Origin of the sequence: Caballeronia sp. AZ7_KS35 (assembly GCF_023631045.1) — a bacterium.
Taxonomy (GTDB): domain Bacteria; phylum Pseudomonadota; class Gammaproteobacteria; order Burkholderiales; family Burkholderiaceae; genus Caballeronia; species Caballeronia zhejiangensis.
Genome location: NZ_JALQDV010000001.1, coordinates 1,076,805 through 1,177,577, shown reverse-complemented (window position 1 = coordinate 1,177,577; position 100,773 = coordinate 1,076,805). Strand labels below are relative to the sequence as shown.

Sequence of the window (100,773 nt, the reverse complement as noted above, 5' to 3'; positions counted from 1 at the left end):
GCTACCGCTTCGAGCGAACGGGAGAGATCAGCTTCCGGACGCCAGATTCAATATACAAGTAACCAAAGAAAGCAGCTCGACACGCCCGCGGTCACACGCAATTTGGGTAGTCCTCTCGTCCACGGCGGCACTCGCCTAAAGAGTGCCCTCAAAGGACTAACCGGGCTTGGATCGCGCACGGTCTGACAAGCTAGTTTTCCTAGGACACTGGTTCAGCACGAAAGAGGTTCGGCACAGCGCTACGCGCTGCCGTTGGGTATGCAAGGGAAACCAAAGGGCGGCGATTGCAGTGAGATGGAGACGTTAGTAGAGAAGCACGCGCGGACCCGATTGACCCATCGGCCGCGAAGCGGGCCGGAGCTATTTGGTGCTGAACCAGTTTGGTGTGTGGCGAGTGAAGGCAGACCGTGCGCGAGCCAAGCCCGGTGATTGTGATGAGGGCACTCTTTAGGCGAGTGCCATCGAGAACGAGAGAACTACCCAAATTGCGTGTGACCGCGGGCCTGAAAAGCTGCTTTCTTTGCTTACTTTCTTTGCAGCAGCAAAGAAAGTGAGTGCCGCCCCGCACAGGGGCAACGTTAATAGACCGACACGAAAACGGGATCCGGCGAAAGCCGAAGCCACCGACCAAAAAAAGGAACCGCAAGCAAAGGAGACTTCCGCACATGAACTCGCTGAAGGTTCTGCTGATCGGCGCCCACGGCCGCACGGGCCGCCTCATCGCCGAGCGATTGCATCGGCAAGCCATGCCATTCCGCGCAATGCTGCGCAAATCCGCGCACAAGAGCGAGTTCGCGGCGATGGGCGCCGAAATCCTGCTAGGCGATCTCACCAACGACTTTTCTCACGCCTTCGATGACATCACGCATGTGATCTACGCAGCCGGATCGGCGGACAACGAAGGCGTCAACGAGGAACGCGCGATCGATCGCGATGCCGTCATGCGCACCGCCGATTACGCCAGGCGCCGCCGCGTGCAGCAGCTCGTCGTCGTGAGCGCGCTATCCGCACTTCATCCGGCGCGAAGCAGTTTTGCATTGCGCCATTACTCGCGGATGAAGCGCGAAGCCGACGAATACGTCGCGCATCGCGGTGTGCCGTTCGCGGTTCTTCGGCCAGGGCCTTTATCGGACGCGCCGCCGCGCGGGACCATCGCGCTCGCCGACGAACTCACTGAACACACGCCCGAAGTCGCACGCGCCGACGTCGCGCGCATCGCCGTGCGATGTGTGACGCTCGGCATCCGCGACCGATTGATCGCGTTCGTCGGCGGCGACGTGCCGATCGATACCGCGCTCGCTTCGCTCAGCGCGGTCCGTCACGCCACGCCGACGAGCCTGTAACCCACGCCCGTCTCGGTCACGATATGTTCCGGCTGCGCGGGATCGCGCTCCAGCTTCTGCCGCAGATGCGCCATGTAAATGCGCAGATAATGCGGGCTTTCGACATGCGACGGCCCCCACACTTCCACCAGCAATTGCCGATGCGTCAGCACTCGCCCCGCGTGACGCACGAGCGTCGATAGCAGCCGGTATTCGATCGGCGTCAGATGCACGTTTTCGGCGTGCTTCGTGACGCGGCGCAGCGCGAGATCGACGGTCACATCGCCGAAAGTCACGACCGGCGTCTCGCTCGCGGACGCCTGATTGCGCCGCCGCAAATGCGCGCGAATCCGCGCCATCAGCTCGGAAACGCCGAAGGGCTTCGTGAGGTAATCGTCGGCGCCGGCATCGAGCGCGGCGACTTTCTCCTCCTCCTGCGTGCGCGCCGACAGCACGATGATCGGCAGCGCGGTCCAGCCGCGCAGTTCGCGGATCACGTCGATGCCGTCGGTGTCCGGCAGGCCGAGATCGACGATCACGAGATCGGGCTTGCGCGTCGCGGCTTCGACGAGACCTTTCTGACCGGTGTCCGCTTCGTGGACCGTCATGCCCTGCGCTTCGAGCGACACGCGCACGAAGCGCCGAATCTGCTTCTCATCCTCGATCAGGACGACGGTAAAGGACGGCTCGCTCATCGGATAGCCGTCCGCGCGGTTTCGCGTCGCTTCACGGCAGAAGAATCGTCGAGCCGGTCGTCCTGCGCGCTTCGAGGTCTTCGTGCGCGCGCGCCGCTTCCGACAGCGGATAACGCTGGCGCACGTTCGTCTTCACTTTCCCCGACGACACGACATCGAACAGTTCCGCCGCCATCGTGTCGAGATCGCTGCGTTTGGCGATGTAGCTGAAAAGCGTCGGCCGCGTGAAATACAGCGAGCCGCGACCGGCCAGCTCCGACGAATCGAGCGGCGGCAACGGGCCCGACGAATTGCCGAAGCTCACGAAAAGCCCGAGCGGCGACAGGCAATCTAGCGACGCGATATACGTGTCCTTGCCGATCGAATCGTAGACGACAGGCACGCCCGCGCCGTTCGTGATCTCGCGCACGCGCTGCGTGAAATTCTCGCGCGTGTAGACGATCGGATGATCGCAGCCGTGCGCCTTCGCGAGCTCGGCTTTCTCGTCGGAGCCGACCGTGCCGATCACCGTCGCGCCGAGCGCCTTCGCCCACTGACACGCGAGCATGCCGACGCCGCCCGCCGCCGCGTGGATCAGCACCGTGTCGCCCGCCTTCACGCGATACGTCCGGCGCAGCAGATATTGCGCGGTCAAACCCTGCAGCATGATCGACGCGGCATCTTCGTAGCCGATCGAATCGGGCAGCTTGACGACGTAATCCGCCGACATCACGCGCTCTTCCGCATAGGCGCCCGGCGGGCGCGACGCATAGGCGACGCGATCGCCCGGCTTGAACTGCGTGATGCCCTCGCCCACCGCCGTCACCTCGCCGGCCGCTTCCATGCCGAGGCCGCCCGGCAGCGGCATCGGATACAGGCCGGTGCGAAAGTACACGTCGATGAAATTGAGGCCCACCGCATGATGCTTCACGCGGATTTCGCCCTTGCCCGGCGCGCCCACGTCCACGTCGACCCACTTCATGACTTCGGGGCCGCCTGCCTTGTCGAATCGGATTGCCTTGGTCATCGCTCGTTCGTCTCCTTTGATCTTCAGGACGCCCGCGCGAAGCGCAGACGCAAGTCGTCGAGAATCATGCGCGCCGTCGCGATGTTGGTCGCGCACGGCACGTTGTGCACGTCGCAGGCGCGCACGAGCGCGTTGATGTCGGGCTCGTGCGGCTGCGGCGTCATCGGGTCGCGTAGGAAGATCACGATGTTCACGCGCCCTTCCGCCAGTTCCGCGCCGATCTGCAGGTCGCCGCCGTGCGGGCCGGACAGCTTGCGCTCGATCTCCAGCCCGTGCGCCGCCGCGATGCGTCCGCCGGTCGTGCCGGTCGCGACGAGATTGCATTGCGCGAGCGTGTCGACGAACTCGCCCGCCAGCGTGACGATGTCGTCCTTCTTCATGTCGTGCGCGATGAGCGCGACGCGTGTGGTCATCAGAGGCTCCGTCTCAGTAGGTGCCGGGATAAGCGCCGCCGTCGATCAGCAGATTCTGACCGGTGATGTAGCCCGCATGCACGCTGCAGAGGAACGCGCATGCCTTGCCGAATTCCTCCGATGTGCCGAAGCGGCCCGCGGGCAGGCTTTGCGCACGGCGCGCCCGCATTTCGTCGATCGAAATGTTCTGCGCCTTCGCCTGCGCTTCCATCGTCACGGCGATACGGTCGGTGTCGAACGTGCCCGGCAGGAGATTGTTGATCGTGACGCCCGTCGATGCGACCTTGCGCGCGACGCCGGCGACGAAACCGGTCAGGCCCGAGCGCGCGCCGTTCGAGAGACCCAACACGTCGATCGGCGCCTTCACCGACGAACTCGTGATGTTCACGACGCGCCCGAAGCCGCGCTCGATCATCCCGTCGATGGTCGCCTTGATGAGCTCGATCGGCGTCAGCATGTTGCCTTCGAGCGCCTTGATCCACATCTCGTGCGTGAAAGTGCGGAAGTCGCCCGGCGGCGGCCCGCCCGCGTTGTTGACGAGAATGTCCGGCGCGGGACAGGCGGCGAGCGCGGCGGCGTGGCCTTCGGGCGTCGTGATGTCGCCCGCGACGGTCGTCACGGTGACGCCGTAAGTCGAGCGGATGTGCGCTGCCGTCGCTTCGAGCGTTTCCGCCGTGCGCGCGGTGATGACGAGATTCACGCCTTCGGCGGCGAGCGCTTCGGCGCAGCCGCGTCCCAGGCCCTTGCTCGCCGCGCATACCAACGCGGTGCGGCCCGCGATTCCCATATCCATCGTCTTTCCTCCAGTTGTCTTTCGTCACAGGTCGTGACGTCTTCGCGCAATTCTAGAAGAATCGGGGCAGCAACGTCGGCGGCGGAAACGCCAAGGCCCGCGCGAATCTTCTTAGGCGTGCGCGGGCTTTTGGGTAAACTGTCGCCACTGTCCGCTCCCCGAGCGTCAGAGGCAGAACATCACACGAGCAGGACGCGCCGCGCGCGAGACCCATGAAACAAGACAGCCGCTTTCCCAATCTCTTCATCACCGATCATCCGCTGATCCAGCACAAGCTCACTCACATGCGCGACAAGGACACGTCGACGCGCACGTTCCGCGAGCTGCTGCGCGAAATCACGCTGCTGATGGGCTACGAAATCACGCGCAATCTGCCGCTTACGACCAAGCGCGTGGAAACGCCGCTCGTCGGGATCGACGCGCCGGTGATCGCCGGCAAGAAGCTCGCGATCGTGCCGGTGCTGCGCGCGGGCATCGGCATGTCGGACGGCCTGCTGGATCTCGTGCCCTCGGCGCGTGTCGGGCATATCGGCGTGTATCGCGCGGACGATCATCGTCCGGTCGAGTATCTCGTGCGTCTGCCGCCCGATCTCGAAGAGCGCGTCTTCATTCTGTGCGATCCGATGGTCGCGACGGGCTACTCGGCGGTGCACGCCGTCGACGTGATGAAGCGCCGCAACGTGCAAGCCGAAAACATCATTTTCGTCGCACTGGTCGCCGCGCCCGAGGGCGTGAAGGTGTTCCAGGACGCGCATCCGGATGTGAAGCTGTATGTCGCGTCGCTCGATTCGCATCTGAACGAGCATGCGTATATCGTTCCGGGTCTCGGCGACGCGGGCGACCGTCTCTTCGGCACGAAGAATTAAGCGTTCGCCGGAACCATTCCAGCCGCCGCGCGATTCTGCGCGGCGGTTTGCGTTTACCGCTTCGTTCGCGCGAATTCCACGCGATTCGACGGAATTTCGCACGGTTTGCGCCGATTTTAGCGTTCCGGCCCGTGCCACGCGGCATTGAGAGCGCACGACGCCATGCTAAAATTTCGGTCTGTTCCTATTCGGGTCAGGCCGGATCGAAACGATCCCCGAGCGAACCCGACCGCGGCCGAGCAACGCGCGGCAGACAGACACATTCAGCACGACAGCACACTAGGCGCCCGGCAGGTCCGCGCGCGATGGAGAAAGGTAATGGCGGGTCATTCGAAATGGGCCAACATCAAGCATAAGAAAGCCGCGGCCGACGCGAAGAAAGGCAAGGTCTGGACGCGCCTCATCAAGGAAATTCAGGTCGCGGCGCGCATGGGCGGCGGCGAGATCGATTCGAACCCGCGCCTGCGCCTCGCCGTCGACAAGGCCTACGACGCCAACATGCCGAAGGACAACATCAACCGCGCGATCCAGCGCGGCACCGGCGGCGTCGATGGCGCGAACTACGAGGAAATCCGCTACGAAGGCTACGGTATCGGCGGCGCGGCGATCATCGTCGACACGATGACGGACAACCGCACCCGCACCGTCGCGGAAGTGCGCCACGCGTTCTCGAAGTTCGGCGGCAACATGGGCACGGACGGGTCGGTGTCGTTCATGTTCGATCACGTCGGCCAGTTCCTGTTCGCGCCCGGCACGCCGGAAGACAAGCTGATGGACGCCGCGCTCGAAGCCGGCGCGGACGACGTCGTGACGAACGAGGACGGCAGCATCGAAGTGGTCTGCCCGCCGAACGATTTCCAGAAGGTGAAGGACGCGCTCGAAGCCGCGGGCTTCAAGGCGGAACTCGCCGAAGTGACGATGAAACCGCAGACGGAAGTCGAATTCAGCGGCGACGACGCAGTGAAAATGCAAAAACTGCTCGACGCGCTCGAAAATCTCGACGACGTGCAGGAAGTCTATACAAACGCCGCGATCAACGAAGACTGAGCTTTCCGAGCTTCGTAGCGCAGGGGCGCGGCGGCATCGAAGTCCGCCGCGGCCTCGCATGGAACATCTTTCGCTTCGGCTGCCATGCCGGAGCAGCGCCGCACGGCCTTCGCGGCGCGGCATCGCCCGAGGAAGGCGCGTGACGCAGCCGATGTCAGCGCGAGCCGCCTTCGCGACGCCATGACGAGTGTCATACGCGCGCTTTACGGTCGATGCGCCCGCCGCTTTTTCTCAAGCCGCTTTTTGTCAGGATTTCGGGGATTCACATGAAGTTACTCGTCGTCGGTTCCGGCGGCCGCGAACATGCGCTGGCCTGGAAGCTCGCGCAATCGCCGCGCGTGCAGATCGTCTATGTCGCGCCGGGCAACGGCGGCACCGCGCAGGACGAGCGCCTGCGCAACGTCGACATCACGGATCCGGCGGAACTCGCCGATTTCGTCGAGAAGGAACATGTCGCGTTCACGCTCGTAGGGCCGGAACAGCCGCTCGCCGCGGGCATCGTCAATCTGTTCCGCTCGCGCGGGCTGAAAATCTTCGGCCCGAGCAAGGAAGCCGCGCAGCTCGAAAGCTCGAAGGACTTCGCGAAGGCGTTCATGAAGCGCCACAACATTCCGACCGCCGAATACGAGACGTTTTCCGAGCTCGCCGCCGCGCACGCCTACATCGACGCCAAAGGCGCGCCGATCGTCATCAAGGCGGACGGCCTCGCCGCCGGCAAGGGCGTCGTCGTCGCGATGACGCTGGAAGAAGCGCACGCCGCCGTCGATTCGATGCTCGCCGACAACAAGCTCGGCGACGCCGGCGCGCGCGTGGTGATCGAGGAGTTTCTGGCGGGCGAGGAAGCGAGCTTCATCGTGATGGTCGACGGCAAGCACGTCCTGCCGCTCGCGTCGAGCCAGGACCACAAGCGCCTGCTCGACGGCGACAAGGGCCCGAACACCGGCGGCATGGGCGCGTACTCGCCCGCGCCGATCGTCACGCCGCAACTGCACGCGCGCGTGATGCGCGAAATCATCCAGCCGACGGTGCGCGGCATGGAAAGCGAAGGCATCCGCTTTACCGGTTTCCTGTACGCCGGCCTGATGATCGACGCGAACGGCAATCCGAAAACGCTGGAATTCAACTGCCGCATGGGCGACCCCGAGACGCAGCCGATCATGGCGCGCCTGAAGGGCGATTTCTCGAAGGTCGTGGAAATGGCGATCGACGGCAAGCTCGACACCGTCGATCTGGACTGGGACCGCCGCACCGCGCTCGGCGTGGTGCTCGCGGCCCATAACTATCCGGATACGCCGCGCAAGGACGACCGCATCAGCGGCATTCCCGCGGAAACCGAGAATTCGGTCACTTTCCATGCCGGCACGACGCTCACCGACGGCAAGCTCACGACCTCGGGCGGGCGCGTGCTGTGCGTCGTCGGCCTGGCGGATTCCGTGCGCGGCGCGCAATCCGTGGTCTACGATACAGTCAACCAGATCTCGTTCGACGGCATGCAGTATCGGCGCGACATCGGCTATCGCGCGCTGAATCGCAAGCAGACGGCGGAAAAACCCGGCGACAAGCACTGACACGGCGCGGCGCACGCCGCCCAAGCACCCGCGCTGCCGGACCTCGTGTCCGGCAGCGTGCTTTTGAGAGTTTCGATACGAAGGGTTAACCCCTGCCATTCAAGGCCGCCCACAGGGGCGCACGCAGCAATCGATGAGTGAACCGAACCGCAGCGCGGAACAACGCACACAATCCGACGCAGCCCACGATATCGCCGCCGTTCGCGATTATCTGAGGGGCCTGCAGACGCGCATCGCCGATGCGCTCGGCGCCTTCGACGGCACCGCCTTCGCTACCGACGCCTGGACCCGCGAGCCCGGCGCGCATCTGCGCGGCGGCGGCGTGACGCGCATCCTCGAAGGCGGCGCGTTTTTCGAGCGCGGCGGCATCGGCTTTTCGGATGTGCAAGGCGACGCGCTGCCGCCCTCGGCGAGCGCGGCGCGTCCGCAACTCGCCGGACGCGGTTTCGAGGCGCTCGGCGTCTCGCTCGTCATGCATCCGCGCAATCCGCACTGCCCGACCGTGCACATGAACGTGCGTATGCTCACGGCGACCAAAGACGGCGAAGCGCCGATCTTCTGGTTCGGCGGCGGCATGGATCTCACGCCGATCTACGGCTACGAGGAAGACGCGCGGCATTTCCATCAGGTTTGCCGCGATTCGCTCGATCCGTTCGGCGCGGAGTTGTATCCGCGTTTCAAGACCTGGTGCGACGAGTACTTCTATTTGAAGCATCGCAACGAGCAGCGCGGCATCGGCGGAATTTTCTTCGACGATTTCTCGGAGCCGGGCTTCGAGCGCTCGTTCGCGATGATGCGAAGCGTCGGCGATGCGTTCCTGAAGGCGTATCTGCCGGTCATCGAACGACGCCGCGACACGCCCTACACGGAGCGCGAGCGCGAGTTTCAGGCGTATCGGCGCGGGCGTTATGTCGAGTTCAATCTCGTGTTCGACCGCGGCACGCACTTCGGCCTGCAAAGCGGCGGACGCACCGAATCGATTCTGATGTCGATGCCGCCCGTCGCGAACTGGCGCTATGACTGGAAGCCCGCGCCCGGCACGCCGGAAGCGCGGCTGTACGAAGACTTTCTGGTGCGCCGGGAATGGCTGTGACGCCCTGCGCCAAGCGCGTCGGCCTGCTCGGCGGCACATTCGATCCGATCCACAACGGGCATCTCGCGCTCGCGCGGCGCTTCGTCGAGTTGCTGCAACTGACCGAGCTCGTACTGCTGCCCGCCGGACAGCCGTGGCAGAAGGCGGGCGTATCGGCGCCGGAGCATCGGCTGGCGATGACGCGTGCGGCGGCGGCATCGCTTTCGCTCGATGGCGTGCAGATCGTCGTCGCCACCGATGAGATCGACCGCCACGGCGACACGTACACCGTCGACACGCTCGCGCACTGGCGCGAGCGCGAAGGCGCGGACGCGTCGATCACGCTCTTGATGGGCGCGGACCAGTTGGTCAAGCTCGATTCGTGGCATCAGTGGAAGCGGCTCTTCGACTACGCGCACATTTGCGTGGAAACACGCGCCGGCTTCGACGTCGCGACGCTGCCCGCCCCGGTCGCGGCCGAATTCGAAGCGCGCCGCGCATCGCCCGACGTTTTGCGCGGGAGTCCGCACGGTCACATGCACATCGACGAAATGCTGCTACTCGACGTATCCGCCACGGCGATCCGCGAAGAAGCGCGTTCGATGAACGGTGCGACCGACGCCCGCGCGCAGGTCCCATCCGCCGTATGGGACTATATTGTTCAACATCACCTGTACCAGACATCGTAACTATGGAACTTCAGAAGCTGCAACGCGCGATCATCGACGGTCTCGAAGACGTCAAGGCGCAAGACATCAAAGTGTTCAACACGACCCATCTGACGTCGCTTTTCGACCGCGTGGTCGTGGCGAGCGGCACGTCCAACCGCCAGACCAAGGCGCTCGCCAACAGCGTGCGCGAGAAGGTCAAGGAAGCGGGCGGCGACATCGTCAGCACGGAAGGCGAAGAGATCGGCGAATGGGTGCTGGTCGACTGCGGCGACGCGGTCGTGCACATCCTGCAACCCGCTCTGCGTCAGTACTACAACCTCGAGGAAGTCTGGGGCGACAAGCCCGTGCGCGTGAAGCTCCAAAGGCCGAACATGTTCGGCGGCGCGAGCGTCACCGCCGATGAAGACGAGGACGACGAAGACGACGCGCCCGCCGTCAAACGTCCCGCGCGGAAGACCGTGCGCAAGCACTGACACCGCTTCGTTTCATGAAGCTGGTCATCCTCGCCGTCGGACACAAGATGCCCGACTGGATCACGAATGGCTTCGACGAATACGCGAAGCGCATGCCGCCCGAACTGCGCATCGAGCTCAAAGAGATCAAGCCGGAACAGCGCTCGTCGGGACGCAATGCCGAGAGCGTGATGGCGGCCGAAAAGCAGCGCATCGAAGCCGCCTTGCCGAAGAACGCGCGCGTGGTCGCACTCGACGAACGCGGCCGCGACTGGACCACGATGCAACTCGCGAACGCCCTGCCCGGCTGGCAGCAGGACGGGCGCGACGTCGCGTTCGTGATCGGCGGCGCGGACGGGCTGCATCCGGAGGTGAAATCGCGCGCGGAACTGATGCTGCGCATGTCGAGCCTGACGTTGCCGCATGGCATGGTGCGCGTGCTGCTCGCCGAACAGCTTTACCGCGCGTGGAGCATCACGCAGAATCATCCCTATCATCGCGCTTGAGGGTGCTTCGACGCTGGATCGAATGCCCCGCGCGTCATTCGAATCCACATCACGATGCCGACTCATCCCTACGTTTATCTCGCCTCGCAAAGCCCGCGCCGTCAGGAGTTGCTTCTTCAACTGGGCGTGCAGTTCGAACTCCTTCTTCCCCGTGCCGATGAAAACGCCGAAGCGCTCGAAGCCGAGTTGCCCGGCGAAGCCGCCGATGCGTACGTCGTGCGCGTGTGCGCGTTAAAGGCAAAGGCCGCGCGCGCGCGATTGCTCGCCGGCGGCTTCGCGTCCGCGCCGATTCTCGTCGCCGATACGACCGTCACCATCGACGGGCTGATTCTCGGCAAGCCGCTTCACGAAGAAGACGCCGTCGCGATGCTCGAACGCCTCGCAGGCCGCGAGCATGAAGTGCTGACGGCGCTCGCCGTCGTCGATGCCGATGGCGCGTTGCTGGAACCCGCGCTCTCGCGCTCGCAAGTGCGTTTTTCGAACGTCGACCGTGCTGCGCTGCAACGCTACGCGGCATCGGGCGAGCCGCTCGGCAAGGCGGGCGCGTACGGCATTCAGGGCCGCGCGGCCGAGTTCATCGAGCGAATCGACGGGTCCTATTCGGGTATCATGGGTCTGCCCCTTTTCGAAACCGCTGCTCTCTTGCGCCTGGCGCGCGTCGCATTCTAAACAGGCCATGAACGAAGAAATCCTGATCAACGTCACACCCCAGGAAAGCCGCGTCGCACTGGTTCAGCAAGGCGCCGTTCAGGAGCTTCACGTCGAGCGCACGCTTTCGCGCGGGCGCGTCGGCAACGTCTATCTCGGCAAGGTCGTGCGCGTGCTGCCGGGCATGCAGTCCGCGTTCATCGACATCGGTCTCGAGCGCGCCGCGTTTCTTCATGTGGCGGATATCTGGCATCCGCGCATCGCGGGCGAGCCGCATAACTCACAGCCGCATACGCCGATCGAAAAGATCGTCTTCGAAGGTCAGTCGCTGATGGTGCAGGTCGTGAAAGACCCGATCGGCACCAAGGGCGCGCGCCTGTCGACGCAGGTGAGCATCGCGGGACGCACGCTCGTGTATCTGCCGCAGGAGCCGCATATCGGCATCTCCCAGAAGATCGAGAGCGAAGCGGAGCGCGAGGCCGTGCGCGCGCGACTGACCGCCGTCCTGCCCGCCGACGAGAAAGGCGGCTACATCGTGCGGACCATCGCCGAAGACGCGACGAGCGAAGAACTCGCGGCCGACGTGGCGTACTTGCGCAAGACCTGGGCGACGATCGTCGCGCAAGCGCAGCGCGTGCCGCCCACCACGCTGCTCTATCAGGATCTGAACCTCGCGCAACGCGTGCTGCGCGATTTCGTCAACGACGAAACCACGCGTATTCAGGTCGATTCGCGCGAGACGTTTCAAATGCTCGCGGATTTCGCCGCGGAGTTCACGCCGGCGGTGGCGTCGCGTCTGCATCATTACACCGGCGAGCGGCCGCTCTTCGATCTGTACAACATCGAGGCGGAGATTCAGCGGGCGCTGTCGCGGCGCGTCGATCTGAAGTCGGGCGGCTATCTGATGATCGACCAGACCGAAGCGATGACGACCATCGACGTGAATACGGGCGGGTATGTCGGCGCGCGCAACTTCGACGACACGATCTTCAAGACCAATCTCGAAGCCGCGCATACGATCGCGCGGCAACTTCGTTTGAGGAATCTCGGCGGGATCATCATCATCGATTTCATCGACATGGAGAATGTCGAGCATCGCGATCAGGTGCTGGGCGAGCTGAAGAAGGCGCTCTCGCGCGACAGAACGCGCGTGACCGTGAACGGCTTTTCGCAGCTCGGGCTCGTCGAGATGACGCGAAAGCGCACGCGCGAGTCACTGGCTCACGTGCTGTGCGAGCCGTGTCCGGTGTGTCAGGGCAAAGGTCAGGTGAAGACGCCGCGCACCGTCTGCTACGACGTGCTGCGCGAAATCATGCGCGAGTCGCGGCAATTCAATCCGCGCGAGTTTCGCGTGGTGGCTTCGCAGCAGGTGATCGATCTGTTTCTCGAAGAGGAATCGCAGCATCTGGCGATGCTGATGGACTTCATCGGGAAGCCGGTTTCGCTGCAGGTGGAGAGTAATTTGTCGCAAGAGCAATACGACATCGTGTTGATGTAGCCTCGCCCAGAGTCATTCGAGCGAGGCCGACTGCCTCACGCCGCCTGCTGCTGATACTGAATCCGATGCAGATGCGCGTACAAGCCGTCCTTGCGCAGCAACTCCGCATGACTGCCCTGCTCCGCGATCTTCCCCGCTTCCATCACGAGGATGCGGTCGGCGCGCTCGATCGTCGAGAGCCGGTGCGCGATGACGAGCGTCGTGCGTCCTTTCATCAGCGTCTCGAGCGCCGACTGCACGTGCCGCTCCGATTCCGAGTCCAGCGCCGAGGTCGCCTCGTCGAGAATCAGGATCGGCGCGTCCTTGTAGATCGCGCGCGCGATCGCGAGACGCTGGCGCTGCCCGCCCGACAGACGCATGCCGTTGCCGCCGACGAGCGTGTTGATTCCGTCCGGCAAGGACGCGACGACATCCGCGAGATTCGCCGCCGTCAGCGCCGACATCACGCGTTCGGAGTCCGGCGTCTGCCCGTACGCGACATTCGCGGCGATCGTATCGTTGAAGAGCACGACGTCCTGGCTGACCATCGCGAGCTGGCCGCGCAGGTCGTGCAGGTTGTACTCGCTGATCGGCACGCCATCGACGAGCAACTGGCCGGCGCGCGGATCGAAGAAGCGCGGCAGTAGATTCACGAGCGTCGTCTTGCCGCTACCAGAGGGGCCCGCGAGCGCGACCATCTCGCCCGGCGCGACCTTGAACGACACGCGATCGAGCGTCGGCCGGTCGACCGAGCCATAGCTGAACGACACGTCGCGGAATTCGACTTCGCCGCGCGCGCGTTCGAGACGCCGGCCGCCGCCAGCGGGCTCGGCCGGCTCGTCGATCAGGCCGAAGATCAGCTCGGCCGCCGTCATGCCGCGCTGCAAGGGCTGATTGATGTCGATCAGATGCTTGAGCGGCGAGATCACGAGCAGCATCGACGTGACGAACGCGACGAAGCCGCCGACCGTCGTCTGATCGTTGGCCGATTGTACGACCGCGATCGTGATGACGATGGCGAGCGCGATCGATGCGAGAAACTGCGTAAGCGGCTGCGCGAGACCACCCGAGACTTGCATGCGCATCGAGTAGCCGCGCAACCGCTGGCTCATCTCCGTGAAGCGGTCGATTTCGTACGGCTCGCCGTTGTGCACCTTGACGACTTTGTAGCCGCCGACCGTCTCCTCGACGATATACGACAGATCGTTCGTCAACGACTGATGCTCGCGATTCAGGCGCCGCAGCCGGCGGTTGATCTTGCTGACGAGCCAGCCGATCGCCGGCAGGATCACCGCGACGATCAGCGTGAGCCGCCAGTTGAGGATGAACAGATAGCCGAGCAGGAACACGACCGTGAGCGAATCGCGCACGAGCGTCACGACCACGCTCTGCAGTACGCTCAGGATCTGATTGACCTCGAAGACGATCGCGTTGATGACCGTGCTCGCGGTTTCGCGCTGAAAGAAGCCCGCGCTCGTATGGATCATGCGCTGGAACATTTCGAGCCGCAGTTGCAGCAGGATCTTGTTCGTCACGTAGGAGAGAAAATAGCCCGATGCGTATTGTGCCCCGCCGCGCACCAGCGCAAGGCCGATGACCGCTGCGGGCACGAGCCATTTCGCATGATCGCTGCTCTTCGAGCCGAAACCATGGTCGAGCAGCGGCTTGAGCAACATCGGAATGCCGGCCTCGGTCGCGGCGACGATGCCCATCGTCAGCAGGCCTAGCATCACCATGCCGAGCAGCGGACGGATATACGGCCATAGCCGTTTCATGACGGCCATGGGCGAGCTGCTTTCCTCGCCGCCGATCGGTTTGCGCAAACTTGCCTGGTTGTTCAAGAGCGTATCTCCACTTCGCACGGCGCCGGAATCGCCTGTCGCGCAAGGTTTGTTGGTTTCGTCATCAGCCAGGACGGCTCGCCGATCAGCCGATCGGACCGCGGCCCGGGTTGCCTTGCGGCTGGCGCGTGTCGTGTGTGATGACCGCGAGCAGCACGGCCCAGAAAAGCGCGATGAGCGCCGTGCTCATCACCACCGTGAACACGTCGATGCTCAAACCGAAGATGATAACCGACCCCGACACCGCGATCCCGCAATAGGCGGCCGTCGAAACGTCCCGTTGCGGCGATTTCCGATAGCGCACGAAATACAGAAGCGGCCCGAAGTAGAGCAAGGTCAGACAGACGACGCCCACCGCGCCGAGTTCGGATATCGTCGAAAAGAACTCGCTATGCGCGCGCTGATTGACGATGAAGCCCGGAACTTCGCCCTTGTTCGCCATCTCTTTCAGCGACGCCTCCAGATGCCCCTTACCGACGCCCAGCAGCGGATGCGCCTCGAACAGATGGATCGACGCGCGCCAGAGCTGCAAACGTGCACCGATGGAACTGTAGGCGCCCGAGCCTTCCGAAAGCATCACGAGATCCGAGCGCGTCGCCATCACGCGTTCGCGGCCGAGCGGCGACGCGAGCAAGGCGGACATCGCCACGATCGCGACCAGCAACGCGGCGAGCCAATGTCGTCGCCGCCTGATCCAGCCGAAATTGAGCGAGCACAGCACGAGGAACAGCGGGATCGCGAGCCATCCGCCGCGCGTGCCGGACAAGTAGGATGCATACACGCCGCCCGCGAGCCCCAAAAGCTTGATCGCAATACCGACGCGTTTTACGAGCACGTTGGGGTAGTCGTCCCAGCGCATCGTCATCACTGAGAGAAAGCCGAGCAGGAGCGCCGTATTGCCGTAGGGAATCGGATTCGTATAGTCGTTGCCGAGACGATTGAGATCGTTGATCGTCATGTGCAGGTTGCTGTCGACGGCCCAGAGGCCCGCGCCGATCGCGCCCAGCGCGCAACCCCAGCCGAGCGCCTTCAGGTAGCGGACCGGGAGATTCACGAGCAGCAGAAAAATAGGCAGGCTCAGCGCCAGACGCGAAAGGCCGTCGAATTCACGCGGCAGATAGTAGCCTTCGATCGCCTGTTGCAGCGGCAGATAAACCATGAAGCACAGCATGGCTGCGGTGTACCACGGATAAGCGGTGACGAGCAGACCGCCCTTCAGCCGAAACGGCTTGCTGAATCCGGCAAAGAGCGCAATAGCGAGCAACAGGAAAAAGCAGTAACCGGTTCCACCGCGCACGATCAGTGTGGTCGCGGGCGCCAGCAAAACCATGCCGGCGATGACATAACGCAGAATTTTTTCCAAATCGATGAACCTGACATGGGTTCGACCGGCCGTTCCGGTCGCGCGCCCCGAAAACCCGCGATATTATAGCCGTTGCCGCCTGGCACGCTCTTCGCTCACGGAACGCCTGACTCGCGCCGGGAAGGCATGCCGGTCATTCCATGCGTTGTGAATCCGAAATGCCAGCGACACCTAAAACAGAGCCGGACGCACCGCTCGCCAGCCTCCTGCTCATCACGTTCAATCAGGAAGAAACCGTCGCCGACGCCATCCGCGGCGCGCTGGCCCAAACCTGGACGCCGCTCGAAATCCTCATTTCCGACGACGCCTCCGCCGACGGCACCTTCTCTGTCGCCGAACGCTGCGTGCGCGATTATCGCGGCCCGCACACCGTGCGCCTCTATCGCAACGAGAAGAATCTCGGCATCAGCGCGCATCTGAGCGCGCTCGCGGCACGCGCATCGGGGGAAATGCTCTTCATCGCGGCGGGAGACGATATCTCCCGCCCCGAGCGCGTCGAGCGCGTGATGCGCGACTGGCTCGCGAGCGACAGGCGCTACGACCTCGTCGCGACGGACCTGCAGGATATCGACGCCGACGGCAATGCGCACGGCGTGCTGCGCGTGACCGACCTCGACGGCTACCGCAGCTTCGAAGACTGGTCGCGGAACCGGCCGCACGTCGTCGGCGCGGCGCATGCCTGGGCGCGGCGTCTCTTCAACGAATTCGGGCCGATCGCGCCCGGCATCTACGGTGAGGACCAGATCATGACGTTTCGCGCGATCATGAGTCACGGCGCTCATACGCTGCATGAACCGCTCGTGCAGTACCGGCGCGGCGGACTGTCGAGAAAGCGCAAATGGCGCACGCCCGCGGATTTCGTCGCGCGCATCAAGCTGGCGAACGTCAACGGTACGGGCGAAACGAGCCAGCTCGTGAGCGATGCCGAGAAAGTGGGCGTCGGCGGCCCGATGCGCGCGCTGCTCGCGAAGAAGTCCGCGCGCGAAAGCTATGTCAGCGCGATGTTCGGCGAGCGCTCGCTCGCGCGCAAGCTCGCGCTCGTCATGGCGTCGAAAGACGTGGACTTCGGCTTTCGCGTCAAAATGTTCGTCTATGCGACGTGTCCGTGGCTGCTTTCCCCGTTCTTCTTCGTGAAGTGGCATGTGCGCGGATGAGCGCGCGAGCGTCGCGCCCGGCAGAACAACAAGGCGCTAGCGCCACTCGAAAGGCACCATGACATTTCCAACCCTCGGCATCGCCATCATCACCCACAACGCGGCCGCGCGGCTCGCGCAATGCCTGCAGGCCGTTTCCTTCGCCGATGAAATCGTCGTCGTCGACGGCGGCAGCAGCGATGCGACCGTGGGCATCGCCGAGGCGCATCGCGCGCGCGTGATCGTGGCGCGCGACTGGCCAGGCTTCGGCCCGCAGAAGAACCGCGCGCTCGACGCGCTCTCGACCGACTGGGTGCTGTCCATCGACGCCGACGAGATCGTGTCGCCCGAACTGGCCGCTTCGATCCGCGCCGCGATCACCGATCCGCAAGCCGACGTCTACGCGGTCGACCGCCTGTCGAGCTTCTGCGGCACATGGGTGAAGCACAGCGGCTGGTATCCCGACTGGATTCCGCGCCTGTTCCGGCGCGGCACGGCGCGCTTCTCGCCCGATCTCGTGCACGAGCGGCTCGTGCTGTCGACCGGCAAGCCCGTCGTGCGCCTTTCCGGCAAGCTGATGCACTACTCCTACGAGGATTTCGAAGCGGTATTGCGCAAGCTCGACGCCTACTCGACGGCGGGTGCGCAACAACGCCACGCGGCCGGAAAGCGCGGCAGCTTCGGCATCGCGGTGTCGCGCGGCGCGTGGGCGTTCGTGCGGACTTACGTGCTGCGCCGCGGCTTTCTGGACGGCAAAACCGGCTTCATGATCGCGCTATTCAACGCGCAGACGGTCTACTACCGGTTCCTGAAGCTGGCGCATCTCAACGAAGCGCGCTGATTGGCTCAGCGCTTCGCATCGATGTCACGCGCGAGATCGAGCAAAGCGCGCACATGCGACTCGACGCTCGCGTCATAGCGCACCGCGCCGGCTAGCGCGCGCGGGGCGTCGCGCCGCGCTTCGATCGCCTCCTGCACCGTGCGGCGCAGATCGTCGGCGTCGCCAGGTTTGAAGACGTGCTTCGCGTGATCTGCAATGGCGTCGCAACAGCCGATGCACGCCGGGAAGATCACCGGCGTCCCGGACATCACCGATTCGATGCCGACGAGTCCGAATGGCTCGTAGCTCGACGCAAGAATGGTGAAATCCGCCGCGCGATACGCATCTTCGATGTTCTTCGCGTAGCCGACATAGCGCACGTTCGCTGCCGGCTTCTCGGGCGCGCGGCCCGCGACGGCGATCACGACGTTCATCCCGGCGAGCGCCTTCTCGATCAGCGGCAAGCCCTTGCGCTCGTGGCTGCTCGACGGAAACAGCAGCACGGTTTCATCCGGTTTGAAGCCGAACTGTTCGCGCAGACGCGCACGCGCAGCGGCACCGACGGGCGAGAATCGCGCGCCGTCGACGGGCGGATAAAGCACGCGAATCTTGCGGATATCCACGCCATACAACGCGCGCAACTCGTCGCTCATCATGTCCGAATGCGCGACGACCACGTTCGCGTGCGCGTATTGACGCCGCTCCAGTGCGATCTGCCGCGTGTCCGAGGGTTTCTCGCGCCGCCCGGTCGCGCGCAGGAAGCCGATATGGGTGCCGCCGCAAATGGCGATCTCGGAACCTTCCACGCGATTGCAGCCGATGAGCACGTCGACCTTCGCCTTCTTGCGCGCACGCTTGAGCGCCCACGAGAAATACGCGTCGCGCAGCTTGCCCGGCAGAAACGACACCTTGATGCGATGCGGCTCGATCAATCGGCTTTCGGGCAGCGACGTGTCGATCTTGCGGGCGAAAAACGCGGGCTTGCGCTTGCCTTCGAAGCCCGCGGCGGCGAGGCCGCGCACGAGATCCATCGCGTAGCGTTCGAGTCCGCCGGAATGCTTGAGCGCATTCGCCGAAATGCCGATCCGCATCAGTAGACGATTTCGATCGCGCTGCCCGCGAATTCGCCGCGCAGCGCCGTGATGAGATCGTCGGTCGGCTTCACGCGCCACGCGTCGCCGAGGCGCACTTCGCCTTCGGCATGCTCGCTGCGATAGACGATGCTCACGTTCAGGCCGTTCGGAATCGGCGCGCTTTGACGCTGGCGGCCGTTCTCCTTCACGGGCATGGGCGGCGGCGCTTCCTGCGCGCCCGCCGCATGCGCTTCGAGCACGCGGCGCAGGCGCAAGGCATCGGCGTTGCCGTTCATCTCGACCTTGACCGACTGCGCGTAGCGGCTGCGCGCGCGTTCGAGGTCCATCGCCGTATCGACGGTGAAACGGATGCCGCCCGTGAACGCGTCGTTGCGCGCCATGCCCTGCACGACGAGCAGCTCGTCTTCCTTGAAGAGCGCCTTGTTCGCTTCGAACTGCTCGTTGAAGACGGTGACTTCGCATTGGCCGCTGCCATCGTCGAGATTCACGATCAGCATCTTGCCGCGCTGGGTCATCTGCGTGCGCATGGCGGAGATCACGCCCGCGATGAGCTTGTCGCGCCCTTCCTTTAGCTCGCCGATCTTCTGGCGCACGAAGCGGCGCACTTCACCCTTGTAGGCATCGAACAGATGGCCCGACAGATAGAAGCCGAGCGCGGTCTTTTCTTCCTGCAGACGCTTCTTGTCGGACCACTCGGCTTCGTCGACGTACTCGTGCTTCGCGAGCGGCGCGTCGCCCATGTCGAAGAGGCCGGCTTGCATTGCGTTGGCGGCGGCCTGATCGGCGGCTTCCATCGCCATCGGGACGGAGGCGAGCAACTGCGCGCGATTCGCGTGAATCGAATCGAACGCGCCCGCGCGGATCAGCGCTTCCACCGTGCGCCGATTCACGACACGACGGTCGATGCGCTCGCAGAAGTCGAACAGATCGACGAACGGGCCGTCTTCGCGCGCACGCAGAATCTCTTCGATTGCGTTCTGGCCGCTGCCTTTCACCGCACCCAGTCCGTAGCGAATGGTTTTCGAGCGCTCGCCATCGGCTTCCGCGACCGGTTCGAAGCGATACGCCGACTGGTTGATATCGGGCGGCAAAACCGCCATGCCGTTCGCCAGGCAGTCTTCGAACAGGATCTTGACCTTGTCCGTGTCGTCCATGGCGAGCGACATGTTGGCGGCCATGAATTCCGCCGGATGATGCGCCTTCAGCCACGCCGTGTGATACGCGAGCAACGCATACGCCGCCGCGTGCGACTTGTTGAAGCCGTAGCCGGCGAACTTCTCCATCAGGTCGAAGGTCTCGTCCGCCTTCTCGCGCGTGAGGCCGTTCTTCGCCGCGCCTTCCGCGAAAATCTCGCGATGCTTGGCCATTTCCTCGGGCTTTTTCTTGCCCATCGCGCGACGCAGCAAGTCCGCGCCGCCGAGCGAGTAGCCGCCGATGATCTGCGCCATCTGCATCACCTGCTCCTGATAGACCATGATGCCGTAGGTCTCTTTCAGAACAGGTTCGACGCGCGGATCCGGATATTCGACGATCTCGCGCCCGTGCTTGCGCGCGCAGAAGCTCGGGATCAGGTCCATCGGGCCCGGCCGATACAACGCCACCAGCGCGATGATGTCCTCGAAGCGGTCCGGCTGCGCGTCCTTCAGCATGCCCTGCATGCCGCGGCTTTCCAGCTGGAACACGGCGACGGTGTTCGCTTTCTTCAATATCTGGAACGAGGCCGGATCGTCGAGCGGAACCTGCGCGAGGCTCCAGTCCTTCTTCGACGGATCGAGGCGGCGAATATAGCGCTCCGCCCAGTCCAGAATCGTCAGCGTGGTGAGGCCCAAAAAGTCGAACTTCACGAGGCCGACGGCTTCGACGTCGTCCTTGTCGTACTGACTGACGACGCCGCCGTCTTCGCCTTGCGTGTAGAGCGGGCAGAAGTCCGTGAGCTTGCCCGGCGCGATCAGCACGCCGCCCGCGTGCATGCCGACGTTACGCGTCAACCCTTCAACGCGCTGCGCGAGTTCGAGCAGTTGATGCACTTCGTCTTCGGAATCGAAGCGTTCCTGAAGCGTGGGCTCTTCCTTCATCGCGTCCGCGATGGTCACGTGCTTGCCCGGCTTGAACGGAATCAGCTTCGCGACGCCGTCGGTGAACATGTAGCCGAGATCGAGCACGCGGCCGATGTCGCGCACCGCCGCCTTCGCCGCCATCGTGCCGAAGGTCGCGATCTGCGACACGGCATCCGCGCCGTACTTGCCCTTCACGTACTGAATGACGCGGTCGCGCCCTTCCTGACAGAAGTCGATGTCGAAGTCGGGCATCGACACGCGTTCCGGGTTCAGGAAGCGCTCGAACAGCAGGTTGTAGCGCAGCGGATCGAGATCGGTGATGCCGAGCGCGTACGCGACGAGCGAACCCGCGCCCGAGCCCCGCCCCGGACCGACCGGCACGCCATTGTTCTTCGCCCACATGATGAAGTCGGCGACGATCAGGAAGTAGCCCGGAAAGCCCATCTTGATGATCGTGCCGCATTCGAAATCGAGGCGCGCGTAGTACGTTTCGCGCTGCGCGCTGCGTTCGGCTTCATCGGGATAAAGCTGTTGCAGACGGACTTCGAGGCCTTCCTTCGACAACTGCACGAGGTAGTCGTCGAGCGACATGCCGTCGGGCGTCGGGAACAGCGGCAGCTTCGGCTTGCCGAGTTCGAGCGTCAGATTGCAGCGCTTCGCGATCTCGACAGTGTTCGCGAGCGCCGACGGAATGTCCGCGAAGAGCGCGCACATCTCGTCCTGCGTGCGGAAATACTGGTCCTGCGTGAAGCGCTTCTGCCGACGCGGATTCGCGAGGATATCGCCTTCGGAGATGCACACGCGCGCTTCGTGCGCGGTGAAGTCGTCGGGCGTCATGAACTGCATCGGATGCGTCGCGACGACCGGCAACTTCAGCTTAGCCGCGAGCTTGACCGCTTCCTGCACGTAAGCCTGCTCGCCCGGCTGCCCGGCGCGCTGCAGTTCGATGTAGAACGCGTTCGGAAAGAGCTTCGTCCAGCGCTCGGCGTTGCGTTGCGCGGATTGCACGTTGCCCGCTGCGAGCGCCATGCCGATATCTCCGCCCTGCGCGCCCGAAAGCGCGAGCAGTCCCGTTGCTAGCCCTTCTTCGAGCCATTCGACCATCACCTCGGCGCGGCCGCGATACTGGTTCGTGAGCCACGCGCGGCTCAACAGCTCGCACAGGTTGAGGTAGCCCTGTTTGTCGCGAACGAGTAACAGGAGGCGCGAAGGCTTGTCGCGATCGGCGGGATTGGTAATCCAGACGTCGCAACCGGCGATGGGCTTCACGCCCATGCCGCGCGCTTCCTTATAGAAGCGCACGAGACCGAATGCGTTGCCGAGATCGGTCAGCGCGAGCGCGCCTTGCCCGTCTTTTGCGGCAGCCTTGACGACGTCGTCCAGCCGCACGATGCCGTCGGCGATCGAGAATTCGGAGTGGACGCGGAGATGAACGAAGCGGGGATCTGACATGGCGGTATTGTACATGCGGGCCATCGGCTGAACCGGCGCCGAAGGGCGCGTTAGCCGAACGGATAAGGCCCGCGCCGCGCCCGGAATTGCGCGTGCGCAAGGCTTCGCGACGCGACAGCGGGAATCCGGCGAAGATGCGGGCCGTTTGCGGGATAATACGTGTTTTGCGCGCGATTTTCGCCCGCACTTTTTACCCGTCACAGCCGTTTTGCGCGTCATCCGATCATGAGCATCCTGAATCTCTCCGCCTATAAATTCGTCACCATCGAAGACGGCCCCGCGTGGCGGCCGCTCGTCACCGAACGCTGCAACGCGCTCGGTCTGAAGGGCACGATTCTGCTGGCGCCGGAGGGCATCAATCTGTTCATCGCTGGGCCGGTCGCCGAGGTCCGCGAGTTCATCGACTACATCCGCACGGACGCGCTCTTCGGCGGCCGCTTCGCCGATCTGCAATTCAAGGAAAGCCTTTCCGCGAAGCAGCCGTTTCGCCGCATGCTGGTGAAGCTCAAGCGCGAAATCATCACGATGAAGAAGCCCGCGATCAAGCCGGAACTCGGCCGCGCGCCGTCCGTCGACGCGCCCACGCTCAAAGCCTGGCTCGACCGCGGCCACGACGACGAAGGACGTCCTGTCGTGATGCTCGACACGCGCAACGCATTCGAGGTCGATGTCGGCACGTTCGACAACGCGCTCGACTACCGCATCACGAAGTTCAGCGAGTTTCCTGAAGTGATCGAGCAGAATCGGGCGGATCTGGACGGCAAGACGGTCGTGTCGTTCTGCACCGGCGGGATTCGCTGCGAGAAAGCCGCGATTCACATGAAGGAAGTGGGCATCGAGCATGTTTATCAGCTTGAAGGCGGCATTCTGAAGTATTTCGAGGAAGTCGGCGGCGCGCACTACAACGGCGAGTGCTTCGTGTTCGATTACCGCACGGCGCTCGATCCGAACCTGCAGCCGACCGCAACCGCACAATGTTTCGGCTGCCGCGCGGTGGTGTCGGTCGAAGATCAGCAGTCGCCGTTCTACAAGCCGGGCGAGGCGTGCCCGGCGTGCCATCCCGACGCGAAGGTCGGCGCCGCCGCGTAATGATTTATCGGGGACGATTTGCGCCCTCACCCACCGGCCCGCTGCATGCGGGCTCGCTCGTCAGCGCGCTCGCGAGTTTTCTCGATGCGCGCGCGCACGGCGGACGCTGGATCGTGCGCGTCGAAGATGTCGACGCACCGCGCACGGTTCCCGGCGCCGCCGATGAAATCCTCGCGACGCTCGAACACTTCGGCATGCACTCGGACGAGCCGCCCGTCTGGCAGAGCGCGCGCGGCGACGCGTATCGCGCCGCGTTCGAGCGTCTTCAGGCGACGGGTCTCATCTATCCGTGTGGTTGCACGCGCCGCGAAATCGCCGACTCGCTGGTGAACGCCCACGCGCGCCATGCGACGCTCGCCTATCCGGGAACGTGCCGCACCGGCCTGCACGGCAAACCCGCGCGCGCGTGGCGGCTGCGCGTGCCGGACGGCGACGCGGCAGTCGTCAGGTTCGTCGATCGCTGGCAAGGCGCGCAGACGCAGGATCTCGCCACCGAAGTCGGCGATTTCGCGCTGAAACGCGCCGATGGACTGTGGGCCTATCAGCTCGCGGTCGTCGTCGACGATGCCGATGCCGGCATCACCCACGTCGTGCGCGGCGCCGACCTGCTCGATTCGACCGCGCGGCAAATCTACTTGCAGCAGTGCCTTGGCGTGCCGACGCCGGAATACCTGCATGTGCCTGTGGTCAACAACGGCATCGGCGAAAAGCTGAGCAAGCAGACGGGCGCGGCGCCGCTCGATCGCAACGCGCCGCTCGATGCGCTCGTCGAAGCGGCGCGGCATCTGGGCATCGAAGCGCCGGCCGCATCGCTGGAAACGTTCTACAGCGCCGCAACGGCGGAATGGGCGAAGCGTTTCGCGCGCTAGACGCAAAAAAGGCAGCCGCGCGGGCTGCCTCTTTCGATTCGAAGCGCAACGGAAATCACGACTTGCGCGGCATGCCCAGACCGCCGAGCAACGCCGCGAGCGGCTGCTTCGGCGCGCTCTTGCGCTCGGGCTCGACCGTTTCTTCCTGACGCTTCATCGCCGAGGGCGACGGCTCGTACGGCTTTAGGAAAAATTCGTCGATGGGCTGCTGACGGCCGCGCGGGCGATCGTGCGTGCCCGTCGTGCGGCGGCGCGGACCCGACTCGTCGCGCGGCGAATGCCGATGCTCCGTGCGCTCCGGTCGACCGAATCGCTCGTCACGACGCGGCGCCGATGCGTCGCGGCGCGCGCGAATCGTCACTTCGAGCGGCTCGACCTGGAGCGGACGCTTGATCAGCTTCTCGATGTCGGCGAGCTGCTTGCGCTCGTTCGCGCTGCACAGCGACAGCGCATCGCCCGATGCGCCCGCGCGCCCGGTCCGGCCGATGCGGTGCACGTAATCTTCCGCGTTGAACGGCAGATCGAAGTTGATGACCGCCGGCAATTCGGCGATATCGAGACCGCGCGCGGCGACGTCGGTGGCGACGAGCGCCTCGATCTCGCCGCGCTTGAACGCGTCGAGCGCCTGCATGCGTTCGCTCTGCGAGCGGTCGCCGTGAATCGCCGTCGCGACGATGCCGTCCTTCTCCAGCACGCGCGCGAGGCGGCTCGCGCCGATCTTGCTATTGCAGAAAACGATCACCTGCTTCAGTTCGCGCTCGCGGATGAGCTGCGCGACCGCGCCGGATTTGTCGCTCTCGTGCACTTCGTAGACGATCTGGCGCACGTTCGCATTCGTCGAATTGCTGCGCGCGACTTCGATCGTCTGCGGATTGCGCAGATACGTGGACGCGAGCTTCTTGATTTCCGGCGAGAACGTCGCCGAGAACAGCAGCGTCTGACGTTCCTTCGGCAGCAGATTCAGGATGCGCTGGAGATCGGGCAGAAAGCCCATGTCCAGCATGCGATCGGCTTCGTCGAGCACGAGCATCTGAACCTGACCGAGATTCACCGTCTTCTGCTGAACGTGATCGAGCAGACGGCCCGGCGTCGCGATCAGGATCTCGACGCCACGGCGCAACGCGTCGGACTGCGGATTCATGTCGACGCCGCCGAACACGACCGTGCTGCGCAGCGGCGTGTGCTTCGAGTACGTCTGCACGTTGGCGGCGACCTGGTCAGCGAGCTCGCGCGTCGGCGTGAGCATCAGCGCGCGCACCGGATGACGCGCGGGCGAGGCACTCGTGTTCGCGCTCGGCAAGAGCCGCTGGATGATCGGCAGCGAGAAACTCGCGGTCTTGCCGGTGCCGGTCTGCGCGGCGCCCATGACGTCGCGGCCCGCGAGGACGACGGGAATGGCCTGCGCCTGAATCGGCGTGGGCGTCGTGTAGCCGGACTCGCGCACCGCTTTCAGGATGTCGGCGGACAAACCGAACTGGTCGAACGTCGGCGCTGCGGCCGGTGCGGTGGACGTGTTCGTGGCGACGGAATCGGACATGGTGACTATATTGGCTTTCGCTAAAATGCCGCACGATGCGGCGCGCGTAAAAAACTCGGTCGGTTGTTTCGGTCGATCGTCGCGATCGGTTGCTTACGCGGATGGTTTCGTTGGTGCACGCGGCGCGTCGGTCAAGCGCAAGGTGCGCGCGCTGGACGGGGCGGCCGGTCAATCGAGCATCACGCCCCGCTCATTGCTCCGTTTCGATCCGCGCGCCGGCGTTCCGATGGAACACGGCTTCGATGACGCCTTCAAGGCACGCGGCATCGCGCGATCTGTCTTCCAAAGCGGCCGGGCGCTCGACGCCCATGTGCCCGCTCAATCGGCATCGAACGGCGATGCCGGAAATTCTGGACTCGATCCGGCCGCGATTTTTACAGCCGGAAAGCCGCACATTGTAGCACCGCGCGCCGAGGCGCTCCGGCGGCGCGAGAGCGCACCCGGAGCGTACAGCAAGCGGCGCGCCTATTTCTTGCGCGCCTCGCAATCGGCGAGCAGCGTCGGCGAATCTTTCGCGGCCATCTCATCGTAGAGATTCGCCTGCGGGCCCTTGGTCCACCACGTATATTGATCGGCGACGTATTTCGCGCCCGATCCCGCGATCACGTTGACGAACAGGAGCTTACGTCCGTCGACGGTCAACGCCGCGAAGCTCTGATGGTTGCGCGTGTTCGTGTATTGAACGGACACGCTTTTGCCGTCCTTGCAGTCGTAGCGCGTGGTCTGCGTCGACGCGGTCTGGATCTGCGGCACGGTGAGCGGCATGGCGAGCGCCGCCTGGGCGCCGAGCAACGCGAGCATGATCGCAATCGGTTTTTTCATCGTTCGATTCACTTGTGTTTGGTGCGCGAGGCAGCGCTCAAGGGTCGATGACTTCCGCGCATGCGTCGGTCGGCGCGGCAGCGACATGCCCGACCACCGGCACGATTTTCAGTCCCGCCGACGCGATCCGGCACGGCGCCGCCGCAAGTCCGCAGCCCGAAAGCGCCACGCAGACCACGACGAGCGCGGACATCGGTTTCCATTTCACTTGCTCGCTCCCGCCGGCGCGCGCGCCGGTCATCTGGCCGAAACCGGCCTCACCTTCGACGCTGCGAGTTTCGCGCGTTCGCGCGCTTCGCCGGTGTCGGCGCCCGTTGCAAGCGCGACGCCCATGCGGCGCTTCACGAAACTTTCCGGCTTGCCGAAAAGCCGCAGATCCGCGCCCGGCACGGCGAGCGCTTCGGCGACGCCCTCGAACGCGATGCCCGCTTCATCCAGCCCGCCGTAGATCACGGCCGACGCGCCGGGCGCGCGCAAAGCGGTATCGACGGGCAAGCCGAGGATCGCGCGCGCGTGCAGTTCGAACTCGGAGAAACGTTGCGTCGCGAGCGTGACGAGACCGGTGTCGTGCGGACGCGGGCTCACTTCGGAGAACCAGACGTCGTCGCCGCGCACGAAGAGTTCGACGCCGAAGAGTCCGCGCCCGCCGAGCGCGGTCACGACCTTCGCGGCGACATCGCGCGATTTGGCGAGCGCGGCCGGACTCATCGCCTGCGGCTGCCACGACTCGACGTAATCGCCCGCGACCTGAACGTGACCGATCGGATCGCAGAAGTAAGTTTGCGTCTCGCCGCTCGCGGGGTCCGCCGCGCGCACGGTGAGCTGCGTGATCTCGTATTCGAAGTCGATGAAGCCCTCGACGATCACGCGCCCGTGATTCACGCGCCCGCCCGCCATCGCGTAGTTCCACGCGGGTTCGACGTCGGCGTCGCTTTTGAGCACCGACTGGCCTTTCCCCGACGACGACATCACCGGCTTCACGACGCACGGAAAGCCGATCTTCGCGATCGCCGCCTTCATCTCGTCGAGCGATTGCGCGAACGCGTACGGCGAAGTCGGCAAGCCCAGTTCTTCGGCCGCGAGCCGCCGGATGCCTTCGCGATTCATCGTGAGCTGCGTGGCGCGCGCCGTCGGGATGACGGTTGCGAGCCCGGCCGATTCGATATCGGCGAGCGCTTCGGTCGCGATCGCCTCGATCTCCGGCACGATCAGATGCGGCTGCTCCTTCTCGACGAGCGCGCGCAGCGCGGCGGCGTCGGTCATGTCGATCACGTGCGCGCGATGCGCGACCTGATGCCCCGGCGCGTTCGCGTACCGGTCCACCGCGATCACTTCGACGCCCAGCCGCTGCAATGCGATGATCACTTCCTTGCCGAGTTCGCCCGCGCCGAGCAGCATCACGCGCGTGGCATTGGGAGAAAGCGGCGTGCCGAGGCGCGTGGCGCCGGTGCGGCGTGGATCGGTCTGCATGAGTGCTCCAGAATCGGGTGGTGAGGTCAGCGAGGCGCAAAGCGGCTGAATTGGGCGCGATGTTAACACGCAGCACCAGCGGCGACACTTTGCCGTTCGGCCTATTGACAGGCGAATGCGCGTCGGAATTCCCGGCGCGTTTCCGATCGATGGCAAGCTCCCGAAAGCGCAGCCAGTCATTTTGTTGCATCGCGGCGCTGGACAAATCACAGGACGCGTGCGATACCCTTACGCTTTCGCCAGCTTCAGGATCATCGATGCCCACGCACTTCCCTCGCGCGTCCGCGCTTACCTCGCCGCGCTCATCGTCAAATCCGCTGTGGCGCCGCAAGAAGGCGCTCGCGCTGGTCTCCCGCACGTGCGCGCTCGTGGTCGCGGCGAGCGTCGTCGCCGGCTGCGCGATGCCGAAGCACACCGATGCAAGCGCCCCGCCCACCGATCCCTATAATCCTGCCGCCACGCAACTGCTCGACGACACGCAATGGGCGCTCACGAGCTGGACCGATGCGAGCGGCCAGTCGCGCGCCGTCCCGCACGCGGGCGAGAACAACGCACAGCCGCTCACGCTCGATTTCTCTACCGCGAACGGACGCCGTCAGGCGAGCGGCTTCTCGGGCTGCAACCGCTTTGCGGGCGCCTACGAGCTGAAGAACGGCAAGCTCACGTTCGGTCCGCTCGCCGGCACGCGGATGGCGTGCGTGTCCGGCGCGGGCGCGGCGCTCGAGCGGCCGTATCTCGACGCGCTCGCACACGTCGCGAAGAGCGGCGTGCAGATGAATCCGCCGCAAGCGCTGCAACTGACGCTCGACGACGGTCAGGTGCTCACCTTCGCGCCACGTGGGAAATGATGTGTTGCGTACTCGCGGCAGGAACGTCGTGCGCGTGCGCCAGCCGTTAAACTGCTCGATCGAACAGCCCGGCCGACCGGCGATATCGCTGCGGCCGGGCAGCAGTCTCATTTGTTTCACCCAACATTGATTCAATCTCAAGCATGCACATGGTAGTTCTCGGCTGGTTCGGTGCATCGGTCGTCTGGTTCCTTCCGCTCTTCTGGCGCATCGTCAAACAGGCGCTGCCCGGCGGCGCAGGCGTGCGCGGCCCCGGAACGATCCGCCTCTGGATCGGGTTTGTCGCCGTGCTGATCGCGAGCAGCACGCTCGAAGGCGCGCTCGCAAACTCGCTCGAAACGCAGGCGAACATCAATCGCATCGGACTCGCGCTCGCCGCGGCGCTGAGCGGCCCGGCGCATCTGGCCGGCGCGGGCGCGATCGCGGCGCTCGTGCTCGCCATCTTTCTGCCCTGGCTGATCGAATTCAGCTGGCGCTCGGTGCTCGCATGGGCCGACGAAGCGTTCGGCTTCGGCCTGCCGCAAAGCTGGCTCACGCCCCGCGAACGCGAAAGCGAGTCGCGGCAACAGTCGACGACCCGTGACAAGGCGCGCGACAAAACGCGTGACAAGACGGCGAACTGGTTCGAACGGCGCGCCCGCGCGAAGACCGCACGCGATTCGCAGGAACGCGCCCATCGCGCCGAGCGTTTCGATTCGCCGACGCCGCGCACCTTGCCCGACGAGCCGACGCTCGGTCTGCCGACCGGTCATCGCAGCACACGTTATCAGCGGCCGACGGCGTGGCGCCCGCCCGCGACCGGCAAGAGCGGCGCGAGCCGCACGGTGGCGGCCGCCGCGAGCGCCGTCGCCACGGCCGAGGCGTACGCGAAACGCCCCGCCTTCGAGGCCGCAGGCGTCGCTCCTCCCGTGACGCAGACCGAGCCGATGGCGCCTTCGGGCTGGTTGAATTCGTCGCCATCGGCGGCGAATCGCGAGGCCCGCGCGCCGTTTGCGCCGCGTCAGGCGTCGGCGTTCGAGCCTTCCGGATCGGGCTTGCGCGCATCCGTCGCCGTCGACAAGCCGCGCGTCCAGACGCCGCCTCTAGCGCCGCGCGTGGATCGCCCGCGCAGTCCGGCGACATCGATGCCCGCGCAGCGATCGACGGGCGTGGCGAGCATGTCGACATCCGTCGCCACGAATCCCGGCGCGTCACGCCGGTCGCCTGTGACGCAAGCCCCGCAGGGCTTCAGGCGTCCCCCGGCGCGTCCGGCCGCAGCCGCCGCAGCCGTTTCGACGCGCGAGTTCGCGCCCTCGCCGCTCGCCGCGCCCGCGTTCTCGCGTCCTGCCGCGCCGCTCGGACCGCCGACGCCGCCGCCCGCGCCCGAAGCCATCCAGGCGGCGCTGCGCTCGATCGAAGAGAAGACCGCGATGTGGACGTCACTCGCGGGCGCGAGTCTCGCGCGCGGGCATGTGGCGATGGCGCGCGCCGCGCAGCCCGAAGTCCAGCCGGCCGCCGACGTACCGGAGCTGGCGGCGCCCGTGAAAAGCATCGTCGAAACGGCGCCGGAAGTGACGCCGCTCGTGGACGTGCAGGAAATCGATGAGCGCATCGATCCGCCGTCGATCGACGCGCACGTCATCGCGCCCGCGCTCGTCGAACCGCCGCCGCTTTTCGACATGCGTCTGCCCGAGCCGTCGATTCCCGAATTCGCGGCCTCCGAGCCCGACACGCCGCCCGCGATCGAGGCCGTCGAAGAGGAAGCGGAAGAAACTGCGATGCCGGAGCCGGCGCGCATCGATTTGCCGTCCGAACCGCCGCTGCCTCGCCCGGACGCAACGACGGCAGAACCCGCGCCTGTGGTCCGGGAGCGAGAACCCGAGCCCGAGCCGGACCTGCGCGATCTTGCGCAAACGCCGCCTTGGCTGGACGCGCCCGAGCCCGCCGACGAGCAAGGCGAGCCCCCTCCCCCATCGCTGCTTCGAGTGGTCGATGAGCCGGACGAAATGCCCGCCGAAGATGAACAACCGGTCGCCGAACAGCAGGCATCGGGCGACGAGTTCGCGACGCCGTCGAACATCGTGCGCTTTCCGGTAATCGCCGCCGCGCCGGTCGCGCCGCTGCCAGCGGTCGCCGCGCCCGCCGCTGCGCCCGTGGTGAATCAGCCGAGCCCGGCGCCCGAACCGCGCCCGCCGGTACGCGGTTCCGCGCCGACGGAATTCGAATTCCACGCGCCGCACGCATCGGCGGTGGAATTGCCGACGCTCGATCTGCTCGAACCCGCATCCGATGAAGTCGAGCCAGTCTCCGAGGAGCGTCTGAACGAAACCGGCCTGCTCATCGAGCAGCGCCTTCAGGAATTCAAGGTGCCGGTCACGGTCGTCGGCGCGTCGGCGGGTCCGGTCATCACGCGCTTCGAGGTCGAACCCGCGCTCGGCGTGCGCGGCAGCCAGATCGTCGGCTTGATGAAGGATTTGTCGCGCGGCCTCGGCCTTACGTCGATTCGCGTCGTCGAGACGATTCCCGGCAAGACCTGCATGGGCCTCGAACTGCCTAATCCGAAACGCCAGATGATCCGCCTTTCGGAGATCCTCGAAGACGACGTGTACCGCAACTCGAAGTCGAATCTGACGATCGCGATGGGCAAGGACATCATCGGCAATCCGGTCGTGACGGATCTCGCGAAGGCGCCGCACATGCTGGTCGCGGGCACGACGGGCTCGGGCAAGTCGGTCGCGATCAACGCGATGATCCTCTCGCTGCTCTACAAGGCGAAGCCCGAGGACGTGCGCCTCATCATGATCGACCCGAAGATGCTGGAGCTTTCCGTCTACGAAGGCATTCCGCATCTGCTCGCGCCCGTCGTCACCGACATGAAGCTCGCGTCGAACGCGCTCAACTGGTGCGTCGGCGAAATGGAAAAGCGTTACCGGCTGATGTCGGCGGTCGGCGTGCGCAATTTGCAGGGCTTCAACCAGAAAATCCGCAACACCGAAGCCGCCGGCAAGAAGCTCACGAACCCGTTCTCGCTCACGCCCGATGCGCCCGAGCCGCTCTCGACGCTGCCGCTCATCGTCGTGGTCATCGACGAACTCGCCGATCTGATGATGGTCGCGGGCAAGCAGATCGAGCAACTGATCGCGCGTCTCGCGCAAAAGGCGCGCGCGGCCGGCATCCATCTGATTCTCGCGACGCAGCGGCCATCGGTGGACGTCATCACTGGCCTCATCAAGGCGAATATTCCGACGCGCGTGGCGTTTCAGGTGTCATCCAAGATCGATTCGCGCACGATTCTCGACCAGATGGGCGCGGAATCGCTGCTCGGCGCGGGCGACATGCTGTTCCTGCCGCCCGGCACCGGCTACCCGCAGCGCGTGCACGGCGCGTTCGTCGCGGACGAGGAAGTGCATCGCGTGGTCGAACATCTGAAGCAGTTCGGCGAACCGGAGTACGAGGAAGGCATTCTGTCCGGACCGACGCCCGAAGGCGGCGGCACGCAGGATCTTTTCGGCGATTCGTCCGATGCCGAAGCCGATCCGCTCTACGACGAAGCTGTCGCATTCGTCGTGCGTACGCGGCGCGCGTCGATTTCGTCGGTGCAGCGGCAATTGCGCATCGGCTATAACCGCGCGGCGCGGCTCGTCGAGCAGATGGAAGCAGCAGGCCTCGTCTCGCCGATGGGCAGCAACGGCAACCGCGAAGTGCTCGCGCCGCCCGGCCCCGCCGAATAAGCGGCGCGCCTGAAGCGTTACCAGAGCCGCAAGCGGCGCAACAGAAAGATCGTGATGGCGGCGCAGCACGCCATCACGCCCACCACGATCCAGAACGACGCCGGATCTTTCGTGCCGGGCAAACCGGCCACGTTCATGCCGAAAATGCCGGTCACGAGCGTCGCGGGCAAGAGCAAGGCGGACATGATCGCGAGCCACAGCAGCTTGCGGTTGATGTCCTCCGAAAGCGCCGCGGCGATCTCGTCCTGCAACAGCTTCGCGCGTTCGTACAGCCCTTCCAGACCGCCGCCCAGGCCGTTCAGCACCTGGATCGCCTGCACGAGCGCTTCCATCGAACGCGGCTCGGCCCATTCGAGCTTGCGCAAGACGAGCTGCGTGAGCGCATTGCGCTCGGGATCGATGAAGCGCCGCACTTCCACGAGCCGCCGACGCACGTCGCCGAGCACGGAGCGGCACCTGGCGTGGCCGCCTTCGAGCACGCTTTCCTCGACATCGTCGAGACAGTCGCCGATTTCGTCGATGCGATCCGCGAAAGTGTCGTTCAGCGCGCGGATCAGGCCCGCGAAAAGATCGACGGTATCGCGGAACATCGCGCCTTCGAGCACGGCGTGACGCAGCCGGTCGGTCGATTGCAGCGGCCGCGCGCGCACCGTGATCATGCGATGCCGGTCGACGTAAAAGCGCAGCGCGCCGGTCGCGCGGTTCGCCTCGCGGGCATCGGGCGCGGTGGCGTCCGGCGTCTTCGCGACGAGCTCCAGGTCCGCGACGACGCCATACATGAAGTTCGATCCGATATGCACGCGCGGACGCTTGTCCTCGCCGTTCAGGAATTCGCGCGCGACGTCCGGCATCGACGTGACGCCTTCGAGCCAGCCTTCGACGGCGTCGTCGTTCGCGGACAGATGCAGCCACGTCGGGCCATCTCCGGCGACGGCTGCGCGCGCTTCGTCCCACGTCAGCCGCAACGCCTCGCCGCCCGCGAAGCTGAATGCGCTGATGAATCCCGGCGGCGCCGGTTCGTTGCGCTTCGCCGGGCGCTCGCGGGCGTCGAATGTATGAGTCGTGTTCAAGTTGCGTTCCCTGCTATTGCCTTTCGATTTCCTCAGTACACCTTTCAGTCGATGCGAAAGACAGGCGTATCAAAAAGGCATCGTACTAGAACTCGTAGCGGCCCCAGAAGAAGGCGACGTTCCCGTCGTTGAGACCGGGAATGTGCGGGATGATCGTCGCCATCACCGACGTGCTCCGGTAGCGGATCGAGCCGATCGGCAGCGCGAGCGGCAACGGCAGGTAATGCGCGATGTCGCTGCGCGCCGTGAAGCCGACGACGAATCCGCCGCCCGCCTGCAATCCGCCGAGCACCGGCTTCGTGTACCACTGGCGCGCGTAGCCGCCGATCGGCTCGAAATTGTGATGCGAATCGGAAAAGGCGAATGCGAACAGGATGTCTTCGTTACCGTTCGCGTCGGTCCAGTGCTTGCCCGCGCCGCCGCCCCACGACCACGGATTCAGTTCGCTGCGATTGTCGAAGCCGTTGATGTGCCAGCCGTAGCCCGTCACGTAAAGATCCCAGGTGCCTTCATGCGCGACGCGCATCACGCGCTGGCACGCCGACGACATCCAGTCGCGCTTGTAATCGCATTCCTTGTCGTCCGCGTGGGCCGCGCACGACACGCACAGCATCGAAATCGTGACTGCCTTGACCAGTGTTGTTTTCATCGTCCGCGCCCGGTCGTTTCAATCGCCGCGATCGACGCGTCACGAAGGCGATACGAACTTGAAATCGACCGGCGAGCCGATCGACAGCCGCTTCGGGTCCGACGCAAGCTCGCCCGTCTGCGGATCGCGGCGAAAGAAATACGCGCTGTCGCTCTCCTGATTGCCGACGATGAGCCAGCGCCCGGTCGGATCGATTGCGAATTCGCGCGGCGTCTTGCCGAGCGTCGGATAGCGCTTGACGAGCTTCAGATGGCCGTTCGCCGGATCGATCGAGAACTGCACGAGTTCGTTGGCGTCGCCGCGATTGGTCGCGTACAGGAAGCGCCCGTCAGGCGACAGATGAATCGCGCCGCCGCCGATCTTCCCTCTGAAACCCGGCGCGATCAGCGAGGCAGTCTGGATTTGCGTGAGCTTGCCGTCGCGGTAATCGAACGCTAGCACCGATGCGTTCAGCTCGGTCGTCAGATAAGCGTGCTTGCCGCTTGCGTCGAAGACCAGATGGCGCGGCCCCGAGCCCGCCTTGATCGGTGTGTAGCGCGATTCGGTCGGACCCAGCAGACCGCGGCTCGATGCGGACGGATCGGCCGTGTACCGATAGGCGAACACCTTGTCGACGCCGAGATCCTGCGCGAAGAGATACTTGCCGTCGGGCGAGAACACGGTCGAGTGGACATGCGAATTGTCCTGCCGTCCTTTCACCGGGCCGGCGCCTTCGTGATGCACCGTCAGCACCGAATTGCCGACGTGGCCATCGGAAGCCAGCGGAAACACCGCGAAGCTGCCGCCCGGATTGGACGCGACCGAATAGTTGGCTGTCAGCAGATATTTGCCGTCGGGCGATATCGCGAGATAGCACGGATCGTTGCCGTCGGATGACACGCGATTGAGAAAGCTCAACTGGCCGCTCGCGCGATCGAAGCGAAAGGCGCTGACGCCGCCGCGTTGCGTTGCCGGGCCGTTGTCGCCGGGCAATTCGTTCACTGCGTACACGTAATGGCGGTCGCGGCTCACGACGAGATACGACGGATTCACCGTCTGCGCCGACGCGATGCGGGACAGCTCGCCGCTGCCCGTGTCGAAACGATAGACATAGATGCCTTCGCTCTTGCCACCGCCCGTATAGGTGCCGATGAGCAGATCGTAGACGTCGCCGCTGGCCGGTTTCGACGCGGCGACGTCGCTCGCGGTGCCCGGCGCGGCGGGCGTCGCGCCCGTTTGCGCGAAGGCCTGCGCCGCTGCAAACGAGAGCATCAGCGCGACGCCTTTCGCCCACGCGACGCGCTCGGCGCGCTTCGGGCGCGCGTCTTGCAAGACGTGCATCAGCGGATTCGCGCCGCAAGGTTGGCTCGGGTGCATGAAACCTCCTCTTCGTCTCTTTGATGCTTGTTATCGGGAGCGGCGCGCGAAACCGCCGACATCGCAAGGCCCAAGGACGTGCGGGAGCAAGTTCCGCTCCAAACGATGAAAACGACGATACACCTTTGCACGACCAGCCAACCGACACGATTCGAACCAACAACAGGAGTTGCCGCGATGACCATCCACCTAAGCCTCGCCCCGCTCGTCTCGCTGATCGCAGGGATCCTCATTCTCATCATGCCGCGGCTGCTGAACTTCATCGTCGCGATCTATCTGATCGTGATCGGGCTGATCGGCCTGTTCGGCATGGGATCGGCTCATTTCTGACGGGCGCGCGACTGTCGTTGTGACGCCGATTCCCGTCGGCGGTTCCGCGGACGCGCACGAACGCGCGAACGCACGCGTACGGAATGTCCGTGCGCGTGCGCAAAGTGTCACGAAAGAAGGACGCGCGGATCGGCCGTGTCAGCCGTTGGCGAGCTGATCGAGACGCAGGCGTCCCTGCAGCGACAGCGCACCGACCGACACGCCGGTCACGCCGAACGTATAGCGGTTGAAACAGCCGCGCTCCGTAAGGAACGCGGCGGCGGCGTCCATCGCGTTGCGCGACAGTCCGAGGTTCTTGTGATCGAGCGCGAGGAGCATGTCGGCGTCCGATACGCGGCTCGCGGCGGAAAGAATGGCGATGCAGTCAGCTTTCGACGGATAGAGCATGGGATTCTGTTCCTCGAAAACGCTACGTTGAAAACCGGAAGAGACGTTGCGCGAAGCGACTGCATGACCCGCGCGCGAGACGACCGGGAACATGCTGAAAGACAAATGAAAGGCACAGAAAGTTTCCGCGCCCTGCTTGAAAAGGCCGCGGCGCGGATGCCTTTCACGAAGCTTCATTCTAAACATCAGTCGAATGCAGAAGCAACGGTGCGTTCGGCGCTTCGCTAGTCATTTTCCGCCAACCGTGCGACACGTCCCGATGACGCCCGGCCCGGTTTCCTGCTCGCCGTGAACGATTGCGGCAGAATGCGGCCAGAAAGCATGCATGACGTCCGTCGCCCCGACCGCCGACGACGCCGCGTTTCGCTCGGGCGCTCGTGTCCCGGATCGTTTGCTCAACCCGCGGCGCGTTTCGATTCGGCCCGCGCCGCCTGCAGGAAGATGTTCGCTTATGCCCGCACTGATCGAAGACTATGCAATGGTCGGCGACGGCCACACCGCCGCCCTCATTTCCCGCGACGGCTCCGTCGACTGGCTCTGTTGGCCGCGCTTCGATTCGGGCGCGTGCTTCGCCGCGCTGCTCGGCACGCCCGAGCACGGCCGATGGCTCCTCGCGCCCGACATGCCCGACGGCGAGTCGCCTGTCGTCAGCCGCCGCTATCGAGATGACACGCTGGTCCTCGAAACCGATTTCGAGACACCGCAAGGCGCGGTGACGATCGTCGATTTCATGCCGCTTCGCAACGGCCATTCGGAGCTGGTGCGTATCGTGATCGGACGCCGCGGCACGGTACGGATGAAGATGGAACTCGTGCTGCGCTTCGATTACGGCTCCGCGGTGCCGTGGGTCAGCCGCCTGCCCGACGACAGTGGCATCCGCGCGATCGCCGGGCCGGATCTCGCGGTGCTGCGCACGCCCGTCGATCTCGTCGGCGAGAACATGCACACGACCGCCTGCTTCGATGTGAGCGAGGGCGAGCGCGTGCCGTTCTCGCTGTGCTATTCGCAGTCGCATCTGCGCTTGCCGCACGCATCCGATCCGAATACGCAACTCGCGCGCACCGAAAATCACTGGCGCGAGTGGTCCGGGCAAAGCGAGCTCAACGGCCGCTGGGCGAGCGCGATCCGCCGCTCGCTCATCACGCTGAAGGCGCTCGCGTACGAGCCGACGGGCGGCATCGTCGCCGCGCCGACGACATCGCTGCCGGAACAGCTCGGCGGCACGCGCAACTGGGACTACCGATACTGCTGGCTGCGCGATGCGACCATCACCCTCCTCGCGATGATGCGCGGCGGCTACTACGACGAAGCCCGCGCATGGCGCGCGTGGCTGGGCCGCGTGATGGCGGGCTCGCCCGCGCAGATTCAGATCATGTACGGCATCGCGGGCGAGCGCCGCCTGCCCGAATGGGAGATCCCGTGGCTGCCGGGATACGAAGGCGCGGCGCCGGTGCGGATCGGCAACGGCGCGGTCGACCAGTTGCAGCTCGACGTCTACGGGGAAGTGATGAACGCGCTCCATCTCGCGCGCGTCGGCGGGCTGCAGAGCGATGAAACCGCGTGGTCGATCCAGTGCGCCATGCTGCAACACCTCGACACGATCTGGGAAGAACCCGACGAAGGCATCTGGGAAGTGCGTGGCGGCAAGCAACACTTCACGTTCTCGAAGGTGATGGCGTGGGTCGCGTACGACCGGGCGATCAAGTCGGCGGAAAGCTTCGACCTGCCCGGCCCGATCGATCACTGGCGGGAGATGCGTGCGCGCATCCGCGCCGAGGTGCTGAAGAAGAGCTGGAATCCGAAGCTCAACTCCTTTACGCAGGCTTATGGCAGCGACGCGCTCGATGCCAGCCTGCTGCTCATTCCGTTGCTCGGATTTTTGCCGCCAAAAGATCCGCGAGTGACCGGAACCGTACATGCGATCGAGACCGATTTGACGCACGATGGGCTCGTCAAGCGCTACCACACCGCGGAAGTCGCGGACGGGCTGCCGCCCGGGGAAGGCACGTTTCTGGCTTGTAGCTTCTGGCTGGTCGACAATCTGGCGCTGCAGGGCCGGATCGACGAAGCGCATCAAATGTTCGAGCGCCTCGTCGGTCTCGCGAACGATGTCGGGTTGTTGGCCGAGGAGTACGACACGGTGGCGAAGCGCATGGTCGGGAATTTCCCGCAAGCCTTTACCCACGTGGCTCTCGTGCACACCGGGATGAACCTGATGCGTCACGAGGAAGAAATGGCGAAGGCGACCGGTCAGCCGTCCGGCTCGGAACATCACGCCGAATCGGAAGCGCAGGCCGAAATCGACGCTGCGGCGGGAAAGTCATAAATCTCTGTTTTATTGGCGAAATCAGTGTTTTGACGGTAATATTTGTGCAATGCACAAAAAGTATGATTGCAGGATGTGTTGTTTCCAGGCGAGCAATTTCAACCGATCGGTTGAATTGAACGTTTAATGCGCGGAAAATATTGCCTCGACTCAAGTTGCATTCTTCCCGCGTCGATAACGCGCAGGTGGCAACGCGAAAAGGCACGCGAAGCATCGCAGGAAGTCAGTGCCCCGGCAGCAAGGCGACAGCCCGCCGCGCCGCCGGGGATCTTCGAAAGCCGTTGAAGTTCGTCGCCGGAAGCATTGCCGGGATCAACGGGCGTACCGGTTTCCACCGGAGTTACTGGGGCAACCATGCTCTATCAAATTCACGAATTCCAACGCGCCATGCTGTCTCCCCTCACAGCATGGGCCCAGGCAGCATCGAAATCCTTCGTCAACCCGGCCAGTCCGCTCGCTTATGTGCCGGGTTCGAGCCGTCTCGCCGCAGGCTACGAACTGCTCTACCGGCTGGGCAAGGACTATGAGAAGCCGGAGTTCAATCTTCATCAGATCGTCAAGGACGGTCACAACATTCCGATCGTCGAGCAGACGGTGATCGAGAAGCCGTTCTGCCGCCTCCTGCGCTTCAAGCGCTTCGCGGACGACAGCGCAACCGTCACCAAGCTGAAGAACGAGCCGATCGTGCTCGTGTGCGCGCCGCTCTCGGGCCACCATTCGACGCTTTTGCGCGATACGGTCAAAACGCTCTTGCAGGACCACAAGGTGTACATCACCGACTGGATCGACGCGCGCATGGTCCCGACCGAGAACGGCCCGTTCCATCTGGACGATTATGTCGAGTACATCCAGGAGTTCATCCGTCATATCGGCGCGAAGGACCTGCACGTCATTTCGGTGTGCCAGCCGACCGTGCCGGTGCTCGCCGCCATTTCGCTGATGGCGAGCCGCGGCGAAGACACGCCGCGCACGATGACGATGATGGGCGGCCCGATCGACGCGCGCCGCAGCCCGACCTCCGTCAATTCGCTCGCGAACGAGCACTCGTATGAGTGGTTCGAGAACAACGTCATCTACACGGTGCCGGCGAACTATCCCGGCGTCGGGCGCAAGGTCTATCCGGGCTTCCTGCAGCACGCGGGCTTCGTCGCGATGAATCCCGAGCGCCATCTCACGGCCCATTGGGACTTCTATCAAAATCTGCTGCGCGGCGACGATGAGGACGCCGAGCAACATCGCCGTTTCTACGACGAATACAACGCCGTGCTCGACATGGCCGCCGAGTACTACCTCGAAACGATCCGCATCGTGTTCCAGGAATTCCGGCTCGCCGAAGGCACATGGGAAGTCAACGACGAGCTCGTGCGTCCGCAGGACATCAAGCACACGGCGCTCTTCACGATCGAAGGCGAACTCGACGACATCTCCGGCAGCGGCCAGACGCGCGCCGCCCACGATCTGTGCACCGGCATTCCGGAGAAGCACAAGCGCCATTTCACGGCGGAAAAGGCCGGCCACTACGGCATTTTTTCGGGCCGCCGCTGGCGCACGATGGTGTATCCGCAATTGCGCGAGTTCATTCTCGAGCACGACAAGACGCCGAAGACCGAAGCCGTGCCGGCCTAAGGTACGAGCGGTACGAACGCACGAACGCGCCGGTACCGATTCCATCGCGGCAAACAAAAACGTCGCGCCTTGCAAAAGGCGCGACGTTTTTTCTTCCGACCGCGTCGATTCAGCGGCGCGTCAAAAAGGCCAGCAGCAACTCGGTATTCATCCGCACGATCTGCTCGCGCTGCGCCTGCTCGCTGAAATCGAGCCCGAAAGTCGCTTCCAGCGTGAAGCGATTCGAAACGATGTAATAACCGAGTCCCGACAGGATGATGTAGAACTTGAGCGGATCGACGTCGGTGCGAAACAGTCCGGCTTTCTGACCGCGATCGAGAATGGCCGTGAGCGTCGCGACGATCGGCGAAATGAGCTCGCGTATTCGATTCGATCCTTTGATATATCTCGCCTCGTGCAAATTCTCGTTGTTGATGAGGCGCAGCAACTCCGGATGATCCCGGTAGTAATCCCAGACGAAATGCGCGAGACGCGTCATCGCTTCGATGGGCGCAATGCCGTCGAGTTCGAGCGTGCGTTCCGCTTCGACGAGCGCCGATAGCGCATGTTCGAGCACGGCGGTGAATAACTGCTCTTTGCTACCGAAGTAGTAATAGAGCATGCGCTCATTGGTCTCCGCCCGACGCGCAATCTGATCGACACGGGCGCCGAACAAGCCACCGGCCGCGAACTCTTCTGCGGCGGCAAGCAAAATACGGCGCCGGGTGCCTTCAGGATCTCTTTTGATTTTCGGCTGATTCATGGTGGCATGACTCGGGAGCCGCGTTGCCGGATTAGCGTCACGCGGCCCGCATTGGGTACATGACGTGAACGGGCGCTGCCCAGGGTTATTGGGAAACACCGTCCTGCGGTCAAACGGAAAAGCGCTTCGATTATGCGCACATCGAAAGGACGTTGGCAATTGGGAGTAGAAGCCATTCGGCACGACTGTTGACGACTTCGGCGATAATGTCGATCAAAGCCGAGCGTGCGCCCGCGAAACGGGACGCGCGCCGAACAGGCAGCGTGCCCGTCGTCGTGGACGCCGAAGCGTTCTCTTCGCATCCGAAGCGCACCGCGCGATTCCCAACGCGATCTTCGCCCACGCTGCGCCAGTCCCCAAGGCATCATCGCAATTCCTCGTGACCGCAACCTTTTCCAAGACGCTCGCCGAGCGCATCGAAGACCTGCTGCCGCAGACGCAATGCACCAAGTGCGGCTACCCGGCCTGCCGGCCCTACGCCGACGCCATCGCCGCGGGCGAGGCGAGCTATAACCGGTGCCCGCCGGGTGGCGCCGAAGGTGTCGCGCGTCTCGCCGCGCTGCTGGGCGCGCCCGATATACCGCTCGATACGACGCATGGCGTCGAGCGCGCACGGCCCGTCGCGGTGATCGACGAGAACGTGTGCATCGGCTGCACGCTGTGCATGCAGGCGTGTCCGGTCGATGCGATCGTCGGCGCCGCGAAGCAGATGCACACGGTCATCGCCGAACTGTGCACGGGTTGCGATTTGTGCGTGCCGCCCTGCCCCGTCGATTGCATCGCGATGGTGCCCGTGACCGGCGATCGCACCGGCTGGGACGCGTGGAGTCAGGAACAAGCCGATGCTGCGCGCGCCCGGCACGACCGCCGCGTGGCACGTCTGGAGCGCGAGCGCGCCGAGGCGCAGGCACGCGCGAGCGCGCGTCAGGCCGCGCGGGCGGCGCAAACAGCGCAAGCGACGCAGGCCACGCACGAAGCGCAGCCCGCGAGCGACGATCCGGAAGCGAAGAAACGCGCGATCATCCAGGCCGCGCTGGAGCGCGCGCGCAAGAAGAAAGAAGAGATGGCGAAGCTCGGCGCCGGTCCCAAGAACACGGCTCACGTGAGCGCGGCCGTGCAGGCGCAGATCGACGAAGCGGAAGCGCGCCGCCGCCGTCTTGGCATTACGGACGACGCAAACGCGTCCCATCCCGATAAAGGCGATAAACCCGCGTAAGAACGGACATCGAATCATGAACGCCACGAAGCGCCGCGCGATCTACGAGACCTTGCAGAGCCTGAATCCGCACCCGGTGACCGAGCTCGAATACACGACGCCGTTCGAACTGCTGATCGCCGTGATGCTCTCCGCGCAGGCCACCGACGTCTCCGTGAACAAGGCGATGCGCAAGATGTTTCCCGTCGCCAACACGCCGGCAACGGTGCTCGCGCTCGGCGAGGAAGGCGTAGCGGAATACATCCGCACGATCGGGCTGTATCGGACGAAGGCGAAGAACGTGATCGCGACGTGCCGCATGCTCGTCGAGCAGCACGGCGGCGAGGTGCCGGACAATCGCGAGGCGCTGGAAGCGCTGCCGGGCGTCGGCCGCAAGACCGCGAACGTCGTGCTGAACATCGCGTTCGGGCAGCCGTCTATCGCCGTCGATACGCACATCTTTCGCGTCGCGAATCGCACCGGGCTCGCGCCGGGCAAGGACGTGCGCGCCGTCGAAACCGCGCTCGAGAAATTCACGCCGAAGGAATTTCTGCACGACGCGCATCACTGGCTGATCCTGCATGGACGCTATGTCTGCAAGGCGCGCGTGCCGGAATGCTGGCATTGCGCGATCGAGCCGCTCTGCGAGTATCGGCCGAAGACGCCCGCGCCCGTCGAATGAAGAGGGCTTGGGCAGAACCTGCGCATCGCGGTCTACAATAGCGGATTCAGAAACCCGCAATCGAATCAATACGTTATGTTCAACCCCAGCCGCGACGAAGTTCGCCAGTTCTTCACCGAAACGTGGCGCAAGGAGCGCGCCGGCGAGATTCTGACGCCGCTCGAAAGCATGGCCGCCGACTGGATCGGCGAGCATCCGGAATATCACGACGCGCTCGTGAACCCCGAATCGCGCGAAGCCGATTACTCGCCCGATCGCGGTCAGACGAACCCGTTTCTGCATCTGTCGATGCATCTCGCGATCAGCGAGCAGCTTTCGATCGATCAGCCGCCGGGCATCCGCCGCGCGCACGACAGGCTCGTCGCACGCCTCGGCTCGCCGCACGACGCGCAGCACGCGATCATGGATTGCCTCGGCCAGATCATCTGGGAAGCGCAGCGCTCCGGCACCCCGCCCGACACCGACGCCTATCTCGCGCTGATCGAGCGCCGTGCTTCGCGCGACTAAGCATCGAAACCGGACGCATCAAGCAAAACACCCCGCTTCGAGCGGGGTGTTTCGTTGTGCGGATTGCGTGAGAAATCGCGCTTACTTCTTCAGCACGAGACTGCCATCGAGCGATTCGATGTATGCCGCGAGATCCTTCAGATCGCTCTGCGACAGGTTCTGCACCTGCGCCGCCATGATGGCGTTGTTGCGTCCGAAGTTCGGGTTGTTGCCGCCGATCTGATACTGCCGCAGCGCCCAGTAGATGTACGTCGCGTGCTGACCCGCGAGACGCGGATACTCGCCGCTCACCGGCTTGTTCAGACCGGGACCGTGACAGGCCGCGCAGTTGTGGCTGTCGGAAAGCGCCTTGCCGTTTGCGACATCGGCTGCGTGCGCGCTGCCGAACGCCGTCATGCCGATGAGCGCCGCTGCGGCGCTCGCTGCCTTGAAGCTTGAGTGAAGTGCCTTGGACGGCTTCATGAATTCTCCTTCCCGTTGTCGCTTTGCGTTCACGCGCGGATCACTTGTCGGGATTGTTCTTCGATTGGGGAGTCTGCGCAGCGTAGTACGCGGCGATATCGGCGATATCCTGATCCGACAGCGTCGTCGCGATGGCGCGCATCGTGTCGAAATGACGGTCGCCCTTCTTGTAGGCATGCAGCGCATTGGCGATGTACTGCGCGTTCTGGCCGCCCAGCATCGGCACTTCGTACACCTCGGGGTACGCGGTGCGATAGCCGGGGATGCCGTGGCAGCCGATGCACATCGCAACCTTGCCCTCTGCGGCCTTCGCGTTGCCGACGACGTCGGCCGACGCCTCACTCGCGAAGCCGGCGAGACCGGACAGCGCTGCAATCACGGCACATTTGCCGACGAAATTGTTCATAGCTCTTCTAACCTGGCTTGAGGGGAAATCCGGCGCTCACAAGGCCGCGGCCCGCGCCGAGCGCAATACAACCTTCTCGGGACTGTTTGCTGTTGCAGGGTCTGTCGCCACGCAGGCCAAAAAAATCGCGCTAATTGTACCGCGCGACCTACCCTCCGTCCACACGCGAACCGCGCCGAAGCCCTGCTGACAAGGGGAATCGGCTGAAAAGCAGCCGTTTGCCCTGCGACAATTCGTCCCTGTACACGCGATGAACCCGCTTGCGCGCACGCTTCACCCGCGCTCGGGCATGCAGCGTCGACCTGCCGATAAAGCGGCTCAAACGATACCGGGCGCGCCTCAATGCGGAAAGGTCTTCTGACTTATACTGGGATTTTTTTGCCAACCGGATCTTCGTCATGCGTTTCGAAGGCTCATCGCAATACGTCGCAACCGACGATCTCAAGCTCGCGGTGAACGCCGCGATGACGCTGCAACGGCCGCTGCTCATCAAGGGCGAACCGGGAACCGGCAAGACCATGCTCGCCGAGGAAGTTGCGGGAGCACTCGGCATGCCGCTTCTGCAGTGGCACATCAAATCGACGACGAAAGCCCAGCAAGGCCTGTACGAATACGACGCCGTCTCGCGCCTGCGCGATTCGCAGCTCGGCGACGAGCGCGTGAAGGACATCCGCAATTACATCGTCAAGGGCGTGCTGTGGCAGGCGTTCGAGTCGGACCAGCAGAGCGTGCTGCTCATCGACGAGATCGACAAGGCGGACATCGAATTTCCGAACGACTTGCTGCGCGAACTCGACCGCATGGAGTTCTACGTCTACGAGACGCGCGAGCTCGTGAAAGCGAAGCACAGGCCGCTCGTCATCATCACGTCGAATAACGAGAAGGAGTTGCCTGACGCGTTCCTGCGCCGCTGCTTCTTCCACTACATCAAGTTCCCGGACGCGGAGACGATGAAGGCCATCGTCGAGGTGCATTTTCCGAACATCAAGCAGGATCTGCTCGCCGCGGCGATGCAGAGCTTCTTCGAGCTGCGCCAGGTCTCGGGCCTGAAGAAGAAGCCGTCGACGTCCGAACTGCTCGACTGGCTCAAGCTGCTCCTGGCCGAAGACATTCCGCCCGAGGCGCTGCGCTCGTCGGATCAGAAACAGATCGTGCCGCCGCTGCACGGCGCGTTGCTCAAGAACGAACAGGACGTCGCGCTCTTCGAGCGGCTGCTGTTCATGAACCGCAACCATCGCTGATAACGACATGAGCCGCTGGATCGAACCCGTCACGCTGCAAGGCGAACACGTCAGGCTCGTGCCGCTCACGCCCGAGCACGAGCAGGCCCTCACGGCCGCTGCGAGCGATGGCCAATTGTGGAAACTCTGGTACACCTTCGTGCCGCCGCCCGACAAAACGCGCGCCTATATCGACACCGCGCTCGACATGCGCGACCGCTCGGGCGCGCATCCGTTCGCGGTGATCGATGCGAAGAGCGGCGACATCGTCGGATCGACGCGTTACTTCAACGTCGACGAAGCGAATCGTCGGCTGGAGATCGGGCATACGTGGTATGCGAAGCGCGTGCAGAAGACCGCGCTCAACACCGAAGCCAAACTGCTGCTGCTCACGCACGCCTTCGACAGGCTCGATGCCATCGCCGTCGAATTCCGGACGCATTTCATGAACCACGCGTCGCGCACGGCGATCGCGCGGCTCGGCGCGAAGCAGGACGGCATTCTGCGCAATCATCAGGTCGGCAAGGACGGCGTGTTGCGCGACACCGTCGTGTTTTCGATCATCCGCTCGGAATGGCCGGCGGTGCGCGCCAATCTGAATTTCCGGCTCGAACGTTAAGCACGATGGAGAGCGCGCCATGCTGATCGACTTCTTCTACTCGCTGCGCGACGCGAAGCTGCCCGTTTCGGTGAAGGAATATCTGACCTTGCTCGAAGGGCTGAAGGCGCAGGTCATTTCGCCGTCGCTCGACGAGTTCTACTTCCTCGCCCGCATGACGCTCGTGAAGGACGAGAAGTACTTCGACAAGTTCGATCGCGCGTTCGGCGCGTATTTCCACGGCCTGACGCAGCTTCCCGACGAAGTCTTCGACATTCCGCTCGACTGGCTCAGGAAACGGCTCGAACGCGAATTCACGGCGGAAGAAAAGAAGCGCATCGAGGCGCTCGGCGGCCTCGACAAGCTCATGGAACGCCTGAAGGAACTGATGGACGAGCAGAAGGAGCGTCACGAAGGCGGCAACAAATGGATCGGCACGGGCGGCACGTCGCCCTTCGGGCATGGCGGCTACAACCCGGAAGGCATTCGCATCGGCGGGGAATCGGCGGGGAACCGCACCGCCGTGAAAGTGTGGGACGAGCGCGCGTACAAGGATTACGACGATCAGGTCGAAATCGGCACGCGCAACATCAAGGTCGCGCTGCGGCGCTTGCGGCGCTTCGCGCGCGAAGGCGCGAACGAAGAGCTCGATCTGCCCGGCACGATCCGCAGCACCGCCGCCAACGCCGGCTGGCTCGATCTCAAGATGGTGCCCGAGCGCCACAACAACGTGAAAGTGCTGATGCTGCTCGACGTCGGCGGCTCGATGGACGATCACATCAAGCGCGTCGAAGAGTTGTTCTCGGCGGCGAAGGCCGAGTTCAAGCATCTCGAGTTCTACTACTTCCACAACTGCGTGTACGACTATTTGTGGAAGAACAACCGCCGCCGTCACACCGAGCGCACGCCGACCTTCGACGTGCTGCACAGGTTCACGCCGGACTACAAGCTGATCTTCGTCGGCGACGCCACCATGAGTCCCTACGAAGTGCTGCAGCCGGGCGGCTCCGTCGAATACAACAATGCCGAGGCCGGCGCGGTGTGGTTGCGCCGTCTCGCGGATCAATTCCCGCATCACGCATGGCTCAATCCCGAGCCCGAGCGGCTATGGGAATATCGCCAGTCGATCTCCGCGATCCGCAACGTGCTCGGCAATCGCATGTATCCGCTGACGATGGCCGGCCTCGAAACCGCCATGCGCGCCCTGTCGAAGTAATCGAGACACCCGAATGAAAGCTTCCGCTCCGGCGCCCGCCGCGCCGCGTTTCCTCTTTGATACGTCGCTCTCCACGATCGTCGCCGGTTTCGTCGCGATGATGACCGGCTACACCAGTTCGCTCGTCCTGATGTTCCAGGCGGGCCAGGCCGCGCATTTGTCCGATGCGCAGATTTCCTCGTGGATCTGGGCGCTCTCGATGGGCATGGCGGTCTGCACGATCGGCCTGTCGCTGCGCTATCGCGCGCCGATCGTCGTCGCGTGGTCGACGCCGGGCGCGGCGCTGCTCGTCTCGTCGCTGCCGAACGTCGCCTACGCCGATGCGATCGGCGCGTTCATCGTCTGCGCGGTGCTCTTGACCGCCGTCGGCCTGACCGGCTGGTTCGACACGCTGATGAAGCGCATTCCGTCGGGCACCGCCGCCGCGCTGCTCGCGGGCATCCTGTTCGAGATCGGCATCGAGATTTTTCGCGCCGCCGAGCATCGCACCTCGCTCGTCATCGTGATGTTTTTCACGTATCTCGCCGGCAAGCGCTTCCTGCCGCGCTACGCGATCCCGGCGACGCTCGTCGTCGGCATCGCGGTCGCGGGCGCGCTCGGGCTGCTCGACTTTTCGCGCTTTCATGTGGCGCTCGCGCATCCCGTCTTCACGATGCCCGCGTTCTCGATCGCCTCGGCGATCAGCATCGGCATTCCGCTTTTCGTCGTCGCGATGGCCTCGCAAAACGTGCCAGGCATCGCCGTGTTGCGCGCCGATGGCTACACGACGCCTTCCGCCCCGCTCATCTCGACGACCGGCCTCGCGTCGCTCGTGCTCGCGCCGTTCGGCTCGCACGGCGTGAATCTCGCCGCCATCACCGCCGCGATCTGCACCGGCCGCGAGGCGCACGAGAATCGCGACAAGCGCTACACGGCGGCCGTCTGGTGCGGCGTGTTCTATCTGCTCGCGGGCACGTTCGGCGCGACCATCGCGGCGCTGTTCGCGGCGTTTCCGAAGGAGCTCGTCGTGTCGGTGGCGGCGCTCGCCCTCTTCGGCTCGATCATGAGCGGCCTCGCCAACGCGATGCAGGACGCGCGTCAACGCGAGCCCGCGCTCGTCACGTTCATGGTGACGGCGTCGGGCCTCACGCTGCTGTCGATCGGCTCCGCGTTCTGGGGCTTGATCGCGGGCGTTGTGACGCATGTCGTGCTCAATGCCAGACGCGCCTGACGCAGCCTACAATGGCGGAATCGGCCCCGATTTCCGGCAGATGCTTCCGCAATCGTTTTTGGCATTTCCGTCATGGCTTTGATCGACAGACTGTTGGCGCGCTCCACGCCGCCTGGCACCGCACGGAAGCGCAAGACGATCGTGCGCGTGCTGCTCGACGACCCCGGGCACGTCCAGGACGTCGTCCTGAAGATGAACTGCGGCGATCCGGCGAAAGACGCGCACGCGCTCGACGAAGTCCGCAAGATGCGCTTCGCGCGCGGCCAGTTGGACTCGGGCACGGTGCGGCGCTGGCACGAGCTCGCTTACGCGGCCGATTGAACGCGACTGAACGCGCTTGAACGCGATTGAACGCGCGAGGCGGCGCGCCGGTCGAATTCCGGCACGCCGCGTGCGTGCGCGCACGGTATCAGCGCGTTCGCCGCGCTCGGGACTAGAATGGGAAAATGAATTCAGGGGCGCGCCGCGCGAACGAAGTCGCCGCGCGGCGTCGCAATCATGGGCAATCCGCGGGTTGTTTACCGCAATTTGACAAGACGCCACGCGTCTGAGACTCGACATGACATCCGCTCTCGACCAGCTCAAGCAATACACGACCGTCGTCGCCGACACGGGCGACTTCCAGCAATTCATCGCATTCAAGCCGCAGGACGCGACGACCAATCCGTCGCTGATCCTGAAGGCCGTCCAGAAGGACGACTACAAGCCGCTGCTCGAAAAGACCGTCAAGGAGCACGCGAAGAAGCCGATGCCGCAGATCATCGACAATCTGCTCGTCGCGTTCGGCACCGAGATTCTCAAGATCATTCCGGGCCGCGTGTCCACCGAAGTCGACGCGCGCTTGTCGTTCGACACGAAAGCGTCCATCGACAAGGCGCACGACATCATCAAGCTGTACGAGAACGCGGGCATCAGTCGCGATCGCGTGCTGATCAAGCTGGCGTCGACGTGGGAAGGCATCCGCGCGGCCGAAGTGCTGCAGAAGGAAGGCATTCACTGCAACATGACGCTGCTCTTCTCGCTCGCGCAAGCGGTCGCGTGCGCCGAAGCGGGCGCGCAGCTTATTTCGCCGTTCGTCGGCCGCATCTACGACTGGTACAAGAAGTCGGCCGGCGCGGAATGGGACGAAGTGAAAAACGGCGGCGCGAACGATCCGGGCGTGCAGTCGGTGCGCCGCATCTACTCGTACTACAAGAAGTTCGGCTACAAGACGGAAGTCATGGGCGCGAGCTTCCGCACGGTGAGTCAGATCACCGAACTGGCGGGCTGCGACCTGCTCACGATCAGCCCCGATCTGCTGAAGAAACTCGCCGACAGCAACGAAAAGGTCGAGCGCAAGCTCTCGCCGGAGAGCGTGAAGAACGAGAACGTGGAGAAGATCGCCGTCGACGAGCCGACGTTCCGCTTCCTCGTCAACGACGACGCCATGGCGACCGAAAAGCTCGCGGAAGGCATCCGCGCTTTCGCCGCCGATGCGATCAAGCTCGAAAAGCTGATCACCGCGCTGCAATAAGCGCGCTGAAAACAGAACCGCGAATCGCGCCGGATCACTGGTGCGATTTGCGGTTTTTTCCATTTCGCTGCTTCTTGACGTAATTTGACCGTTTCCGAGTCGACGTAGGACGCCGTTGCAATAGACTTTCGGGCTCTGGCGGCATGTCCGCTTTATATGCACGGAGTCATTCGGTCATGCAACTGGATACCTATATCTTCTACAACGGCGACTGCGCCGAGGCGCTCGAACTCTATCAGGCCGCGTTCGGGGCGCAGATCGCCGCGCTGGTGCGCTTCCGCGATGCGCCGGACGGCGGCAACGCCCCGCCCGACTGGGCAGACAAGATCATGCATGCGGTATTCTGCGTCGGCCCGAACGCGATTCTGGTGTCCGACGGCCGCTATGGTCAGCCGCGCAAGGACTATTCGGGCTTCACGCTGTCGATCGCCGCGGACGACGCGCAATCCGGCGAGCGCATCTTCAACATGCTTGCCGAAGGCGGCAACGTGCTCACGCCGTGGCAATCCACGTTCTGGACACAAGGCTTCGGCATGCTGACGGATCGTTTCGGCGTGCCCTGGCTCATCAACGTGGTGCACGAAGCCGAAGTGCAGGCAGCCTGAGCATTCACTGCTTCATGGATTGAGCGGCCGCGCCCCTTCGATATTCCACTGCCGCTCGATTTCCGACAGCCGCATCCGCAAGCGATCCACCTGCTCGACGAAACGCATCGCGAGCCAGTGCATGCCCTGCGTCGTCGCGTTCTCGTCGTCGGCGGCGTTCGATTGCGGCGCGCCCGACGCATCCATCGCGCGATACAGCAAACCGACGCGCCCGAAGCGCAGCGCGCGCGCCATCTGCAGGAGCTGTCCGCGCACCGCGTGTTCGCCCGGCGAGCACGCAATCGCAAAACGGCTGGGCGTTGCGCCCGAGACTTCCGGCATCGACGTCACGAGCATTTCCAGCGCCGCGAGAATCGAGCGATGCAGGCGCTGGATCTCTTCCAGCCGCGCCATCGGCACATCGGTTTCCTTCGCGACCGACTCCATCAGCGCGCGCGCCTGCACGAGCCGCTGGCTCATCGCATACATGCGGCGCGCCGTGTCCTCGGCGACGAGCGGCGTGCCATCCAGTAAAGCGCCGTAGATCCTCGCGCATTCGCGCAGATTGTCCGCGAGACGGTAGCGCCACGAATACGTCGCGTATTGCGGCAGCACGAACGAGAACGCGAGCGCGATCACGACGCCGATCATCACATTGGCCGTGCGCCACAAACCCGTGGAAAGCGGCAAGTCGCCGTGCCCGGAAACGATGACCATCGTGATCGCCGTGAGCAGCGCGACATAGCCCGGCTTGCCGATGGCGTAATACGCGCAGCCGCCCGCGACCAGGCACATCAGCACGAAGAACACCATCTGCGAGCCGGTCAGCGTCTCCGCGAGAATCAGCACGAGGCCGAAGCCCGCGCCGAGCGTCGTGCCGATGGCGCGTTCGGCGGCCTTCTTGCGGATGTTGCCGTAGTGCTGCAGCCCGCCGATCACGACGAGCACCGACACCGTCGCCCAGATGCCGTGCGGCATGTCGACGCCCGTCGTGACGGCGATCGACATCGCCACGGCAAGGCCGACGCGCAGCCCGTGGATCAGGTTCGCGTGCCGGTATCGGAAGTACGGCGACGTGACCCAGTGAACGAGGCGTGAGAGACGGCCGCGCCTGATTGACGTCGATGTCGGAGAAAGCATGGTTCGCTCACACGAAGGCTGTCCAAAAAAACGCCCGCAAAGGCGAGAAGCCTGTTACGGGCGTTTTACCAGCTTTTCGCGCGCCGCGCCGGGCAGGTGCGCGACGGCCGGAATCAGCCTTCCACGATGTCCAGATAATCTTCCGGACGCGTGCGGTCGTCGGAGCGCTTGAGGCCGAGAACGCGCACGAGCACGCTCACGACGATCGAAACGATGAGGTTCGCGATCAGCGCCCACACCGCCGCGTAGCCCGGCACGACGTAGCCGAACAGATGCAGCGGATAGATCGAGCCCTTCAGTTGCAGCGACACGGCCATCCACGTACCGACGCCGATGCCCGTCGCCCAGCCGATCAGCAAGCCGCGATGATCGAGCACGCGCGTATAGAGGCCGAGCACGAGCGCGGGCAGCGTCTGGATGATCCAGATGCCGCCGAGCAGTTGCAGCTGGATCGCGTACGTGAGCGGCAGCGCGAGAATGAACACCACCGCGCCGACCTTCACGATCAGCGACACGAGCTTGGCGACGTTGGTCTCCTGCTCCGGCGTCATGTTCGTGTTGACGAACTCGCGATGCACGTTGCGTGTGTACAGGTTCGCCGCCGCGATCGACATGATCGCCGCCGGCACCAGCGCGCCGATGCCGATCGCCGCGAACGCCACGCCCACGAACCACGACGGGAAGTAGTGCAGGAACAGCGCCGGCACGGCGAAGTTCGCGCCGTAGGCCTTGAAGTACTGCGCGTATTCCGGCATGTCCTTCACGCCCGAGGCGAGCGCCATGTAGCCGAGCAGCGCGAGCAGGCCGAGCACGAGCGAGTACGCCGGCAGCAGCGACATGTTGCGGCGGATCGTGTTGCCCGAATTCGACGACAGAATCGCCGTCACCGAGTGCGGGTACAGGAAGAGCGCGAGCGCCGAGCCGACCGCGAGCGTCGCGTACGCGCTGTAGCCGTTCAGGCTCGCGGCATCGGGCGCTTTCAGCAGCAGCTTTTCAGGCGGCACGGTGCTGAAAATATGGCCGAAGCCGCCGAGCTGCGCCGGAATCACGATCATCGCGGCGATGATGGTGACGTAGATCAGCACGTCCTTCACCACGGCGATCATCGCGGGTGCGCGCAGGCCCGACGTGTACGTGTACGCGGCGAGAATCGCGAACGCGATGATGAGCGGCAGATCGCCGACGAAGCCCTGCGTCGAGAAGCCGAGCGCGCCGATCACCACTTCGATGCCGACGAGTTGCAGCGCGATGTACGGCATGGTCGCGACGATGCCCGTCAGCGCGACGGCGAGCGCGAGCATGCGGCTGTTGTAGCGCGCGTGCACGAAGTCGGCGGCGGTCACATAGCCGTGACGCTTCGCGATGCTCCAGAGCTTCGGAAACACGACGAACGCGAATGGATAAATGAGGATCGTGTACGGCAGCGCGAAGAAGCCCGTCGCGCCCGCGCCGAACACGAGCGCCGGCACCGCGACGAACGTGTAGGCGGTATAGAGATCGCCGCCGAGCAGGAACCACGTGACAATGGTCCCGAAGCGGCGTCCGCCGAGGCCCCATTCGTCGAGCTGGGCGAGATCGCCCTTGCGCCAGTGCGCGGCGATGAAGCCGAGAATCGTGACGCCGACGAAGAAGAGGACGAAGACGAAGGTTGCGGTGGTGTTCATCATCGCGCGCCTCCGTTCTTTCGTCCCGAGGGCAGCGCCTTCGTCTTCCTATAGACGACGGCGGTGATGACGGCGCTGATCAGCACCCACAGCAGCTGATACCAGTAGAAGTACGGAAAGCCCCACAGAACGGGCTCGATCTTGTTGTAGAAAGGCACCCAGACCACACCGATCCACGGAAGGATCAGAAGCCACAGCCAATGCTTGTTGCGCGGTTGTCCGGTGCCGGTCGTAGCTTCGTGAGCCATGAACGGTCTCCTCTTGTTTTGTCGTTATTGCGAGCCCGGCGGGATGCCGGTCGTCGGGTAGACATGCCGCTTGAAGCGCCCCGAAATAACAGAGGGAGTATATGGACCGATAAATAGCGCTCAAATCAGGGAGAATCCCGACTATTCAGATTCCGCTGATTTCTCTGCTTGCTTCTGTGATAGCCGCGAAAGGGCCAGAACGCACGTTCCGGCCCGATGCATGTTCGGTCAGATGGAGAACGAACCCGTCGTCGGGATGCCCGCGCTTTCGGCGAGACCCTTCACCCACTTGCGCGCGGGCAGGCCGAGTTGGGCTTCGATGAGCTTCGCGCGCGTTTCGAGCGCGGCGAATGGCACGTCGAGCGCGGGACCGGCGAAGGCGAGCGCGACGCGATTGCCGTCGTGCACTTCGGGCAGCGCGATCACGCGATGATCGAACGCTTCGTTCAGATGCCGCATGTTGCGCACGAAGCTCGGATGATCGCCGAACAGATTGATCGTGACGACGCCCGCCTCGGGCGTGAGACACGCGCGGCACGCACGATAGAACGACACGCTGTCGAGGACGGGGCCGCGCGCGGTGGCGTCGTAGAGATCGATCTGCAATGCGCCGATCGTGCCGTGGTTCGCGCGATCGTTGACGAACTCCCACGCGTCGCGCTCGGTGACGGTGAGGCGCGCGTCGTCATAGGGCAGTTCGAACATCGCGCGCGCGGCGATCACGACCGCGGGGTTCAGTTCGACCGCTTCGACCTTCGCGCGCTTGAGAAAGCGGTAACAGAACTTCGTGAGCGCGGCCGCGCCGAGCCCGAGCTGCACAATGCGCTCGGGCGTTTCGATGAAGAGCAGCCACGCCATCATCTGCTGCGCGTATTCGAGCTCGATGTGATCGGGCTTCTTCAAACGCATCGCGCCTTGCACCCATTCGGTGCCGAAATGCAGATAGCGCACGCCGCCCTCTTCCGAGAACGTCACGGGCGCGAAGCGCGGCTTGCGCGGCGCCTCGATGCGCGGGGCGTTCGCGAGCTCGTCATCGTCGCGATTGCGCTTCGATTTGGCGTTGTCTTTCTTGCGGCCGAACGCGCGGGCTTCGGCCGACGCGCGCTTGATGAGATTCGTCATTGTGTGGTGAGGATGTCGCGCCAGATGCGCAATTTTTGATCGAACGAGAGGATAGCATTGGCCGCGCTCGACGACGGCAGCACGAGCGTCGCGTAGCCTGCCGCTGCAAGGACGGGCGCGAACTTGCCCGAGGTCTTGCCGTTGAAGCAGACCTTGCGCAAGTTCGGGAAGCGCGTGCGGAACACGGCGAAGTCGTTGGGCGATGCGTTGCGGATCGCGGCATCGAGACTGCCTTCGCGTTCGCACGCGGCGAGTACGTCCCATAAGCCGATGCCGTGCTGCTTCAGGCGCGCCAGACGTTCGTCGTAGCTCAGTTCGTGGAGCGGTTCCCCGATCGCCGCGCCGACGAGCCGCCAGAACTGATTGCGCGGATGCGCGTAATACTGCGTCGCCGCCAGCGATGCGACGCCCGGAAAGCTGCCGAGGATGAGGGTGTGCGTGACGTCATCGCCGACCGGTTCGAATCCCGCGAGCTTCATTTCGCCTCGCCGTGCGCGACGCGCTTCGCATGCGAGCTCAGATGTTCGAGCGAACGCGCGTGTTCCCAATGGTGCTTTTTCGCGGCTGATACGTCGAGGCGCGTCCAGAGCGCATCGAGCATGCATTCGGTGACCATCAGCGGCGCGCCGTGACGCTTGAACACGGATCGCCTCGCGACGAGCGCATGCGCGCTTTCCCTATGCGCCGATGCCAGGCGATGCAGCGGATGCCGCGCGGTGATCCTTCTGCTGACGAGCGCCGAGCGCGACACGCTGCCATCGCTATAAAGCAGTTCGGCAAGCGGACGCGTGCGCAGACGGCGCATCGATTGCCAGATGCCCGTGCTGTGCGAAAGCGGCACGACGCTATGCGCGACGACAAACGGCGCGCCATCGACCTTGAGCGTGACTTCGCGCGTCCAGACGGGCGTGCGCGGCGTGACATCGAGCGCGCGCCATTCGTCGCGCCACGGCATAGCGACGGCTTCGCGCGTCACTTCGACCGTCACCGCGCCGAGCGTGCGCAGATGCGCGGTCAGCGAGCCGCCGCGCGTGAGCCAGTCCTTTTGAGCGTCGGTGAGCGAGGCAAGCGGGACGACGCGCCAGTGTGCGTCGATGGGATCGTTGGGCGTGAGCATGCGGCGGATTATAGAGGCACCCGCTATTCGGACGTTTCGGCTGGAATTGCTCGCCATCCACGGATATAAGGGGATTGGCCGCGAACACTGCATCACCGAGGCGCGGCGTCCAGACGAAGAATCAATGAAATAAGACTATGACAATCAACAAGAAACAGTCGTCGAAAGCAGTCACCGAGATCGCCGAAAAGACATTGCATGATCCGCACGCATCGAAGATTGCGAAGAGCTTCGCGGGATCGGTTCTCGCGCAGCGGCACACGAACAAACAGACCGGCGCGGCAATGGAACACAAGGCATCGGAAGCATTGAGAAGCCCGAAGTATTCGGAAGAGACCCGAAGGATGGCGGCATCGCTCATCGCTCAGTCGAACAAGGAACGCAAGAGCAAGTAAAAAACGCGCCGCCGGTTCCCCGGCGGCGCGTTCATTCAAATCACCTGCAAAGACTTACCGCGCAAGCAACAACGCGTTCGTGCGCTTCACGAAGCTCGCCGGGTCCTCCAGCGCGCCGCCTTCGGCCAGCAACGCCTGATCGAACAGCAGATGACACCAGTCGACGAAATTGGCGTTATCCGCATTCAACGACTTCACCAGCGGATGCTCAGGATTCACTTCGAGAATCGGTTCCGCTTGCGGCGCGTTCTGCCCCGCTGCCTTCAGCATGCGTTGCAGATAACCGCTCATGTCGCCTTCATCCGCGACGAGACAGCTCGGCGAATCGGTGAGACGGAACGTGAGGCGCACGTCCTTCGCCTTGCCTTCGAGCGCTTCCTTCATCTTCTCGACGAGCGGCTTCATTTCCTCGCCGACCTTCTCTTGCTGCTGCTTTTCCTCGTCGTCGAGCGCGCCGAGATCGAGGTCGCCGCGCGCGACGCTCTGCAGCGGCTTGCCATCGAACTCATTGAGGAACGACAGCATCCACTCGTCGACGCGGTCCGTCAGCAGCAGCACTTCGACGCCCTTCTTGCGGAACACTTCGAGATGCGGGCTGTTCTTCGCGGCCTGCCAGCTATCGGCGGTGACGTAATAGATCTTCGTCTGCTCGGGCTTCATGCGCGCAACGTAGTCCGCGAGCGACACGTTCTGCTCGTTGCTGTCGTTGTGCGTCGATGCGAAACGCACCAGCTTCGCGATGCGCTCGCGATTGCTGAAGTCCTCGCCGATGCCTTCCTTCAGCACTTGCCCGAACTCGTTCCAGAACGTGGCGTACTTCTGCTTGTCGGCGTCTTCGGTGGCTTCGGCCGAAGACGTCGCGAGCTCTTCGAGCATCGACAGCACGCGCTTGGTCACGCCTTCGCGAATCGCCCTCACGTCGCGGCTTTCCTGCAGGATTTCGCGCGATACGTTGAGCGGCAGATCGGCGGAATCGACGACGCCCTTCACGAAACGCAGATACGCGGGCAGCAGTTGCTCGGCGTCATCCATGATGAACACGCGCTTCACGTAGAGCTTCAGTCCGCCGCGATGCTCGCGGTTCCACAGATCGAACGGCGCGTACTTCGGTACGTACAGCAGTTGCGTGTACTCGCTGCGGCCTTCGACGCGGTTATGCGTCCACGCGAGCGGCTCGTCGTGATCGTGCGAAACGTGCTGATAAAACTGCTTGTACTGCTCGTCCGTGATGTCGTTCTTCGGACGCGTCCAGAGCGCGCTCGCCTGGTTGACGGTCTCGTCCTCGTCCTTCGAGACCATCTCGCTCTTTTCGGCGTCCCACTCTTCCTTCTTCATCAGGATGGGCAGCGCGACGTGATCCGAATACTTCTGGATGATCGACTTCAGACGATGCGTCGACAGGAACTCGTCCTCGTCCGCGCGCAGATGCAGCGTGATGGTCGTGCCGCGTTGCGCGCGCTCGATGTCCTCGACTTCGAAATCGCCCTCGCCCGCGCTCGTCCAGCGCACGCCCTCGTTCGCCGCGAGACCGGCGCGGCGCGTCTCGACCGTGATCTTGTCCGCGACGATGAAACCCGAATAGAAGCCGACGCCGAACTGCCCGATGAGCGCCGCGTCCTTCTGCTGGTCGCCGGAGAGCTTCGAGAAGAATTCCTTGGTGCCCGAACGTGCGATCGTGCCGAGATGCGAAATCGCTTCGTCGCGGCTCATGCCGATGCCGTTGTCGTCGATGGTGACCGTGCGCGCGGCTTTATCGAACGACACGCGGATGCGCAGATCCGGATCGTTCTCGTAGAGCGCGCTGTTCTCGATGGCTTCGAAGCGCAGCTTGTCCGCGGCATCGGATGCGTTGGAAATCAGCTCGCGCAGGAAAATTTCCTTGTTGCTGTAGAGCGAATGGATCATCAGATGCAGAAGCTGCTTCACTTCTGCCTGAAAGCTCATGGTTTCTTGCGCCATGTCGGTTCCTCTTTGATTTCGTTGATGCGGATGCGTTGGCCGTGTTGGCCGAATTCGTCCGATATAAGGGCGCGCCGCTCGATTTCAAGAGCGACGTGCACGCCGTTATGATGCCTGCATGCACCGCACCGCCCGCGCACTCACACCCGGCGAGATCGACATCGCCCGTTCGATCTTCCGCGACGCCATCGACTATTCGCGGGCGCGCGTGCACGCGCGCGCCTATCTGCCGTTCGGCCTGCAGCCGCGCCGCACGGCGATGGCGCCGAACGGCAACCTCTATTTTCCGCGCGGATGTTTTCAGGACGACTTCTCCGCCTGCGACATCGCCGACCGCATGTGGTTCATCCACGAGATGACGCATGTCTGGCAATTCCAGCTCGGCTATCCGGTGCGGCTGCGCGGCGCGATTCGCATCGGCCTGCGGTATGCGTACACGCTCGCCGATGACAAGCGCCTCTGCGATTACAACATGGAAGCGCAAGGCAACCTGCTCGCGGATTATTTCGCGCTCAAGTTCTGCGACGGGCAAAACCGCCTTTACGAGCATCGCTACCGGCATACGCCCGGCGCGCTCGCGCTCTATGAGACCGTGCTCGCGGAGTTCATCCGCGCGCCCGCCGCGCGCCGCAATCTGCCAAGGCTTGCCGGACGGCGCCGCTAGGCGCTGCGCCGCGCGGCCTTTTCCAGATAGTTCGACAGCAAGGCGGGCAAGGCCGGATCGCCGCAATTGGCGATGTTGAAGCGCATCCACGTCGTCGGAGACTGATGCGGCGAAAACAGGCTGCCGGGCGTCAGCAGAAAGCCGGCTTCGTGTCCGGCTGCCGCGAGTCCATCGGAATCGATGCCCGCGTCCGCCCACAGGAACATGCCCGCCGCAGCCGGCGGCGCGAAAAGTCTGAGGCCGGTTTTTTCCAGCATGCGCGCGGTCTTGTCGCGCACGCCGTCGAGCCGGGCCCGCAGCCGCTCGACGTGACGCCGGTAATGCCCTTCCGTCAACACCTTGTAGACGACGCGCTCGTTGAGCTCGGGACTCGTCATGCCGACGAGCATCTTCTGATCCGCGAGCGCTTTCGCGACTTCCGGCGCCGCCGCGATATACCCGACGCGCAGATTCGCCGCGAGCGTCTTCGAAAAGCTGCCGAGGAAGATCACGCGCTTCAACTGATCGAGCGATGCGAGGCGCGTCGCGGGAAAGCCAGCGGGACACAGATCGCCGTAGACATCGTCCTCGACGACGATGAAGTCGTATTCCTGCGCGAGTTGCAGGATGCGGTACGCCTGCGCCGCCGTCAGCGACGTGCCGGTCGGATTCTGCAGCACCGAATTGATGATGAGCATCTTCGGCCGCCAGGTCGCGACGAGCGTCTCCAGCGCATCGAGATCGGGGCCGTCAGGCGTGTACGGCATGCCGACGAGCCGCGCGCCCTGCGAAGCGAAGCGGCCGAACATCTGAAACCACGCCGGATCGCCGACGATCACGGCATCGCCCGGCTTCACATAAAGGCGAGAAATGAGATCGATCGCCTGCGTGATGCCCGACACGAGCACGATCTGCCGCGCCGCCGACGCGCCGATCTCCAGTTCCTCGAGCCGCGTCTGCAACTGCTGGCGCAGCGGCAAAAAGCCTTGCGGCGTGCCGAAGCCCAGCATCTGCGCCCCGCTCTGGCGCGACAGCGAGCGCAGCGCGTTGGTGATCAATTCGCCGTCGAGCCAGCGGCCCGGCAAATAGCCGAGCCCCGGCCCTTTTTCAGGACTGGACGTATGCAGCATGTTGCGCAGCAGCCAGACCACGTCGATGGTGTTCTGCACCGGCTCGCGATCCGCCGCGACGGCGGGCGTCTCGCCCTTCGCGACGAGCGTCGGCGCGATGCGCTCGCGCACGTAAAAACCGGAGCCGCGCCGCGAATCGAGATAGCCGTGCGCGACGAGCCGCTCGTACGCCTCGACCACGGTAAAGCGCGACACGCCTTTATCCAGCGCGAGTTTGCGGATCGACGGCATCCGCATGCCCGGACGAAATACGCGCTCGTCGATGCGCCTGCGCCCCCATTGCACCAGTTGATCGACGAGCGTGAGCTGCGCGGCGTCGTGCGGGGCGGGAATCTGATCGAGCGGAACGGACATGCGGGCCTCCGGTCTGCGGCGCGCAGCGTGACTGGGCCGTCAAAAAGTGTACCGAATAGTATGGGGCCGATTGTACCGTTACTGTTCCGGTGCAAGCGGCTACATTTTGCTTTCGGGCTGCGCGTCGCGTGCGAACGAAGCGCTATGCTATCGGCCCTTTTTATCGCTTTGCCCGTCATGACCGACCATCGACTGAAACTCGATCACCTCGTAATCGCCGCACGCACGCTGGAAGAAGGCGCGCAGTTCGTCGCCGCGAAATTCGGCGTGGAAACCGCGCCCGGCGGCGCGCATCCGCTGATGGGCACGCATAACCGGTTGCTGAATCTGTGGGGCGGCGCGTATCTCGAAGTGATCGCGATCGATCCGGCGGCGAATGCGGAAGCAGCGCGGCCACGCCTTTTCGCACTCGACGATCCGTCGATGCAGCGCCGCCTCGACGAGCACGGACCGCAGCTCGTGCACTGGGTCGCGCGCGTGGACCGGCCGAAGTCGCTCGCGCGCTGGCGCGAGCAGTATCCGGAGCGCATCGCGCCCGTCGCGGCGATGTCGCGCGCAGGCAATACCTGGGGCCTGACCGTTCCCGACGACGGCGCGTTCCCCGCCTGGCAGGGCGCCGGCGATGGCGTGCTGCCGTCGCTGATTCAGTGGGACACGCCGCGTCATCCGAGCGGCGCGCTGCCGGAAACCGGCATCGCGCTGCGTTCGCTGACGGGGTTTCATCCGCGCGCGCGGGCCGTGGCGGAGCAGCTCGCGTGGCTCGGCGCGGCGCATCTGATGCGCGTCGAGGAGACGGCGGGCGCGCCGGTGCTCGTCGCGCAGTTCGATCTGCCCGATGGCACGACGCTCACGCTCGGCGAATCGGCGGAACAGGCCGAGGCGCGGGCGGCATCGAAGCCACGTCGCCCGAAGAAAACGGAATCACCCGACATGACCGACCACGGAGACACCGCACAATGAAGACCCGCGAAACCGAAGGCATGCTGCTCGGCCTGATCGGCGTCGTCATTTTCAGCCTGACGCTGCCGATGACGCGCATCGTCGTCGCGGAAGTCAATCCGATCCTGAACGGCCTCGGACGCGCGCTCGTCGCGGCCATTCCCGCCGCCGCGCTGCTTTTGTGGCGTCGCGAAAAGCTGCCGACGTGGCCGCAGGTCAAGAGCCTCGCGGTGGTCGCGCTGGGCGTCATCATCGCGTTTCCGGTGTTTTCCGCGTGGGCGATGAAAACCGTTCCCGCGTCGCACGGCGCGGTCGTGAACGGCCTGCAGCCGCTGTGCGTCGCCATCTATGCCGCGTGGCTCTCGCACGAGCGGCCGTCGAAGGCGTTCTGGGCGAGCGCGATCGCGGGCAGCGGGATCGTCGTCGCGTTCGCGTTGCAGGCGGGCGGCGGCGGGCTGCAGGCCGGCGACCTGCTGATGCTCGTCGCGGTCGGCATCGGCGCGCTCGGTTATGCGGAAGGCGCGCGGCTCGCGCGTCAGATGGGCGGCTGGCAGGTCATCTGCTGGGCGCTCGTGCTCTCGGCGCCGTTCCTGCTGCTGCCGGTCGGCTGGCTCGCGTGGGCGCAACTGTTCGGCAGCCACGCGACGCATCCCGAACCGCTCGCTCTCAAGACCTGGCTCGCGTTCGGCTACGTGACGCTGTTCTCGCAGTTCATCGGCTTCTTCGCGTGGTACGCCGGACTCGCGATGGGCGGCATCGCGCGCGTCGGGCAAGTGCAACTGCTGCAGATCTTCTTCACGATGGCGTTTTCCGCGCTCTTCTTCGGCGAGCACGTAAGCGGGTCGACGTGGCTGTACGCGGCCGCCGTCATCGTGACGGTCGTGCTCGGGCGCAAGTCCGCCGTGCGCGCCGCGCCGCAGCCGGCCGTGGTCGCTGCCGGCACGACGCACGCAAGATGACGCCTTCGCGCGATAATCGACGTTTGCGGTACGTTCCGCGATAAGAAATCACCCCAGAGACAATCGAGGCATTTCATGAATCAAGCCGATCTCCGCGCCACGCCGTGGCAACTCTCCGAACGTGCTCGCAAGCTCACCAGTTCGGCGATTCGCGAAATCCTGAAGGTCACGGAGCGGCCGGAAGTCATTTCGTTCGCGGGCGGCCTGCCCTCGCCGGCGACGTTCCCCGTCGAGGAAATGCGACACGCCTCCGAACGCATCCTGCGCGACCAGCCCGCCGCCGCGCTCCAGTACAGCGCGACCGAAGGCTACATGCCGCTGCGCGAGTGGATCGCGAAGCGGTATTCGGTGAACGGCGCGCATATCCGTCCGACGCAGGTGCTCATCACGACGGGCTCGCAGCAGGCGCTCGACCTGCTCGGCAAGACGCTCGTCGATCCGGGCAGCCGCGTGCTCGTCGAAACGCCGACGTATCTCGGCGCGCTGCAGTCGTTCTCGCTCTTCGAGCCGCACTACGTGCAGGTGCCGACCGATGAATCGGGCCTGATCCCCGAAGCGCTCGACGCCACGCTCACCGCGAACGCGCGCCTGCTCTACGCGCAGCCGAATTTCCAGAACCCGACCGGCCGCCGCCTGCCGCTCGAACGCCGCCGCGCGCTCGCCGCGCTGGCTCAAAATGCGTCGTTCCCGGTGATCGAGGACGATCCCTACGGCGCGCTGGACTACGCGGGCGCGCCGCTGCCCACGATGCTGTCGATGGCGCCCGATCACATCGTGCATCTCGGCTCGTTCTCGAAAGTGCTGGCGCCAGGCCTGCGCGTGGGCTACATCATCGCGCCCGAGGAGTTGCACTTCAAACTCGTGCAGGCCAAGCAGGCGACCGACCTGCACACGCCGAGCCTCACGCAGCGCATCGTTTATGAAGTGGTGAAAGACGGCTTCCTCGACACGCACGTTCCCAAGATCCGCGCGCTCTATCGCGATCAATGCAACGCGATGCTCGACGCACTGGAACGCCACATGCCCGCGGGCGTCGAATGGAACCGGCCGGAAGGCGGCATGTTCGTGTGGGTGAAGCTGCCGCAACACATCGATTCGATGAAGCTGCTCGAACAGGCGATCGCGCAGAACGTGGCCTTCGTGCCGGGCGGCCCGTTCTTCGCCAACGAAGCCGAACACAACACCATGCGTCTTTCGTTCGTGACGGTGCCGCCCGCCACGATCGACGAAGGCGTCGCGAAGCTCGGCGCGCTGATCCGCGCGAGCATCTGATTTCAACGTTTAGAGGAGCAACCGATGGCATCGAACGTGTACGACAAGCTGAAGGAACTCGGCATCGACCTGCCCGTCGCGGGCGCGCCCGCCGCCGCTTACGTGATGAGCGCGCAGAGCGGCAACACGGTGTATCTCTCCGGACACATCGCGAAGAAGGACGGCAAGGTCCACGTCGGCAAGCTCGGCGACAACATCACGACGGAAGAAGGCAAGGCGGCGGCGCGCAGCGTCGCCATCGACCTGATCGCGACGCTGCACGCGCACGTCGGCGATCTGAACAAGGTCAAGCGCATCGTCAAGGTGATGAGCCTCGTCAACTCGACCTTCGATTTCACCGAGCAGCACATCGTCACGAACGGCGCGTCCGAGCTGATCGCGGAAATCTTCGGCGATGCCGGCAAGCACGCGCGCTCGGCGTTCGGCGTCGCGCAGATTCCGCTCGGCGCGTGCGTCGAGATCGAGCTGATCGCGGAAGTCGCGTAAGGCGCGCTTTCGCTTCTGCATGGAGGCGAACCAACGCCTGCACCAATGACAACGCCCCGTCTCCGGACCGCGAGAACGGGGCGTGCGTCACGTCACTTCATGTGAGTCTTACTTTGCCGGACGGCCGAAGCTCTGGAACTCGAGGTCCAGCCCCATCGGGCGCACCACGGCGACGCGGAAGGTCAGCGAATCGTATGCCGCGGCGGAGACGCCCTTCAGATCGGTGATAGTCGATCGCCAGCGAGATCGCGTACTTCGCATTGTCGACCGTCGAAGGTGAAACGCCGACGAAGCGGCTTGCCGCCGCATTGGTCGCTCGCGCCCGGCGCCAGACCGCAACGTGAAGCGCGGACCGCGGCCTTTCACAGACCGCGCCGGAGTGTATTGGGGGCAGAATGGCCCTTCCATCGAACTCATTCCAAAACCATGTCCTCACGCACCGTCCAGTTCAAGCAGGTCGATGTCTTCACAGCCGTTCCATTCAAGGGCAATCCGCTCGCGGTGATCTTCGACGCGGAAGGCCGCACGGCCGAGCGCATGCAGGAAATCGCCCGCTGGACGAATTTGTCGGAGACTGCGTTTCTCCTGCCGCCGACCGATCCGCGCGCCGACTACCGCGTACGCATCTTCACGACGGCAGTCGAACTGCCGTTCGCCGGACATCCGACGCTCGGCAGCGCTCACGCGCTCATCGATGCCGGTTACACGCCGAAGACGCCCGGCCGGCTCGTGCAGGAATGCGGCGTCGGACTCGTGGAGCTCGCGCAACGCGGCGATGCCAATGGCGATGCCGATGGCGGCGAGTGGGCGTTCGCCGCGCCGCCCGCCACCATCGCGCCGCTTTCAGATGCGCAGTGCGAGCGCCTCGCCGCCGCACTCGCGCCCGCCGTAATCGATTTCAGTTCGCCGCCCGCCGCCTTGGACAACGGCGTGCCGTGGCTCGTCGTGCGCGTGAAGGACGCGGCGCAGTGTTTCGCGACGTCGCTGCAAGGCGCGGCGCGCGAATCGCTCGCGGCGCTCGTCGCGGAAGTCGGCACGCACGGCATCGCCATGTATGGACCGCACGAAGCCGGCGGACCCGCGACGTTCGAATTGCGCGTGATTCTGCTCGGCGCGGAGAACATCGAAGATCCGGTGACGGGCAGCGCGAACGCGGCACTCGCGACGCTGCTGCGCGCGCGGGACCAGCGGCCCGGCCAGCGTTTCACGGTGAGACAGGGCACGGCGCTCGGCCGCGATGGCCGCGTCAGCATCGAATACGACGATGCGGCGGACGGCGCACCGATCTGGATCGGCGGCGCCTCGGTAACTGTGATCGACGGCACATTCCGCATCTGAAACAATGACCTACGCGCTGCCCGACGCCGCGCGTATACCCCCAAGCGCGGCCCCTTTCTTAATCCCGGCGGCTTCGTTAATATCTGAACAATCGGGGATCGGAACGCAATGGCGGTTCACATCGGCGGGCGACAGGCGTCGTGAGGGTGAGCCGCTCGCGCCGCAGCGCAAACGTATGCACTCGACGACACCGGATGCTCGCCGTCTCGCTCATGCCGGGCTTCGGGCGCTGCAGCGGCAAACGGCTCGCCGAACGGCCGTCGCGCGCGGACCTGAGGTGGATCGAGATGTGGATCGGGTCTCGGAGAAAATATCCGCCGATCATCCGCTGCGCGCCGCGCGCGGTATATTCACTCGTTTCGGTCGAACGCCTCAGAACATGCATCGCTTCATCCACCTCGCGCAGTCCGCAGCACGCAAGGCGCCACGCGACAGAGCGCCGACGGACACCCCATGAAGCGCACGCGCTCCCACGCCTTTTCCGACACCGTCCTCGGCGCGCCGTCGGCGCGGCGTCGGCGCGCGCTTCTCGCGATTCCCGTGCTCGGCACCTTCGTGCTGGTGCTGCTGTGGGCGGTGATCTTCGCCCGGCTGTCGGTCGAGCGCGAAGCGACTACGCATGAGTCGATGTCGTCCGCCGCCATTCTTTCGTCGGCGCTCGAACAGCACACCATCAAGGCGATTCACCAGGTCGACCAGATCACGCGCTTCGTCAAATACGAGTACGAGAAGTCGCCCGACAACTTCGATCTGATCGCCACCGTCGAAAAAGGCGTCGTGCAAAGCGACACGCTCGTGCAGGTTTCGCTGATCGACGAATACGGGACGCTGATCGCCAATACATCCGATCCGCATCCGAAACCGATCGATCTCTCCGACCGCGAACACTTCAAGGTCCACGCGCATTCGAACGACGATCTGCTCTACATCAGCCGCCCGGTGCGCGGGCGGGTATCCGGGCTCTGGACGCTGCAGATCACGCGGCGGCTCAATCATCCGGACGGCTCGTTCGCGGGCGTCGTGGTCGTGTCGGAAGACCCGGCGTATTTCACGAACGACTTCTACAACGTCGCGTCGATCGGGCACGAAGGCGTGATCGCGGTCGTGTCGGACAACGGCTCCGTGCTCGCGCGCAGCACGGGCGGCAGCCTGGCCGAGAGCGCCGCCGCGAATGCCGCCGCGAGCGCCCCGGCGAAAGGCAGCGCGCGCAGCGGCCCGGCCGATCGCTCGCACGCCGCGTTCAGCGCGACCGGCGTGTATCCGACGACCGATCACGCGTCGGGCATCTACGTCGATCCGATCGATCACGTGAAGCGCATCGTGTCGTACCGGCATATCGACGGCTATCCGCTCGGCGTGCTCGTCGGCCTGTCCGAGCGCGAGGAGATGGTCGACTACAACCACACGCGCAATGTCTATCTGCTGATGGCGAGCTTCATTTCGCTCGCGATGCTCGGCTTCTTCGCGGTCGCGACGGGCCTCATCGGCAAGCTGCTCGGGCGCGAGCGCGAGATGACGCATCTCGTCGAATACGACCTGCTCACCGGCCTGCGCAACCGGTATTCGACGCTGCGCGCGCTCAGGCTCGACGTGGCGCAGCCGGAAAACATCGGGCGCCTGGCGCTGCTCTTCATCGATCTCGACAACTTCAAGACCGTCAACGACACGCTCGGCCACAACGCCGGCGACATCGTCCTGCAGATGACCGCGTCGCGGCTCGCCGAAACGGTCGGGCAAAGCGGCACGCTGTCGCGCATCGGCGGCGACGAGTTCGTGGTCGTCGTGAAGGGCGACGACGTCGAGCAACGCGCCGTCACGCTCGCCGACGACATCTCGACGATGTTCGCCACGCCCTTCGACGTGCGCGGCAGCGCGTTCGTGCTGCATGCGAGCATCGGCATCGCGCTCTTTTCCGTGTCGAACGAGAGCGAAATCGATCTGCTGAAGAAGGCCGATCTCGCGATGTACAGCGCGAAGGATGCCGGCCGGAACTGCTATCAGTTCTATTCGCCGCAGTTGTCGCATCGCGCGGACCATTTGATGAAGTGGGAGCAGCAACTGCGCGTCGCGTTGACGGAGCAGCAGCTTTTCCTCGTCTATCAGCCGAAGATCGATCTGACGCGCCGCTGCATCACCGGTTTCGAGGCGCTCGTGCGCTGGAATCATCCGCAGCACGGGCTCATTCCGGCGAACGAGTTCATTCCGGTGGCGGAATCGACAGGACTGATCGTCGCGGTCGGCGATTTCGTGATTCACACCGCGTGCATGGAGCTTGCGCAATGGCAGCGCGACGGGTATACGGGACTGTCGCTCGCCGTGAACATTTCGGCCGTGCAGTTCTGGCGCGGCGATTTGCTGGAGACGGTCGCGCGCGCGATCGAGGCGAGCGGCATTCCGCCCGACAAGCTGGAGCTCGAAATCACCGAGACCGTGATGGTGGAGTATCCGGAGCTCGTGCAGGAGAAGATCGTCGCGCTGAAGCGGCTGGGCGTGCGTATCGCGCTCGACGACTTCGGCACGGGATATTCGTCGCTGTCGTATCTGAACCGCTTTTCGGTCGATACGCTGAAGGTGGATCGCTCGTTCATCCAGGCGATTCCGGAAGATCGCAGCGTCTGCGTGATGGTGTCGGCGATCGTCAATCTGGCGCGCTCGCTCGGGTTGACGGTGATTGTCGAAGGCACGGAGCGCGAGGAGCAGATTGCGTGGCTCGCCGCGCTCGGGCCGGTGGAAGCGCAAGGCTTCCTGTTCTCTCGCCCGGTGCCGGCGGATGGCGTGCAGGCGCTGCTCGACCGTTTCGGCGTATGCGGATGGCCGCGCGGACACGCCCCGCGATCGCGCAAGGACGCCGGCCACGAATCGAGCACCGCGCTCAGCGACGAGCGCGGCGTTTAAGCGACGGGTCGAATCAGAAGCCGCGCGAAAGAACCGCCGTGCCGATCGTCACGACGCCCAGCACGAGATTGATCACGACGAGCCTTCTCACGGTGCCGACCGCCCTCGCGCCATCGGGCCAGTTCTGCGCCTGCACCGCGCGGCGGATGCGCGGAAAAACGGCGAAGCGGATGTGACCGAAGATCAGCATCATCACGATGCCGAGACCGGCCATCGCGTGCAGCGGCCACGCCGCATGACCGCCGCCGAATTGCATGAGCAGGAAACCGCCGGTGAGCAGGATGACGATCACCGAGGCGCCCACCCAGTTGAAGAAGCGCGCGAATACCGACTCCCAAAGCGGAAGACGCAGTTGCGGCGTGAGATCGCCGAGCGCGGGACGCAGGCAGAAATGCGCGAAGATCATTCCGCCTATCCAAACGGCGACGCCGAGCAAATGCAGAAAGAGCGCCGCTTCGATGGCTTTGTTCATTGTGAATTCCGGGGCTGATTTGAGTTGTTGAGTACGTGCAGGCACAAGGCATAGGAATACGCGCGGAGTGTGGAGTTCCCCGCCCGGCCGATTTTGTTCGACGATGACAGCGTGGCACGCGAAAGAACCGGATTATTCGTGACCCTAAGGATCGCGCGAATGGGATATGTTTTGCCGATGCCCCATGCCAGTCCGAGGCTTGCCTTAGTGACGGATATCGGCCGCCGGGCAGCTTTCCCGCCCCGGCTTCGCCGAGCGCCGCGGTGGACCGACGACGATCTGCACATTGCGACCAAGGCGCGCGAGCAGTTCGAGCGTCTTCGCCTCGCCGAGCCCGCGAAACTGGCCACGCATCAGCTGCGAGAGCTTGGGTTGACTGATGCCAAGAAGCGTTGAAATGATTGATGTCTGAATCTCGCGAACGACAGACGATAAAAAGCCCGCACTGAGCGGGCTTCATGCTGTCATGGAGCGCGCGCGGCGCCCCATTGAAACATCACCCCTCGAACACCGGCCGCAGCTCCGTCACCTTCAACGACGAATCCGGCGCCCTTCCCTTTCTCGATCGCTTGCCGAGATGCAGTTGCAACTGCGATCCGCTGAGCTTCTCGTCCCTCACCTTCCCGCCGCGCCCGGTGCCGATCATCATCACGCCGCGCGCATCGATGGCGAGCGCCTGGCGCAGCGTTTCCTTCGGATCGAGGCCCATCAGAATGACGCCGCGACCGCCGCCCGACAACGTCTTCATCTCGTCCATGCCGAAGACGAGCAGTTTGCCTGCGCTCGACAAGCACGCGACATAGATTGCGCCCGGAATGACGGGCATCGGCGCGAGCGGTGCCGCGCCTTCATCGATCGTCATGAACGCCTTGCCGGCCTTCTGGCGGCTCACCATGTCGCCGAGCTTCGCGATGAAGCCGAAGCCGTTGCTCGATGCCAGCAGCAGTTGTTGTTCAGCATTCGCCGCGAAGTAATGCAGCAGATGCGTGCCCGATTCGAGCTCGATCAGCGACGTCACCGGCACGCCATCGCCGCGTCCGCCCGGCAACGCCGAAACCGGCACCGAATACACGCGACCCTTGCTGCCCCACGCGACGAGCGAATCCGGCGTGCGCGCCTGGAACGCGGCGTACAGCCCGTCGCCCTGCTTGAACGTGAAGCCCGCCGGATCGAGCCCGTGGCCCTTCAGCGCGCGCACCCAGCCCTTCTGCGACACGACCACCGTCACCGGTTCGTCGACGACACGCGCCTCGAACGTCGCGCGCTTCTCCTGCTGAATCAGCGTGCGGCGCTCGTCGCCGTACTGCTTCGCGTCCGCTTCGATTTCCTTGATCAGCACGCGCTTCATCGCGGCGTCGCTGTTGAGCAGTTCTTCGAGCTTCGTCTTTTCGTCGCGCAAGTCGGACAACTCTTGTTCGATCTTGATCGCCTCAAGCCGCGCCAACTGACGCAGGCGGATTTCGAGAATGTCTTCGGCCTGCCGGTCGGAGAGATTGAAGCGCGCGATCAGCGCCTGCTTCGGTTCCTCCGACTCGCGGATGATGCGGATGACTTCATCGATATTCAGGAAGACGATCATTCGTCCTTCGAGAATATGGATGCGGTCGTTGACCTTGCCCAAACGATGCTGCGTGCGCCGCGTCACCGTGACGAAGCGAAAGCCGATCCACTCGTGCAGGATCTCGACGATGCCCTTCTGACGCGGCCGGCCATCCGAGCCGATCATCACGAGGTTGATCGACGCGTTCGATTCGAGGCTCGTGTACGCGAGCAGCGTGTTGACGAACTCGGTCTGATCGATACGGCTCGACTTCGGCTCGAACACGAGCCGCACGGGCGCGTCCTTGCCCGACTCGTCGCGCACGGCGTCGAGCAGCGCGAGCATCGACTGCTTGGTCTGCACCTGCTCGGGCGTGAGCGTCTTCTTGCCGAGCTTGATCTTCGGATTCGTGAGTTCCTCGATTTCCTCGAGCACTTTCTGGCTCGACACGCCCGGCGGCAATTCCGTGATGACGACCTGCCACTGGCCGCGCGCGAGATCCTCGATCTTCCAGCGCGCACGCACCTTCAGGCTGCCGCGTCCGGTTTCGTAGGCCGTCGAGATTTCCGTCGGCGATGAAATGATTTGCCCGCCGCCGGGGAAATCCGGTCCGGGCAGTTTCTCCATCAAGCCCGCGTGGCCGATCTTCGGATCGCGGATCATCGCGACAGCGGCTTGCGCGACTTCGCGCAGATTGTGCGACGGAATTTCCGTCGCCAGCCCGACCGCGATGCCCGATGCGCCGTTCAGCAACAGGAACGGCAAGCGCGCGGGCAATAGCTTCGGCTCTTCGAACGAGCCGTCGTAGTTCGGCATGAAATCGACCGTGCCCTGATCGATTTCATCGAGCAGCAAACGCGCGATCGGCGTCAGACGCGCTTCGGTGTATCGCATGGCCGCTGCGCCGTCGCCGTCGCGCGAGCCGAAATTGCCCTGACCGTCGATGAGCGGATAGCGCATCGAAAAGTCCTGCGCGAGACGCACGAGCGCGTCGTACGCCGATTGATCGCCGTGCGGGTGATATTTACCCAGCACGTCGCCGACCACGCGCGCCGACTTCACCGGCTTGGCGTTGGCCGCGAGGCCCATCTCGCTCATCGCGTAGAGAATGCGGCGCTGCACGGGCTTCTGTCCATCGCACACGTCGGGCAGCGCGCGGCCCTTCACCACGCTCACCGCGTAGTCGAGATAAGCACGTTCGGCGTAATCGCCGAGCGTCAGTTGTTCGCCGTCCGGTGCAGTCTGTTCGGCGAAGAGATCGTCTGTGATTCCCATCGAATGTCCGTGTTAATGCGTTCGCGTCAGATGTCCGCTTCGACTTCGTTGCCCTTTTCTTCGAGCCAGCTTCGGCGCGAGGCCGCTTCACCCTTGCCCATCAGCATCGTCATGCGCGAAACGGTGAGATCGAAGCCGAGATCGCCGAGCGCGACCGGCAGAAGACGGCGCGTGTCCGGGTTCATCGTCGTGTCCCAGAGCTGTTCGGCGCTCATTTCGCCGAGGCCCTTGAAGCGGCTGATGGTCCACGCCGTTTCGCGCACGCCGTCCTTGCGCAGCTTGTCGAGGATCGCTTCGAGTTCGCCTTCGTCGAGCGCGTAGAGCTTCTGCGCGGGCTTCTTGCCGCGCGCGGGCGCATCGACGCGGAACAACGGCGGACGCGCGACGCACACATGGCCGCGCTCGATCAGTTGCGGGAAATGCTTGAAGAAGAGCGTGAGCAGCAGAACCTGAATGTGCGCGCCGTCGACGTCCGCATCGGAGAGAATGCAGATCTTGCCGTAGCGCAGATTCGACAGATCGATCTGATCGTCGGGACCGTGCGGATCGACGCCGATCGCCACCGCGATGTCATGCACTTCGTTGTTCGCGAAGAGCCGGTCGCGTTCCGTTTCCCACGTATTCAGCACCTTGCCGCGCAACGGGAGAATCGCCTGGAACTCCTTGTCGCGGCCCATTTTCGCGGAGCCGCCCGCCGAATCGCCCTCGACGAGAAAGAGTTCGTTGCGGGAGATATCCGTCGATTCGCAATCGGTGAGCTTGCCCGGCAACACGGCGACGCCCGAACTCTTCTTCTTCTCGATCTTCTGGCCCGCGCGCGTGCGCGCCTGCGCCTGGCGAATCACGAGCTCCGCGAGCTTCTTGCCGTATTCGACGTGCTGATTCAGCCACAACTCCAGCGCCGGCCGCGAGAACGACGACACGAGCTTCACGGCATCGCGGCTATTGAGGCGTTCCTTGATCTGCCCCTGGAACTGCGGATCGAGCACCTTCGCCGACAGCACGAACGACACGCGCGCGAACACGTCTTCCGCGAGCAGCTTAACGCCCTTCGGCTGGAGATTGTGAATCTCGACGAAGTTCTTCACCGCCTGAAAGAGACCGTCGCGCAAACCGGATTCATGCGTGCCGCCCGCGGGCGTCGGAATGAGGTTGACATACGATTCGCGCAGCAGCGGCCCTTCCTCGGTCCACGCGACGACCCACGACGCGCCCTCGCCTTCCGCGAAGGTTTCCTCGGTGTTCTTCGAGCTTTCCGCGTAGCGTTCGCCTTCGAACAACGGAATCAGCAGTTCGCTGCCGCCCATGCCTTCGAGCAGATAACCGCGCAGACCGTCTTCGTATTTCCACGTCTGACGCTCGCCCGTTTTCTCGATGACGAGCACCACTTCGACACCCGGCAACAGCACGGCTTTCGAACGCAGGAGGCGCTGCAATTCGCCGAGCGGCAGATTCGGCGAGTCGAAATACTTTGGATTCGGCCATGCACGCACGCGCGTGCCGCTCTTCTTCGCGCCGCGTTCGGCTGGGCGCGTCGTCAGTTCTTCGATGACGTCGCCATTGGAAAACGCAAGCTGCGCGACCTTGTTGTCGCGCCAGACGGTGACTTCGAGACGGGTTGCGAGCGCGTTCGTCACCGAGACGCCGACGCCGTGCAGACCGCCCGAGAACGTATAGGCGCCGCCCGCGGCCTTATCGAACTTGCCGCCCGCATGCAGCCGCGTATAGACGATCTCGACGACCGGCACGCCTTCTTCCGGATGCAGGCCGAAAGGAATGCCGCGGCCGTCGTCCTCGACGGTCACGGAGTTGTCCTGATGCACGGTGACGGTGATTTGCTTGCCGAAGCCGCCGAGCGCTTCGTCGGAGGCGTTGTCGATCACCTCCTGAATGATGTGCAGCGGATTCTCGGTCCGCGTGTACATGCCGGGCCGCTGCTTGACCGGCTCCAGGCCCTTGAGCACCTTGATCGATGCTTCGCTGTAGCCGGCTGCCTTGGCGTTCATGACCTGGCGCTTGCCTCGTTCAGTGCCTGTCGCCATTGCGCTGGATTTTTTCGTGGACATAGTTGAACGTTGATCCGGCTCTCGAACGCCTGACGGAATGTCACGACATGACGCCCGATCTGCCGGCAAATGCTTGATGTTGTGCCTGGCCGGATGCGTTGAAAGCGAGGCAAAAAAACGCCCGCCGATCCGAGCCGCGCTAGGAGAATAGCGGTTTTCGCCCGCCGCGCCCACCTCGGCGCGATAAAACGCGCTTCGTTCGCGTACATGCGTTCAGCACACGCACAGCGGGCGCGAGCCGCTATTTGCGCTTCGCTTCGAGCTCTTCCCAGCGCTCGAGGGCGACGAGCAACTCCTCTTCGATCGCCGCGTGTCGCTCGGAAAGACGCGCACCTTCCTTCGCGTCCTTCGCGAAGATCGAGCCGTCTTCGAGTTGCGCGCCGATAAACTTCTGCTCGTCTTCGAGTTCGGCGATGCGCCCCGGCAGCGCTTCGAGTTCGCGCTGTTCCTTGAACGACAGCTTCACCGTGCGCTGCGCATTGCGGCCGGCGGCGCTGTCTTTCGGCGCATCGTCTTTCGGCGTGTCCTTCGCGGTCTGACGCGCCGCTTCTTCAGCAATGCGCTCCGAACGTTCGCGCTGAACCTGCCAGTCGGAGAAACCGCCGACATATTCGCGCCACTTGCCGCCGCCTTCCGCGGCGAACACCGACGTCACGACGTTGTCGAGGAACGCGCGGTCGTGGCTCACGAGCAACACGGTGCCGTCGTAATCCGCCAGCAGTTCTTCGAGCAGTTCGAGCGTCGGGATGTCGAGATCGTTGGTCGGCTCGTCGAGCACCAGCACGTTCGCCGGCCGCGCGAAAAGGCGCGCGAGCAGCAGGCGATTGCGCTCGCCGCCGGACAGCGACTGCACCGGCGAGCGCGCGCGTTCGGGCGCGAACAGGAAGTCGCCGAGATAGCTCATGACATGCTTCTTCACGCCGTTCACTTCGACCCATTCGCTGCCGGGACTGATGGTGTCGGCAAGCGATTTGTCGAGATCGAGCTGCGCGCGCATCTGATCGAAATACGCGACCTGAATGTTGGTGCCGGTCCGCACGCGGCCTTCGTCGGGCTGCAGTTCGCCGAGGATGAGCTTGAGCAGCGTGGTCTTGCCCGCGCCGTTCGGGCCGACGAGACCGATCTTGTCGCCGCGCATGACAGTTGCCGTGAACCGGTCGACGATCGTGCGTTCGCCGTAGCGCTGGGTCACATCGGTCAGTTCGGCGACGATCTTGCCGGACTTCTCGCCCTGCCCGACATCGAGCCTGACATTGCCCTGCACGTTGCGGCGCTCGGCGCGTTCCTTGCGCATTTCGACGAGCCGCGCGATGCGTCCGACGCTGCGCGTGCGCCGCGCCTCGACGCCTTTGCGGATCCACACTTCTTCCTGCGCGAGCAGCTTGTCGAACTTCGCCTGTTCGATCTGCTCGACTTCGAGCTGTTGCGCCTTCCTCGTCTGATACGCGCTGAAATTGCCGGGATACGACAGCAACCGACCGCGATCCAGTTCGACGATGCGCGTCGCCACGCGATCCAGAAACGCGCGATCGTGCGTGATGAAGAGCAGGCCCGTGCGCAACGTGACGAGCAGATCCTCCAGCCAGCGGATGCCGTCGAAGTCGAGGTGGTTGGTCGGCTCGTCGAGCAGCAGCACGTCGGGCTGAACGACGAGCGCGCGCGCCAGCGCCACGCGCTTTTTCATGCCGCCGGACAGATCGCCTGCGCGGGCATCGCCATCGAGACCGATCTGCGCGAGTGTCGTCGCGACGCGCGTGCGCCAGTTCCACGCGTCGCGGGTATCGAGCGCCGACTGCAGCGCGTTCATGCGCGCGAGCAGCTCGTCGTGCTTCGCGCCTTCGGGCGTATCGGCGAGCGCGTGCGCGACGGCGTCGTACTCGTCGAGCAACGCGCGCGCTTCGGTGAGGCCGGACGCGACGACATCGAACACGGATGCGTCGAGATCGAACTCGGGTTCCTGCGGCACGTAGACGGTCGTGAGCTCGCTCTGACGCGTGACGAGCCCGTCGTCGGGCGCGGCGAGCCCCGCGACGATCTTGAGAAGCGACGACTTGCCCGCGCCGTTGCGGCCGATCAGCCCGACACGCTCGCCCGCTTCGAGCGAGAAGTCGGCGTGGTCGAGCAATGCGACGTGGCCGAACGCGAGCTGCGCGTCCGAGATGGAATAAAGCGACATGGGAAAACCGGATGAATGGCGAAGAATCGGCGCCGAACACGCGAGCAACCGATGGAAGCGGCCATTGTACCGGGCGCGGCGCGCGATCACGCACGCTGCCTCCGCCATTGGCCGAACGGACGAGGCGCGCAGCGCCAGCAAGCGCGAAAGGCCGCCCGGATGCGCTCCGTGGCGGCCTTTCCTCGCGTCGTGCCGAAACAACTTACTGCACGTGCACCTTGATCGTCTGGCTCATTTCGGGGCCGTACGAGCGGTGCGCGCCGTCGCCGAACTGCATTGTCAGCGTGTGATCGCCGGGCGGCAGCTTCACGTCGGCTTCGGTCTGGCCCTTGCCGAAGTGCAGCGACGTGTCGTTCGCGGGAATCACGGTGCCTTTGGGCAGCGGCTTGCTATCGATCAGCAGGTGGTGATGGCCGGTTCCATCGGTCATCGTGCCCGCCGGAGCGACCGACATGCCGTCGACGCCGAATCTGACGTGCACGGGGCTCGTGACGGTCGCGCCATCCTTCGGTTCGACGAAATAGACGCGCGCCTGCGCATGCGCCGCGCCGGCGTACTGGGTGAGCAGGACCGCGCCCGTCAGCATCGCGCCCAAGAGCTTTTTCTTCATCGTTTTCTCCACGTTGTGAAACCGGTCGATGGCGCGAGTCGGCGCCGGAGCCTCGAAAAGCATACACCGGGCTTTCGGCACGCCGGAATCGGGACCATCCTGCCTACGGCGATCGGGGAACGATCGCGCCGATTACGGTAAGATGCCGGCTCGCTGCGCCGCGCATCGTCTTCGAACGCACGCGGTCCGTTTATTTCTTTCGAATCAAGAGTCTGTCGTGAGCGAAGTCATCGAATTCAAAAGCTGGGTCTGCCTGATTTGCGGCTGGATCTACAACGAGGAAGAAGGTCTGCCGGACGATGGCATCGCTGCCGGAACCCGTTTCGACGACATCCCCGCCGACTGGCGCTGCCCGCTGTGCGACGTGGGCAAGGCCGATTTCGTCGTCGTCGAGTTTTGATGCTGGCGCCGCGCCTAATTGGCGGCGCGGCGCAGGCCCTGTCAATCGCAAAGTTTTAGCATCGCGACAAGGTGGCGGGTGCGCCATCTGGTTGTGACCAATCTACTTTGCAGATATGACGCTACGATGCGCGCGGCATGAAGCAGTCGGTCATGGCGCAATTCTAGCGCCGCCAGCCTGCTACTCAACATCACCGCATCGCTTTCTGCTTTCTCGCGCAACGCGACTTCCGTTGCTTTCTGCGCGTTGATGTTTGCAAATTCCTCCCTTAAACGCTCGTGTTCTTGCTTTTCAATTTCCCGCGCTTCCTTCGACTCCGCCAACTCCAGCCGTAACACTTCGGCTTCTGCCGACAGCCGATCAAGCGCAACGTTGCGGTCATTCAGCGCGAGTTCCTCGGCAGCGCTTCGGCCATCCGGTCTTTCCGAACTTGCGTTGTGCTCGATGCCGCAGGTTTCCAGCACCCGGATTCTGGCGTCTCGCTCCGCGATCCACTGATCACGCTCTTTTATCCAGCCGTCCCTATCGCTTATCCAGCGATCACGGTCGAGAATGAACGTTTGCAGTTGTGAGATACGGGTATTTTGCTCAGCGCACTGACGTCTCAGATTGAAGAGCTCATCAAGGAGTTTATTTGGAGCATCAACCTCCAGCGTTCGGCCGCTAGTTTCCGGAACTGGCTTTTTGTCCACGAGCCGTTCACCGCGCCGTTGATTCTGAAACGAAACGAAGTGCTTTTCTGCGATGTCCGCAACTGAAGGGTTCGATAACCGCCATAAGTAGTATTCAGACGAAAACAACAGCGAATACGGTATCAAATAATTCAGGAAGAACCATATCCGAAATAACCGTGACGACTCGCCGGACTCGTCGAAAAAAGTCTGAATAGGGGTGCTACCGAAGAATCGAACCTTTTTGCGCCACAGTACCGCCTCGATCCCGAGGCTCGAATTGATGGTCCATAATTCCTGAATCGCGCCAAGGAATTTCAATGGCGAGCTTCCCAGGTCAACCTTGCCGGGATAAAGCGCCTTTCCGTTCGGATGATATCGGACAAGCGGAGTGTGTTCGGAGGTTGATCTTGACGCGAATTCGAGCAGCGAGAGATTGTTCCATCCTTTGCTGAAGGCGAGCGCGTTAGAGTCCGTTTCCACCTGCAGCGCGACGCCGATCGTATGCGAGTCTTCCGGAGAACGATACATCTCGCGCGCTGCATCCGAGATCAGTACCGATTCGAGAGTCTCGGAAATCGCGGCGTCACCTCGATCGCCGACCCAATCGCGAAATGCGGCTTTCTCGCGCTGCCACCGGATGCCGACTTCAGTATCTCCGTTGACTCCGCTCGTGTCCCAGTAGGCGCATTGTGCGTAATACGGTTTTCGCAGTGGTCCGATCTCATTGAAAACAAGCTCGCAGCCGGACTCTTGGGCCGCGCGTCGCATTGACGGACAATTGAGCCATGTGACCGCGACAACTTCTTGATGCAGCGCTTTCAAGCGCGAAAAGGCGTCTGCGAAATATCGATGCAATTCCGAAGAGTCTCGTGTCACGTAAGAGATGAACCGGTCAAGCGGTGCTTTGTCAAGTGACCAGTCCGTCAAACCGTCTTCATAGCAAACCAGCCGGACCCTTTCAGAATCCAAATTCCCCACGTTATACTCGTGAAACTGCTTTGACCAGTCCGACAGTTCCCAACGAGAAAGGTCGGATTCGGTATTCAAGTAGTACCGCGGTAAAAGAATGGTCGACTGCTTTGCTCTGAACGCGTGAAGCCATTTCAGGATTACCCAATAGTAATGAGCAGTTCCTTCCACCGGAGCGACGAGTGGAACGAACAGGACGAAATGCGTCATACGATTTGCCGGTCTGATGCTTCGTTATTTTCGATGGGACTTGAACGAAGCGTGCAATGCGTCCTCGCGTCGTGCGCGAGCCATTTGCGGCGCTTCTTCCTCTCAGCAATCCAGCTACTTGTTTTAAGTTAGCGCATTCAATACATCAAAACCAGCCTTCCAGAAAGAGCGAGCTCTGCTGAGCGCGATTTCCTCGTTGCTCGGCCGGCCATTTTTGACGTCAAGCCGTTCGGCGAGACTCGTTCGTGCGCTGGTGTCGCCTGCAGAATCCGAGTGCGTGAGCGCGCCGAATAACGCCGCCTCGCTCTTGCTCGGACGCTCGACCAGTCGGCTGAACGGCTGCGCCCATGCCGGCGAGATGAATTTCTCGTAGCCGAAAGCCAGGATCGTCGGCAAGACCGTATGCACGTATTCGAGCGCGCCAGCTTGAACCTCCGCCGCAAGCTTTTGCACGGCGATGTCTTCGTTGTTCTCCTCGAGTATGGGAACGATCTCCTCTCCTTCACGACGGTATCCCAATGTCGTGCCGTGCGGTGCTACCGTCGCAAACTCCAGAATTTCGACGCCCCCCGCTTGCAAAAGCTCCGTTTCGTGACGGGGATCGCTGTTCTGAACCATGAAACCGAAGTAGGCGTCACTCGGTAGCTGATTGATTCTCACCGATTCGAAAGTCCCGAAATAATAGCCAAACGTACGGAAGTCGCTTCGAGACGTCTGGAGGATACGTGAGAGGCCCCCTTGCATGTTTCCTCCCCAGCCAATGTCAGACACGGCGATTCTCTTGCATCCGATAACTGTCTTCGACAAGTACGCAGATACCAGCGCACGCTGCTCGGCTGCGACGTCCATGAGTTGCGAAAGAAGAATACTGATCAGCCGGTGCATTCGCATGTCGCCGCCTACTACTCGCTCGTCTTCGCTTGCGAAGCCGACCGCCTTTATCGCGGCACGATTACGCGAAACGTCGAGCCCCAGACGTTTGAAATGCTGCTTGACCGTTCTCTCCGTTTTTCCACCGAAAAGATGCCACACCCGATCGGGCGGAAAATCGACGAAGCTCGGCAGGAGCGTGGCGGCGCGCGAAATGTAAACGTACTCGCTCGGAATTTTGACACCCATTTGCTCCGCGTACTGCTCATACAGCTTATGGAACAGGTAACTGTCACGCGCGAAGAACAGAACCTTGTCAACGTTGTCCAGCTTCAACTGATGCATCATCCAGATGAAGTAGCCGAGGAACAACGGTCCAAACACCTGTGCGCCGATGTCGAACCATGGCTCCGCCACCTCGCGCTTTCTCTGCATAAGTACTGCCCGCGTCCCGCCGGCGATGAGACTGGCGGTGTGCGGCATGTCCACTGACGACACTATCGGATTCCGTAAGAAATCGGACTCGATGCGGGCGAGATAATCGAAATGCACGCCCTTCACGCCAGCGCGCTTCGCCATTTCTACATCTGCGTGGAGGTTGTCACCGAAGTGCAGCATGCCCCGCGTCGTGCCGCCTGTCCTTTTTGCAGCGATCGCGAAAAGAGAGCCTTCGTGCTTGCTGGCTCCCTCCTCGCAGGACACCACCAGTTCTATCTTTCCGTATCCGCATGCCTGAATGAGTTCGAGAATGACCGTCGACGGGAGATACATGTCGGAGCAAAGCACCACGGGCTTGCCAATGGCTTGCGCGTATTGCACTAGCTCCCGCATGACTGGGTTGCAATAGACGATTGCCCGCTCCACCTGGAGTTCTACCACCTTGAACCGGTCAACCAGGCGATCCGCTCCCAGTTGCGATGCCAACTCTTCATAGATCTCGTCGTAAGTCACTTCGTAGGAGTTGCGGAGCCTGTAGTACTTCTCGCGCGTCTGAATTTCTGCGAGAAGTCGATTCGCCGGAAACGAGTCGACCATCCCGTAATCCAATTCAGTGTACTCATCGTGCCGCAATTGAGCCGCCACCAAGTCGAAAACGTCAGCAGGTCTTGCAACCAGACGATGAATGAGCGTATCGAACACGTCGAACGACACGATTCCTGCTTCGTCGATCAGACGTTTTGCGTCCTCAAAACTGCAATTCTTGTTTATGCGCCACATATCTATCGCTGCAGGAGTAACCAGGTTTTTGTTCGGTCCACGGCTTGCCGCAAGCCGACCGAATTCGCCGTCCGCAAGAACTGAAGCAAGTAATGAAGTGCGCGGCCAGAGCGCAGCCACAAATAGCCGAGCTTGAACACGTTTCGCACTGGACGACGTGAGACTCTGCCGGACACGTTCGACAGCTCCGCCCCCAAGGCCCCTATGTCGCCGTGTAATCGTTCGAGCATCGCTCGGGACGAGTTGCTGCTTTGCGTCGCGTACCACGACAAGTGCTCAAGAACCGGTCGAATGCTGTTCAGAAACCCAAGGCCGACTGTTCCCGATGAAATGTCGGCTCTAAGCCAGGCATTTCCCAAAATCGTTGCTTCTGCGACGGTCCCGGCAAATGCACGAGCGGCGGCCGAACGGTTTGCATAGGGGCCGCGTACCGAGCTTCGGACGTGAGAAAACACTAGCACCTGCGGAATAACATAGATATCTCCTGCCATGAGCAGACGAAGGTGAAAATCCCAGTCTGACATTCCGCCGAATAGCGAATTGAAGCGAATTTTGGCAACCGCACTTTTCTTTACGAGTAGCTGAATGTTCTTGAACTGATTTTCGACCACCATCGCATTAAGCGAAATAAATCCCGCGCTCATATGCGGCCGCATCAGCTCCGTGCTTTTGACACGCACCACGTTACCGTCGATTTCCTCATCGACGCGTTTTCCCAAAGCTATCACGGCCACCGTTGCCGGATATATTTCCGATAATGTTTCTAATTGCCTAACGCAGATTCCCAGAAAATCCGGGGCCCAGCTATCGTCATCGTCGTGAAATGCGATATGCTCTGCGCCGCTCAGACGCTCCAGCGCCGCGTTCGTTGCATCTTCCGCGCTGAGCTCCTTGTCCAGATGCACTATCTCGATAGCTAAACCGTCGGTGGCTCCCAAGCTTTCCAGCACGCGTTGAACGACTCGCGGATCACCGGTATTAGCAATGACGACGTGCCATTTTTTCCACGATTGCCGCATGACGCTTTTCAGCGCTCTACGCAGAAGGACTGGCCGGTCCTTCGTACGCATCACAATCCCGATCATGACGATTCCTTGACCGCTGACTTGTAGAGGTTTCGCGACATCGAGAAATCCGATGCCGAGATGCGACGGGTTAAATTCATAAAGTGCGAACCATTTGCTTTTATGCGCCTCAAGGCCCGAACCAGCCGGATGTCTAACTGGGTCTCAAATGACGATCCGAGCCATGCGCGATAATTGCCGAAAATCAACAGACGCTTGCCCTTCAGCCGACCTTCGGAATTAACCTTCGCATCTTCCGCTAAGGCCTGAACACTATAAGTGTAATCGCCGATGCTCACAGGTCGATCATGATGCGCTGAATACAACGATGATTTAGGAAATTTCGGCGTTTATTCTGTGATAAATTGTTTTCCGATGTACAGGTTTAGATGCGCAACTGCTATTTGTATAAAGCCCTATTATCAGGATAATATCGAATTAGATTGCAAACGTCCGAGGTTTTCGGCGCATCAACTTATCGATCCCGGCGAAAGGCATAGGGTTCGCGCATGACACCGCGCGCCGAGGTTCAAACAATGCGAAGAACATTGATCCGCTGGACAGAATGCCAACGCGTTAAGTCAGGGGATTGAACTTGATCCAGTCAGCGCGCCACCGCGATCAACTCGCGGCTCACTTCATCGACCGGCGCGCGGTTCCAGTCTCCGAACCAGTCGATTTTTGCGAAACCCGCATCGGTCAGCAAGCGCGCAAGTTCGTCACGCGTGCGAAAGCGCAGCTCGCTCACAGCGCTCAGCGTTTGCTCCGGCGCGTCGGGCGTCGGCATGAAGCGGTAATGCGTCGTGAACGCGACGCGTCCCGTCGAAAGCGGATCGGGCTCGGCGTGCCGCTCCTGCCACACTTCCACCGCGCGTCCATCGGGCGCGCTCACGCATCTCGACGAACGCTCGCGCGTCCAGTTGTCCCACGCGCGCGCCGCCGGATGGCGGCTCTCGAACGCGATCGCGCCGCCCGGCCGGATCGCCCGGCGCGCGGCTTTGAGCGTCGCGAGAAACGCGTCATCGTCGAGAAAGACTTGCGCGACGTGGCCCGTCATCACGAGCAGATCGGCCGCGCCGACGAACGGCAGCGCGCTCGCGTCGCCTTCGATCCACGTCACCTCGTCGCCGTCGGGACGCGAGCGCGCGACGCGCAGCATCTGCGGCGACGGATCGATGCCCGTCACGCGATGGCCGCGCTTGGCCAGCTCGCAAGCCAGCAACCCCGTGCCGCAACCCAGATCGACGACGTGCCGCGCCGATTGCGCCAGCGCGAGATAAAACGCCGTGTCGGCGGCGAACGGATTGAGGACGTCGTAGAGCGCGACGAGGCGCGGATCGTCGTAGAGCATCAGCGGGATTCGTAGGAGAGCGCGTCGCGCATCGGCTGGCTGCCGACCATGATCGGCCCGGTGAACGGCGTATCGAGATCGAGGATCACGAGCACCGCCGACGCGATCGACAGCGCGCCGAGCATGATCGTCACGAGCGAGAGCGCGTTGCGCGGCGCGATCAGCCCGAAGCACAGAAAGATGATGAGCAGCCAGCCGACGAGAATCCGGTCGAACGGATACGAAATCGATCCGTGCGCCTCCTCGATCAGCTTCCAGCGCAGCGCGATCAGCTGCTCGAAGCGCGCGGCGGCTTCGACCGCGAGCTGGCGATGATAGTCATCGCGCGGAACCAGCAAGCGCACTTCGCGCTGCGCCTCGCTCAGCATGGCGCCGAGCGTGCTGCTCGCGAGACTGTCGTTCTTGTTCGGTGCCTCGACCGCCGGATATTCGCCGGGCGGCCGCGGCTCGCTCGGCCACGTGCTCGCCACCGCCGCCGCCGTGTATTTGCGCAGGAGTTGCCGCGCGTGACCGAGTTCGGCGCCGTAGTCGCGCATCGTGCGATCGAGTTCGATGATCGAGGACGCGTAGCTGCGCATGTCGTTGTTGGTCGTGTCGAAAACCGTTTTCGCCGATGCGGTCAGAAGGCCGAGCACGAGCGCCGCGAACGTGACCAGCATGCCGACGAGCAACTGGACCAGTTGCACCGTCTCCTGCGCCTTGTGTTCCTCGGGCAGAAGCGGCCGCACGATCGCGCCGATGCCCGTGCTGGCCAGAAGGAGAACGAAGACGAGCACCGCGGATTGAATTTCCGTCATGAGCGCGCGAGCCGTGATGGCGTGACCGGAGTGGACGCATTATCGACGGGAAAGCGCGCGCGGTCCAATGCGGACCGGATACGGCGAAGAAAAAGAAGGGGGAAAAACGGCGTGCGGGAATCGTGGTCCCCCCGGCAGGAATCGAACCTGCATCTAGCGCTTAGGAGGCACTCGTTCTATCCATTGAACTACGGGGAGCGGACCGCGCAGGGCCGACAGCGTCGGCGAAGCGAGCGCAGAGTATAGCAAACGCTTTCGTTCGCCGCGTATCCGAAAAATCGGCGAAAACCAGGGTTTGCACCTATCAAGTTCCGCCTGATCGCGCCGCCATCGGAGTAATGGACCCATTTCCCGATACAAAGCCGCAGGGCGCGTTTTCGGCGTTGCTGGCAGACCAAGACCTGACGCACCTCGAACTGGTGCTGCGTCGTTCATTGTCGTGCGATCTCGGCGGCCCGCTGCTGCCGCCTTCGTACTGGCGCGAGCGGCTCGCATCGATCACGCGTCGGTCACATCTCTCTCATACGCAGATCCAGACCGTGCATCGGCTGTTTCTGCACATCGACGCGTTCGAGGCCGCCGGCCGCGCCCGCGAAGAAGAACTCAGGCGCGAGCGCGAACTCGCCGCGGGCAGCGGAAAAACCGCAAGCGCCTGAGCGTCTTCAGGCCGACTGACGCGCGCGCTGTTGCGCGTGCGCGGCGAGCCGCACCGCCGCGTTGGCCGCGCCGTAGCCGTCGTAGCCGCCGCGCCGCTCGATCACTTCGAGGAAGAAGCGCTGATCGAGCTGCTCCGTGTACGCATGGAAGAACTCGCCACCGCGCTCGTCGCGGTCGTAGAGGATATTGTGCTCGCGCATCTGATCGATCTGCTCGTCGGGCAGGCCGAAACGCGCGACAAGGTCGTCGTAGTAGTTGCGCGGGATTCGCAGGAATTTGACGCCATCGGCTCCGAGGCGCGGAATCGCGTCGAAGATATCGGGCGTGCTGAACGCGACGTGATTCAGACCCGAGCCCCGATACGTCGACAGCGACTCCGACACCGCCGTATAGCGATCCATCGACGCATTCAGCGCGATTCGCACCGAACCATCGCGGCTTCGCACCGCGCGGCTGCGCACGAGCCCGTACGGATCGGGCACGAGCACGGCGGGCTCGGTCTCGAAACCGAACGCGCTGCGAAAGAAGAGCACCCAGGTATCGAGCGCATCGGCGGGAAGCGACAGGCACACGTGATCGATGCGCGACAGCGGCCCGACTTCGTACGGCCCGTCGATGTCCGTCAGGATGAAATCCGATTCCCACAAAGTCGGGCCGCCTTTCGCTTCGTCGACGAAATAGTCGAGGCTGCCGTCGGGCGACTGCACGCCCGGCACCACGCGCTCGTTCGGACCGACGCGCCCCGAGAACGGCTGCGAGCCATACGCGGCGGCGCGCTCGAACGCCTGCTTCGCGTCATCGACGTGAAACGCCGACGCGCACAGCGACAAGCCGTGCTTCTGGAAGAACGCGCTCGCGAAGGAATCGGCCTCGGCGTTCAGCACGATCGAACCCGCGCCATGCCGATACAGCGCGACATCCTTCGAGCGATGCTTGCCCGCGAGCCTGAAGCCGAGCCGTCCGAGCCATTGCGACAGATGCTCGCGCGTCGAATCGTCGACGGCGAATTCGAGGAACTGAAAGCCGATGTGTTCGGGCGGCGCGGGCGGATTGAACAACTCCGGCGGCACGGCCTTGCCTTCGGAAACCAGCAGCTCGCGCGTCTGCTCTTCCAGAAAGCGCAGCGAGCGATAGCCGTCCGCCGCCGTGATCGCGGTCGGCGCGGCGCGAAAGCCGTCGTTGAAGATTTCGAGCGACAGCGGCCCCTTGTAGCCCGCTTCCAGCACGCGCGCGGTGAAGCGTGCGACATCGAACGCGCCTTGCCCCGGAAAGCACCGATAGTGACGGCTCCATTCGAGCACGTCCATCGCGAGAATGGGCGCATCGGCGATTTGCACGAACGCGATGCGCTCGCCCGGAATCGACGCGATCTCGTCGACGGAATCGCGGATCGACAGCGTGTGGAACGTATCGAGCGCGAGGCCGAGACTCGGATGATTCACGGCATCGACGAGTTTCCACGCGTGCTTGTACGAGTTGACGTAGCGGCCCCACGCGAGCGCTTCGTACGCGACGATCACCCCCGCTTCTTCCGCGATTTTGGCGAGCACGCCGAGCTGGTCGACGATGAGCGCGTCGTCGCGAATCGTATCCGGCGACACGTTGCTGCAGACGAGAATGCGGTCTGTGCCGAGCTCGTGCATCAGCTCGAACTTGCGCTTCGCGCGCTCGACGTTGCGCGCGAGACGCTCGGCGCTCACGCCGTCGAAATCGCGGAACGGCTGAAACAGATAGATCTCGAGGCCGAGATCCGCGCACATGCGGCGCACGTCGGCGGGCGTGCCGTCGAAATACAGCAGGTCGTTCTCGAAGATCTCGACGCCGTCGAATCCGGCGGCCTTGATAGCGTGCAGCTTCTCGGGAAGCGTGCCGCTGATGGAAACCGTCGCGATGGAAGTGCGGATCGAACGCAGCATCGCTGCCTCCTCGTTGCAATTCAGTGAATGCGGGATGGATCGAGCGGTGCCTTCCAGTGTAGGACGTCCGCATGGCGAACGCGCGCAATCCATGTCATTCTGCGAGATAATAACAAACTAACTAGACCGTACAAATCAGTGGAAACACGAACCGACAAGCCTCGCGCGGGCGTTCACACTGCGACGTATTCATCTCGCACTGCAGCATGCAGTGCTCATCCATGCCGGAGCGCTCGCATGACCAACAAGACTTCGTATCTCATCGGCCTGATCGGATCGGGCATCGGCGGCTCGCTCACCCCCGCCATGCACGAAAAGGAAGGCAGCAACCTCGGACTCAATTACGTCTACCGGCGCATCGACCTGCAAGCGCTGGAACTGGAGCCGTCCGCCCTGCCCGATCTGCTCGATGCCGCCGAGCGCATGGGCTACGACGGCCTGAACATCACGTATCCGTGCAAGCAAAGCGTGATCCCGTTGCTCGATGACCTCGATCCCGACGCGCGCGCGCTCGGCGCGGTCAACACCGTCGTGCTGAAGGACGGCAAGCGCATCGGCTACAACACGGACTGGTCGGGCTTCGCGCGCGCGTTTCAGCGCGGTCTGCCGGACGCGCCGCTCGAACGCGTCGTGCAACTGGGCGCGGGTGGCGCGGGCGCGGCCGTCGCGCACGCGGCGCTCACGATGGGCGCGCGCGAACTCACGCTCTTCGATTCCGACGACGCCCGCGCGGCTTCGCTCGCCGCCGAGCTCGCGGCGCGCTTTCCGGATCGCGTCGTGAAAAGCGGCGGCGACTTGCGCGACACGCTCGCCGGCGCGAGCGGCCTCATCCACGCGACGCCGACCGGCATGGCGAAACTGCCCGGCCTGCCGTTGCCGGCCGAGTATCTGCACAAGGAACTGTGGGTGGCGGAAATCGTGTACTTCCCGCTCGAAACCGAGCTGCTGAAAGTGGCGAAGGCGCTCGGCTGCCGCACGGTGAGCGGCGGCGGGATGGCGGTGTGTCAGGCGGTCGATGCGTTGCGCATCTTCACCGGGCTGGAGCCGGATGCCGAGCGCATGTTCGCGCACTTCCAGAGCCTGCTGGAACGCTGATGCATCGGCAGCAATGAAAAAACGGCGACCTCGCGAGAGCGTCGCCGTTTTGCTTTGCGCGCGGGGAAATCAGCCGTCGCGCCGCATGAACCGCAGCACCGCATCGACGATCATCTCGCGATGACGCGCACGCGAGCGCGCGCCCGACGGATCGCGCCCGAACGCCGCGCCCCAGGTATGACGGTTCGCCACGCGATGAAAGCAGAACGAGCTGATCATCAGATGCAGGTCGATCGGATCGACGTCTTCGCGAAACTTGCCGGCCGCGACGCCACGCGCGATGAGATCTTCGATCGTCTTCACGACCGTCGAATTGCGCGCCTTGAAGGTCTTCGATTGTTCGATGTACTTCGCGCCGTGGATGTTTTCGATTGTCACGAGCCGCACGAAATCGCGATGCTTGTCGTGATAGTCGAACGTGAAGCCGACGAATTCGCGCAGCGCTTCCTCCGGCTCCATTTCCGCGAGCTGCAATTCCTGTTCGAGCGCGCGGATATCGCCATAGACCTGCTCCAATACCGCTTCGTACAGCCCTTCCTTGCTGCCGAAGTAGTAATACAGCATGCGCTTCGTGGTGTTGGTGCGCTCCGCGATGGCATCGACGCGCGCGCCCGCGAGTCCCATCGCCGAGAACTCCTGCGTGGCGATGTCGAGAATGTTCCGCTTGGTCTCCTCAGGATCGTACTTGCGCCGCCCCTGCTCCGTGGTCGACGAGGGCGCGGCGCTAGCGGCCTTGCTTCCTTTTTTCATTTTTCTGTCTGAGAACGGCGTTGAAAATCGATTCTAGCACGCGATATTGACGCATCCTCGCCATAACAGACGTTGCGCACGGAGGGCTTCACCTATAATTTTTTGACCCCACGAACAAAGCGAAAAATCACATGCCGACGAAGCGCTCGACCCTACTCGTTCCCGCCGTTCTGACCACATGGTGCCTGTGTGCGATGGCGCAGACCGCGATGCCGCCGGGCCATCCGTCATCGAAGGAACTGGCGGCTGCGGAAGGCGTGATGACGAGCGCGAACATCGCTCGGGGCGCGGCGGATGTCTGTCATATCGACGCCGCCAAGGTCGCGCGCTTCAAGAACGTCGTGCGGACAAGCTATCCCGACGCACCCGATTTCGATGGCGAATGGAAGCTCGGCCTTGCGCAGGCGCAACCGACCGTCGATCGCTTCGACAAGCTGAAGACGAGCAATCCCGCCGAGTACAAGAAGCAGATCGGCGAAGCGTGTCCGGCGCTCAGCCGCGGCATCGACGAAGTCACACAGTCGCAGTGATCACTCGCTCGCGCCGTCGTAATGCGCGCGCTTTTCCGCGTACATCGCGGCATCGGCGCGTTGCAGCATCGGTTCGAGACGCTCGCCTTCGTGCGCGGTGGCCGCGCCCGTCGCGAAGGAAAGCGGATTGCCCGAATAGAACTGATTGTTCACTTCGAGCAACTGGCGAATGCTCTCGATGACCGTCTCGCCGCCGCGCTCGTCGGTGCCCGGCAAGAGCACCATGAACTCGTCGCCGCCGATGCGCGCCGCCTGGAACGGCTTCTCCACCGCCTTGGCGAGCACTTCGCCGGCGCGCCGCAGAAGCGCATCGCCGGCGGCGTGGCCGAGTTGATCGTTGACGGCCTTAAGGCCATTCACGTCGATGGCGATCGCCGTCACCGGGAACGGGCCTTTGCGTTCGAGACGATTGATCTCATCGATATAGAACGAGCGATTCTTGAGCTTCGTGAGCACGTCGTGCTTGCCGAGAAACTCCAGATACGCCTCGGCCTTCTTGCGCGCGGTGATATCCGTCAGCGCGACGAGCACGAGATCCCAGCGCGCCTCGTGCCCCGGAAACACCGAGAACTGCAGATGCACGTGCACCTCGTGGCCTTCGAGCGAATAGTTCAGCACTTCGCGCTGCTGGAAGAGCTTGCCGTCCCACAAATCGATGAGCTGTTCCTGAAAGTACTGTTGCATGTCGTCGCGGAACACATCGGACAGGCGCGCGAGCAGCGTCGCCTTGTCGGGCGCGGCGAACATCCGCAGCGTGTGCTGATTGACGTCGAGAACGTGGATCTCCTGCATGCAGCGCTCGACGAGCTCCGGGTGCACGTTCGTGAAAGTGCGAAAGTCGACGATGCCGCGCTCGCGCACATCGTCCAGCAACGACTTGACGGAACTGAAATCCTCGACCCACAACGACACCGGCGAATGCTCGAAGAGCCCGCGTGCATAGAGCTCGCTCGCGGCGGCGCTGCGGCGCATCGCTTCGAGCTCGGTGATGTCCTCGATCGTGACGAGCACGCGGCTCCATGTGTCCTCGTGTCCCGGCAGCACGACCGCCTTGAGCAGCACGTCGAGACGCTTGCCGTCGACCGTGTAGTTGACCGTCTGACTGACGAAGCGCGATTGACCCGCCCAGAGTTGCTCGAGTTCGTCGACGTGCGTGGCGAGCATGTCGTCGCGGAACACGCGATCGAGGTTCTGCACGAGATGATCGACATCCTTCGCGTGAAAGAGCGACAGCGTGCGCCGGTTGACCTTCACGACCCGAATGCGCGACGAGCACTCCGCGATACGCCCGGGATTCTCCGCGAGAAACGACCGCAGATCGGCGACGCCCGCCGCGCGCCAGCGTTCGAACTGCTCGCGCACGGCGCTAAAATCTTCGAGCCAGAGCGAAACGGGCGCGAGCTCGAACATGTCGGCGTCGTCCGCCGGCATGCTCGCCGGCACGAATTGACCGGCAGCGCGGCGCGGGTCGTTTGGCATGGTCGTCCTTTCGGCTCGCGCCGGCTGAATTCATCTCATTATTGTAACGCGCGTCATATTTCGAGGGCTCGATCGCCCGCTTCCGGCCGTCTTCGCGCATTCCGTCCGGCGGCATTCGCGCTCATGCGGGATATCGGGGGCGGATGCTACACTCGACTGGCTTCGTCCTTGCCGCCTCGGGCACGTTTGCTGCACCGGCTCACGCGAGGCTCGCGGCGCCACGCAGTCCGATGCGCCGTGCCGCATCCATCCACATCGCTATAAGAAGGAGGCTCGACTCTCATGGCTGATTTCCGCATCTGGTCCGACGAATTTCCGGCGAACGGCTTCATGACGCGCGCGCAGGAATTCGACCAGCAGGCCTTCGGCGGCTCGGGCGAGAACGTATCGCCGGCGCTGCAATGGGAAGATCCGCCCGCCGAAACGCGCAGTCTCGCGCTCACCGTCTACGATCCCGACGCGCCGACCGGCAGCGGCTTCTGGCACTGGATCGTCGTCAACATTCCGCCCGACGTGCGCTCGCTGCCGCGCAACGCCGGCAAGGCCGACGGCAGCCTGCTGCCGCCAGGCGCGCTGCAGTTGCGCAACGACTACGGCACGGTCGGCTTCGGCGGCGCGGCGCCGCCGCGTGGCGACAAGCCGCATCGCTACATCTTTCGCATCCACGCGCTCTCGGCGGAAAGCCTGCCGCTCGATGTCAACGTGACCAATGCCGTCGCGCGCTTCATGACGCATCTCAACGAGATCGATTCGGCAACTTACACCGGCCTCTACGAACTGAAGTAAGCACGCGGGCGAAGACGCGGCCCCGCGTGGCGGCGTCTTCGTCCTGGCCATTCGAAAAAACGGCGCGACACACGATGCGCCGCCCGCCACTTCCCGCCCATCGATGGACTCCGATAAAGGTCTGCCGCTGCCCCAGCGATACTGGGCCATTGCCGTCGTCGCGCTCGGCATCACGCTCGCGGTGCTCGACGGCGCCATCGCCAACGTCGCGCTGCCGACCATCGCGCGCAATCTGAACGCGTCTCCCGCCGACTCCGTCTGGATCGTCAATGCGTATCAGCTCACGATCACCATATCGCTGCTGCCGCTCGCCTCGCTCGGCGACCGCATCGGCTACCGGCGCGTGTACATGACGGGGCTCGCGCTCTTCACGCTGTCGTCGCTCGCGTGCGCGCTGTCGGGGTCGCTCGCTGCGCTCACCATCGCGCGCGTCGTCCAGGGCTTCGGCGCGGCAGGCATCATGAGCGTGAACACGGCGCTCGTGCGCATCATCTATCCGCAGGATCAGCTCGGTCGCGGCGTGTCGATCAACGCGACGGTCGTGGCGATCTCGTCGGTGATCGGGCCGACCGTCGCGTCCGGCGTGCTTTCGGTCGCGACGTGGCCGTGGCTCTTCGCGATCAACGTGCCGATCGGCGTCGCGGCGTTCGCCATCGGCTGGAACGCGATGCCGCGCACGCCGGGGCATCGGCAGCCGTACGACTACATCAGCGCGATCATGAACGCGCTCTTTTTCGGCCTCGCGATCGTTGCCGTCGACGGCATCGGGCACGGCGAGCATCGGCCGTATCTCGTCGCCGAATTCATCGCGACGGCGGTCATCGGCTATTTCTTCGTCAAGCGGCAACTGACGCAAAGCGCGCCGCTTCTGCCCGTCGATCTGCTGCGCATTCCGGTGTTCGCGCTGTCGGTCGGCGCGTCGGTGTGTTCGTTCTGCGCGCAGATGCTCGCGTTCGTTTCGCTGCCGTTCCTTTTGCAGAACAATTTCGGCATGGGCCAGGTCGAGACCGGGTTTCTGATGACGCCGTGGCCGCTCGTGATCGTGTTCGTCGCGCCGCTCGCGGGCGTGCTCGCGGACCGGTATTCGGCCGGCCTGCTCGGCGGCATCGGTCTCGCGATACTGACCGTCGGACTCGTGCTGCTCGCGAGCGTCGGCGCGCATCCGACGGCCCTCGACGTCGCATGGCGCATGGCCGTGTGCGGGCTCGGCTTCGGGCTGTTCCAGTCGCCGAACAATCGTCAGATGCTCGCCTCCGCGCCGCGTCATCGCAGCGGCGGCGCGAGCGGCATGCTCGGCACCGCGCGCCTCACCGGTCAGACGCTCGGTGCCGCGCTCGTCGCGCTGATCTTCGGCGTCGCGCCCAAGCAAGGCCCGGTGATCGCGCTCGGCGTCGCAGCCGTGTTCGCGGCTGCCGCAGCGGTCGTCAGCGTGCTGCGTCTGACGGGCAAACGCAGCGTCGAGCCCGCCTGATCCGCCCTTCCCGCTCAAGGCCGCCCGGCCGTTCCGCTGGGCACAGCCTTTGCTGAACGTCGACCATGGATTCCGCACGCGCGGAAGAGTCGAAATCAGCAATAAGGAGTGTGTTCATGGCCAATTCCCTCAACGGTTGCAAGGTCGCGATTCTCGCCGTCGACGGCTTCGAGCAGGCCGAGCTCGTGGAACCGCAACGCGCGCTCAAGGAAGCGGGCGCGCAGGTGGACGTCATATCGCAAAAAGCCGGTCAGATTCAGGGCTTCAAGCATGTCGACAAGGGCGACAAGGTCGATGTCGACGTGACCTTCGACGCCGCCAATCCCGCCGACTACGACGCGATTGTCCTGCCGGGCGGCGTCGTCAACGGCGACGCGATCCGTCTCGACGCGAAAGCGCAAGCCTTCGTCAAGGACGCCGACCGCGCGAAGAAGCCGATCGCAGTGATCTGCCACGGCGGCTGGCTGCCGATCTCGGCTGGCATCGTCGCGGGCCGCACGATGACGAGCTGGCCGAGCCTGCAGGACGACGTGCGCAACGCGGGCGGAACGTGGGTCGATCAGGAAGTGCAGATCGACGGCAATCTCATCACGAGCCGCAAGCCCGACGATATTCCGGCGTTCAACAAGGCGCTGATCGACGCGCTCGGCAAGGCGCGCGCGTGAGCGCATGTTCATCGGAGGCCCGCCGATGCCGAAATACTTTCCATCCCTGACGCGCGTGGTCGTGCTGTCGCTCGCCGCTGCTTTCGCGCCGCTCGCGCAGGCACAGACGCCAAGCGAGAAGCTCTCGCCCATCGATCAGCAATTCCTGCAGGACGCGGGTCAGGCGGGCGCGACCGAACTCACGGCGAGCAAGCTCGCGCTCACGCATGCGAGCGACCGGCAGGTGCGGGAGTTCGCACAGCGAATGATCGTCGATCACACGAAGCTCGCGCGCAATCTCGACGTGCTCGCGAAGCGTCACGGCATCACCGCGCCGCCCGCCGCCGATACCGCCGTGATCGGCAGCCTGCAAAATCTCCAGGGTGCCGAGTTCGACAAGGCCTATATTGAAAAGGTGGCCGTGGGCGGGCATCAAAAGGCCGTCGAACTGTTCAGAAAAGAGAGCGAAACCGGCAACGACACCGCGCTGAAAGCCGCGGCGACCAAGGCGTTGCCGATCATCAGCCATCACTACGAGATGGCGCAGCAGCTCGCAAAAGCGAAGGCGGCGTCATGAGGATCGCGCACGTCGCCGGTCGCGCCGCCTTGCGTTCCGTTTCCCGTCCCGCTTATGAGGACTCGACCATGCACATCACGTTTGCCGACGAACCGCCTGTCTACGACGGCGACGATCTCGCGATTCACTTCGCCGCGCTCATCGACGGCGAGCCGGTCGTCTGCTCGATCACCGCCGAAGCCCTCGAAGATCACTTCGGCGCGAAGTCGCCGCGCGAGGACGATCTGCTCGCCGCGTTCGAACAAGGCGCGTCGCGCATCCGCGCGGTGTGCGCCGAAGTGCTCGACGACAACGGCGGCCAGCCCGCCGTGCTGAGGAGCGGATTGTTCCGCGTCGCCGGCCTGGAGCCGGAGTGAGCGGCCTTGCCGTCTGAACGACGCATTCCCAAAACCCAAGCCAACAAGGAGGGAACATGTCCCTGATCATTGCGGGCCGATTTCAGACTTTTCGCGCGGCCGAAACGGCAGCGCAGAAGCTCTTTGCGCGCGGCTTCCTGGAAGAAGACGTGACGCTTTTCTTCGTCAATCCGAGCGGCCAGCACGCACGCCATCCGATCGGCGGCGATGTCGGCACCGATGCGGGTGCGAGCGGCGCGCCCAAGGGCGCCGGCAAGGGCGTGACGATCGGCGCGGTGGTCGGCGCGGTCATCGGCGCCGCGATCTTCGCCGTCTTCAAGGCGCCGCTGCTGGTTTCGGTGATCGCGGCGGGCGTCGGCGCGTACGTCGGATCGCTCGTCGGCGCGATGTCGCATACGAAGAAGAAGCCGCACGGCGCGGCGCAAGCGGAAGAGCCCGCGCGTCATGCGGGCGTGCTGGTGGCCGTGCACGTATCGCCGGAAACGCACGATCAGGCCGCGGCGGTGCTGCGTGAAGCAGGCGGAATGGACATCGAACGCGCGTCGGGCCGCTGGCAACAAGGCCGCTGGAGCGACTTCGATCCGCTGAAGCCGCCTCAACCGGCTGGCGAGTTCGCGCAATCGCGCGTGTGATCGTAGTTTCGCGCCGTATCCATGAAACGCCCGCTTCGTGCGGGCGTTTTCGTCTGTGCTAGACCCAGGGCGCGTTCGGCCGATTCGGCTGCACGTTGGCGCGAATGGCGCAGTCGGCCGGCAGCACGCGCCCCTTCTGCGCATGTGCGACGGGCGGCTCGCAGATGCGTCCGTATTCCGCGCGCGAAACGTGTGCCGAGCGCGCGTGCGCGTCGATGCTTTCTTGTCGGACATGCAAGGTCAGCGCCGATGCGGCGACAGCCGCCAGCACCAGAAACTCGCGATGCGCGAGCCGGTTGAAAAATTTCACTGCGTTCTCCTGTTGCCTTGTCGCGCGCACGTCCCGAACCGGTCGCGCGCTGTAGTGCGGTGACGGCAGCAAGGCGTATGCCGCGCGGCCCGCGATCGGGCACGCCGCGTGCGTCATGAATCCGCGAGCCGCATCCCGCAGGGGTTGCGCAGTGGCAATGTCCTAACGAAAAGGAGGTCTCATATGAGCACGAATGTCGTATCGGTACTCAACGATCTGGTCGAAACCTCGAAGGACGGCGAAAAGGGTTTTCTCAAGGCCGCCGAGGATACGCGTGATCCAAGCCTCAAGCTGCTGTTTCAGAATCGCGCGCAAAAGTGCGCCGAGGGCGCGCGCGAATTGCAGGACATCGTTGCACGCCTGGGCGGCAAGCCCGAAACCGGCGGATCGGTGTCGGGCGCGCTGCATCGCGGCTGGGTCGACGTGAAGTCGGCCGTAACCGGCCATAGCGATCACGCGATCCTCGCCGAATGCGAGCGCGGCGAGGATGCAGCGAAGAAGAATTATCGCGAGGCGCTCGACAAGGACCTGCCCGCCGATGTCCGCGCCGTGGTGGAGCGCCAGTATCAGGGCGTGCTGGAGAACCACGACCGCATCCGCGATCTGCGCGATCAATACGCAGCCGCGAAGTCCTGATGCTGACGCGGTGAGGCGCGCGGCCCGGCTTTCCGGGCCGCTTCGAAAGCAAACGGCCGCACGAAGCGGCCGTTTGTTCGTCAAGCGACAGTACGACGCGGGTTACTGCGGCTGACCCTTGTCATTGGTGCCGAGCGCCGAAGCCGCCGCCGCTGCGGATGCGCCGTGCAGCTTGTGCGCCTTGTTCTGCTGATGCAGATTGGTGCCCTTCTGCTTCTTCGCCACCGGCGCCGAGGCTGCCGCATCGGAGGCTGCCTGGGCGAATGCCGTCGTCGAGAATGCCAGCGCGAGCGCGCCGATCAATGCCATCTTTTTCGTCTTCATGAAGAGCTCCTTTTTGCCGGGGCCTCTGAACGCCGGGCTACTGCGCATTCGTGAGCCGCCTGTTTGAGTGTCGACCTGAACGGCCGTCTCGTTTTTGAGTTTCGAAGTGCTGCGAGGTGCTGCGCACTGGTGAAGCGTCTTGCGAGAACTTGCGACTGAAGCACCGGACGACGAAAACGTGAACCGATGCCTCCAAGCGAGAACCCGCGCTTCGTCCGAGTCATCGCCTTTTGCGGCGAATCGTCGAACCCGCGCGGGTTCCGGTACTGCTGGCACTCAACCGCGGCCCGCCGAGGCGAAGCCGGGCATACGAACTATGCCATTACTTGGCGGCAATTTTAAGATGGTTCTTCACGGAAGCAACACCCGAGACGTTCGAGACGACTTCTTCGGCGGCGGTCTTGTCTTCCGCCGACGGCACCGTGCCCGTCAGCGACACGACGCCCGCGTGCGTCTTGACGTGGATATGCGTGGACTTGACGTTCTTCGCGCCGAGCAGTTCGGCCTTCACTTTGGTGGTGATCGCGCTGTCGTCGACCTTCTGGCCCATCGACGTGCCGGAACCGCTCGTCGACGACGCTGCGTTGGTCTGTGCGCCGACGTTGAGCGCGAACACCACGCACGCGATACCGCCGGCTGCCTTCAGGATTTGAGTCGTCTTCATGTCGATACTCCCTTTTTTCGATTTTAGTCTGACGCCGCGTTCACGCATTCCGTGCTAGACACGGCTCTTCGATGACGTCCGCGCCGTAGCACGCGGATCGTGAACTTCGTTCCGCAACTTGCGTGCCAGATCCGGCGGCCGCGCGAGCCGACCGAAGCCGAAGCGTCCTGAATGCCCCGCGCGGCAAGGCCTGAGTGCGTAGGCGAACAAATCTTCGACGTTCATCGGAAGGCTTGCCCGCGCGCAACGCGACGCGCCTGAAACCCGCAGCGGTTTTGTCTGAGCGCGTGTAAAAACTGCGTGAAAGCGGCCTCGGAAAGGCTTCAAAAGAAGGGTGCCGGTGACGAAAAACGTAGTCCCTGCACGACCTTAACGTTCGATGGCATGGCTGTTGCTTTAGTAGTCGCAAACCTGCCCATCACGTCTGGAACAATCGAGGATTAGCAAGCAATGCCGCCTACACTCGAACTACGCGCGAAGCAAACGCTCGCACTCACGCCGCGCCTTCAACAGTCGGTTCGCCTTCTGCAACTCTCGTCGCTCGAGTTCCAGCAGGAACTGCGAAACGCACTGGATACCAACCCCTTTCTCGAATACGACGAGTCCCAGACCGAGGACAACGCGCTCGGGGCCGACAACGGCAGCTCGATGTCCGACTCGACCCTGTCGACCACATCCGACAACGCCACCGAGACGCCGCTCGCGCCCGAAGCGAGCATGGAAGCCGAATCGAACGTGGATTCCGGCTCGCGCGACGATTCCGTCAGCGAATTCTCGTCCGATCCGTTCGGCCGCGGCGCGTCGCGCAACAACGGCGACGGCGAAGGTTCCGATCCCGCCGACTGGGTTCGCATCGAACCTTCGTTGCACGAAACGCTCCACGACGCGCTGCGCCTTTATCAATTGAACGAACGCGATCGCGCCATCGCGCAGCTCATCATCGAAGCGCTCGATGACGACGGCTATCTGCGGCAGGACTTGAGCGACCTCGCGAATGTCGTGGAGATCGAACCCGCGCTTCACGAGGACGAACTCAACATCGCGCTGAAGCTCGTGCAATCGCTCGACAAGCCGGGCGTCGGCGCGCGCAATCTCTCGGAATGCCTGACGCTCCAACTCCAGGCGCTCGACGAGGACACGCCGGGCCGCGCCGTTGCGATGGAAATCGTCGCGCATCATCTGGAGCGCCTCGCACGCCGCGAGCAGGCGGAACTGCAGAAGAAGATCGGCTGCAGCGCGGATGAACTGCGCATCGCGTGCGCGCTCGTACGCCGCCTCGATCCGAAACCGGGCGAGAACTACGGGTCGAGCGAGGACAACTACGTCGTGCCCGACGTCATCGTGCGTCAGGTGAAAAAGCAGTGGGTCGTGACGATCAATCCGGCGGTGTTGCCGCGTGCGCGCATCCATCGGATGTACGCGGAACTGTTCGCGCAGTCGGCCGGCGCGAGCCGTTCGCCGCTCGCGCAGCAGTTGCAGGAAGCGCGCTGGCTGATTCGTAACGCGCAGCAGCGCTTCACGACGATTCAGCGCGTGGCCGAATGCATCGTGTCGCATCAGAAGGCGTTCTTCGATTACGGCGAAATTGCGCTGAAGCCGCTCGTGCTGCGCGATGTCGCCGATGAACTCGGCCTGCACGAATCGACCATCTCGCGCGCGACGGGCAACAAGTACATGGCGACGCCACGCGGCATCTTCGAGTTCAAGCACTTCTTCCCGCGCGAGCTGTCGACGGAAAGCGGCGGCACGTGTTCGGCCGCGGCCGTGCGCGCGCTGCTCAAGGAAATGATTTCGAAGGAGAACACGCGCGATCCGCTCTCCGACGTGAGTCTCGCGAAGATGCTCGCCGATCAGGGCGTGATCGTCGCGCGCCGGACGGTAGCGAAGTATCGCCATCTGATGAAGGTGCCGCCTGCGGAATTGCGTCGTCAGGCGTAAGGCGTTTCACGCATCACAGCGGGTAACTGCTGAAGAGGCCGTCCCTTCGCGGACGGCCTCTTTCATTGATGCTCAACGCCAGCCCGATGCGCGATGCGTGCGCTTCCTCGCCGCCGTCGCCGCTAGCTCCGCGCCTAGCAGAAACACCGCCGCCGAGTAGTACAGCCACATGAGGATGATCGCGAGCGAACCGGCCGCGCCGAACATGTTCGCCGTGCCCGCGTGCGCGAGATAGAACGCGAAGAGGCGCTTGCCGGCTTCGAAAAGCATCGCGGCGGCGGCGGCGCCGAGCGCGGCATCGCGCCAGAGCATGCGCGTCGTCGGCAGGAATTTGAGCAGCACGGTGAAGGCGATCATCAGCACGCCGAGCGATATCGTTCGTCGCGTCAGCCCCGAGAGCACGACGAACGGACTGCCATCGCCCAGCACCCAATGTCCGAGCAACTCGACGAGCGCGTCGAGCACGAGCAGCACCGCGACCAGCAAACCCGAACCGACCACGAGCCCGAACGACATCAGCCGCACGCGCAGCAGCGTGACGATGCTTTCGCGCGTGCTCACGGCGGGCGTCGGCCAGATGACGTTGAGCGCGCTGTGCAGCGACGAGAATGTCGCCGATGCGCCGATCAGCACGCCCGCGAGCGACAGGATCGCCGTGCTGCGCGCGATGTCCGCGTGCCACGCGTTCGCGACGATCGCTTCCAGCGCGTGCGCCGCATCGACGCCGACGACGCCGCTGATTTCGTCGAAGAGCCTGCCTTGCACGGCATCGGCGCCGAAGAAGACGCTCGCCACCGCGATCACGATGACGAGTGTCGGCGCAAGCGAGAACGCGGCGAAGAACGCGATCGCCGCCGAGAACATCAGGCAGTGGTCCTGCGACCATTGCATGACGGGATCGACGATCCACGAAAGCCAGCCGAAGCGCGACGTGCGGCCCGATGCGACGGGCGCGGATTGTGTGGCGGAGACGTCCTGATCCATCGTGAGCGTGACTGGGAGCAATCCGACGATGTTAGCCCCGCGATGCGAAGCGCGTGTAAAAAGCGGCGCGCTCCGTCCGGAGCGCGCCGCTTGCAGTGTGCCTCAGCCGATGCGTGTCAGGATCGGTCGGCTGCGGGGTCGGCGTCCTCGTCGGGGAGATCGCGCGTTTCGTCCTCGATTTCGTCGGGCAGGATGTCGGCATCGGCTTCCAGATTGTTGTCGCCATCCGCCGATGCCGCCTCGCCCGTGCCGAAGCGGTCCGTATCGCTGTTCAGCTCCGCCTCGGACTGCCCGAGCGCGTGGGCGTCGAGCTCGTCCTCGATGTCGCCGGGATAGCGCTTTTCGCCCTGCACGTCGGAGCCGCTATCCGACGAGTCGCTCGGGCCGAGCGCGCCGGTGCCGTGTCCCTTGCCGTATTCCGCGCCGTCGTCTTCGGGCGGGTTCAATGTGCTTCCGCTCATCATGACCTCCTTCGTTCGTGTCCACGATGAATCCGCAAGTCCCGTTCCGCGCGTAAAAAACCCGCGCTTCTTTCGAAGCGCGGGTTCTTCTCTATCGGCGAATCGGAGCGCTCAGGCCTTGGCGGCCGGCCGCTTGGCTTCGGACGCGCCCTGCTTCACGGTCTTGACGGTTTTCTCCGTGACGGAAGTCGCCGTCGCGACGCTGCGCAAGTCCGACAGGAACGAATCGCGCCAGACCGAAAGATTATTCTCGCGCAGCGGCGCCATCATGTCGGCGTGACGCGCCTGGCGTTCGGCGAGCGGCATCGACAATGCGCGCTCCAGCGCTTCGGACATCTGCGACAGATCGAACGGATTGACGACGAGCGCGCCCGGCAACTGGTCCGCCGCGCCCGCGAACTGCGACAGGACGAGCGCGCCCGGATCGGCCGGATCCTGCGACGCGACATATTCCTTCGCGACGAGATTCATGCCGTCGCGCAGCGGCGTC

Annotated in this window: 98 protein-coding genes and 1 tRNA gene (1 of these 99 cut by a window edge); 50 read left to right on the top strand and 49 right to left on the bottom strand. The window is 63.8% G+C overall.

Annotated elements, in window-relative coordinates; genetic code table 11:
• The first annotated feature begins 665 nt into the window (after positions 1-665).
• Positions 666-1,343 carry an SDR family oxidoreductase gene (locus tag NCT05_RS05635; protein WP_008350614.1) on the top strand — a complete coding sequence of 226 codons (678 nt, stop codon included), beginning with the start codon at positions 666-668 and terminating at the stop codon, positions 1,341-1,343.
• Here the strand turns inward: NCT05_RS05635 and kdpE are convergent.
• The 4 genes from kdpE to NCT05_RS05615 are packed head-to-tail and all read right to left on the bottom strand — an operon-like array spanning position 1,319 to position 4,229.
• Complete coding sequence (gene kdpE, locus NCT05_RS05630; protein ID WP_250434315.1) at positions 1,319-2,017, bottom strand: two-component system response regulator KdpE; 699 nt, start codon at positions 2,015-2,017, stop codon at positions 1,319-1,321. The two genes, NCT05_RS05635 and kdpE, sit on opposite strands and share 25 nt — an antisense overlap.
• 31 nt (positions 2,018-2,048) lie before the next feature.
• Complete coding sequence (locus NCT05_RS05625) at positions 2,049-3,023, bottom strand: quinone oxidoreductase family protein (protein WP_008350618.1); 975 nt, start codon at positions 3,021-3,023, stop codon at positions 2,049-2,051.
• Positions 3,024-3,046: 23 nt separating this feature from the next.
• Positions 3,047-3,436 carry a methylglyoxal synthase gene (locus NCT05_RS05620; protein WP_008350620.1) on the bottom strand — a complete coding sequence of 130 codons (390 nt, stop codon included), beginning with the start codon at positions 3,434-3,436 and terminating at the stop codon, positions 3,047-3,049.
• A 13-nt stretch (positions 3,437-3,449) separates the two neighbouring features.
• On the bottom strand, positions 3,450-4,229 hold the full coding sequence (locus NCT05_RS05615) for an SDR family oxidoreductase (protein WP_008350622.1): 780 nt from the start codon (positions 4,227-4,229) through the stop codon (positions 3,450-3,452).
• Between the two features lie 212 nt (positions 4,230-4,441).
• Between NCT05_RS05615 and upp the strand changes: the two genes are divergently transcribed.
• From upp to rng, 9 genes are all read left to right on the top strand, one after another.
• Positions 4,442-5,095 carry a uracil phosphoribosyltransferase gene (upp, locus tag NCT05_RS05610; RefSeq protein WP_250501862.1) on the top strand — a complete coding sequence of 218 codons (654 nt, stop codon included), beginning with the start codon at positions 4,442-4,444 and terminating at the stop codon, positions 5,093-5,095.
• 318 nt (positions 5,096-5,413) lie between these two features.
• Positions 5,414-6,142, top strand: a complete 729-nt coding sequence (locus tag NCT05_RS05605; RefSeq protein ID WP_008350627.1) for a YebC/PmpR family DNA-binding transcriptional regulator — start codon at positions 5,414-5,416, stop codon at positions 6,140-6,142.
• Positions 6,143-6,408: 266 nt separating this feature from the next.
• On the top strand, positions 6,409-7,710 hold the full coding sequence (purD, locus tag NCT05_RS05600) for a phosphoribosylamine--glycine ligase (RefSeq protein WP_008350628.1): 1,302 nt from the start codon (positions 6,409-6,411) through the stop codon (positions 7,708-7,710).
• A 133-nt stretch (positions 7,711-7,843) separates the two neighbouring features.
• On the top strand, positions 7,844-8,803 hold the full coding sequence (gene hemF / locus NCT05_RS05595) for an oxygen-dependent coproporphyrinogen oxidase (protein ID WP_034471227.1): 960 nt from the start codon (positions 7,844-7,846) through the stop codon (positions 8,801-8,803).
• Positions 8,794-9,471, top strand: coding sequence for a nicotinate-nucleotide adenylyltransferase (locus NCT05_RS05590; RefSeq protein ID WP_008350630.1), 678 nt, complete (start codon positions 8,794-8,796; stop codon positions 9,469-9,471). Before hemF ends, NCT05_RS05590 begins: the two co-directional genes overlap by 10 nt.
• Before the next feature lie 2 nt (positions 9,472-9,473).
• On the top strand, positions 9,474-9,926 hold the full coding sequence (gene rsfS / locus NCT05_RS05585; protein ID WP_008350631.1) for a ribosome silencing factor: 453 nt from the start codon (positions 9,474-9,476) through the stop codon (positions 9,924-9,926).
• Between the two features lie 14 nt (positions 9,927-9,940).
• Positions 9,941-10,411, top strand: coding sequence for a 23S rRNA (pseudouridine(1915)-N(3))-methyltransferase RlmH (gene rlmH, locus NCT05_RS05580; protein ID WP_250501861.1), 471 nt, complete (start codon positions 9,941-9,943; stop codon positions 10,409-10,411).
• Between the two features lie 54 nt (positions 10,412-10,465).
• Positions 10,466-11,080, top strand: coding sequence for a Maf family protein (locus NCT05_RS05575; RefSeq protein ID WP_008350633.1), 615 nt, complete (start codon positions 10,466-10,468; stop codon positions 11,078-11,080).
• A gap of 7 nt (positions 11,081-11,087) precedes the next feature.
• On the top strand, positions 11,088-12,557 hold the full coding sequence (rng, locus tag NCT05_RS05570) for a ribonuclease G (RefSeq protein WP_008350634.1): 1,470 nt from the start codon (positions 11,088-11,090) through the stop codon (positions 12,555-12,557).
• 35 nt (positions 12,558-12,592) lie between these two features.
• Here rng and msbA read toward each other — a convergent pair whose 3' ends face one another.
• Positions 12,593-14,320 (bottom strand): lipid A export permease/ATP-binding protein MsbA, encoded by a 1,728-nt coding sequence (gene msbA, locus NCT05_RS05565; RefSeq protein ID WP_502801513.1) that lies wholly within the window; start codon positions 14,318-14,320, stop codon positions 12,593-12,595.
• Between the two features lie 142 nt (positions 14,321-14,462).
• Positions 14,463-15,740, bottom strand: coding sequence for an O-antigen ligase family protein (locus NCT05_RS05560; RefSeq protein WP_250501859.1), 1,278 nt, complete (start codon positions 15,738-15,740; stop codon positions 14,463-14,465).
• A 158-nt stretch (positions 15,741-15,898) separates the two neighbouring features.
• On the opposite strand from NCT05_RS05560, the gene NCT05_RS05555 reads away from it, so the two are divergent.
• Together NCT05_RS05555 and NCT05_RS05550 are read left to right on the top strand one after the other, a co-directional pair.
• Positions 15,899-16,894 carry a glycosyltransferase family 2 protein gene (locus tag NCT05_RS05555; RefSeq protein WP_033536667.1) on the top strand — a complete coding sequence of 332 codons (996 nt, stop codon included), beginning with the start codon at positions 15,899-15,901 and terminating at the stop codon, positions 16,892-16,894.
• Between the two features lie 58 nt (positions 16,895-16,952).
• Entirely contained in the window at positions 16,953-17,714 is a 762-nt protein-coding gene (locus NCT05_RS05550) for a glycosyltransferase family 2 protein (RefSeq protein WP_008350638.1), read from the top strand.
• A gap of 5 nt (positions 17,715-17,719) precedes the next feature.
• Here the strand turns inward: NCT05_RS05550 and NCT05_RS05545 are convergent, their stop codons facing one another.
• Together NCT05_RS05545 and dnaE are read right to left on the bottom strand one after the other, a co-directional pair.
• Positions 17,720-18,784, bottom strand: a complete 1,065-nt coding sequence (locus NCT05_RS05545; RefSeq protein WP_250501858.1) for a glycosyltransferase family 4 protein — start codon at positions 18,782-18,784, stop codon at positions 17,720-17,722.
• The gene (gene dnaE / locus NCT05_RS05540; RefSeq protein ID WP_502801772.1) at positions 18,784-22,311 is read right to left on the bottom strand and encodes a DNA polymerase III subunit alpha; all 3,528 of its coding nucleotides are present in this window, start codon (positions 22,309-22,311) and stop codon (positions 18,784-18,786) included. Before dnaE ends, NCT05_RS05545 begins: the two co-directional genes overlap by 1 nt.
• 210 nt (positions 22,312-22,521) lie before the next feature.
• Between dnaE and NCT05_RS05535 the strand changes: the two genes are divergently transcribed.
• Both NCT05_RS05535 and gluQRS read left to right on the top strand, forming a co-directional pair.
• Positions 22,522-23,385, top strand: a complete 864-nt coding sequence (locus tag NCT05_RS05535; RefSeq protein ID WP_250501856.1) for a sulfurtransferase — start codon at positions 22,522-22,524, stop codon at positions 23,383-23,385.
• Positions 23,385-24,254, top strand: coding sequence for a tRNA glutamyl-Q(34) synthetase GluQRS (gene gluQRS, locus NCT05_RS05530; RefSeq protein ID WP_008350646.1), 870 nt, complete (start codon positions 23,385-23,387; stop codon positions 24,252-24,254). The genes NCT05_RS05535 and gluQRS overlap by 1 nt, the downstream gene beginning before the upstream one ends.
• A 55-nt stretch (positions 24,255-24,309) precedes the next feature.
• On the opposite strand, the gene NCT05_RS05525 is transcribed toward gluQRS, so the two are convergent.
• The gene (locus NCT05_RS05525; RefSeq protein WP_034471240.1) at positions 24,310-25,791 is read right to left on the bottom strand and encodes a DEAD/DEAH box helicase; all 1,482 of its coding nucleotides are present in this window, start codon (positions 25,789-25,791) and stop codon (positions 24,310-24,312) included.
• Between NCT05_RS05525 and NCT05_RS05520 the strand changes: the two genes are divergently transcribed.
• Entirely contained in the window at positions 25,772-26,323 is a 552-nt protein-coding gene (locus NCT05_RS05520; protein WP_250501855.1) for a hypothetical protein, read from the top strand. The genes NCT05_RS05525 and NCT05_RS05520 overlap by 20 nt on opposite strands.
• Here the strand turns inward: NCT05_RS05520 and NCT05_RS05515 are convergent.
• The 3 genes from NCT05_RS05515 to purT are packed head-to-tail and all read right to left on the bottom strand — an operon-like array spanning position 26,257 to position 28,083.
• Positions 26,257-26,613 carry an MliC family protein gene (locus tag NCT05_RS05515; protein ID WP_250501854.1) on the bottom strand — a complete coding sequence of 119 codons (357 nt, stop codon included), beginning with the start codon at positions 26,611-26,613 and terminating at the stop codon, positions 26,257-26,259. The two genes, NCT05_RS05520 and NCT05_RS05515, sit on opposite strands and share 67 nt — an antisense overlap.
• 37 nt (positions 26,614-26,650) lie before the next feature.
• Positions 26,651-26,806: a DUF6726 family protein gene (locus NCT05_RS05510; protein ID WP_308196654.1), complete on the bottom strand. Its 156-nt coding sequence runs from the start codon at positions 26,804-26,806 to the stop codon at positions 26,651-26,653.
• A gap of 44 nt (positions 26,807-26,850) precedes the next feature.
• The gene (gene purT, locus NCT05_RS05505) at positions 26,851-28,083 is read right to left on the bottom strand and encodes a formate-dependent phosphoribosylglycinamide formyltransferase (RefSeq protein WP_008350653.1); all 1,233 of its coding nucleotides are present in this window, start codon (positions 28,081-28,083) and stop codon (positions 26,851-26,853) included.
• Positions 28,084-28,340: 257 nt separating this feature from the next.
• Between purT and NCT05_RS05500 the strand changes: the two genes are divergently transcribed.
• On the top strand, positions 28,341-28,931 hold the full coding sequence (locus NCT05_RS05500) for an META domain-containing protein (RefSeq protein WP_250434302.1): 591 nt from the start codon (positions 28,341-28,343) through the stop codon (positions 28,929-28,931).
• A gap of 143 nt (positions 28,932-29,074) precedes the next feature.
• Positions 29,075-32,641, top strand: a complete 3,567-nt coding sequence (locus NCT05_RS05495) for a DNA translocase FtsK (RefSeq protein WP_250501853.1) — start codon at positions 29,075-29,077, stop codon at positions 32,639-32,641.
• A 17-nt stretch (positions 32,642-32,658) separates the two neighbouring features.
• Here the strand turns inward: NCT05_RS05495 and NCT05_RS05490 are convergent, their stop codons facing one another.
• The 3 genes from NCT05_RS05490 to NCT05_RS05480 form a co-directional block, all read right to left on the bottom strand.
• Positions 32,659-33,711 carry a transporter gene (locus NCT05_RS05490; RefSeq protein ID WP_008350659.1) on the bottom strand — a complete coding sequence of 351 codons (1,053 nt, stop codon included), beginning with the start codon at positions 33,709-33,711 and terminating at the stop codon, positions 32,659-32,661.
• 85 nt (positions 33,712-33,796) lie between these two features.
• Positions 33,797-34,360, bottom strand: a complete 564-nt coding sequence (locus NCT05_RS05485; RefSeq protein WP_250501852.1) for an antimicrobial peptide resistance and lipid A acylation PagP — start codon at positions 34,358-34,360, stop codon at positions 33,797-33,799.
• A 39-nt stretch (positions 34,361-34,399) separates the two neighbouring features.
• Positions 34,400-35,716, bottom strand: a complete 1,317-nt coding sequence (locus tag NCT05_RS05480) for a lactonase family protein (RefSeq protein WP_250501851.1) — start codon at positions 35,714-35,716, stop codon at positions 34,400-34,402.
• 177 nt (positions 35,717-35,893) lie between these two features.
• Between NCT05_RS05480 and NCT05_RS05475 the strand changes: the two genes are divergently transcribed.
• Positions 35,894-36,046 (top strand): DUF3096 domain-containing protein, encoded by a 153-nt coding sequence (locus tag NCT05_RS05475; protein ID WP_008350665.1) that lies wholly within the window; start codon positions 35,894-35,896, stop codon positions 36,044-36,046.
• A 138-nt stretch (positions 36,047-36,184) separates the two neighbouring features.
• On the opposite strand, the gene NCT05_RS05470 is transcribed toward NCT05_RS05475, so the two are convergent.
• Positions 36,185-36,433, bottom strand: a complete 249-nt coding sequence (locus NCT05_RS05470; RefSeq protein ID WP_033536686.1) for a hypothetical protein — start codon at positions 36,431-36,433, stop codon at positions 36,185-36,187.
• Positions 36,434-36,884: 451 nt separating this feature from the next.
• Here NCT05_RS05470 and NCT05_RS05465 point away from each other — a divergent pair, with 451 nt between their 5' ends.
• Both NCT05_RS05465 and NCT05_RS05460 read left to right on the top strand, forming a co-directional pair.
• Positions 36,885-38,759, top strand: a complete 1,875-nt coding sequence (locus NCT05_RS05465) for a glycoside hydrolase family 15 protein (protein WP_034471251.1) — start codon at positions 36,885-36,887, stop codon at positions 38,757-38,759.
• 354 nt (positions 38,760-39,113) lie between these two features.
• Positions 39,114-40,385: a polyhydroxyalkanoate depolymerase gene (locus NCT05_RS05460; protein WP_008350671.1), complete on the top strand. Its 1,272-nt coding sequence runs from the start codon at positions 39,114-39,116 to the stop codon at positions 40,383-40,385.
• Between the two features lie 109 nt (positions 40,386-40,494).
• Here the strand turns inward: NCT05_RS05460 and NCT05_RS05455 are convergent, their stop codons facing one another.
• Positions 40,495-41,127 (bottom strand): TetR/AcrR family transcriptional regulator, encoded by a 633-nt coding sequence (locus NCT05_RS05455; protein WP_008350673.1) that lies wholly within the window; start codon positions 41,125-41,127, stop codon positions 40,495-40,497.
• 379 nt (positions 41,128-41,506) lie between these two features.
• Here NCT05_RS05455 and rsxB point away from each other — a divergent pair, with 379 nt between their 5' ends.
• The 3 genes from rsxB (at position 41,507) to NCT05_RS05440 (ending at position 43,511) form a co-directional block, all read left to right on the top strand.
• Entirely contained in the window at positions 41,507-42,343 is an 837-nt protein-coding gene (gene rsxB / locus NCT05_RS05450) for an electron transport complex subunit RsxB (RefSeq protein WP_034471253.1), read from the top strand.
• A 16-nt stretch (positions 42,344-42,359) separates the two neighbouring features.
• Complete coding sequence (nth, locus tag NCT05_RS05445; RefSeq protein WP_008350681.1) at positions 42,360-43,004, top strand: endonuclease III; 645 nt, start codon at positions 42,360-42,362, stop codon at positions 43,002-43,004.
• Between the two features lie 75 nt (positions 43,005-43,079).
• Positions 43,080-43,511 (top strand): DUF1841 family protein, encoded by a 432-nt coding sequence (locus NCT05_RS05440; protein WP_008350683.1) that lies wholly within the window; start codon positions 43,080-43,082, stop codon positions 43,509-43,511.
• An 81-nt stretch (positions 43,512-43,592) separates the two neighbouring features.
• On the opposite strand, the gene NCT05_RS05435 is transcribed toward NCT05_RS05440, so the two are convergent.
• Together NCT05_RS05435 and NCT05_RS05430 are read right to left on the bottom strand one after the other, a co-directional pair.
• On the bottom strand, positions 43,593-43,973 hold the full coding sequence (locus NCT05_RS05435; RefSeq protein WP_008350685.1) for a c-type cytochrome: 381 nt from the start codon (positions 43,971-43,973) through the stop codon (positions 43,593-43,595).
• Positions 43,974-44,013: 40 nt separating this feature from the next.
• Positions 44,014-44,379 (bottom strand): c-type cytochrome, encoded by a 366-nt coding sequence (locus tag NCT05_RS05430; RefSeq protein WP_008350687.1) that lies wholly within the window; start codon positions 44,377-44,379, stop codon positions 44,014-44,016.
• Positions 44,380-44,777: 398 nt separating this feature from the next.
• Between NCT05_RS05430 and NCT05_RS05425 the strand changes: the two genes are divergently transcribed.
• The 7 genes from NCT05_RS05425 (at position 44,778) to NCT05_RS05395 (ending at position 50,741) form a co-directional block, all read left to right on the top strand.
• Positions 44,778-45,620 carry an AAA family ATPase gene (locus NCT05_RS05425; protein WP_008350690.1) on the top strand — a complete coding sequence of 281 codons (843 nt, stop codon included), beginning with the start codon at positions 44,778-44,780 and terminating at the stop codon, positions 45,618-45,620.
• Positions 45,621-45,627: 7 nt separating this feature from the next.
• Positions 45,628-46,218, top strand: a complete 591-nt coding sequence (locus NCT05_RS05420) for a GNAT family N-acetyltransferase (RefSeq protein ID WP_008350692.1) — start codon at positions 45,628-45,630, stop codon at positions 46,216-46,218.
• A gap of 19 nt (positions 46,219-46,237) precedes the next feature.
• Positions 46,238-47,413 carry a vWA domain-containing protein gene (locus NCT05_RS05415; RefSeq protein WP_008350694.1) on the top strand — a complete coding sequence of 392 codons (1,176 nt, stop codon included), beginning with the start codon at positions 46,238-46,240 and terminating at the stop codon, positions 47,411-47,413.
• A gap of 13 nt (positions 47,414-47,426) precedes the next feature.
• On the top strand, positions 47,427-48,623 hold the full coding sequence (locus tag NCT05_RS05410) for a benzoate/H(+) symporter BenE family transporter (RefSeq protein WP_250496728.1): 1,197 nt from the start codon (positions 47,427-47,429) through the stop codon (positions 48,621-48,623).
• Between the two features lie 72 nt (positions 48,624-48,695).
• A complete protein-coding gene (locus NCT05_RS05405) occupies positions 48,696-48,944 on the top strand; it encodes an energy transducer TonB (RefSeq protein ID WP_250501850.1) in 249 nt (82 codons plus the stop codon).
• A 238-nt stretch (positions 48,945-49,182) separates the two neighbouring features.
• The gene (gene tal, locus NCT05_RS05400; protein ID WP_008350701.1) at positions 49,183-50,136 is read left to right on the top strand and encodes a transaldolase; all 954 of its coding nucleotides are present in this window, start codon (positions 49,183-49,185) and stop codon (positions 50,134-50,136) included.
• 176 nt (positions 50,137-50,312) lie between these two features.
• Positions 50,313-50,741 carry a VOC family protein gene (locus NCT05_RS05395; protein ID WP_008350703.1) on the top strand — a complete coding sequence of 143 codons (429 nt, stop codon included), beginning with the start codon at positions 50,313-50,315 and terminating at the stop codon, positions 50,739-50,741.
• 12 nt (positions 50,742-50,753) lie between these two features.
• Here NCT05_RS05395 and NCT05_RS05390 read toward each other — a convergent pair whose 3' ends face one another.
• From NCT05_RS05390 to NCT05_RS05365, 6 genes are all read right to left on the bottom strand, one after another.
• Positions 50,754-51,860: an FUSC family protein gene (locus NCT05_RS05390; protein WP_250480410.1), complete on the bottom strand. Its 1,107-nt coding sequence runs from the start codon at positions 51,858-51,860 to the stop codon at positions 50,754-50,756.
• A 113-nt stretch (positions 51,861-51,973) separates the two neighbouring features.
• Positions 51,974-53,524: a monocarboxylate uptake permease MctP gene (gene mctP / locus NCT05_RS05385; RefSeq protein WP_008350706.1), complete on the bottom strand. Its 1,551-nt coding sequence runs from the start codon at positions 53,522-53,524 to the stop codon at positions 51,974-51,976.
• On the bottom strand, positions 53,524-53,772 hold the full coding sequence (locus NCT05_RS05380) for a DUF3311 domain-containing protein (RefSeq protein WP_250501849.1): 249 nt from the start codon (positions 53,770-53,772) through the stop codon (positions 53,524-53,526). Before NCT05_RS05380 ends, mctP begins: the two co-directional genes overlap by 1 nt.
• 228 nt (positions 53,773-54,000) lie before the next feature.
• On the bottom strand, positions 54,001-54,894 hold the full coding sequence (locus NCT05_RS05375; RefSeq protein ID WP_175981856.1) for a class I SAM-dependent methyltransferase: 894 nt from the start codon (positions 54,892-54,894) through the stop codon (positions 54,001-54,003).
• Positions 54,891-55,373 carry a DNA-deoxyinosine glycosylase gene (locus tag NCT05_RS05370; protein WP_008350711.1) on the bottom strand — a complete coding sequence of 161 codons (483 nt, stop codon included), beginning with the start codon at positions 55,371-55,373 and terminating at the stop codon, positions 54,891-54,893. The genes NCT05_RS05375 and NCT05_RS05370 overlap by 4 nt, the downstream gene beginning before the upstream one ends.
• Positions 55,370-56,011 carry a chorismate--pyruvate lyase family protein gene (locus tag NCT05_RS05365; RefSeq protein ID WP_250456505.1) on the bottom strand — a complete coding sequence of 214 codons (642 nt, stop codon included), beginning with the start codon at positions 56,009-56,011 and terminating at the stop codon, positions 55,370-55,372. The genes NCT05_RS05370 and NCT05_RS05365 overlap by 4 nt, the downstream gene beginning before the upstream one ends.
• A 137-nt stretch (positions 56,012-56,148) precedes the next feature.
• Between NCT05_RS05365 and NCT05_RS05360 the strand changes: the two genes are divergently transcribed.
• The gene (locus NCT05_RS05360) at positions 56,149-56,406 is read left to right on the top strand and encodes a hypothetical protein (protein ID WP_008350714.1); all 258 of its coding nucleotides are present in this window, start codon (positions 56,149-56,151) and stop codon (positions 56,404-56,406) included.
• A gap of 54 nt (positions 56,407-56,460) precedes the next feature.
• Here NCT05_RS05360 and htpG read toward each other — a convergent pair whose 3' ends face one another.
• The gene (htpG, locus tag NCT05_RS05355) at positions 56,461-58,365 is read right to left on the bottom strand and encodes a molecular chaperone HtpG (protein WP_250501848.1); all 1,905 of its coding nucleotides are present in this window, start codon (positions 58,363-58,365) and stop codon (positions 56,461-56,463) included.
• A gap of 118 nt (positions 58,366-58,483) precedes the next feature.
• Between htpG and NCT05_RS05350 the strand changes: the two genes are divergently transcribed.
• Positions 58,484-59,029: a hypothetical protein gene (locus NCT05_RS05350; protein WP_008350716.1), complete on the top strand. Its 546-nt coding sequence runs from the start codon at positions 58,484-58,486 to the stop codon at positions 59,027-59,029.
• Here the strand turns inward: NCT05_RS05350 and NCT05_RS05345 are convergent.
• Positions 59,026-60,492 (bottom strand): aminotransferase-like domain-containing protein, encoded by a 1,467-nt coding sequence (locus NCT05_RS05345; RefSeq protein ID WP_034471274.1) that lies wholly within the window; start codon positions 60,490-60,492, stop codon positions 59,026-59,028. The genes NCT05_RS05350 and NCT05_RS05345 overlap by 4 nt on opposite strands.
• 177 nt (positions 60,493-60,669) lie before the next feature.
• Between NCT05_RS05345 and NCT05_RS05340 the strand changes: the two genes are divergently transcribed.
• The 6 genes from NCT05_RS05340 (at position 60,670) to NCT05_RS05315 (ending at position 68,381) form a co-directional block, all read left to right on the top strand.
• Complete coding sequence (locus NCT05_RS05340; RefSeq protein WP_051079033.1) at positions 60,670-61,452, top strand: VOC family protein; 783 nt, start codon at positions 60,670-60,672, stop codon at positions 61,450-61,452.
• Positions 61,449-62,390, top strand: a complete 942-nt coding sequence (locus NCT05_RS05335; RefSeq protein WP_008350719.1) for a DMT family transporter — start codon at positions 61,449-61,451, stop codon at positions 62,388-62,390. The genes NCT05_RS05340 and NCT05_RS05335 overlap by 4 nt, the downstream gene beginning before the upstream one ends.
• A gap of 75 nt (positions 62,391-62,465) precedes the next feature.
• Positions 62,466-63,662 carry an aminotransferase-like domain-containing protein gene (locus NCT05_RS05330; RefSeq protein ID WP_250456507.1) on the top strand — a complete coding sequence of 399 codons (1,197 nt, stop codon included), beginning with the start codon at positions 62,466-62,468 and terminating at the stop codon, positions 63,660-63,662.
• 24 nt (positions 63,663-63,686) lie between these two features.
• Complete coding sequence (locus NCT05_RS05325; RefSeq protein WP_008350722.1) at positions 63,687-64,148, top strand: RidA family protein; 462 nt, start codon at positions 63,687-63,689, stop codon at positions 64,146-64,148.
• Between the two features lie 426 nt (positions 64,149-64,574).
• Positions 64,575-65,486 carry a PhzF family phenazine biosynthesis protein gene (locus NCT05_RS05320; protein ID WP_250501847.1) on the top strand — a complete coding sequence of 304 codons (912 nt, stop codon included), beginning with the start codon at positions 64,575-64,577 and terminating at the stop codon, positions 65,484-65,486.
• 453 nt (positions 65,487-65,939) lie between these two features.
• Positions 65,940-68,381 carry a bifunctional diguanylate cyclase/phosphodiesterase gene (locus NCT05_RS05315; RefSeq protein WP_034471280.1) on the top strand — a complete coding sequence of 814 codons (2,442 nt, stop codon included), beginning with the start codon at positions 65,940-65,942 and terminating at the stop codon, positions 68,379-68,381.
• 13 nt (positions 68,382-68,394) lie between these two features.
• On the opposite strand, the gene NCT05_RS05310 is transcribed toward NCT05_RS05315, so the two are convergent.
• From NCT05_RS05310 to NCT05_RS05285, 6 genes are all read right to left on the bottom strand, one after another.
• Entirely contained in the window at positions 68,395-68,853 is a 459-nt protein-coding gene (locus NCT05_RS05310) for a CopD family protein (protein WP_008350729.1), read from the bottom strand.
• Between the two features lie 204 nt (positions 68,854-69,057).
• Positions 69,058-69,207: a hypothetical protein gene (locus tag NCT05_RS05305; RefSeq protein WP_350030073.1), complete on the bottom strand. Its 150-nt coding sequence runs from the start codon at positions 69,205-69,207 to the stop codon at positions 69,058-69,060.
• Positions 69,208-69,349: 142 nt separating this feature from the next.
• Positions 69,350-71,668 (bottom strand): DNA topoisomerase IV subunit A, encoded by a 2,319-nt coding sequence (gene parC, locus NCT05_RS05300; protein ID WP_250439413.1) that lies wholly within the window; start codon positions 71,666-71,668, stop codon positions 69,350-69,352.
• 26 nt (positions 71,669-71,694) lie between these two features.
• Entirely contained in the window at positions 71,695-73,674 is a 1,980-nt protein-coding gene (locus tag NCT05_RS05295; RefSeq protein WP_008350734.1) for a DNA topoisomerase IV subunit B, read from the bottom strand.
• Between the two features lie 301 nt (positions 73,675-73,975).
• Positions 73,976-75,910, bottom strand: coding sequence for an ATP-binding cassette domain-containing protein (locus NCT05_RS05290; protein WP_250501846.1), 1,935 nt, complete (start codon positions 75,908-75,910; stop codon positions 73,976-73,978).
• A gap of 202 nt (positions 75,911-76,112) precedes the next feature.
• A complete protein-coding gene (locus tag NCT05_RS05285; protein ID WP_033536673.1) occupies positions 76,113-76,520 on the bottom strand; it encodes a DUF4399 domain-containing protein in 408 nt (135 codons plus the stop codon).
• A gap of 217 nt (positions 76,521-76,737) precedes the next feature.
• Between NCT05_RS05285 and NCT05_RS05280 the strand changes: the two genes are divergently transcribed.
• Positions 76,738-76,920, top strand: a complete 183-nt coding sequence (locus NCT05_RS05280) for a rubredoxin (RefSeq protein WP_008350739.1) — start codon at positions 76,738-76,740, stop codon at positions 76,918-76,920.
• Positions 76,921-76,961: 41 nt separating this feature from the next.
• Here the strand turns inward: NCT05_RS05280 and NCT05_RS05275 are convergent, their stop codons facing one another.
• From NCT05_RS05275 to NCT05_RS05245, 7 genes are all read right to left on the bottom strand, one after another.
• Positions 76,962-78,773 carry a GT99 family glycosyltransferase N-terminal domain-containing protein gene (locus NCT05_RS05275; RefSeq protein WP_250501845.1) on the bottom strand — a complete coding sequence of 604 codons (1,812 nt, stop codon included), beginning with the start codon at positions 78,771-78,773 and terminating at the stop codon, positions 76,962-76,964.
• Between the two features lie 123 nt (positions 78,774-78,896).
• Positions 78,897-80,861 (bottom strand): HAD family hydrolase, encoded by a 1,965-nt coding sequence (locus tag NCT05_RS05270; protein WP_250501844.1) that lies wholly within the window; start codon positions 80,859-80,861, stop codon positions 78,897-78,899.
• Between the two features lie 2 nt (positions 80,862-80,863).
• Positions 80,864-81,946 carry a glycosyltransferase family 2 protein gene (locus NCT05_RS05265; protein WP_244807829.1) on the bottom strand — a complete coding sequence of 361 codons (1,083 nt, stop codon included), beginning with the start codon at positions 81,944-81,946 and terminating at the stop codon, positions 80,864-80,866.
• The gene (locus tag NCT05_RS05260; protein ID WP_250501843.1) at positions 81,943-82,224 is read right to left on the bottom strand and encodes a hypothetical protein; all 282 of its coding nucleotides are present in this window, start codon (positions 82,222-82,224) and stop codon (positions 81,943-81,945) included. The genes NCT05_RS05265 and NCT05_RS05260 overlap by 4 nt, the downstream gene beginning before the upstream one ends.
• Before the next feature lie 305 nt (positions 82,225-82,529).
• Complete coding sequence (locus NCT05_RS05255; protein WP_008350746.1) at positions 82,530-83,276, bottom strand: class I SAM-dependent methyltransferase; 747 nt, start codon at positions 83,274-83,276, stop codon at positions 82,530-82,532.
• Positions 83,276-84,073 (bottom strand): bestrophin-like domain, encoded by a 798-nt coding sequence (locus tag NCT05_RS05250; protein WP_008350748.1) that lies wholly within the window; start codon positions 84,071-84,073, stop codon positions 83,276-83,278. The genes NCT05_RS05255 and NCT05_RS05250 overlap by 1 nt, the downstream gene beginning before the upstream one ends.
• A gap of 123 nt (positions 84,074-84,196) precedes the next feature.
• Positions 84,197-84,271 (bottom strand) — tRNA-Arg (locus tag NCT05_RS05245).
• A gap of 140 nt (positions 84,272-84,411) precedes the next feature.
• Between NCT05_RS05245 and NCT05_RS05240 the strand changes: the two genes are divergently transcribed.
• The gene (locus tag NCT05_RS05240; RefSeq protein ID WP_008350750.1) at positions 84,412-84,729 is read left to right on the top strand and encodes a hypothetical protein; all 318 of its coding nucleotides are present in this window, start codon (positions 84,412-84,414) and stop codon (positions 84,727-84,729) included.
• A gap of 6 nt (positions 84,730-84,735) precedes the next feature.
• On the opposite strand, the gene NCT05_RS05235 is transcribed toward NCT05_RS05240, so the two are convergent.
• Complete coding sequence (locus NCT05_RS05235; protein WP_250501874.1) at positions 84,736-86,634, bottom strand: sugar phosphate isomerase/epimerase and 4-hydroxyphenylpyruvate domain-containing protein; 1,899 nt, start codon at positions 86,632-86,634, stop codon at positions 84,736-84,738.
• Positions 86,635-86,883: 249 nt separating this feature from the next.
• On the opposite strand from NCT05_RS05235, the gene NCT05_RS05230 reads away from it, so the two are divergent.
• Complete coding sequence (locus NCT05_RS05230; protein ID WP_034471290.1) at positions 86,884-87,741, top strand: shikimate dehydrogenase; 858 nt, start codon at positions 86,884-86,886, stop codon at positions 87,739-87,741.
• Positions 87,742-87,810: 69 nt separating this feature from the next.
• Here NCT05_RS05230 and NCT05_RS05225 read toward each other — a convergent pair whose 3' ends face one another.
• Positions 87,811-88,491, bottom strand: a complete 681-nt coding sequence (locus tag NCT05_RS05225; RefSeq protein WP_008350756.1) for a TetR/AcrR family transcriptional regulator — start codon at positions 88,489-88,491, stop codon at positions 87,811-87,813.
• Between the two features lie 131 nt (positions 88,492-88,622).
• Between NCT05_RS05225 and NCT05_RS05220 the strand changes: the two genes are divergently transcribed.
• A complete protein-coding gene (locus tag NCT05_RS05220) occupies positions 88,623-89,021 on the top strand; it encodes a hypothetical protein (RefSeq protein WP_239295192.1) in 399 nt (132 codons plus the stop codon).
• Here NCT05_RS05220 and NCT05_RS05215 read toward each other — a convergent pair whose 3' ends face one another.
• A complete protein-coding gene (locus tag NCT05_RS05215) occupies positions 89,022-90,500 on the bottom strand; it encodes a sensor domain-containing diguanylate cyclase (RefSeq protein WP_250501842.1) in 1,479 nt (492 codons plus the stop codon).
• 282 nt (positions 90,501-90,782) lie between these two features.
• On the opposite strand from NCT05_RS05215, the gene NCT05_RS05210 reads away from it, so the two are divergent.
• The 6 genes from NCT05_RS05210 to NCT05_RS05185 all read left to right on the top strand — a co-directional run bounded on the left by NCT05_RS05210 (position 90,783) and on the right by NCT05_RS05185 (position 94,966).
• A complete protein-coding gene (locus tag NCT05_RS05210) occupies positions 90,783-91,286 on the top strand; it encodes a YbhB/YbcL family Raf kinase inhibitor-like protein (protein ID WP_034471294.1) in 504 nt (167 codons plus the stop codon).
• 103 nt (positions 91,287-91,389) lie between these two features.
• Entirely contained in the window at positions 91,390-92,757 is a 1,368-nt protein-coding gene (locus NCT05_RS05205; RefSeq protein ID WP_034471296.1) for an MFS transporter, read from the top strand.
• 116 nt (positions 92,758-92,873) lie between these two features.
• Entirely contained in the window at positions 92,874-93,422 is a 549-nt protein-coding gene (locus NCT05_RS05200) for a type 1 glutamine amidotransferase domain-containing protein (RefSeq protein ID WP_244807824.1), read from the top strand.
• A 25-nt stretch (positions 93,423-93,447) separates the two neighbouring features.
• On the top strand, positions 93,448-93,978 hold the full coding sequence (locus NCT05_RS05195; RefSeq protein WP_250501841.1) for a DUF4142 domain-containing protein: 531 nt from the start codon (positions 93,448-93,450) through the stop codon (positions 93,976-93,978).
• Positions 93,975-94,334 carry a DUF1488 family protein gene (locus NCT05_RS05190; RefSeq protein ID WP_008350770.1) on the top strand — a complete coding sequence of 120 codons (360 nt, stop codon included), beginning with the start codon at positions 93,975-93,977 and terminating at the stop codon, positions 94,332-94,334. The genes NCT05_RS05195 and NCT05_RS05190 overlap by 4 nt, the downstream gene beginning before the upstream one ends.
• Positions 94,335-94,390: 56 nt before the next feature.
• Positions 94,391-94,966, top strand: coding sequence for a glycine zipper domain-containing protein (locus tag NCT05_RS05185; protein ID WP_034471300.1), 576 nt, complete (start codon positions 94,391-94,393; stop codon positions 94,964-94,966).
• A gap of 58 nt (positions 94,967-95,024) precedes the next feature.
• Here the strand turns inward: NCT05_RS05185 and NCT05_RS05180 are convergent, their stop codons facing one another.
• Positions 95,025-95,276 carry a hypothetical protein gene (locus tag NCT05_RS05180; RefSeq protein ID WP_250501840.1) on the bottom strand — a complete coding sequence of 84 codons (252 nt, stop codon included), beginning with the start codon at positions 95,274-95,276 and terminating at the stop codon, positions 95,025-95,027.
• Positions 95,277-95,459: 183 nt separating this feature from the next.
• Here NCT05_RS05180 and NCT05_RS05175 point away from each other — a divergent pair, with 183 nt between their 5' ends.
• Complete coding sequence (locus NCT05_RS05175; RefSeq protein ID WP_008350776.1) at positions 95,460-95,912, top strand: PA2169 family four-helix-bundle protein; 453 nt, start codon at positions 95,460-95,462, stop codon at positions 95,910-95,912.
• A gap of 102 nt (positions 95,913-96,014) precedes the next feature.
• On the opposite strand, the gene NCT05_RS05170 is transcribed toward NCT05_RS05175, so the two are convergent.
• Together NCT05_RS05170 and NCT05_RS05165 are read right to left on the bottom strand one after the other, a co-directional pair.
• Entirely contained in the window at positions 96,015-96,236 is a 222-nt protein-coding gene (locus NCT05_RS05170) for a hypothetical protein (RefSeq protein WP_008350777.1), read from the bottom strand.
• Between the two features lie 322 nt (positions 96,237-96,558).
• Entirely contained in the window at positions 96,559-96,900 is a 342-nt protein-coding gene (locus tag NCT05_RS05165; RefSeq protein ID WP_008350779.1) for a BON domain-containing protein, read from the bottom strand.
• A 450-nt stretch (positions 96,901-97,350) separates the two neighbouring features.
• Here NCT05_RS05165 and NCT05_RS05160 point away from each other — a divergent pair, with 450 nt between their 5' ends.
• A complete protein-coding gene (locus tag NCT05_RS05160; RefSeq protein WP_008350781.1) occupies positions 97,351-98,838 on the top strand; it encodes an RNA polymerase factor sigma-54 in 1,488 nt (495 codons plus the stop codon).
• A gap of 72 nt (positions 98,839-98,910) precedes the next feature.
• On the opposite strand, the gene NCT05_RS05155 is transcribed toward NCT05_RS05160, so the two are convergent.
• The 3 genes from NCT05_RS05155 to otsA all read right to left on the bottom strand — a co-directional run.
• On the bottom strand, positions 98,911-99,822 hold the full coding sequence (locus NCT05_RS05155) for a YihY/virulence factor BrkB family protein (RefSeq protein ID WP_250501839.1): 912 nt from the start codon (positions 99,820-99,822) through the stop codon (positions 98,911-98,913).
• 116 nt (positions 99,823-99,938) lie between these two features.
• Positions 99,939-100,286, bottom strand: a complete 348-nt coding sequence (locus NCT05_RS05150; RefSeq protein ID WP_008350784.1) for a hypothetical protein — start codon at positions 100,284-100,286, stop codon at positions 99,939-99,941.
• Positions 100,287-100,394: 108 nt separating this feature from the next.
• Positions 100,395-100,773 carry the final stretch of an alpha,alpha-trehalose-phosphate synthase (UDP-forming) gene (otsA, locus tag NCT05_RS05145; protein WP_008350786.1) on the bottom strand. The gene runs 1,076 nt beyond the window's last position, so only the last 379 of its 1,455 coding nucleotides appear in the window; the start codon falls outside the window, past its right edge; the stop codon is at positions 100,395-100,397.

Excerpts from the sequence above, each read along its gene's own strand:
- NCT05_RS05340 (WP_051079033.1), top strand. The coding sequence starts at position 60,670 with ATGACCGACCATCGACTGAAACTCGATCACCTCGTAATCGCCGCACGC.
- NCT05_RS05210 (WP_034471294.1), top strand. The coding sequence starts at position 90,783 with ATGGCTGATTTCCGCATCTGGTCCGACGAATTTCCGGCGAACGGCTTC.
- NCT05_RS05285 (WP_033536673.1), bottom strand. The coding sequence starts at position 76,520 with ATGAAGAAAAAGCTCTTGGGCGCGATGCTGACGGGCGCGGTCCTGCTC.
- NCT05_RS05200 (WP_244807824.1), top strand. The coding sequence starts at position 92,874 with ATGGCCAATTCCCTCAACGGTTGCAAGGTCGCGATTCTCGCCGTCGAC.
- msbA (WP_502801513.1), bottom strand. The coding sequence starts at position 14,320 with ATGGCCGTCATGAAACGGCTATGGCCGTATATCCGTCCGCTGCTCGGC.
- NCT05_RS05315 (WP_034471280.1), top strand. The coding sequence starts at position 65,940 with ATGAAGCGCACGCGCTCCCACGCCTTTTCCGACACCGTCCTCGGCGCG.
- NCT05_RS05335 (WP_008350719.1), top strand. The coding sequence starts at position 61,449 with ATGAAGACCCGCGAAACCGAAGGCATGCTGCTCGGCCTGATCGGCGTC.
- purT (WP_008350653.1), bottom strand. The coding sequence starts at position 28,083 with ATGCAGACCGATCCACGCCGCACCGGCGCCACGCGCCTCGGCACGCCG.
- NCT05_RS05380 (WP_250501849.1), bottom strand. The coding sequence starts at position 53,772 with ATGGCTCACGAAGCTACGACCGGCACCGGACAACCGCGCAACAAGCAT.
- NCT05_RS05360 (WP_008350714.1), top strand. The coding sequence starts at position 56,149 with ATGACAATCAACAAGAAACAGTCGTCGAAAGCAGTCACCGAGATCGCC.
- NCT05_RS05190 (WP_008350770.1), top strand. The coding sequence starts at position 93,975 with ATGAGGATCGCGCACGTCGCCGGTCGCGCCGCCTTGCGTTCCGTTTCC.
- NCT05_RS05215 (WP_250501842.1), bottom strand. The coding sequence starts at position 90,500 with ATGCCAAACGACCCGCGCCGCGCTGCCGGTCAATTCGTGCCGGCGAGC.
- NCT05_RS05185 (WP_034471300.1), top strand. The coding sequence starts at position 94,391 with ATGTCCCTGATCATTGCGGGCCGATTTCAGACTTTTCGCGCGGCCGAA.
- gluQRS (WP_008350646.1), top strand. The coding sequence starts at position 23,385 with ATGATTTATCGGGGACGATTTGCGCCCTCACCCACCGGCCCGCTGCAT.
- NCT05_RS05310 (WP_008350729.1), bottom strand. The coding sequence starts at position 68,853 with ATGAACAAAGCCATCGAAGCGGCGCTCTTTCTGCATTTGCTCGGCGTC.
- NCT05_RS05230 (WP_034471290.1), top strand. The coding sequence starts at position 86,884 with ATGACCAACAAGACTTCGTATCTCATCGGCCTGATCGGATCGGGCATC.
- NCT05_RS05615 (WP_008350622.1), bottom strand. The coding sequence starts at position 4,229 with ATGGATATGGGAATCGCGGGCCGCACCGCGTTGGTATGCGCGGCGAGC.
- rng (WP_008350634.1), top strand. The coding sequence starts at position 11,088 with ATGAACGAAGAAATCCTGATCAACGTCACACCCCAGGAAAGCCGCGTC.
- NCT05_RS05305 (WP_350030073.1), bottom strand. The coding sequence starts at position 69,207 with ATGCGTGGCCAGTTTCGCGGGCTCGGCGAGGCGAAGACGCTCGAACTG.
- kdpE (WP_250434315.1), bottom strand. The coding sequence starts at position 2,017 with ATGAGCGAGCCGTCCTTTACCGTCGTCCTGATCGAGGATGAGAAGCAG.
- hemF (WP_034471227.1), top strand. The coding sequence starts at position 7,844 with ATGAGTGAACCGAACCGCAGCGCGGAACAACGCACACAATCCGACGCA.
- NCT05_RS05175 (WP_008350776.1), top strand. The coding sequence starts at position 95,460 with ATGAGCACGAATGTCGTATCGGTACTCAACGATCTGGTCGAAACCTCG.
- NCT05_RS05265 (WP_244807829.1), bottom strand. The coding sequence starts at position 81,946 with ATGATCGGGATTGTGATGCGTACGAAGGACCGGCCAGTCCTTCTGCGT.
- NCT05_RS05410 (WP_250496728.1), top strand. The coding sequence starts at position 47,427 with ATGAAAGCTTCCGCTCCGGCGCCCGCCGCGCCGCGTTTCCTCTTTGAT.
- NCT05_RS05435 (WP_008350685.1), bottom strand. The coding sequence starts at position 43,973 with ATGAAGCCGTCCAAGGCACTTCACTCAAGCTTCAAGGCAGCGAGCGCC.
- NCT05_RS05485 (WP_250501852.1), bottom strand. The coding sequence starts at position 34,360 with ATGAAAACAACACTGGTCAAGGCAGTCACGATTTCGATGCTGTGCGTG.
- NCT05_RS05365 (WP_250456505.1), bottom strand. The coding sequence starts at position 56,011 with ATGCTCACGCCCAACGATCCCATCGACGCACACTGGCGCGTCGTCCCG.
- NCT05_RS05500 (WP_250434302.1), top strand. The coding sequence starts at position 28,341 with ATGCCCACGCACTTCCCTCGCGCGTCCGCGCTTACCTCGCCGCGCTCA.
- NCT05_RS05405 (WP_250501850.1), top strand. The coding sequence starts at position 48,696 with ATGGCTTTGATCGACAGACTGTTGGCGCGCTCCACGCCGCCTGGCACC.
- NCT05_RS05550 (WP_008350638.1), top strand. The coding sequence starts at position 16,953 with ATGACATTTCCAACCCTCGGCATCGCCATCATCACCCACAACGCGGCC.
- NCT05_RS05350 (WP_008350716.1), top strand. The coding sequence starts at position 58,484 with ATGCACCGCACCGCCCGCGCACTCACACCCGGCGAGATCGACATCGCC.
- NCT05_RS05330 (WP_250456507.1), top strand. The coding sequence starts at position 62,466 with ATGAATCAAGCCGATCTCCGCGCCACGCCGTGGCAACTCTCCGAACGT.
- NCT05_RS05475 (WP_008350665.1), top strand. The coding sequence starts at position 35,894 with ATGACCATCCACCTAAGCCTCGCCCCGCTCGTCTCGCTGATCGCAGGG.
- NCT05_RS05495 (WP_250501853.1), top strand. The coding sequence starts at position 29,075 with ATGCACATGGTAGTTCTCGGCTGGTTCGGTGCATCGGTCGTCTGGTTC.
- NCT05_RS05470 (WP_033536686.1), bottom strand. The coding sequence starts at position 36,433 with ATGCTCTATCCGTCGAAAGCTGACTGCATCGCCATTCTTTCCGCCGCG.
- NCT05_RS05535 (WP_250501856.1), top strand. The coding sequence starts at position 22,522 with ATGAGCATCCTGAATCTCTCCGCCTATAAATTCGTCACCATCGAAGAC.
- NCT05_RS05605 (WP_008350627.1), top strand. The coding sequence starts at position 5,414 with ATGGCGGGTCATTCGAAATGGGCCAACATCAAGCATAAGAAAGCCGCG.
- NCT05_RS05320 (WP_250501847.1), top strand. The coding sequence starts at position 64,575 with ATGTCCTCACGCACCGTCCAGTTCAAGCAGGTCGATGTCTTCACAGCC.
- NCT05_RS05460 (WP_008350671.1), top strand. The coding sequence starts at position 39,114 with ATGCTCTATCAAATTCACGAATTCCAACGCGCCATGCTGTCTCCCCTC.
- NCT05_RS05425 (WP_008350690.1), top strand. The coding sequence starts at position 44,778 with ATGCGTTTCGAAGGCTCATCGCAATACGTCGCAACCGACGATCTCAAG.
- NCT05_RS05440 (WP_008350683.1), top strand. The coding sequence starts at position 43,080 with ATGTTCAACCCCAGCCGCGACGAAGTTCGCCAGTTCTTCACCGAAACG.
- NCT05_RS05390 (WP_250480410.1), bottom strand. The coding sequence starts at position 51,860 with ATGCTTTCTCCGACATCGACGTCAATCAGGCGCGGCCGTCTCTCACGC.
- NCT05_RS05205 (WP_034471296.1), top strand. The coding sequence starts at position 91,390 with ATGGACTCCGATAAAGGTCTGCCGCTGCCCCAGCGATACTGGGCCATT.
- NCT05_RS05195 (WP_250501841.1), top strand. The coding sequence starts at position 93,448 with ATGCCGAAATACTTTCCATCCCTGACGCGCGTGGTCGTGCTGTCGCTC.
- NCT05_RS05225 (WP_008350756.1), bottom strand. The coding sequence starts at position 88,491 with ATGAAAAAAGGAAGCAAGGCCGCTAGCGCCGCGCCCTCGTCGACCACG.
- NCT05_RS05220 (WP_239295192.1), top strand. The coding sequence starts at position 88,623 with ATGCCGACGAAGCGCTCGACCCTACTCGTTCCCGCCGTTCTGACCACA.
- NCT05_RS05555 (WP_033536667.1), top strand. The coding sequence starts at position 15,899 with ATGCCAGCGACACCTAAAACAGAGCCGGACGCACCGCTCGCCAGCCTC.
- NCT05_RS05150 (WP_008350784.1), bottom strand. The coding sequence starts at position 100,286 with ATGATGAGCGGAAGCACATTGAACCCGCCCGAAGACGACGGCGCGGAA.
- NCT05_RS05295 (WP_008350734.1), bottom strand. The coding sequence starts at position 73,674 with ATGAACGCCAAGGCAGCCGGCTACAGCGAAGCATCGATCAAGGTGCTC.
- mctP (WP_008350706.1), bottom strand. The coding sequence starts at position 53,524 with ATGAACACCACCGCAACCTTCGTCTTCGTCCTCTTCTTCGTCGGCGTC.
- NCT05_RS05370 (WP_008350711.1), bottom strand. The coding sequence starts at position 55,373 with ATGAAGCTCGCGGGATTCGAACCGGTCGGCGATGACGTCACGCACACC.
- NCT05_RS05270 (WP_250501844.1), bottom strand. The coding sequence starts at position 80,861 with ATGTGGCGCATAAACAAGAATTGCAGTTTTGAGGACGCAAAACGTCTG.
- NCT05_RS05525 (WP_034471240.1), bottom strand. The coding sequence starts at position 25,791 with ATGTCCGATTCCGTCGCCACGAACACGTCCACCGCACCGGCCGCAGCG.
- tal (WP_008350701.1), top strand. The coding sequence starts at position 49,183 with ATGACATCCGCTCTCGACCAGCTCAAGCAATACACGACCGTCGTCGCC.
- NCT05_RS05375 (WP_175981856.1), bottom strand. The coding sequence starts at position 54,894 with ATGACGAATCTCATCAAGCGCGCGTCGGCCGAAGCCCGCGCGTTCGGC.
- NCT05_RS05430 (WP_008350687.1), bottom strand. The coding sequence starts at position 44,379 with ATGAACAATTTCGTCGGCAAATGTGCCGTGATTGCAGCGCTGTCCGGT.
- NCT05_RS05160 (WP_008350781.1), top strand. The coding sequence starts at position 97,351 with ATGCCGCCTACACTCGAACTACGCGCGAAGCAAACGCTCGCACTCACG.
- NCT05_RS05250 (WP_008350748.1), bottom strand. The coding sequence starts at position 84,073 with ATGACGGAAATTCAATCCGCGGTGCTCGTCTTCGTTCTCCTTCTGGCC.
- NCT05_RS05325 (WP_008350722.1), top strand. The coding sequence starts at position 63,687 with ATGGCATCGAACGTGTACGACAAGCTGAAGGAACTCGGCATCGACCTG.
- NCT05_RS05590 (WP_008350630.1), top strand. The coding sequence starts at position 8,794 with ATGGCTGTGACGCCCTGCGCCAAGCGCGTCGGCCTGCTCGGCGGCACA.
- NCT05_RS05170 (WP_008350777.1), bottom strand. The coding sequence starts at position 96,236 with ATGAAGACGAAAAAGATGGCATTGATCGGCGCGCTCGCGCTGGCATTC.
- NCT05_RS05620 (WP_008350620.1), bottom strand. The coding sequence starts at position 3,436 with ATGACCACACGCGTCGCGCTCATCGCGCACGACATGAAGAAGGACGAC.
- NCT05_RS05255 (WP_008350746.1), bottom strand. The coding sequence starts at position 83,276 with ATGCTCTACGACGATCCGCGCCTCGTCGCGCTCTACGACGTCCTCAAT.
- NCT05_RS05290 (WP_250501846.1), bottom strand. The coding sequence starts at position 75,910 with ATGTCGCTTTATTCCATCTCGGACGCGCAGCTCGCGTTCGGCCACGTC.
- rsfS (WP_008350631.1), top strand. The coding sequence starts at position 9,474 with ATGGAACTTCAGAAGCTGCAACGCGCGATCATCGACGGTCTCGAAGAC.
- NCT05_RS05165 (WP_008350779.1), bottom strand. The coding sequence starts at position 96,900 with ATGAAGACGACTCAAATCCTGAAGGCAGCCGGCGGTATCGCGTGCGTG.
- NCT05_RS05395 (WP_008350703.1), top strand. The coding sequence starts at position 50,313 with ATGCAACTGGATACCTATATCTTCTACAACGGCGACTGCGCCGAGGCG.
- NCT05_RS05155 (WP_250501839.1), bottom strand. The coding sequence starts at position 99,822 with ATGGATCAGGACGTCTCCGCCACACAATCCGCGCCCGTCGCATCGGGC.
- NCT05_RS05420 (WP_008350692.1), top strand. The coding sequence starts at position 45,628 with ATGAGCCGCTGGATCGAACCCGTCACGCTGCAAGGCGAACACGTCAGG.
- NCT05_RS05545 (WP_250501858.1), bottom strand. The coding sequence starts at position 18,784 with ATGCGGATCGGCATTTCGGCGAATGCGCTCAAGCATTCCGGCGGACTC.
- NCT05_RS05415 (WP_008350694.1), top strand. The coding sequence starts at position 46,238 with ATGCTGATCGACTTCTTCTACTCGCTGCGCGACGCGAAGCTGCCCGTT.
- NCT05_RS05345 (WP_034471274.1), bottom strand. The coding sequence starts at position 60,492 with ATGTCCGTTCCGCTCGATCAGATTCCCGCCCCGCACGACGCCGCGCAG.
- NCT05_RS05275 (WP_250501845.1), bottom strand. The coding sequence starts at position 78,773 with ATGACGCATTTCGTCCTGTTCGTTCCACTCGTCGCTCCGGTGGAAGGA.
- purD (WP_008350628.1), top strand. The coding sequence starts at position 6,409 with ATGAAGTTACTCGTCGTCGGTTCCGGCGGCCGCGAACATGCGCTGGCC.
- NCT05_RS05625 (WP_008350618.1), bottom strand. The coding sequence starts at position 3,023 with ATGACCAAGGCAATCCGATTCGACAAGGCAGGCGGCCCCGAAGTCATG.
- NCT05_RS05240 (WP_008350750.1), top strand. The coding sequence starts at position 84,412 with ATGGACCCATTTCCCGATACAAAGCCGCAGGGCGCGTTTTCGGCGTTG.
- NCT05_RS05455 (WP_008350673.1), bottom strand. The coding sequence starts at position 41,127 with ATGAATCAGCCGAAAATCAAAAGAGATCCTGAAGGCACCCGGCGCCGT.
- htpG (WP_250501848.1), bottom strand. The coding sequence starts at position 58,365 with ATGGCGCAAGAAACCATGAGCTTTCAGGCAGAAGTGAAGCAGCTTCTG.
- rlmH (WP_250501861.1), top strand. The coding sequence starts at position 9,941 with ATGAAGCTGGTCATCCTCGCCGTCGGACACAAGATGCCCGACTGGATC.
- NCT05_RS05480 (WP_250501851.1), bottom strand. The coding sequence starts at position 35,716 with ATGCACCCGAGCCAACCTTGCGGCGCGAATCCGCTGATGCACGTCTTG.
- NCT05_RS05635 (WP_008350614.1), top strand. The coding sequence starts at position 666 with ATGAACTCGCTGAAGGTTCTGCTGATCGGCGCCCACGGCCGCACGGGC.
- NCT05_RS05575 (WP_008350633.1), top strand. The coding sequence starts at position 10,466 with ATGCCGACTCATCCCTACGTTTATCTCGCCTCGCAAAGCCCGCGCCGT.
- parC (WP_250439413.1), bottom strand. The coding sequence starts at position 71,668 with ATGGGAATCACAGACGATCTCTTCGCCGAACAGACTGCACCGGACGGC.
- NCT05_RS05465 (WP_034471251.1), top strand. The coding sequence starts at position 36,885 with ATGCCCGCACTGATCGAAGACTATGCAATGGTCGGCGACGGCCACACC.
- NCT05_RS05515 (WP_250501854.1), bottom strand. The coding sequence starts at position 26,613 with ATGAAAAAACCGATTGCGATCATGCTCGCGTTGCTCGGCGCCCAGGCG.
- dnaE (WP_502801772.1), bottom strand. The coding sequence starts at position 22,311 with ATGTACAATACCGCCATGTCAGATCCCCGCTTCGTTCATCTCCGCGTC.
- upp (WP_250501862.1), top strand. The coding sequence starts at position 4,442 with ATGAAACAAGACAGCCGCTTTCCCAATCTCTTCATCACCGATCATCCG.
- NCT05_RS05510 (WP_308196654.1), bottom strand. The coding sequence starts at position 26,806 with ATGTCCGCGCTCGTCGTGGTCTGCGTGGCGCTTTCGGGCTGCGGACTT.
- nth (WP_008350681.1), top strand. The coding sequence starts at position 42,360 with ATGAACGCCACGAAGCGCCGCGCGATCTACGAGACCTTGCAGAGCCTG.